The organism is Larkinella sp., assembly GCF_965227735.1.
Taxonomy (GTDB): domain Bacteria; phylum Bacteroidota; class Bacteroidia; order Cytophagales; family Spirosomataceae; genus Larkinella.
In genome coordinates, this window is sequence record NZ_OZ245776.1 from 3,912,672 (window position 1) to 4,028,014 (window position 115,343).

103 protein-coding genes and 1 pseudogene (2 of these 104 cut by a window edge) are annotated in these 115,343 nt (G+C 50.6%); 55 read left to right on the forward strand and 49 right to left on the reverse strand.

The annotated features are described in order from the left end of the window. Positions 1 to 723, forward strand: the 3' portion of a protein-coding gene (locus ACO064_RS15235) for an SDR family NAD(P)-dependent oxidoreductase (RefSeq protein ID WP_421828124.1). It extends 108 nt beyond the left edge of the window; only the last 723 of its 831 coding nucleotides appear in the window; the start codon falls outside the window, past its left edge; the stop codon is at positions 721 to 723. A gap of 135 nt (positions 724 to 858) precedes the next feature. Here ACO064_RS15235 and ACO064_RS15240 read toward each other — a convergent pair whose 3' ends face one another. After that, positions 859 to 3,135, reverse strand: a complete 2,277-nt coding sequence (locus ACO064_RS15240; RefSeq protein WP_421828125.1) for a TonB-dependent receptor — start codon at positions 3,133 to 3,135, stop codon at positions 859 to 861. A 444-nt stretch (positions 3,136 to 3,579) separates the two neighbouring features. Between ACO064_RS15240 and ACO064_RS15245 the strand changes: the two genes are divergently transcribed. The 3 genes from ACO064_RS15245 to ACO064_RS15255 all read left to right on the forward strand — a co-directional run bounded on the left by ACO064_RS15245 (position 3,580) and on the right by ACO064_RS15255 (position 6,746). Further along, complete coding sequence (locus tag ACO064_RS15245) at positions 3,580 to 4,092, forward strand: RNA polymerase sigma factor (protein ID WP_114407740.1); 513 nt, start codon at positions 3,580 to 3,582, stop codon at positions 4,090 to 4,092. A gap of 266 nt (positions 4,093 to 4,358) precedes the next feature. After that, positions 4,359 to 5,840 carry a phytoene desaturase family protein gene (locus ACO064_RS15250; protein ID WP_421828126.1) on the forward strand — a complete coding sequence of 494 codons (1,482 nt, stop codon included), beginning with the start codon at positions 4,359 to 4,361 and terminating at the stop codon, positions 5,838 to 5,840. Between the two features lie 69 nt (positions 5,841 to 5,909). After that, positions 5,910 to 6,746 carry a phytoene/squalene synthase family protein gene (locus ACO064_RS15255; RefSeq protein ID WP_421828127.1) on the forward strand — a complete coding sequence of 279 codons (837 nt, stop codon included), beginning with the start codon at positions 5,910 to 5,912 and terminating at the stop codon, positions 6,744 to 6,746. Between the two features lie 47 nt (positions 6,747 to 6,793). Here the strand turns inward: ACO064_RS15255 and ACO064_RS15260 are convergent, their stop codons facing one another. Further along, entirely contained in the window at positions 6,794 to 7,219 is a 426-nt protein-coding gene (locus ACO064_RS15260; protein ID WP_421828128.1) for a hypothetical protein, read from the reverse strand. Positions 7,220 to 7,585: 366 nt separating this feature from the next. Here ACO064_RS15260 and gatB point away from each other — a divergent pair, with 366 nt between their 5' ends. The 3 genes from gatB (at position 7,586) to proC (ending at position 11,152) form a co-directional block, all read left to right on the forward strand. After that, positions 7,586 to 9,085 (forward strand): Asp-tRNA(Asn)/Glu-tRNA(Gln) amidotransferase subunit GatB, encoded by a 1,500-nt coding sequence (gene gatB / locus ACO064_RS15265; RefSeq protein ID WP_421828129.1) that lies wholly within the window; start codon positions 7,586 to 7,588, stop codon positions 9,083 to 9,085. 12 nt (positions 9,086 to 9,097) lie between these two features. Beyond that, positions 9,098 to 10,246 carry a redoxin domain-containing protein gene (locus ACO064_RS15270; RefSeq protein WP_421828130.1) on the forward strand — a complete coding sequence of 383 codons (1,149 nt, stop codon included), beginning with the start codon at positions 9,098 to 9,100 and terminating at the stop codon, positions 10,244 to 10,246. 102 nt (positions 10,247 to 10,348) lie between these two features. Further along, positions 10,349 to 11,152, forward strand: a complete 804-nt coding sequence (gene proC, locus ACO064_RS15275; protein ID WP_421828131.1) for a pyrroline-5-carboxylate reductase — start codon at positions 10,349 to 10,351, stop codon at positions 11,150 to 11,152. 110 nt (positions 11,153 to 11,262) lie between these two features. Here the strand turns inward: proC and purB are convergent, their stop codons facing one another. After that, positions 11,263 to 12,603, reverse strand: coding sequence for an adenylosuccinate lyase (purB, locus tag ACO064_RS15280; protein ID WP_421828132.1), 1,341 nt, complete (start codon positions 12,601 to 12,603; stop codon positions 11,263 to 11,265). Between the two features lie 199 nt (positions 12,604 to 12,802). Here purB and ACO064_RS15285 point away from each other — a divergent pair, with 199 nt between their 5' ends. Further along, positions 12,803 to 13,528, forward strand: a complete 726-nt coding sequence (locus ACO064_RS15285) for an MIP/aquaporin family protein (protein ID WP_421828133.1) — start codon at positions 12,803 to 12,805, stop codon at positions 13,526 to 13,528. A gap of 408 nt (positions 13,529 to 13,936) precedes the next feature. Here the strand turns inward: ACO064_RS15285 and bioA are convergent, their stop codons facing one another. The 5 genes from bioA to ACO064_RS15310 all read right to left on the reverse strand — a co-directional run bounded on the left by bioA (position 13,937) and on the right by ACO064_RS15310 (position 19,651). Next, the gene (bioA, locus tag ACO064_RS15290; RefSeq protein ID WP_421831028.1) at positions 13,937 to 15,250 is read right to left on the reverse strand and encodes an adenosylmethionine--8-amino-7-oxononanoate transaminase; all 1,314 of its coding nucleotides are present in this window, start codon (positions 15,248 to 15,250) and stop codon (positions 13,937 to 13,939) included. Between the two features lie 49 nt (positions 15,251 to 15,299). Continuing rightward, positions 15,300 to 15,944 (reverse strand): dethiobiotin synthase, encoded by a 645-nt coding sequence (bioD, locus tag ACO064_RS15295; protein ID WP_421828134.1) that lies wholly within the window; start codon positions 15,942 to 15,944, stop codon positions 15,300 to 15,302. A 101-nt stretch (positions 15,945 to 16,045) separates the two neighbouring features. After that, entirely contained in the window at positions 16,046 to 17,182 is a 1,137-nt protein-coding gene (locus ACO064_RS15300) for an aminotransferase class I/II-fold pyridoxal phosphate-dependent enzyme (RefSeq protein WP_421828135.1), read from the reverse strand. Between the two features lie 243 nt (positions 17,183 to 17,425). Continuing rightward, positions 17,426 to 18,181 carry a glucosamine-6-phosphate deaminase gene (locus ACO064_RS15305; protein ID WP_421828136.1) on the reverse strand — a complete coding sequence of 252 codons (756 nt, stop codon included), beginning with the start codon at positions 18,179 to 18,181 and terminating at the stop codon, positions 17,426 to 17,428. 72 nt (positions 18,182 to 18,253) lie between these two features. Further along, positions 18,254 to 19,651 (reverse strand): Gfo/Idh/MocA family protein, encoded by a 1,398-nt coding sequence (locus ACO064_RS15310; protein ID WP_421828137.1) that lies wholly within the window; start codon positions 19,649 to 19,651, stop codon positions 18,254 to 18,256. A 109-nt stretch (positions 19,652 to 19,760) separates the two neighbouring features. Here ACO064_RS15310 and ACO064_RS15315 point away from each other — a divergent pair, with 109 nt between their 5' ends. Continuing rightward, complete coding sequence (locus tag ACO064_RS15315; RefSeq protein ID WP_421828139.1) at positions 19,761 to 20,774, forward strand: LacI family DNA-binding transcriptional regulator; 1,014 nt, start codon at positions 19,761 to 19,763, stop codon at positions 20,772 to 20,774. Between the two features lie 8 nt (positions 20,775 to 20,782). Here the strand turns inward: ACO064_RS15315 and ACO064_RS15320 are convergent, their stop codons facing one another. Both ACO064_RS15320 and murQ read right to left on the reverse strand, forming a co-directional pair. After that, positions 20,783 to 21,802, reverse strand: a complete 1,020-nt coding sequence (locus ACO064_RS15320; RefSeq protein ID WP_421828140.1) for a zinc-binding dehydrogenase — start codon at positions 21,800 to 21,802, stop codon at positions 20,783 to 20,785. After that, positions 21,799 to 22,599: an N-acetylmuramic acid 6-phosphate etherase gene (murQ, locus tag ACO064_RS15325; RefSeq protein ID WP_421828141.1), complete on the reverse strand. Its 801-nt coding sequence runs from the start codon at positions 22,597 to 22,599 to the stop codon at positions 21,799 to 21,801. Before murQ ends, ACO064_RS15320 begins: the two co-directional genes overlap by 4 nt. A 166-nt stretch (positions 22,600 to 22,765) precedes the next feature. Here murQ and ilvD point away from each other — a divergent pair, with 166 nt between their 5' ends. From ilvD to ACO064_RS15405, 16 genes are all read left to right on the forward strand, one after another. Beyond that, positions 22,766 to 24,472: a dihydroxy-acid dehydratase gene (ilvD, locus tag ACO064_RS15330; protein ID WP_421828142.1), complete on the forward strand. Its 1,707-nt coding sequence runs from the start codon at positions 22,766 to 22,768 to the stop codon at positions 24,470 to 24,472. A 59-nt stretch (positions 24,473 to 24,531) separates the two neighbouring features. Then, positions 24,532 to 26,292, forward strand: coding sequence for a biosynthetic-type acetolactate synthase large subunit (ilvB, locus tag ACO064_RS15335; protein ID WP_421828143.1), 1,761 nt, complete (start codon positions 24,532 to 24,534; stop codon positions 26,290 to 26,292). Positions 26,293 to 26,325: 33 nt separating this feature from the next. Further along, positions 26,326 to 26,859, forward strand: a complete 534-nt coding sequence (gene ilvN / locus ACO064_RS15340; RefSeq protein WP_114407724.1) for an acetolactate synthase small subunit — start codon at positions 26,326 to 26,328, stop codon at positions 26,857 to 26,859. Between the two features lie 35 nt (positions 26,860 to 26,894). Continuing rightward, positions 26,895 to 28,037: a hypothetical protein gene (locus ACO064_RS15345; RefSeq protein ID WP_421828144.1), complete on the forward strand. Its 1,143-nt coding sequence runs from the start codon at positions 26,895 to 26,897 to the stop codon at positions 28,035 to 28,037. 40 nt (positions 28,038 to 28,077) lie between these two features. Beyond that, on the forward strand, positions 28,078 to 29,121 hold the full coding sequence (gene ilvC / locus ACO064_RS15350; protein WP_138994824.1) for a ketol-acid reductoisomerase: 1,044 nt from the start codon (positions 28,078 to 28,080) through the stop codon (positions 29,119 to 29,121). 158 nt (positions 29,122 to 29,279) lie between these two features. After that, positions 29,280 to 30,548 carry a threonine ammonia-lyase IlvA gene (ilvA, locus tag ACO064_RS15355; protein ID WP_421828145.1) on the forward strand — a complete coding sequence of 423 codons (1,269 nt, stop codon included), beginning with the start codon at positions 29,280 to 29,282 and terminating at the stop codon, positions 30,546 to 30,548. A gap of 12 nt (positions 30,549 to 30,560) precedes the next feature. Next, the gene (locus ACO064_RS15360) at positions 30,561 to 30,878 is read left to right on the forward strand and encodes a nucleotidyltransferase family protein (RefSeq protein WP_421828146.1); all 318 of its coding nucleotides are present in this window, start codon (positions 30,561 to 30,563) and stop codon (positions 30,876 to 30,878) included. Next, complete coding sequence (locus tag ACO064_RS15365) at positions 30,859 to 31,209, forward strand: DUF86 domain-containing protein (RefSeq protein WP_421828147.1); 351 nt, start codon at positions 30,859 to 30,861, stop codon at positions 31,207 to 31,209. Before ACO064_RS15360 ends, ACO064_RS15365 begins: the two co-directional genes overlap by 20 nt. Continuing rightward, a complete protein-coding gene (gene leuC / locus ACO064_RS15370) occupies positions 31,206 to 32,609 on the forward strand; it encodes a 3-isopropylmalate dehydratase large subunit (protein WP_421828148.1) in 1,404 nt (467 codons plus the stop codon). The genes ACO064_RS15365 and leuC overlap by 4 nt, the downstream gene beginning before the upstream one ends. Before the next feature lie 21 nt (positions 32,610 to 32,630). Beyond that, positions 32,631 to 32,876 carry a DUF433 domain-containing protein gene (locus ACO064_RS15375; RefSeq protein WP_421828149.1) on the forward strand — a complete coding sequence of 82 codons (246 nt, stop codon included), beginning with the start codon at positions 32,631 to 32,633 and terminating at the stop codon, positions 32,874 to 32,876. Further along, complete coding sequence (locus ACO064_RS15380; protein WP_421828150.1) at positions 32,876 to 33,238, forward strand: DUF5615 family PIN-like protein; 363 nt, start codon at positions 32,876 to 32,878, stop codon at positions 33,236 to 33,238. The genes ACO064_RS15375 and ACO064_RS15380 overlap by 1 nt, the downstream gene beginning before the upstream one ends. Next, on the forward strand, positions 33,235 to 33,834 hold the full coding sequence (leuD, locus tag ACO064_RS15385; protein WP_421828151.1) for a 3-isopropylmalate dehydratase small subunit: 600 nt from the start codon (positions 33,235 to 33,237) through the stop codon (positions 33,832 to 33,834). Before ACO064_RS15380 ends, leuD begins: the two co-directional genes overlap by 4 nt. Before the next feature lie 116 nt (positions 33,835 to 33,950). Further along, entirely contained in the window at positions 33,951 to 35,021 is a 1,071-nt protein-coding gene (gene leuB / locus ACO064_RS15390; protein ID WP_421828152.1) for a 3-isopropylmalate dehydrogenase, read from the forward strand. A 40-nt stretch (positions 35,022 to 35,061) separates the two neighbouring features. Next, the gene (locus tag ACO064_RS15395; RefSeq protein ID WP_421828153.1) at positions 35,062 to 36,201 is read left to right on the forward strand and encodes a 2-isopropylmalate synthase; all 1,140 of its coding nucleotides are present in this window, start codon (positions 35,062 to 35,064) and stop codon (positions 36,199 to 36,201) included. Between the two features lie 194 nt (positions 36,202 to 36,395). Continuing rightward, the gene (gene prmA / locus ACO064_RS15400) at positions 36,396 to 37,253 is read left to right on the forward strand and encodes a 50S ribosomal protein L11 methyltransferase (RefSeq protein ID WP_421828154.1); all 858 of its coding nucleotides are present in this window, start codon (positions 36,396 to 36,398) and stop codon (positions 37,251 to 37,253) included. Between the two features lie 20 nt (positions 37,254 to 37,273). Continuing rightward, positions 37,274 to 42,070 (forward strand): hypothetical protein, encoded by a 4,797-nt coding sequence (locus ACO064_RS15405; protein ID WP_421828155.1) that lies wholly within the window; start codon positions 37,274 to 37,276, stop codon positions 42,068 to 42,070. Here ACO064_RS15405 and upp read toward each other — a convergent pair whose 3' ends face one another. After that, entirely contained in the window at positions 42,071 to 42,715 is a 645-nt protein-coding gene (gene upp, locus ACO064_RS15410; RefSeq protein WP_421828156.1) for a uracil phosphoribosyltransferase, read from the reverse strand. 130 nt (positions 42,716 to 42,845) lie between these two features. On the opposite strand from upp, the gene ACO064_RS15415 reads away from it, so the two are divergent. From ACO064_RS15415 to ACO064_RS15430, 4 genes are all read left to right on the forward strand, one after another. Continuing rightward, positions 42,846 to 44,639, forward strand: coding sequence for a hypothetical protein (locus tag ACO064_RS15415; RefSeq protein ID WP_421828157.1), 1,794 nt, complete (start codon positions 42,846 to 42,848; stop codon positions 44,637 to 44,639). A gap of 73 nt (positions 44,640 to 44,712) precedes the next feature. After that, positions 44,713 to 45,291 carry a D-sedoheptulose 7-phosphate isomerase gene (gene lpcA / locus ACO064_RS15420; protein ID WP_421828158.1) on the forward strand — a complete coding sequence of 193 codons (579 nt, stop codon included), beginning with the start codon at positions 44,713 to 44,715 and terminating at the stop codon, positions 45,289 to 45,291. A 72-nt stretch (positions 45,292 to 45,363) separates the two neighbouring features. Next, positions 45,364 to 48,012, forward strand: coding sequence for an AsmA-like C-terminal region-containing protein (locus tag ACO064_RS15425; protein WP_421828159.1), 2,649 nt, complete (start codon positions 45,364 to 45,366; stop codon positions 48,010 to 48,012). 47 nt (positions 48,013 to 48,059) lie between these two features. Further along, entirely contained in the window at positions 48,060 to 48,218 is a 159-nt protein-coding gene (locus ACO064_RS15430; protein WP_421828160.1) for a hypothetical protein, read from the forward strand. Between the two features lie 24 nt (positions 48,219 to 48,242). Here ACO064_RS15430 and ACO064_RS15435 read toward each other — a convergent pair whose 3' ends face one another. Beyond that, entirely contained in the window at positions 48,243 to 49,301 is a 1,059-nt protein-coding gene (locus ACO064_RS15435) for a class I SAM-dependent methyltransferase (RefSeq protein WP_421828161.1), read from the reverse strand. 108 nt (positions 49,302 to 49,409) lie between these two features. Between ACO064_RS15435 and ACO064_RS15440 the strand changes: the two genes are divergently transcribed. Together ACO064_RS15440 and ACO064_RS15445 are read left to right on the forward strand one after the other, a co-directional pair. Continuing rightward, positions 49,410 to 49,994 (forward strand): cupin domain-containing protein, encoded by a 585-nt coding sequence (locus ACO064_RS15440; protein WP_421828162.1) that lies wholly within the window; start codon positions 49,410 to 49,412, stop codon positions 49,992 to 49,994. Next, complete coding sequence (locus ACO064_RS15445; RefSeq protein WP_421828163.1) at positions 49,991 to 50,170, forward strand: hypothetical protein; 180 nt, start codon at positions 49,991 to 49,993, stop codon at positions 50,168 to 50,170. Before ACO064_RS15440 ends, ACO064_RS15445 begins: the two co-directional genes overlap by 4 nt. A 161-nt stretch (positions 50,171 to 50,331) precedes the next feature. Here the strand turns inward: ACO064_RS15445 and ACO064_RS15450 are convergent, their stop codons facing one another. The 24 genes and pseudogenes from ACO064_RS15450 to ACO064_RS15565 form a co-directional block, all read right to left on the reverse strand. After that, positions 50,332 to 51,153, reverse strand: a complete 822-nt coding sequence (locus tag ACO064_RS15450; RefSeq protein WP_421828164.1) for an alpha/beta fold hydrolase — start codon at positions 51,151 to 51,153, stop codon at positions 50,332 to 50,334. A 106-nt stretch (positions 51,154 to 51,259) separates the two neighbouring features. Next, positions 51,260 to 51,688 (reverse strand): PH domain-containing protein, encoded by a 429-nt coding sequence (locus ACO064_RS15455; protein ID WP_421828165.1) that lies wholly within the window; start codon positions 51,686 to 51,688, stop codon positions 51,260 to 51,262. Next, positions 51,685 to 52,044 carry a TfoX/Sxy family protein gene (locus ACO064_RS15460; RefSeq protein WP_421828166.1) on the reverse strand — a complete coding sequence of 120 codons (360 nt, stop codon included), beginning with the start codon at positions 52,042 to 52,044 and terminating at the stop codon, positions 51,685 to 51,687. The genes ACO064_RS15455 and ACO064_RS15460 overlap by 4 nt, the downstream gene beginning before the upstream one ends. A 61-nt stretch (positions 52,045 to 52,105) precedes the next feature. Continuing rightward, positions 52,106 to 52,906, reverse strand: coding sequence for a helix-turn-helix domain-containing protein (locus tag ACO064_RS15465; RefSeq protein WP_421828167.1), 801 nt, complete (start codon positions 52,904 to 52,906; stop codon positions 52,106 to 52,108). A gap of 18 nt (positions 52,907 to 52,924) precedes the next feature. Further along, positions 52,925 to 53,899, reverse strand: a complete 975-nt coding sequence (locus tag ACO064_RS15470) for an SDR family oxidoreductase (RefSeq protein WP_421828168.1) — start codon at positions 53,897 to 53,899, stop codon at positions 52,925 to 52,927. A gap of 161 nt (positions 53,900 to 54,060) precedes the next feature. Next, positions 54,061 to 54,813 carry an SDR family oxidoreductase gene (locus ACO064_RS15475; protein ID WP_421828169.1) on the reverse strand — a complete coding sequence of 251 codons (753 nt, stop codon included), beginning with the start codon at positions 54,811 to 54,813 and terminating at the stop codon, positions 54,061 to 54,063. A 72-nt stretch (positions 54,814 to 54,885) separates the two neighbouring features. Then, entirely contained in the window at positions 54,886 to 55,461 is a 576-nt protein-coding gene (locus ACO064_RS15480) for a Crp/Fnr family transcriptional regulator (protein WP_421828170.1), read from the reverse strand. A gap of 35 nt (positions 55,462 to 55,496) precedes the next feature. Continuing rightward, entirely contained in the window at positions 55,497 to 56,366 is an 870-nt protein-coding gene (locus ACO064_RS15485) for a hypothetical protein (RefSeq protein WP_421828171.1), read from the reverse strand. Between the two features lie 186 nt (positions 56,367 to 56,552). Next, positions 56,553 to 56,918: a DUF2200 domain-containing protein gene (locus ACO064_RS15490; RefSeq protein ID WP_421828172.1), complete on the reverse strand. Its 366-nt coding sequence runs from the start codon at positions 56,916 to 56,918 to the stop codon at positions 56,553 to 56,555. Between the two features lie 365 nt (positions 56,919 to 57,283). Further along, complete coding sequence (locus ACO064_RS15495) at positions 57,284 to 57,877, reverse strand: dihydrofolate reductase family protein (protein ID WP_421828173.1); 594 nt, start codon at positions 57,875 to 57,877, stop codon at positions 57,284 to 57,286. A 99-nt stretch (positions 57,878 to 57,976) separates the two neighbouring features. After that, entirely contained in the window at positions 57,977 to 58,477 is a 501-nt protein-coding gene (locus tag ACO064_RS15500; RefSeq protein WP_421828174.1) for an SRPBCC family protein, read from the reverse strand. Continuing rightward, on the reverse strand, positions 58,467 to 58,799 hold the full coding sequence (locus ACO064_RS15505) for an ArsR/SmtB family transcription factor (RefSeq protein ID WP_421828175.1): 333 nt from the start codon (positions 58,797 to 58,799) through the stop codon (positions 58,467 to 58,469). Before ACO064_RS15505 ends, ACO064_RS15500 begins: the two co-directional genes overlap by 11 nt. Positions 58,800 to 58,869: 70 nt before the next feature. Continuing rightward, positions 58,870 to 59,049, reverse strand: coding sequence for a hypothetical protein (locus ACO064_RS15510; RefSeq protein ID WP_421828176.1), 180 nt, complete (start codon positions 59,047 to 59,049; stop codon positions 58,870 to 58,872). 317 nt (positions 59,050 to 59,366) lie between these two features. Beyond that, positions 59,367 to 59,780 (reverse strand): putative toxin-antitoxin system toxin component, PIN family, encoded by a 414-nt coding sequence (locus tag ACO064_RS15515; RefSeq protein WP_421828177.1) that lies wholly within the window; start codon positions 59,778 to 59,780, stop codon positions 59,367 to 59,369. Further along, complete coding sequence (locus ACO064_RS15520) at positions 59,761 to 59,985, reverse strand: hypothetical protein (RefSeq protein ID WP_421828178.1); 225 nt, start codon at positions 59,983 to 59,985, stop codon at positions 59,761 to 59,763. The genes ACO064_RS15515 and ACO064_RS15520 overlap by 20 nt, the downstream gene beginning before the upstream one ends. Positions 59,986 to 60,117: 132 nt before the next feature. Continuing rightward, the gene (locus ACO064_RS15525) at positions 60,118 to 60,519 is read right to left on the reverse strand and encodes a DUF2809 domain-containing protein (RefSeq protein WP_421828179.1); all 402 of its coding nucleotides are present in this window, start codon (positions 60,517 to 60,519) and stop codon (positions 60,118 to 60,120) included. Between the two features lie 78 nt (positions 60,520 to 60,597). Next, positions 60,598 to 61,038, reverse strand: a complete 441-nt coding sequence (gene arr / locus ACO064_RS15530) for an NAD(+)--rifampin ADP-ribosyltransferase (protein WP_421828180.1) — start codon at positions 61,036 to 61,038, stop codon at positions 60,598 to 60,600. A gap of 543 nt (positions 61,039 to 61,581) precedes the next feature. Further along, on the reverse strand, positions 61,582 to 62,616 hold the full coding sequence (locus ACO064_RS15535; RefSeq protein WP_421828181.1) for a hypothetical protein: 1,035 nt from the start codon (positions 62,614 to 62,616) through the stop codon (positions 61,582 to 61,584). Between the two features lie 326 nt (positions 62,617 to 62,942). Then, the gene (locus ACO064_RS15540; protein WP_421828182.1) at positions 62,943 to 63,473 is read right to left on the reverse strand and encodes a hypothetical protein; all 531 of its coding nucleotides are present in this window, start codon (positions 63,471 to 63,473) and stop codon (positions 62,943 to 62,945) included. 183 nt (positions 63,474 to 63,656) lie between these two features. Beyond that, positions 63,657 to 64,466: a hypothetical protein gene (locus tag ACO064_RS15545; protein ID WP_421828183.1), complete on the reverse strand. Its 810-nt coding sequence runs from the start codon at positions 64,464 to 64,466 to the stop codon at positions 63,657 to 63,659. Between the two features lie 166 nt (positions 64,467 to 64,632). Then, a complete protein-coding gene (locus tag ACO064_RS15550) occupies positions 64,633 to 65,616 on the reverse strand; it encodes a hypothetical protein (RefSeq protein ID WP_421828184.1) in 984 nt (327 codons plus the stop codon). Between the two features lie 138 nt (positions 65,617 to 65,754). Then, positions 65,755 to 66,036 (reverse strand): tyrosine-type recombinase/integrase, encoded by a 282-nt coding sequence (locus tag ACO064_RS15555; protein ID WP_421831029.1) that lies wholly within the window; start codon positions 66,034 to 66,036, stop codon positions 65,755 to 65,757. Next, entirely contained in the window at positions 66,017 to 66,532 is a 516-nt protein-coding gene (locus tag ACO064_RS15560; RefSeq protein ID WP_421828185.1) for a tyrosine-type recombinase/integrase, read from the reverse strand. Before ACO064_RS15560 ends, ACO064_RS15555 begins: the two co-directional genes overlap by 20 nt. Next, positions 66,529 to 66,882 (reverse strand): annotated as a pseudogene (locus ACO064_RS15565) (single-stranded DNA-binding protein). The gene ACO064_RS15560 and the pseudogene ACO064_RS15565 overlap by 4 nt, the downstream one beginning before the upstream one ends. Before the next feature lie 178 nt (positions 66,883 to 67,060). Here ACO064_RS15565 and ACO064_RS15570 point away from each other — a divergent pair. From ACO064_RS15570 to ACO064_RS15580, 3 genes are all read left to right on the forward strand, one after another. Continuing rightward, positions 67,061 to 69,868 carry a TonB-dependent receptor domain-containing protein gene (locus ACO064_RS15570; RefSeq protein WP_421828186.1) on the forward strand — a complete coding sequence of 936 codons (2,808 nt, stop codon included), beginning with the start codon at positions 67,061 to 67,063 and terminating at the stop codon, positions 69,866 to 69,868. 40 nt (positions 69,869 to 69,908) lie between these two features. Then, positions 69,909 to 71,258, forward strand: a complete 1,350-nt coding sequence (locus ACO064_RS15575) for a T9SS C-terminal target domain-containing protein (protein ID WP_421828187.1) — start codon at positions 69,909 to 69,911, stop codon at positions 71,256 to 71,258. Positions 71,259 to 71,458: 200 nt separating this feature from the next. Beyond that, the gene (locus tag ACO064_RS15580) at positions 71,459 to 71,923 is read left to right on the forward strand and encodes an RrF2 family transcriptional regulator (RefSeq protein WP_421828188.1); all 465 of its coding nucleotides are present in this window, start codon (positions 71,459 to 71,461) and stop codon (positions 71,921 to 71,923) included. Positions 71,924 to 72,020: 97 nt separating this feature from the next. On the opposite strand, the gene ACO064_RS15585 is transcribed toward ACO064_RS15580, so the two are convergent. Beyond that, positions 72,021 to 73,496, reverse strand: coding sequence for a DUF4301 family protein (locus ACO064_RS15585; RefSeq protein WP_421828189.1), 1,476 nt, complete (start codon positions 73,494 to 73,496; stop codon positions 72,021 to 72,023). Positions 73,497 to 73,734: 238 nt separating this feature from the next. Between ACO064_RS15585 and ACO064_RS15590 the strand changes: the two genes are divergently transcribed. Continuing rightward, the gene (locus tag ACO064_RS15590) at positions 73,735 to 73,989 is read left to right on the forward strand and encodes a DUF2442 domain-containing protein (RefSeq protein WP_421828190.1); all 255 of its coding nucleotides are present in this window, start codon (positions 73,735 to 73,737) and stop codon (positions 73,987 to 73,989) included. Position 73,990: 1 nt separating this feature from the next. Here the strand turns inward: ACO064_RS15590 and ybeY are convergent, their stop codons facing one another. The 6 genes from ybeY to ACO064_RS15620 form a co-directional block, all read right to left on the reverse strand. Continuing rightward, entirely contained in the window at positions 73,991 to 74,410 is a 420-nt protein-coding gene (gene ybeY / locus ACO064_RS15595) for an rRNA maturation RNase YbeY (RefSeq protein ID WP_421828191.1), read from the reverse strand. Positions 74,411 to 74,435: 25 nt separating this feature from the next. After that, entirely contained in the window at positions 74,436 to 75,590 is a 1,155-nt protein-coding gene (locus ACO064_RS15600; RefSeq protein WP_421828192.1) for an acyltransferase family protein, read from the reverse strand. Positions 75,591 to 75,832: 242 nt separating this feature from the next. Beyond that, entirely contained in the window at positions 75,833 to 78,106 is a 2,274-nt protein-coding gene (locus tag ACO064_RS15605) for an ATP-dependent helicase (RefSeq protein ID WP_421828193.1), read from the reverse strand. Between the two features lie 116 nt (positions 78,107 to 78,222). Then, positions 78,223 to 78,855, reverse strand: coding sequence for a redoxin domain-containing protein (locus tag ACO064_RS15610; RefSeq protein WP_421828194.1), 633 nt, complete (start codon positions 78,853 to 78,855; stop codon positions 78,223 to 78,225). A gap of 345 nt (positions 78,856 to 79,200) precedes the next feature. Further along, complete coding sequence (locus tag ACO064_RS15615; RefSeq protein ID WP_421828195.1) at positions 79,201 to 80,481, reverse strand: MFS transporter; 1,281 nt, start codon at positions 80,479 to 80,481, stop codon at positions 79,201 to 79,203. Positions 80,482 to 80,592: 111 nt separating this feature from the next. Next, on the reverse strand, positions 80,593 to 81,822 hold the full coding sequence (locus ACO064_RS15620) for a peroxiredoxin family protein (RefSeq protein ID WP_421828196.1): 1,230 nt from the start codon (positions 81,820 to 81,822) through the stop codon (positions 80,593 to 80,595). Between the two features lie 200 nt (positions 81,823 to 82,022). On the opposite strand from ACO064_RS15620, the gene rsmH reads away from it, so the two are divergent. The 13 genes from rsmH (at position 82,023) to ACO064_RS15685 (ending at position 94,786) form a co-directional block, all read left to right on the forward strand. After that, positions 82,023 to 82,952, forward strand: a complete 930-nt coding sequence (rsmH, locus tag ACO064_RS15625) for a 16S rRNA (cytosine(1402)-N(4))-methyltransferase RsmH (protein ID WP_421828197.1) — start codon at positions 82,023 to 82,025, stop codon at positions 82,950 to 82,952. A gap of 111 nt (positions 82,953 to 83,063) precedes the next feature. Beyond that, positions 83,064 to 83,465 carry an FtsL-like putative cell division protein gene (locus ACO064_RS15630; protein ID WP_114407669.1) on the forward strand — a complete coding sequence of 134 codons (402 nt, stop codon included), beginning with the start codon at positions 83,064 to 83,066 and terminating at the stop codon, positions 83,463 to 83,465. After that, complete coding sequence (locus ACO064_RS15635; protein ID WP_421828198.1) at positions 83,462 to 85,642, forward strand: penicillin-binding protein; 2,181 nt, start codon at positions 83,462 to 83,464, stop codon at positions 85,640 to 85,642. The genes ACO064_RS15630 and ACO064_RS15635 overlap by 4 nt, the downstream gene beginning before the upstream one ends. A 31-nt stretch (positions 85,643 to 85,673) precedes the next feature. Then, a complete protein-coding gene (locus ACO064_RS15640; RefSeq protein WP_421828199.1) occupies positions 85,674 to 87,128 on the forward strand; it encodes a UDP-N-acetylmuramoyl-L-alanyl-D-glutamate--2,6-diaminopimelate ligase in 1,455 nt (484 codons plus the stop codon). Positions 87,129 to 87,268: 140 nt separating this feature from the next. Beyond that, entirely contained in the window at positions 87,269 to 88,486 is a 1,218-nt protein-coding gene (mraY, locus tag ACO064_RS15645) for a phospho-N-acetylmuramoyl-pentapeptide-transferase (protein WP_421828200.1), read from the forward strand. 45 nt (positions 88,487 to 88,531) lie between these two features. Then, positions 88,532 to 88,918, forward strand: a complete 387-nt coding sequence (locus tag ACO064_RS15650; RefSeq protein ID WP_421828201.1) for a hypothetical protein — start codon at positions 88,532 to 88,534, stop codon at positions 88,916 to 88,918. 210 nt (positions 88,919 to 89,128) lie between these two features. Further along, complete coding sequence (gene rplM, locus ACO064_RS15655) at positions 89,129 to 89,578, forward strand: 50S ribosomal protein L13 (protein WP_421828202.1); 450 nt, start codon at positions 89,129 to 89,131, stop codon at positions 89,576 to 89,578. Between the two features lie 86 nt (positions 89,579 to 89,664). Further along, positions 89,665 to 90,051 (forward strand): 30S ribosomal protein S9, encoded by a 387-nt coding sequence (gene rpsI, locus ACO064_RS15660; protein ID WP_114407663.1) that lies wholly within the window; start codon positions 89,665 to 89,667, stop codon positions 90,049 to 90,051. An 84-nt stretch (positions 90,052 to 90,135) separates the two neighbouring features. Next, a complete protein-coding gene (gene rpsB, locus ACO064_RS15665; RefSeq protein ID WP_421828203.1) occupies positions 90,136 to 90,978 on the forward strand; it encodes a 30S ribosomal protein S2 in 843 nt (280 codons plus the stop codon). Positions 90,979 to 91,145: 167 nt separating this feature from the next. After that, positions 91,146 to 91,979 (forward strand): translation elongation factor Ts, encoded by an 834-nt coding sequence (gene tsf / locus ACO064_RS15670; RefSeq protein ID WP_421828204.1) that lies wholly within the window; start codon positions 91,146 to 91,148, stop codon positions 91,977 to 91,979. Between the two features lie 201 nt (positions 91,980 to 92,180). Then, positions 92,181 to 92,792 (forward strand): RNA polymerase sigma factor, encoded by a 612-nt coding sequence (locus tag ACO064_RS15675; protein WP_421828205.1) that lies wholly within the window; start codon positions 92,181 to 92,183, stop codon positions 92,790 to 92,792. Between the two features lie 234 nt (positions 92,793 to 93,026). Continuing rightward, positions 93,027 to 93,854, forward strand: a complete 828-nt coding sequence (locus ACO064_RS15680; RefSeq protein ID WP_421828206.1) for a mechanosensitive ion channel family protein — start codon at positions 93,027 to 93,029, stop codon at positions 93,852 to 93,854. Positions 93,855 to 93,889: 35 nt separating this feature from the next. After that, positions 93,890 to 94,786 (forward strand): DUF3078 domain-containing protein, encoded by an 897-nt coding sequence (locus ACO064_RS15685; protein ID WP_421828207.1) that lies wholly within the window; start codon positions 93,890 to 93,892, stop codon positions 94,784 to 94,786. On the opposite strand, the gene ACO064_RS15690 is transcribed toward ACO064_RS15685, so the two are convergent. Together ACO064_RS15690 and ACO064_RS15695 are read right to left on the reverse strand one after the other, a co-directional pair. After that, complete coding sequence (locus tag ACO064_RS15690; RefSeq protein ID WP_421828208.1) at positions 94,783 to 96,645, reverse strand: histidine kinase dimerization/phosphoacceptor domain -containing protein; 1,863 nt, start codon at positions 96,643 to 96,645, stop codon at positions 94,783 to 94,785. The two genes, ACO064_RS15685 and ACO064_RS15690, sit on opposite strands and share 4 nt — an antisense overlap. A 39-nt stretch (positions 96,646 to 96,684) precedes the next feature. Further along, on the reverse strand, positions 96,685 to 97,467 hold the full coding sequence (locus tag ACO064_RS15695; protein ID WP_114407655.1) for a response regulator: 783 nt from the start codon (positions 97,465 to 97,467) through the stop codon (positions 96,685 to 96,687). 209 nt (positions 97,468 to 97,676) lie between these two features. Between ACO064_RS15695 and ACO064_RS15700 the strand changes: the two genes are divergently transcribed. After that, positions 97,677 to 98,054: a LytR/AlgR family response regulator transcription factor gene (locus ACO064_RS15700; RefSeq protein WP_421828209.1), complete on the forward strand. Its 378-nt coding sequence runs from the start codon at positions 97,677 to 97,679 to the stop codon at positions 98,052 to 98,054. Positions 98,055 to 98,141: 87 nt separating this feature from the next. Further along, positions 98,142 to 98,498, forward strand: a complete 357-nt coding sequence (locus ACO064_RS15705) for a LytTR family transcriptional regulator DNA-binding domain-containing protein (RefSeq protein ID WP_421828210.1) — start codon at positions 98,142 to 98,144, stop codon at positions 98,496 to 98,498. 79 nt (positions 98,499 to 98,577) lie between these two features. On the opposite strand, the gene ACO064_RS15710 is transcribed toward ACO064_RS15705, so the two are convergent. Continuing rightward, positions 98,578 to 99,516: a hypothetical protein gene (locus tag ACO064_RS15710; RefSeq protein ID WP_421828211.1), complete on the reverse strand. Its 939-nt coding sequence runs from the start codon at positions 99,514 to 99,516 to the stop codon at positions 98,578 to 98,580. Positions 99,517 to 99,799: 283 nt separating this feature from the next. Here ACO064_RS15710 and ACO064_RS15715 point away from each other — a divergent pair, with 283 nt between their 5' ends. Further along, positions 99,800 to 100,633: an Fpg/Nei family DNA glycosylase gene (locus tag ACO064_RS15715; protein ID WP_421828212.1), complete on the forward strand. Its 834-nt coding sequence runs from the start codon at positions 99,800 to 99,802 to the stop codon at positions 100,631 to 100,633. Between the two features lie 111 nt (positions 100,634 to 100,744). Then, the gene (locus ACO064_RS15720; RefSeq protein WP_421828213.1) at positions 100,745 to 101,935 is read left to right on the forward strand and encodes an acyltransferase family protein; all 1,191 of its coding nucleotides are present in this window, start codon (positions 100,745 to 100,747) and stop codon (positions 101,933 to 101,935) included. A gap of 79 nt (positions 101,936 to 102,014) precedes the next feature. On the opposite strand, the gene ACO064_RS15725 is transcribed toward ACO064_RS15720, so the two are convergent. From ACO064_RS15725 to ACO064_RS15735, 3 genes are read right to left on the reverse strand one after another with little or no spacing between them, the layout of a single operon-like run. Further along, the gene (locus ACO064_RS15725; protein ID WP_421828214.1) at positions 102,015 to 102,749 is read right to left on the reverse strand and encodes a DUF3823 domain-containing protein; all 735 of its coding nucleotides are present in this window, start codon (positions 102,747 to 102,749) and stop codon (positions 102,015 to 102,017) included. A gap of 12 nt (positions 102,750 to 102,761) precedes the next feature. Beyond that, positions 102,762 to 104,552 (reverse strand): RagB/SusD family nutrient uptake outer membrane protein, encoded by a 1,791-nt coding sequence (locus ACO064_RS15730; RefSeq protein WP_421828215.1) that lies wholly within the window; start codon positions 104,550 to 104,552, stop codon positions 102,762 to 102,764. A gap of 13 nt (positions 104,553 to 104,565) precedes the next feature. After that, entirely contained in the window at positions 104,566 to 107,841 is a 3,276-nt protein-coding gene (locus ACO064_RS15735) for a SusC/RagA family TonB-linked outer membrane protein (RefSeq protein ID WP_421828216.1), read from the reverse strand. A 246-nt stretch (positions 107,842 to 108,087) separates the two neighbouring features. Here ACO064_RS15735 and ACO064_RS15740 point away from each other — a divergent pair, with 246 nt between their 5' ends. The 3 genes from ACO064_RS15740 to ACO064_RS15750 form a co-directional block, all read left to right on the forward strand. Next, a complete protein-coding gene (locus ACO064_RS15740) occupies positions 108,088 to 110,745 on the forward strand; it encodes a galactose oxidase (RefSeq protein ID WP_421828217.1) in 2,658 nt (885 codons plus the stop codon). Between the two features lie 408 nt (positions 110,746 to 111,153). Continuing rightward, positions 111,154 to 113,628: a glycoside hydrolase family 95 protein gene (locus ACO064_RS15745; protein ID WP_421828218.1), complete on the forward strand. Its 2,475-nt coding sequence runs from the start codon at positions 111,154 to 111,156 to the stop codon at positions 113,626 to 113,628. Positions 113,629 to 113,655: 27 nt separating this feature from the next. After that, positions 113,656 to 115,343: the 5' portion of a DUF7133 domain-containing protein gene (locus ACO064_RS15750; RefSeq protein WP_421828219.1), read on the forward strand. Its footprint extends 553 nt past the window's final position; 1,688 of the gene's 2,241 nt are visible here — the first part of the coding sequence; its start codon is at positions 113,656 to 113,658; the stop codon falls past the right edge of the window.

A 115,343-nucleotide genomic window follows, 5' to 3' on the forward strand; every position in this document is an offset into this window, starting at 1 on the left:
GACAAATTGCCGGGCTTCTGGAAAAGAGGGATCAAACCGTACGAACTGCACTTCAATCCGGAACCGGCAGGCGACGATCTGGCTGATTTTCTGGAAGCCGATGTGCTGATTATCAACATTCCGCCCAAAGCCGGCAAACTGGGCGATGGATTTCATCCGCAACAGATCCAGGCGGTGGTCAGTGCTTTGCGTCAGTCGGGGACGAAAATACCGTATACGATCTATGTAAGTTCGACCTCCGTTTACCCGGATCTGAACCGTGAAGTGGTTGAGGACGATGTTGTAAGGTCCGATCAGGCCGCAGCTCCGGCTTTTGTCGAAGCCGAGCAGCTTATTCTGGAGTTGGAAAATGCGACGGTTTTGCGATTCGGCGGCTTGTTGGGCTATAACCGCATTCCGGGGCGGTATGTAGCCGGGAAAAAGAACCTGACAACAGGTTTGGTTCCCGTCAATTACATTCACCGTGACGATGGAATTGGTGTTATTCGCGCTTTGGTAACCAATCCGCAACCTGGTCAAACCTTCAGCGTCGTATCGCCCGAACACCCGACGCGCGAAGCGGTGTATCGGAAAAACTGCGACGATTTTGGCTACGAAACCCCGACCTTTGCGGAACCCGCGGAACCGGAACCGTTTAAAATCATCAGTTCGGAGAAGTTAGTAAAAACCATTGGATACACCTATGTGTACGAAAACCCATTGGCGTTTTATTACGCGCCCTAAAGGCATGAGACGTACGATTTGCGGCCCTAAATTCCCTAAAGGACGGTCGGTCGCTGCCGGACTTTTTGCATCTTGGTTAAGCTGGTCCAAGTCCCTTATTTTGTTTCAATCAATTAGGGGAACGGGGCAGAATCTCTAAAACTTCCATTTTAACCGCATTGACGCATTCCGGCCCGGATCGTCGGCGTAATACCGAAACCGGTTCAGGTAATCGCGGTACACGGTATTGAACAGATTCGTTACGGTGAAGCCTACATCAATCTGATGATGGGCAAACACCGGGAGCGCAAAACCGGCGGTCAGGTTCCAGAGTGAATAAGCGGGAGGAGGAGGCAGGAAATCGCTGTTTTCCGGAACGCGGTTTTGCCGCGCGACCCATAGATTTCCGACGCCCACAAAAACCTCCTGCAATTTGTTCCACTTGCCTACTTCGTAACGCAGACCGTTTTCCCAGCGGTTGGGCGGTGTCATTACAATCGGCTGATCGAGCACCAAATCCTGCACATACAGCAACGACAACTTGGAAGTTCCGCTCAGTTTAGGCAACAAAACCGCCTGAACACTGGCGTCCAGCCCGGCGTAAAGCGCGTCGGTTTGGGTGTATTTAAAGGATGGAAAAGCACCCCGGATGGTCAGAATCGGTTCGGGCTGCGGTTTCAGATAAATATAATTCCGGATGGTGTTGTAGAAAAAACCAATCTCGGCCTGTACTTTTTTGCCGGTGTATTCTGTGCTCAGATTCAGGTTGTAAGCCACCTCGGGCCGCAGCGAGCGGTCGCCCAGTTCATAAGCGGCTGCGCCGTGGTGGACCCCGTCGCTGAACAATTCGCTGACATTGGGCGAGCGCCAGGACGTTCCGGCGTTGAAACGGGTGGTCCACTGGTCGGACAGAGAATACGTCGCGCCCAGCGTTCCCGAAAAATTCTGAAATACAAATAGCGGTTTTTCCAGCACCTGTTTTTCGTACCGGAACACCTGCATGTGCCGGTAATCGTAACGCAGCCCGGCTTCGTATTCCCAGCGGTTGACTTTCAGTTTTTCGATCCAGAACAGCCCGGCGTTGTAAGTCCGGAAGTTCGGAATCAGGGGCCGTCCGTTCATGATGTTATACTGGTAAAAACCGCTGACGCCCAGGCTCCCCGTCAGTTTATTGGCAACGGGTTTGTGTTCAAAAACGAGATCGCCGGTGTAGGTGGTGAGCCGGAACCGAAGTTCGGGGCGGTTCAAAGCGGCCACGGAATCATTTCTGGGGCGGTGCAAATCATATTCCATCCGGTCGTCAAACTGCCGGGCCAGGGTCAGGCTCAGGTCACCGCTGGAAACCGGTTTCCAGGCGGTTCGCCATTTCAGTAAATCATGCGAAATCTGCTGATTTGGTCGGCGAATGGCGTAGCTGAAGCCGGATTTGATCAGCGGTTCGCCGTTTTCCAGAACCGTTTGCAAGTCGGTCAGGCTGCCGATGTGCGAACCGGAAAAGATACCCAGTTTGGTGGAAAACCGGCTGTAATACACCTCAGACCGAAACCGGGTGGACCGGTATCCCAGCGACGCGGAGAAGTTTTGCTCCGAAATGCCGGTATTATCCAGAAAGTAATTTGGCGTGCGAACATTACCACCCCGTTTCAACGTCCCCTGCACCCGCCAGCCGAAGCCTTTTCCAAAACCGCCTTCGGTTTGCAGCGATGCGACGCCTTGCCGCCCGTTGGTAAAGCCCACCAGATTCAGCTCGCCGTGAACCGTTTTAATAGTAGGTAAAGGGGCCGGTTCGACCAGAATGACGCCCCCGATGGCGTCGGAACCAAACCGTACACCCGCAGCGCCCTTGATCACGGTCAGGCGATTGGCTACAAACGGATCGATTTCCGGCGCGTGTTCCGACCCCCACTGCTGGCCCTCCTGCCGGATGCCGTTGTTGAGAATCAGAACGCGGTTGCTGTGCATGCCGTGGATAACGGGCTTGGTGATCGACGAACCGGTTTGGAGGGTGGTCACGCCCGTCATGGTACGGAGCGCATCGCCCAGCGACTGGCCACGGGTCTGGTAGAGGGCCTTGCCTTCCAGTTGCGAGATGGTCTGGCTGGTGAGGGCGTTGGCGCGTTGTGCGGTTACGTTGACATCCTGCAAATGAATATCGTCTTCCGTCAGCAGCACATTTTGCTCCGAGGTGTGGACCAGCACAACCGATTGGGTGACCTCCTGATAACCCAGAATGCGGCTGACCAGCGTGTAGGTTCCCTGACACAGCGGTTCGATCCGGTACTGACCGCTGGCATCGGTAACGGTTCCTTTCTGCAATTCTTTAATAAAAACAGCCGCACCCGGAATGGGCTGGCGGCTTTCGCGGTCGAGCACAACGCCTTTGATAAAACAATCGCAGGGGTCCTGTGCGAAAGTGGGGCGTAAAATGCACACCCACAGAAACGAAAGTATTATGCGAAAGTATCTATGCTGGTTTTGGTTCACTTTCAGGATGTTACAAATTCTTTCAAGTTGCAAAACTACAATTTTTGCAACTTCGTTGCAACATGCAGACTGGTTAATTCCACGGCCGTTAGTTCAAATGAAATGCTGAGAAAGTGGACAAAAACCTTGTTTGTAAGTTTTGTTTAACTATTTTTGGGAAAGATTAAACAAAGTGTGGTGCGCGATTCCACACACTGTGGTATTTTTTCCACAGTCTGTTCTTTGACATCGTTTGGCATGGTTACCCGGTTGCTCGTTTCAGTATATTTAAGTGTCTGTATTTAAGGTGGTTAAGTTGGTGGGTCGCTGGTCAATCAAAAAAAAGTAAGATTTGGTTACATTGTTGTCTACTGGATATACAGAAACGATTCAACAAAAAACGACTTATAGATCATGACAGCACTTGAATTTACCTACAACATCGGCAAAGTTTCAAAGTCGCTGAAGCCATTTGCTCTGCGTTTGACGAAGGATGTTGAAGATGCAAATGACTTATTGCAGGACACTCTATTGAAGGCTTTTACGAACCGCGATAAATATACGGATGGTACAAACCTGAAAGCGTGGTTGTATACCATCATGAAAAATACGTTCATCACCAACTACCAGAGAATGGTGCGGAAAAATACGTTCATCGACACGACGGACAATCTGCACTACATCAATTCGATGGAAAGTAGCACCGATAACACCGCGTATTCGTCTTTTGCACAGGACGACATCAACCGGGCCGTCAATGCACTGGATGATACTTACCGGACACCGTTTATGATGCATTTCCGGGGCTTTAAATACCACGAAATTGCCGCCCGTCTGGATATTCCCATCGGAACCGTTAAAAACCGCATCCACATCGCTCGTAAAGAGTTGAAAGATAAATTGAAAGTTTACGCGTATCAGGCGTGAGCTAGAGTAAAGAGGATAGACAAGAGAGTAAAGACTAGTGGAATTAAGTAAACAGAACAGGTCTTTACTCTCTTGTCTGTCTTCTAACATCTCAAAAGACATTTGATTGAGTAGTTTTTGGTTAAAAAAGAGGAAGGTTCCGAAAAGTTAGATGGTTTCCGTCTAACTTTTTTGGTTAGAGCGAAAGACGGATTTTTCAATCCGTCTTTTTTGCGTTTATTACCCCCATCGACCTTTAATGATGGGTTGGAGCTAAATTTTCACACATGTCAAAACGCGTCATTGTTATAGGGGCCGGTTTTGCCGGTTTGTCGGCAGCTACGAGTCTGGCCGATAAGGGGTTTGAAGTTACGATTCTGGAAAAAAACAGCCAGGCGGGTGGTCGCGCCCGGATGTTTGAGCAAGACGGTTTTGTGTTCGACATGGGGCCGAGTTGGTATTGGATGCCCGACGTGTTCGAAACGTATTTTGGGCATTTTGGTAAAAAACCGTCGGATTATTACAAGCTCGTGCGACTTGATCCGTCGTATACGGTCGTTTTTGGAGCCAATGATGCCGTCGATTTGCCCGCAGGTGTCGAAAATATTCAGGCGGTTTTTGAACAAATGGAACCGGGTGCGAGTCGTCGCTTGCTCGAATTTCTGGAGCAGGCGGCTTATAAGTATGATGTCGGGATCAATCAGTTTGTCTGGAAACCGAGCCGGCGGGTGTCGGAATTCATGAGCCTGAAGTTGTTGCAGGATGTGATGCGGCTGGATGTGTTTCAATCGTTTGCCAGCCACATCCGTAAATATTTCACGAATGAGCGGCTTTTGCAGTTGATGGAGTTTCCGATTTTGTTTCTGGGCGCAACACCAGCCAACACGCCCGCGATGTATAGCCTGATGAACTATGCCGAAATTTCGATGGGAACCTGGTATCCGATGGGCGGCATGCACGAGATCGTGAAGGCGATGGCGAAGCTGGCTGAGGAGAAAGGTGTGAAAATTTTATTGAACCATCCGGTCAAACAAATTAGCGTAACAAATGGTAGTGCCAACAAGGTTGAAACCTACCAGGGAACCTTCGAGGCCGATGTGGTGGTGGCTGGCGCTGATTATCAGCATGTCGACAGCAAGTTACTGACGCCTGAATATCGAAATTACGACGACCGGTATTGGAAAAGCCGGGTGATGGCCCCATCGTCATTGCTGTTTTACCTGGGTGTCGACCGGCGGGTGCCTCGTTTACAACATCACAACCTGTTTTTCGATGAAGATTTTGGGTTACATGCCCACGAAATTTACGAGAAACCGCAGTGGCCGACGAAACCGCTGTTTTACGTTTCGGCCCCGTCGAAAACCGACCCGGGTGTGGCACCGGCAGGCATGGAGAATCTGTTTATCCTGATTCCGGTGGCGCCGGATTTGAACGACCCCGAAGAAACGCGGGAATACTATTACAACCTGGTGATGGACCGGCTGGAAGCGTATGTGGGTGAAACGATTCGGGATCACGTCGTTTTTAAACGCAGTTACGCCCACAGCAATTTCATTGCCGACTACCATGCCTTCCGGGGCAATGCCTACGGACTGGCGAACACCCTGAGGCAGACGGCTATTTTGAAACCGGGATTGAAGAGCAAACGGGTTGACAACCTGTTTTACACGGGACAATTGACTGTTCCGGGGCCGGGCGTCCCGCCCTCGCTGATTTCCGGATTGGTGGTGGCGGATGAAGTCACCAAAGAATTCGGGCAACGAGCTTGACTAAAAAAATACGAACGACTAGCTGTTCCTGCGTCTGTTTGAAAAGGTACAGCCCACCAACGAACCCTTATGATTGAGTTATTCAACCGAACCGCGTTAGAGTGCAGCAAGCTGATCACCGAACATTACAGCACCTCATTTACGCTGGGAATTAAAACCCTGGACCGTAAATTCCATTTTCCGATTTATGCCGTTTACGGTTTTGTCCGGTATGCCGACGAAATTGTGGACACTTTTTACAACCACGACCAGAAATGCTTACTGGAAAAATTCAAGAAAGATACCTATGAAGCCATTGCCGACGGCATCAGCCTGAACCCGATTCTTCACTCGTTTCAGTGGGTTGTCAGGGAATACCGTATTGAACGGGAGCTGATCGATGCCTTTCTGAAAAGCATGGAAATGGATCTGTATGTTAACAAGTACACCGACAACAGCTATCAGGAATATATTTATGGCTCGGCCGAAGTGGTGGGGTTGATGTGTCTGCGGGTGTTCTGCGAAGGCGACCTGGCGATGTTCGACCGGCTGAAAGAACCGGCGCGCAAGCTGGGAGCGGCTTTTCAGAAAGTCAATTTCCTGCGCGATCTGAAAGACGATTACATCGACCGGGGGCGGGTCTATTTTCCGGGCGTCAATTTCAGCGAGTTTACGAAAGATGCCAAACGGCTCATCGAGAAAGACATTCAGCAGGATTTCGACGAGGCCTATGCCGGTATTCTGAACCTCCCGCGCGGAGCGCGAATGGGCGTTCATCTGGCGTATACCTACTACCAGACGCTGTTCAACAAAATCAAGCAAATTCCCGCTTCCCGGATTCAGGAGGAGCGCATTCGGGTGCCGGACATGAAGAAAATCGCGTTGCTGGCCCAGACCTACGTGCGGTTTCGGTGGAGCGGGCAGTGAAAATCGGCCCAATTGTCTTGCATTGAGCCGATTTTGCACCCCAGACGCTAGTTATTCCGGGCCAGAATTACCCGCTTCGATTTGGTTTTGATATCAAACAATTGCGTCACCCGTTTGCTGCCCGAACGCACTTCAAAGCCATACGTTCCATCCTGTAAGGTAGAAAGATCAAACGTCGTGATTTTCAGCGCGTGGTGAGTATACGTGTTGGCATATAAAATTTGCCGGTCGTTGCTGAGAATAAACACGCTGACAGCGTCGTGAAGAAGCTGGAACGGCTGGGTAACTTCAATCTGGAACTTCAGATTACTCACTTCCCGAAACGCCAACTGCAAGGCCGGATCTTCCTTCGCCGTCCGGGGCAGATTTTCCAGTGTTTGGGCCTGTGCCGAATTCAGGCAAAAACCGCCCGCCAGTGCCAGCATCAATAAGGCCTTTTTCAGATTCATGTGCTTGTAAATTTTCCTTTTCATGGTTGTATTATGTTTTGATAAATGGACAAAGTGCAAATCAATAATTGGCAAACTGCTTTTATGGCATTCATAATATTTCGATAATAAATTTATAACTTATTTGTATACAATACATTAGTGCCAAATAGGGATTGAAAAAGTTGTTTTTATAATGATCGTTTGTATCGGAATTGTTCAACAAAAAGCGGTTTTTTACAAGTAGTCCCCTGAATAGTGAAATGAGATTTAAACCGTATCTTTGCAGCGTAACGGGTTACGGAATTCGGTTTGCGGTTTATGGTGGCTGACGCACGATTCGGACGCGCCAGCCACCGTAAACCGTAAACTGTAAACTGAAAACCATAAATCTTACCACAACATAGCTTCATGGTTTCTGAAACGGCTGAAAAGACGGTATCCGCTGCGGTGCTGGCCAATTACGAGCTGGTGATTGGTCTGGAAGTTCACTGCCAGCTCCTGACGGCGACGAAAATCTTTGCCGCCGATTCCAATCAGTTTGGCAGCGACCCCAATACCAACATCAGCGTCATTACACTGGGGTATCCGGGCACCTTGCCCAAACTCAACCGCAAAGCCGTCGAACTGGCGGTTCGGATGGGATTGGCCTGTCAGTCGGCGATAACGTCCTACAATCTGTTTGCCCGGAAAAACTACTTCTATCCCGACCTGCCGAAAGGTTACCAGCTCTCGCAGGACAAAACCCCGATTTGCGTGGGGGGGGGCGTTCCGGTAAAATTCAAAGATACCGACGGTCAGCCGGTTGAAAAGACGGTTTTTCTGCATCACATTCATTTAGAAGAAGACGCCGGCAAGTCGATTCACGACGGCGACTGGCATACGGTTCTGGATTATAACCGCGCCGGAACGCCCCTGATTGAGATGGTGACCGACCCCGTGATTCGCAGTGCAGAAGAAGCGGCAGCCTACCTGACGGAAGTTCGGCGGCTGGTGCGGTATCTGGACATTTGCGACGGTAATATGGAAGAAGGCTCGCTGCGCTGCGACGTCAACGTTTCGGTGCGGCTGTGGGGTGAGGAGGATTTCGGCACGAAAGTCGAGATCAAAAACATGAACTCCATCCGCAACGTCCAGCGGGCCATCGAGTCCGAGTTCCGGCGGCAGGTGGAAACGATCGAAACCGGCGGCACCATCGTTCAGGAAACCCGCATGTTCGACGCCACGACCGGCCTGACCCACGGCATGCGGATGAAAGAAACCATGAACGATTACCGGTATTTTCCGGACCCGGATCTGAGTCCGGTGGTGGTGTCGGACGAATGGCTGGCCGAAATCCGCGCCAACATGCCTGCTTTGCCGAAAGAACGCCATGATAAATTGCTGAATCAGTACGGTTTGCCGGAATATGATGCCGCCCTGCTGGCCGACGTAAAAGAACTGGCGGATTATTTTGAAGCCGTGAGTCAGTTAACGACGAATTACAAGGCGGTTTCCAACTGGATTATGGGGCCGGTGAAAGCCCAGTTGTCCGAAAAATCGCTGCGGGATGGCCAGTTTCCGCTTTCGGCCGAAAAACTGGCGGAACTGATTACATTGGTTGATTCGGGGAAAGTCAGTTTCTCGACCGCCAGCCAGCGGATTTTCCCGGTGTTGATCGAGCACCCGGAGAAATCGCCGGAGCAGGTGGCGCAGGAGCAGAATTTGGTGCAAAACAGCAATACCGATACGTTGCAAGCGTTGGTAGATGAGGTACTGGCAGCCTGGCCCGATAAAGTAAAAGAATACAAAAAGGGTAAAAAAGGGTTGCTGGGCTTGTTTGTGGGTGAGGTGATGAAAAAGTCGAAAGGCAGCGCGGACCCCAAACTGACCAATGAGTTGCTTCAAAAATCGTTGTCTTCTCCGTTATAACGTACAGGTAAAATGAAAAAAAATCGGATCGGATTCGTCGTTTTAGTCGGTTTAGCCCTGCCACTGGCGGCTTTTGCCCAAACTGCCGGGAAAGAATTTACGGTAACGGGTACCGTTCAAAATGCCAAACCGGGCAGCAAAGCCTATTTGGAAACGAACGAAAAAGTATCGAAGCGGATTGACTCGACCCAGATCGACGCCAGCGGAGGCTTTTCGCTGAAAGGCAACGAGACAAACGGCGGAAGTTTTTACAAGCTGAACCTGGCTAACGAGCAATTCACGAGCTTGCTGGTGGAAGGAGGAGAAAACCTGACCGTGACGGCCGATCTGAAAAACAAAGACAAGCTTCTGGTAAAAGGCTCAGTTAACATGGATTTTTATCCCAAAATCGTGGCCATTGATGCCATGATGCTGAAAAAATCCAAAGAGTGGCAGAAGCAGGCGGCTGCGGCTGCCGAAAAAAATGACCTCAAAAAAGGCGAAGCGATTGATCGGGAAGTGATGGCGACCAACAAACAGGTCATCGACACCATCAAGGCGCTGATTCCGCAAATGGGAACGTCCAGTGTCGCCATGATTGCGCTCAAATACCTGGATCCGAAAGAGCATTTTCCCCTCTACGAAGCCCTGGCGGATCAGATGCAGAAAGCCAATCTGACCGGTAAGCAGGCCAAAGCCTTCATCAACTTCGTAACGATGGCCAAAAGCGAAATGGCCGCCCAGGCCACGCAGGTCGCCGTGGTAGAAGGAGCGATGGCACCGGACATCACCCTGGAAGACACCAAAGGTCAGGTGGTGAGCCTGTCCTCGTTGCGCGGGAAGTATGTGCTGATCGATTTCTGGGCGTCGTGGTGCGGTCCCTGTCGTCAGGAAAATCCGAACGTGGTTCGGATGTACAATAAATACAAGGAGAAAGGCTTCGAGATCTACAGCATCTCGCTGGATGACAATAAGAATGCCTGGCTGAAAGCCATCGAAGCCGATGGCATGGTCTGGACCAACGTGCTGGGCAAGAAAAATGGTAGTTCGGCAGTTGCTCAGCAGTATTCGGTTCAGGTCATTCCCACCACCTACCTGCTGGATAAAGAAGGAAAAATCATCGCCAAAAACCTGCGGGGCGAAGCACTGGTGCAAAAGCTGGGAAGTATTCTGGATAAATAACGGACGGTTTACGGTTTACAGTTTTCGGTGGCTGACGCACGCACAGGTAAGAATGCGTCAGCCACCGAAAACTGTAAACCGTAAACCGTAAACTCATTAATTATGAAGATTGCGATCGTCGGTTGCGGCAACATGGGCATGGCCTTTGCCAAGTCTTTTTTGCAGTATGATTTAGTAAAAAAAGAAGATTTACTGCTCGTCGAGAAAAGCGCAGAACGTTCCGAAGCCTTAAAAGCGGAGAAGGCCGGTGTGGTGGTCGATACCATCAGTTCGCGGGTTTCTGAGGTCGATCTGATTATTTTATCTGTCAAGCCCCAGGATTTTAACAGTTTGCAGGAAGCGCTCCGGGAGACCATCCGGCCGCAGCAAGTCGTGCTGTCGATTATGGCGGGCATTCCGATTGCAACCATTCAGGAAAAACTGAACCACCGGCTGGTGATCCGTGCCATGCCCAACACGCCCGCGATGCTGGGCATGGGCATTACCGGTTTTACGGCGGCCAAAGAAGTGGATCTGAGCAACCTGCGGAAAGTCGAGAACCTGATCAACGCCACGGGCCGATCCATTTTTCTGGAAGATGAAGCCTTACTCGACGCCGTTACAGCCCTCAGCGGCAGCGGCCCGGCATATTTTTACTACCTCGTAAAAGCCATGATTGAAGCCGGAAAACAAATGGGCTTCGACGATTCGGTGGCTTCGCTGCTGGTGAAACAAACCATGCTTGGCGCTTTTCATCTGATCAATACCGCCGATAAATCCCTGGACGAGTTGATCAAAGCCGTTGCCTCCAAAGGCGGCACGACGGAAGCAGCCCTGAAACGATTTGAAGAAGGCGGTTTGTCGGATACACTCATCGCGGGCATCAAAGCCGCCCAGTTCCGGGCCACGGAATTGAGCAAACCCTGACAGCGCCGGGCCGTCGATACGGCTGAAAGCCCTGTCAGCGGTTGAATAGGGCCAATCACAAACCGCTGACAGGGCTTTCAGCCGTATCGACGGCCCGGCGCTGTCAGGGTTTAAATCCCCGTATAACTATACGGCGTTATCGCCCGTAATTCCGTTTTTACGTTTTCTGCCACATTTAGTCCGTCGATAAACCGCGCGATGGTGTCCGCCGTGATTTTTTCATTGGTCCGGGTTAAATCCTTCAGGGCTTCATACGGTTTGGGATAGCCTTCGCGCCGGAGAATGGTTTGGATGCCTTCGGCCACTACGGCCCAGTTCTCTTCCAGATCGGCGTGGATGGCGGCTTCGTTCAATTGCAGTTTTCCCAGTCCTTTCAACAGCGATTTCAAGGCAATCAGCGAATGCGCGAACGGAACGCCGAGATTCCGCAAAACCGTCGAGTCGGTCAGGTCACGTTGCAGGCGTGAAATCGGCAGTTTGGCCGAGAGGTGTTCAAAAACCGCATTGGCAATTCCCAGATTTCCTTCCGAATTTTCAAAATCGATCGGATTAACTTTGTGCGGCATCGCCGACGAGCCCACTTCCCCCGCTTTGATCTGCTGCTTGAAGTAGTTCATCGAAATGTAGGCCCACATGTCGCGGTTCAGATCGATCAGAATCGTATTCAGCCGTTTGAAGGCGTCGAGCGTAGCCGCCAGCATGTCGTAATGCTCGATCTGGGTGGTGTGCTGACTGCGCTCCAGCCCCAGTTTTTCCACAAAATCATCACCAAACGACTTCCAGTCAATGGTCGGGTAGGCGACACAATGCGCATTGAAATTGCCGGTGGCTCCTCCAAATTTGGCCGATACCGGAATGGACGACAGCATGAAAAGCTGCTTTTCGATCCGCTCACAAAAAACCAGCAATTCCTTCCCCAGCCGGGTCGGCGAGGCTGGCTGACCGTGGGTGCGGGCCAGCATCGGAATGCTTTTCCATTTCTCCGCCAGTTCCTGCAACTTCATGAACACTTCCCGGTATTGCGGCTCAATTTCGGTTTCCAGCGCGTCACTCAGCAGGAGGGGCGTGGCGGTATTGTTGATGTCCTGCGACGTCAGGCCAAAGTGAATGAATTCCAGGTGGTCGGAGATATTCAGATCGGCGAGTTTTTCCTTGATGAAATACTCGACGGCTTTGACGTCGTGGTTGGTTTCGCGTTCAATTTCTTTCACCCGCAGCGCATCCGCTTCCGAAAAAGTCTCGTACAATGCCCGTAATGTTGGAAAAACCGCATGATCGACGTCCTTCAACTGGGGCAGCGGCAGTTCGCAGAGTTCGATAAAGTATTCGATCTCAATCCGAATGCGGTAACGAATGAGGCCCCATTCGGAAAAATACGGAGCCAGCGATTCAATTTGACGGCGGTAACGGCCATCGAGGGGGGATACTGCGGTAAGCGCGGAAAGTTGCATAGGTAAAAAAAGAAAACGCAAAGTTAACGGAAGCCCCCTCAGAAATATACAGTTACTGTATAATTACTTCATAAATTGAATAGTCAGTTAGTGCCTGTTTCAATACAAAATTCCTGTATATTGGCGGCTTTATGACAGAACAAATATTTTATTGACTTATAAGGTTTATCACCTTACTCCTAAACCCATCCTTTTTTGTATGCAGCTTTCTCCCTTCCTTGGTGAACTGGTTGGAACCATGATCTTAATTTTATTGGGCGACGGTGTGGTTGCCAACGTTGTCCTGAAGAAAACCAAGGGTGAATCCTCCGGCTGGATTGTCATCACCACCGGCTGGGCGTTTGCCGTCACGATGGGCGTGTTCGTTGCCAAGGCATTCGGCAGCATCGACGGGCACCTGAATCCGGCCGTTACCGTGGCTTTCGCCGTGGCCACCGGTGATTTCAGCAAGATGGCGACCTATATTCCGGCACAGCTCATCGGCGCATTTCTGGGTGCGGTGCTGGTTTGGCTTCAGTATTTACCCCACTGGGCGGCCACGCCCGATCCGGGGGCCAAGCTGGCGGTTTTTTCCACCGATCCGGCCATTCGGCATCCCCTGGGGAATGTCATCAGTGAAGCCCTCGGCACGCTGGCGCTCATCATCGGTATTGCCGGGATTTCCGCCAAAGCCCTCGGCACCATCGCCATCGGTTTAGGTCCGTATTTGGTGGGCGTACTGGTCTGGAGCATTGGCCTTTCGCTGGGCGGTACCACCGGCTACGCCATCAACCCCGCCCGTGACCTGGGACCCCGGATCGCGCACACCCTGTTGCCCATTCCAGGAAAAGGCTCGTCGGATTGGGGCTATGCCTGGGTGCCGATTGTGGGGCCGATTATCGGAGCTATTCTGGGTGGTTTGCTGATTCGGTGGTACGCGTTGTAAGCTGATCCCGACTTGAAAGCTAGCCTTCTGCCGGTATTTTTGTATCTACACGATGAATCATTCCCCCGGTATTTTTGGCGTTCTGTGGACATGGTTTCTACAAAATGAATCATCCCTCCGGGATTCTTGGCGTTCTGTGGACATGGTTTCTACAAAATGAATCATCCCTCCGGTATTTTTGGCGTTCTGTGGACATGGTTTCTACAAAATGAATCATCCCTCCGGGATTCTTGGCGTTCTGTGGACATGGTTTCTACAAAATGAATCATCCCTCCGGGATTTTTGGCGTTTTGTGGATGCGGTTTCTACAAAATGAATCATGATTCCGGGATTGTTTGATTTTCGTGTAGAACCCCGATTTGACCATCCTTCCCGTAGGGAAGGACCATTTTGTAGGAAACGTGTTCACTAATTGGGAGATGAGTCCCGTAGGGACGGTTCATTTTGGGTTATATACTGAAGCAGGTTATCAATGGCCGAATAAACCGCCGTCAACTCGTCATCGGTGATGCAATAGGGTGGCAGCATATACAGCACATTCCCCAGTGGCCGCATCAAAATGCCCTGTTTGAGCAGAAATTGATACGCAACGTCGCGGATGTTGCTGAAATACGAGCTGGTTTGCCCATCGGCATCCAGATCGAACGCCAAAATTGTTCCCCGCTGGCGGACGTTTTTGACGCCCTGTTTTTGGCCAAGTCGCTCCGCAAAAACCGCATGTCGCCTACTGATTCGCTGAATGGATGCCTGGGTTTCGTCCGAAAGCAGGAGATCAAGACTGGCGAGGGCCGCCGTGCAGGCCAGCGGATTGGCCGTAAAGGAGTGGCCGTGAAAAAGCGTTTTGTATTTATCTTCGGATTTGAAGGCGTCGTAAATTTCGTTCGTACAGGTCGTTACGCCCAGTGCCATCGTTCCGCCGGTCAGCCCCTTCGATAAACTCATGAGGTCGGGTTGGTGGCTGAGGTGATGCGAAGCAAATAATTTCCCCGTCCGGCCAAAACCGGTCATCACTTCATCGGCAATAATGAGCGCGCCGTGGCTGCGGGCCATTCCGATGAGTTGACTCAGAATTTCGGGTTGATACATCACCATACCACCCGCGCCCTGAATCAGCGGTTCAAAGATAAAAGCCGCCACATCGTCGCTCAACAACGCTTGCATTCGATCCAAAGCCGCCTGTTCCTGTCCCGGAAGGGGCGTCGGAATGTATTCAACATCAAATAAAAACGGAACGTAGGGAGCTGTGAAAGCACTTCGTCCGCTGACGGCCATCGCTCCGAACGTATCGCCGTGGTAGGCGTCCTCCAGCGCAATGACCTTTCGACGCGGTTTTCCGACGTTGTGCCAGTATTGAAACGCCATTTTGAGCGCCACTTCCACCGCCGTCGAGCCATTGTCAGAATAGAAAACTTTCTTTTGATGGTCCGGTAAAATGGGCAAGAGCCGCTCGGCCAGTTCAACGGCTGGTTGATGCGTAAAACCGGCAAAAATGACGTGTTCGAGGGTGTGAAGCTGGTTCGCTACTTTCTCCGCAATGTAGGGATGGCTGTGTCCGTGCGTGTTGACCCACCAGGACGAAACCGCATCGATGTACGTCGTTCCGTCTTCCGCAAACAACAGCGTGCCTTTGCCGCGAACAATCGGAATCGGCAGCGGAGCGGTTTGCATCTGCGTAAACGGATGCCAGATAACGGCTTGGTCGCGTTCGGCTAATTCCCCCAAATTCAAACCTGTCAGGTCTTCAAGACCAGACAGATTTATTTTATCTTCATCATAAACCGGCATCGTATTTTTCAAATAACGTTCTTATTTTATCCGCATTCCGACTGACAAACCCATTTGTAACTTCCGTTTCCCACTCAATCCGCCCAAAACTTGTCAAGCCCGTGTAGTTCAAAATAAAATCTTCGGATGCCGGGGTTTCGGGGCCGTTAAAAACGATGCCTAAAATGGGAATAGAGCGGTTTTGCAACGCTTCCACCGACAGGAGGGTGTGATTGATGCTGCCCAGATAATGTTTGGAAACCAGCAAGACCGGTAGATTCAATTGTTTCACCAGGTCGATCATCAAATCCTGGTCATTCAGCGGCACCATCAAACCGCCCGCCAGTTCAACCACCAAATGTTTGGAGGTCTGGGGTAGCTCAAAAGCTGCCAGCGAAATGTCAATTCCGTCGATAGCCGCTGCCGCGTGGGGCGACAACGGTTCCCGCAGCCGGTAGGTTTCCGGATGAAACTGGCTAAAAGGGTTCAAAATCAGCCGCCGGACGGTTTCGCGGTCCGAATCTTCCAGCGCGCCGGATTGTACCGGTTTCCAGTAATCAGCCTGCAGGGCTTCCACGACAATGGCCGATACCACGGTTTTGCCGATTTCAGTGCCAATACCGGCCACGATCAGTTTTAACGGGTTATGCATGTTACCAGGGTTTGGGATAGGAACACGGATTGAACGGATGAGACCGATGAAAAACGGATAAAAATCTGCGCCAATCAACCCTATCCGTTCAATCCGTGTTCCTATTCGCCACTATGTTTTAACGTCTGCACCAACGAATCGATTTCGGATTCCGAATTAAACGCATGGAGGCAAATCCGCAATCGTTCGCGCCCCGCCGGAACCGTCGGACTCACGATGGGCCGGACGTCGAAACCGGCTTGCTGGAGCTGTGCGGCCACTGCCCGGCACGCGTCATTGCCCGGCACGATCAAGCCTAAAATGGGACTTTCGGCCGAAGTCCACTCCGTGTGGGGCAGTCGTTCCTGAATTTGCTGCTGAAAATAGGTTCGCAAGACCTGCAAGCGGTCAATCAGCGGCTGGTTTTGCGGCAAAAACCGGTAAACGCTCTGAATCGCCAGCAAACTGTGCGGAGGCAACGCCGTCGAATACACAAACGAGCGGGCAAAATTAATCAGAAAATCGCGCAATGCCGCCGATCCGACCACGGCCGCTCCATGAACGCCCAGTGCTTTACCAAAAGTATGAATCCGGGCAAAGACCCGGTTTTGCAAACCCAGTGCCTGCACCAACCCTGTCCCGCTGACCCCAAAAACCCCCGTTGCGTGGGCTTCATCTACCATCAAAGCGGCTTCGTAGCGTTCGCACAAGCCAGCGATTTCAGCGAGAGGAGCCAGATCCCCGTCCATGGAGTATACGGATTCAATGGCCACGTAAACCGCGCCGGTGGCTCGTTTCAGGCGGTTTTCGAGATCTTCAAGGTCGTTATGACGAAATTTAAAGCGATTGGCAACACTCAGCCGGGCTCCGTCGATCATGCTGGCGTGAATTAGCTCATCGGTCAGCAGGGTGTCGCCCCGTTGGGGTAAGCAGGCCAGCAGACCAATGTTGGCGTCGTAACCGGAATTGAAAATCAGCGCGGCTTCGGCATCGTGAAAGGCGGCAATTTCGGTTTCCAACTCTTCGGCGAGGGCCGAGTTCCCGGCCAGTAAGCGCGAACCGGTGGCCCCGTTCAGCCAGGTCGGATGGCTCGCAACGGCCTGGGCAATGGTGTCTCGCAAGGCTACCGACCGCGCCAGTCCGAGGTAATCGTTGGAACAAAAATCAAGTAAGTTTTCGGGCTTTTTCAAATGCCGGAGCAGCCCGGCTTCCCGCCGTTTTTCCAGCAATTCCAGCACCGCAGTATTCGCTCTTATCACCTTATTCTCAGATTATTCACAAAGGTAATCAGGAAGCTGGTGATGAAAAACGATGTGGACAAATGGGATGAAATCAAGACTTATCCACACGGGAATGTGGATAAGTCGCTCTGTTTTAGCTTTTTTGTAGAAAAGGGGTCTTGCTTTGAGTACGACTGCCTGATTGTCAGAGACTTATGTTTGAGTATACAAATGGCGTTTTTTTCAAAAGAAGGTCTTGCAAAAATACGGTGTTCCGCTTATTTACGCTTCATTCTGACCGGTTTCCACCGCCAGCAAGTGGGCCGAAGATTCGTCCAGATAGAGCGAGCAAGCCGGGTGAGATCGCAGGATGCTGGCCGGAAAAAGCGGACTGATGGGCTGTTCCAGCGTGTCTTTGGTCGCCTGGGCTTTTCGTGCATCCGGAACCGAGCAGATGATATGCCGCGATTTCATGATTTGCCGAACCGACATGCTAATGGCCTGAGCAGGAACGTCTTCCAGTGCCGGAAACCAGCCTTCGTTGAACTGCTGACGTCGGCAGGCCGTGTCCAGATCAACGATCAGATACGGTTCTTCCGTCTCAAAATCGGCCGGGGGGTCGTTGAATGCCAGATGTCCGTTTTCGCCAATACCGACCAGGGCAACGTCGATGGGATGCAACCGGATCAAGTCTCCCAGATGCCGGATTTCTTCCTGAGGATCGATTTCGCCGTTGATCAGGTAACTGGCTTTCAAGGGCGAAACCTTGGCCAGAAACCGTTCCTGCAAGTATTTGCGAAAACTGGCCGGGTGGGAAATCGACAGACCGATGTATTCATCCAGGTGGAACATCACCACACAGCTCCAGTCAATGTCTTCCCGAATCAATTGGGCGAGCGTTGCAAACTGGCTGGTGCCGGTTCCCAGGATGATGTTCGCCTGTCCCCGGTCGGCAATGGCTTGTCGGATGATATCAGCGGTCTTTTTTCCCGCAAGGGTGCCAAGCTCTTCGCTGGTTTTTGAAATCTGAATGTTCATGAATATGATGGAATACGGTTTTTGGGGTCCGGTTTAAGAGAAATTGATTCAAATAGCGTAATCATTTGCGGTTTATAGCCCTTTGATGCCGGTGGTGCCGCCCGTGGTCAGGCTGATGTCGACCGGTTTATTGGTTTTCCAGGAACCACCGGTGAAATCCGGCACGTCGATGGAGTTGGATCGGTGGGCGACCGACCATTCGCTGAGTGGGCCAATGCTGCTCCAGAGCGCAGCATCGTAGACATCCTGATCGAGCGGCAAGCCGTTGCGCAGACAGTCGATGAGTCGCCAGTCCATCAGAAAATCCATGCCGCCGTGGCCACCGACCTGTTTGGCCAGTTCGCCCACACGTTTGACGATTTCCGGCTGGTATTTCTTTTCCAGTTCCTGATAGGCGGTTTCCGACAACCATTCGTGGCCTGTCGAAATCCGGCCCGGCAGCGGATACTTCTGGGCAGTGGCCTTCGTGCCGCTGACGAGGTGAAGCCGGGAATAGGGCCGGGGTGAACTGACGTCGTGCTGCAACATGATCGTCCGGCCTTTTTTGGTCCGAATGGTGGTCGTGTTCATATTCCCCCGAAAAGATTTGCCCTGAAATTGCTTGAAATCAGCATCCTGTGCCGCCAGTTCGCTGATCTTTTTGCTGATCATAAAATCCTGGCTGGACATTGCCACCAGATAATCCATCTGATCACCCCGGTTGATGTCGAGCACCTGCGCAATCGGGCCTAAACCGTGGGTCGGATACAGATTGCCGTTGCGCTGGTTTTCTTTCAGCCGCCAGAGGTCGTAACGTTTGCTTTTATCGAAGAACGAGTCGAAAATATCGTGAATATACGCACCTTCTGCGTGAACCAGTTCCCCGAAAAAACCCTGCCGCGCCATGTTCAGCGTCAGGAGTTCGAAGAAATCGTAGCAGCAGTTTTCCAGCATCATGCAGTGCCGTTTGGTGCGTTCAGATGTTTCCACCAGTTTCCAGCAATCGTCGACCGTCGTGGCAATGGGAATTTCACAGGCCACGTGTTTGCCCTGCTCCATGGCATACAACGCCATCGGCGTGTGCAGATTCCAGGGGGTACAGATGTAAATCAGGTCAATGTCTTTCCGGTCGCAAAGGGCTTTCCAACTATCCGCTTTCCCGCTGTAATAAGTGGGACGGTGGGCGGTTTTTTCCAGCGACTTCCGGGCCTGCTCGACGCGCTCCGGCCGAATGTCACACACCGCCTGAACCACTACATTGTCCAGGTGAACGATGCGCTGCAATGCCCCGGCGCCCCGGTTGCCAACTCCGATGTAACCGATCCGAACCGTATCGATTTTTGGGGCGCTGTAGCCACACATGTTAAAAGTCTGTTTGGGCGGGCGCGGTGCCTGAGAGACGGTCGGCAAACTGTAACTAAACGGGGCCGTGGTGAGTCCGGCACTGGCTAATCCGGTCAGTTTTAAAAAATCCCGGCGTTTCTTGTTCATGGGTATCAGGGTCTAGCGGAATCAGTCAGGAATCGAAGTAAGTAGAAATCGTTGGCTGAATCAATTAATTTGCCGGATAAAGTAGCGAGAACGTTACCGAAAACCACTGATGCGACGCCATTACATTACCATCAAGGACATTGCCCGGGAATTAGCCATTTCGGTATCGACGGTTTCGCGTGCTTTGCGGGATGCATACGATGTCAATCCGAAGACGCGGGAAAAGGTCCTGGCGAAGGCGATGGAACTGAATTATAAGCCCAACTTCAACGCGATTGGGCTGGTGCAAAGCCAGTCGCACCACATTGGCGTGTTGATGCCCGCCATCACCAATTATTATTTTTCGACGGTTTTTACCGGGATCGAACAGGTGGCCAACGCCAACGGCTACAACCTGATTGTGTTTATTACCAACGATTCGGCGGAACGCGAGCAGGCGATTGTGCAGGATCTTTCCCTGAGCAGTCTGGACGGTTTGCTGGTGTCGGTATCGTCTCAGGCCGATTCGTATGCGCATTTTGAAGAATTGATCCGAAACGGAATCCCGGTGGTGTTTTTTGACCGGGTTGCCGATGCGGTTTTGACTTCCAAAGTCATGCAGGACGATTACCACGGGGCCTACAACGCCACACAGCACCTGATCGATCAGGGCTATCGGCGGATTGCGCACCTTGCCGGCCCCGAGGGACTGACGTTTACCCAAAAACGCCGAAAAGGTTATGAAGATGCGCTGATCAACAACGGATTACCAATTCGGTCCGACTGGATTATTCACTCCGGTTTCTCGCAGGAATGCGGTTTTGAGGATGTAGCCCGGTTGTGGGAGTTGGCCGAAAAACCGGATGCCATGTTCGCCGTCAACGACCGAAAAGCAATTGGTGCCATGCTGGCGTTGAAAGAGCGCAACGTTCAGATTGGGAAAGCGGTGGGCGTTATCGGATTCACCAACGACCCCATGTCACAAATCATCTCGCCAACGCTGACGACTGTGGCCGAACCCGCTTTCGAGATCGGCAAACTCAGTTGTGAATTGCTACTGAGACACATGACCCGGAAGAATTTCGAAGCTCAGGATGTGATTTTACCGGCCCGGCTAATCGTCCGGGAATCGACCCGGCGCTAACGCTTTGCTCAGGAAACCTGCAAAACCAGCTTCCCGAATTGCTGGCCCGCTTCCATTTTCCGGAGCGCTTTTTCGGCGTCGGCCAGTAGAAACACCTCATCCAGTACGGGAACCAACTGATGGTCTTCCACAAACCGGATCATGTCGGCAAATTCGGCGTCGGTGCCCATGGTTGTACCGTAGATGTTCAGTTGTTTGAAGAAGACTTTGGAGGGGGCCACATCCGTGATATTGCCGGTCGTGCCGCCGTAAAACACAATCCGTCCGCCCGGCGCGGCCACATCCACCAGTTTGGCGAACCCCGGCCCGGCGGCACTGTCGATGATAACGTCGAAATAACCGCCTTTGCCGCCCCCGGTTTTGGCCATCAGCATTTTCGCCCAATCCGCATCGCGGTAGATTACTCCGCCGATGGCGCCCAAATCCAGCGCCCGTTGCAGCTTTTCTTCCGAACCGGACGTTACCCAGACTTCCGCACCAACGGCCACGGCGAATTGCAAAGCCGTCAGGGCGACTCCTCCGCCGATGCCGGTAATGAGAACCCGCTCCAGGTGACTGGGTTGCAGGGCAGCGCGGGTCATCAAAGCACGCCAGGCGGTCAGACCCGCCAGGGGGAGGGCGGCTGCCTGTTCGAAGGTGAGATGAGCCGGTTTTCGGTGCAGGGAGTGGGCTTTAATTTTCAGAAACTCGGCGTAAGTTCCGTTGTCGGGCATGCCCAGAATTTTGAAATCCGGGCCATAAAAATGAGGATTCGGTCCCCAGTTCAGGGCGGGATTGATGATGACCTCCTGCGATTGCCAGGCCGGATCGACACCCTCACCGGTTTCGATGACGATCCCGGCCCCGTCGGAACCCAGAATAACCGGCAATTGCATTTTGGGGTATAAACCGTGTTGAATAAACACATCCCGGTGATTGATGGCCGCAGCTTTGATCTGGACGATCACTTCACCCGGTCCGGCAACGGGCGTTTCAACGTCAACGTATTGCGCCGGTTCGTGAAGCGCAGTTTGAATGATGGCGTTCATAGAGATGAATTCAAGATCGCATTCCGAACACTGCCGTAGTTCGCCAGCAATTCCTCGGCGCGTTCCCGCGTCACGCCGGTTTCACTCATCACCATGTTGGCGGCCCGGATTTTCAGTTTGTGATTGGTCAGTTGCATGTCGACCATTTTATTGCCTTTTACCCGACCCAACTGAATCATCACCGAGGTCGAAATCATGTTGAGGACCAGCTTCTGTGCCGTTCCCGATTTCATGCGCGTGCTGCCCGTCACAAATTCCGGCCCAACCACCACTTCGACCGGGAATTCGGCGGCCTGGGCGACGGCTGATCCGGGATTACAAACGACGCAACCCGTCAGAATACCGGCTTCGCGGGCTTGCTGCAAACCGCCGATCACGTAAGGCGTCCGACCCGATGCGGCAATGCCGATGAGGGTGTCGAGCGAGTCGATGTGATAAGGTGCCAGATCTTTCCAGGCCTGTTCGGAATCATCCTCGGCGTTTTCGACGGCACTGCGAATGGCGCGGTCGCCACCGGCAATCAAACCGACGACCAGATCGGGCGAAACTCCGTAGGTGGGTGGGCACTCCGACGCATCGACAATACCCAGCCGACCGCTCGTTCCGGCACCAATATAGAACAACCGCCCGCCTTCTTTCATCCGTTTGACGATCTCCGTTACGAGGGCTTCAATTTGCGGAATGGCTTTTTCAACGGCCAAAGGAACGGTTTTGTCTTCCGCGTTGATGTTGGTCAGCAGTTCCTGCACGGACATTTGCTCCAGGTGATCGTAGTGGGATGCATTTTCGGTAATCATTGTATAGTTCTATTTTATGTCTATCAAAAGTACAATCAATTCTATAGTATCTACGCATAGTGAAAAAAAATGCTAAAAAATCCGTTAAAAAGTCTTGCGTATTTCATTTCAATTTTTTTCCTTTGAATCAAATTACGCTTTCAGCGAATTTTCGCTAATTGAAATTATGACTACGACAACCCCCGACAAAACCCAGTTGAACCGGTATAGTGCCACCCTGACGCAAGAAGTCAGTAACCCGGCTGCGCAGGCCATGCTTTACGGCATTGGTCTGACGGAAGATGACATGAAAAAACCCCAGATCGGCATTGCCAGTGCGGGTTACGACGGCAATCCGTGCAATATTCATTTGAACGGTCTGGCGGCTTATGTAAAAAAAGGCGTCAACGAAAGCGGTTTAGTCGGGTTGGTATTCAATACGATTGGTGTTTCAGATGGCATGACCAACGGCAACGATGGCATGTCTTATTCGTTGCCTTCCCGCGACCTGATCGCTGATTCAATTGAAACGGTGGTTCATGCGCAATGGTATGACGGCGTGATTGCCGTGGTGGGGTGCGACAAAAATATGCCCGGTGCGCTGATGGCCGTTGGTCGAATCAACCGCCCCGCCATTCTGGTCTACGGCGGGACAATCCGTTCGGGAAGTTACAAAGGCCAAAAGCTGGACATTGTGTCGGCTTTTGAAGCCTACGGAAAAAAAGTCGCCAACAACATCAGCGACGAAGATTATAAAGGCGTTATCCAGAATTCGATTCCCGGCGCGGGAGCCTGCGGGGGCATGTATACGGCCAACACGATGGCATCGTCGATGGAAGCCCTGGGTTTGAGTCTGCCCAACAGTTCATCCTATCCGGCCACGCACGAAGGCAAGCAGGAAGAATGCCGCCGACTCGGAGCGGCCATGATGAATCTGCTGGAAAAGAACATCACGCCCCGCGAAATCATGACCAAAAAGGCGTTTGAAAACGCGATGACGGTAGTGATGGCCCTCGGTGGTTCGACCAATGCGGTTTTGCATTATATCGCGATTGCCAAATCCGTCGGGGTTTCGCTGACGTTGAAAGATATTCAGGACATCAGTGACCGGACGCCGTATCTGGGCGACCTGAAACCGAGTGGTAAATACTACATGGAAGATGTGCTGGCGATTGGCGGGGTTCCGGCGGTGATGAAGTATCTGTATAACGCTGGGTTCCTCCACGGTGACTGCATGACGGTGACGGGAAAAACCATCGCCGAAAACCTGGTAGACGCCCCGGATCTGAACTTCGAGACCCAGCAAATTATTCGGCCGCTGTCGAATCCGATCAAGAAAACCGGCCACATCCAGATTCTGTACGGAAACCTGGCTACGCAGGGGGCCGTTGCCAAAATTACCGGCAAAGAAGGCGAACGGTTTGAAGGCATCGCCAAAGTGTGCGACCGGGAAGAGCAGTTGCTGGAGTTTATCCAGAAACGGGAAATTGAAGAAGGTCACGTGGTGGTCATTCGCTATGAAGGTCCGAAAGGTGGTCCCGGAATGCCCGAAATGTTGAAACCAACCTCGGCCATTATGGGGCTGGGCCTGGGCGATAAAGTGGCTTTGATTACCGACGGACGGTTTTCGGGCGGAACCCACGGTTTTGTGGTGGGCCACATCACGCCCGAAGCGCAGGATGGCGGCAACATTGCACTTGTTCACGATGGCGACAAAATCACGATCGACGCCGTCAATAATGTGATTCACATGCACGTTTCGGACGAAGAACTGGCCGAGCGTCGGGCCAACTGGACCGTTCCGCCGATGGAAGCAGCCGCTTCGCACGGCGTGCTGCGGAAATATGTCAAGTTGGTCAGTTCGGCGAGTGAAGGGTGTGTGACGGATGAATAACAACGAATAGAAATCAACAAATAGTCGTGCTAACCGACTGAATATAAACAGACAATACGATGAATACGACGGTCATTGAATTAACGGCAGAAAAACCGCAACCGGCTGTTCCGTCTGCTAAATTGCTAAAACCCCTGACGGGTGCCGAAGCACTCATGCAGGCGTTGGTGGAAGAGGGTGTGGAAACCATCTTTGGCTATCCCGGTGGGGCCATTATGCCGGTGTATGATGCGCTGTACGATTATCAGGACCGGTTGAACCATATTCTGGTGCGCCACGAACAGGGGGCCGCCCATGCCGCCGAAGGCTACGCCCGGGTGACGGGCCGGGCAGGCGTTTGTCTGGTAACCTCAGGACCGGGCGCGACGAATCTGGTAACCGGCATTGCCGATGCGCTGATCGATTCGACACCGATGGTTTGTCTGGTGGGTCAGGTGGCGATGAAACTGTTGGGAACCGACGCGTTTCAGGAAACCGATGTCATTGGCGTTACCATGCCGATTACGAAGTGGAATTACCAGATCACCAGCGCCGATGAGATTCCGGAGATTATTGCCAAAGCCTTTTACCTCGCGCAGTCGGGTCGTCCGGGTCCGGTGGTAATCGATATTACGAAGAATGCACAGGTGGAACTGATGACCAGGGCTTTTCACTACCAGAAGTGTGAGAAAGTGAGCAGCTACCGCCCACGGTTGATCCCGAAACAGGACCAGGTAGAAAAAGCCGCCGAACTGATCAATAAGGCCAAAAAACCGTATATGCTCGTTGGGCACGGGGTGCTGATTTCCAAAGCCGAGAAAGAATTGCTCGCTTTTGTTGAAAAAACCGGCATTCCGGTGGCTACCACCTTGCTGGGTCAGTCGGCACTTTCGGACGACCATCCTTTGTATACCGGCTGGCTGGGCATGCACGGTAACTACGGGTCCAACGTGATGACCAACCAGTGCGATCTGCTGATCGGCATCGGCATGCGGTTCGATGATCGCGTAACGGGCAACGCCGAACTGTTTGCCCGTCAGGCCAAAGTGGTTCATATTGAGATCGATCCGGCCGAAATCGACAAAGTGATCAAGGCCGATGCGCCGGTGATTGGCGATGTGAAGGAGGTGCTGAACCGCCTGATGCCGCTGGTGAACGAAAACGACCATACGGCCTGGCGCAATGAGTTTCGGAAGTATGACGACATTGAAGAAGAGAAGGTTACGCAGCCCGCACTGGCTCCGACGACCGAAAAAATAAAGATGGCGGAAGCCATTAACCTGCTTTCGAAAAAGACGAACGGCGAAGCTGTCATGGTGGCCGATGTGGGCCAGCACCAGATGATGACGTCGGCTTACTACGAATTCAAGAAACCGCACAGTCTGGTAACTTCCGGTGGTTTGGGAACGATGGGGTTTGCGCTTCCGGCGGCTTTTGGTGCTAAAGTGGGCGATCCGAGCCGCGAGGTCATTGCCATTATCGGCGACGGTTGTTTCCAGATGACGCTTCAGGAACTGGGTACGATTGCGCAGAATAAACTCCCGGTGAAAATTATCATCCTGAATAACAATTATTTAGGCATGGTTCGTCAGTGGCAGCAATTGTTTTTCGAACGCCGGTATTCCTTCGTGGAATTGCAAAATCCGGATTTCATCACGATTGCGAAAGGCTTCGGCATCGTGGGGCATACGTGTGCCAAACGGGAAGATCTGTCAGCATCGCTCGATACGCTGCTGGCCTCCGAAACCCCGTATTTGCTGGAAATCATTGTTGAACAGGAAGAAAACGTATTCCCGATGGTTCCCGCCGGGACGAGTGTTGCGGATATTCGGTTGGAATGAAGTATCGTTTGAGGTTTAAAGTTTAAACGAAATATGAATACATACACCATTTGCATATTCACCGAAAACACGATTGGTCTCCTCAACCGGATTACCATCATTTTTACCCGTCGGCGGATTAATATTGAAAGCCTGACGGTTTCAGAAACGGAACGGATGGGCGTTTCGCGTTTTACGATCGTTATCAAGCACGATTCGCGGGAAGCGGTTGAAAAATTAGTGCGCCAGATTCGGAAAATCATCGAAGTCATGGCGGTTTTCGGATACCTGAACGACGAAATCGTGTCGAACGAAATCGCTCTTTTCAAGATTGCCACGCCACTGGGGTCCAAACCGCTGGACATTGAATACATCAACAAGAATTTCAATGCCTGGGTGGTGTATTGGCAACTGGATTACGTCGTGATTGAGAAAACCGGGTCGGAAAAGCAGATTTTTGAATTTTTTAGTTACATCAAGCCCCACGGTATTCTGGAGTTCGTGCGGTCGGGCCGGGTGGCGGTTGGTAAAACCGAGAAGGGGCTGGTCGAGTATTTGCCTGAGTATGAGTGGGAATATTATTTGTAGAAATGCGATATTTGCGGCCGAATTAATGCACGTTCATGCAGCAGCAACCACCCTCTTTAGCGGCACCCATTGATCAGCTTGAGCAACGGCTTTCTGTTTTTTTTGACAACCGGTTTTGGAAACTACGACTGGTAAGCCTGGCTCTTTTGATTTCGATGGGTAGTCTGTTACTGCTGAACAGCATCTTTATCGACCGCGGGTTTCGGTATTTATACGAAGAAATACGGCGTCCGGGGCTGTTAGACGGATTTTTCTGGGACGACATCATCCGACAAAGCGGACATCTGTTCGAGCCCAATACGTATGAACCGGGAACACACGAAGCGAATCAGACCTTTCGGCTGACGATTCCGCTGCTGGTGCATTTTTTCCGGCTCGGTGTTGCCAAGCTGTATCTGTTGCAGGTTGTGCTGGGGTTGGTTTTTCTGTGGGCGGTAACCGGAATCGTTTATAAAATTTTACAGGATAAGGTCCTGACGTTTTATTTCCTGACGGGCTTTACGGCGATTTATGCCGGGATCGCGTTTTTTATCAATTACTTTGGCCACGGCGACGGGTATGTGTTCTGTTTCATGGTCCTGGCCGTGTATTTCCGGAATCCGCTGCTGGTTATTTTGTTCACGCAGCTAGCGTTCTGGTGCGACGAACGGGCGTTGATCAACTCGTCGTACATCGGGTTGTGGTATGCTTTGCCGGTATTGAAAACCGTGGTTCAAACCCGGAAGTTTGACATTCGGCAAATTCCGGCGCCACTGGTGGCGCTGGTGGTGAGTGTAGTCATTTACGGTAGTATTCGAAAATGGCTGGAACTGACCTACGGCATGAAAATCGGCCATGATGCGTCCTGGTCGGCCCGCACGCTGGCCTGGAGCATGAGTTACGTGGGCGATAAGATGGCGCGGGGTCTGGAAGGCATGTGGCTCATTTTGCTGGTGGCGTTCTGGGCGTTGGCCGTTCGGCGACAGTGGCTGGAACTGGTGTTGCTCGGAGGAGCCTGGCTGCTGACGATGGTCGTAGCGGTTTTGGTGGCCGACGGAACGCGGTCGCTGTCGTTTGGCTTCATGGCGTTCTTTTTCGCGCTGGCCATTCTGCACCGGTATTTGACAAGCAGTCAGTTGCGGGTGGTGTTGCTGAGCAGTGCCGTGATTTCGCTGATGTATTCAATTAGTTTTCCATAAAGCAGTAATCAATTTTAATTTAAAATAAACCAGTCAAGCAATGGCAAAAATTAACTTCGGCGGAGTTGAAGAAGAAGTCGTAACCCGCGAAGAATTTCCTCTTGAAAAAGCCAGAGAATTCCTCAAAGACGAAGTCATCGCCGTCATCGGTTACGGTGTTCAGGGTCCGGGTCAGTCGCTGAACATGCGCGACAATGGTTTCAATGTAATCGTTGGCCAACGGAAAGGTAAGACCTACGACAAAGCCGTTCGTGATGGCTGGGTGCCGGGCGAAACCTTGTTTGAAATCGAAGAAGCCCTCGAAAAAGGGACTATTATCTGCTTTTTGCTATCGGATGCCGCTCAGATCGAGCTTTGGCCGACTGTTAAAAAATACCTGACTGCCGGCAAAGCCCTGTATTTCTCGCACGGTTTCGGCGTCACTTACAAAGACCAGACCGGTATTGTTCCGCCCGATGATGTCGATGTATTCCTGGTGGCACCGAAAGGCTCCGGAACGTCGCTGCGCCGGATGTTCGTTGAAGGCAAAGGCTTGAACTCCAGCTTCGCCATTTACCAGGATGCCAGCGGCAAAGCCCGCCAACGGGCCATCGCGATGGGAATCGGCGTGGGTTCCGGGTATCTGTTCGAAACGAATTTCTATAAAGAAGTAACGTCTGACCTGACCGGCGAACGCGGGACACTGATGGGTGCCATTCAGGGGATTTTTGCCGCTCAGTACGACGTATTGCGCGCCAATGGTCACTCGCCTTCCGAAGCATTCAACGAAACGGTGGAAGAACTGACGCAGTCGCTGATGCCGCTCGTTGCCGAAAACGGCATGGACTGGATGTATGCCAACTGCTCGACCACGGCCCAACGCGGTGCGCTCGACTGGTGGAAACCGTTCCGGGATGCTACCAAGCCGGTTTTCGAACAACTGTACAATTCTGTGAAAGCCGGTGAGCAGGCGAACATCTCGATCACCCGCAACTCGCAGTCTGATTACCGCGAAAAACTGGAAGAAGAACTGAAAGAATTGCGCGAGTCGGAAATGTGGCGCGCTGGTACGGCCGTTCGCAGTCTGCGTCCGGAGAGAAACTAAATTTAAGGATTTTGGGGCCGGGCTGCTTTTTTGTGGTTGGCATGCAGGAGACGTATTCTCCCTTTGTGCGTACCTTTAATACCGGGTTTCAAACCGCAAAGGGGCGACCCGACCCAAACGCTTAAATTACCGGGAAACCGGTCTTAACTTATTGTAACGTGGTAGAAGCGGAGAAAACAATCACCTTTCCGGACGTAGACAACATCTATCTGGCTGCTGAGCGATTGCGGGGTGTCATCGCGCACACGCCTTTGCAGGAAAATCTGAATCTGTCTGATAAATACGGTGCCACCATTTTCCTGAAACGGGAAGATTTGCAGGTCGTACGGTCTTATAAGATTCGGGGAGCGTATAATAAAATGGCCAGCCTGCCCGCCGAATCGCTGGCAAAAGGCGTGGTTTGCGCCAGTGCCGGTAACCACGCGCAGGGGCTGGCGTATGCCTGTCGAAAGATGGCCGTCAAGGGGATTATTTTCATGCCCACCACCACGCCCAATCAGAAAGTAAAACAGGTCAAGCTGTTCGGAAAAGAGTTTGTGGAAGTGGTTTTGATTGGTGACACCTACGACGATGCCTACCATGCCGCGATGGAATACGTCGATACGCACGAGAGCATTTTCGTGCATCCATTCGACGATCTGCAGGTCATGGAAGGGCAGGGAACCGTTGGTCTGGAGATTTTCAAAGATTCCAATTTCAAAATCGACTACCTGCTGATGGCCATTGGCGGGGGCGGACTGGCGTCCGGCGTATCGACGGTTTTTCGACAATTGAGTCCGAGAACCAAACTGATTGGCGTCGAGCCGCTGGGGGCACCCTCCATGAAAGTATCGATTGACGCCGGGCATATCATCGCCCTGGACGAAATAGATAAATTTGTGGATGGAGCCGCCGTCAAACGTCCTGGCAACACGACTTTTGAAATATGCCGTCAAAACCTCGATCAGGTTATTCTGATACCGGAAGGCAAGGTTTGCACCACGATTTTGCAACTTTACAACGAAGATGCCATTGTGGCCGAACCCGCCGGTGCCTTGACGATTGCCGCGCTGGATTTTCTGAAAGATGAAATTAAGGGTAAAAACGTCGTTTGCCTGGTCAGTGGTGGTAATAATGACATTACGCGTACCGAAGAAATCAAGGAGCGGTCGTTGCTGTATGAAGGTCTGAAGCATTACTTCATCATCCGGTTTCCACAGCGGGCTGGTGCCATGCGCGAATTTTTGGATGGTGTTCTCGGCGCAACTGACGACATTACGCTTTTTGAATATTCCAAGAAAACCAATCGCGAGCGCGGTCCGGCTTTAGTCGGTATTGAGTTGAAAAACAAAGCAGATTTTGAACCCTTGCGAAAACGCATGCAGGATGCCAAAATCCAGTTTGAGTATTTGAACGACAAACCGGATTTGTTTGAGTTTTTGATTTGAAATCGATTCAAGATGAAAACTACCGTTCAGACGAAAGAGCAAGCGATCGAACGAATTGAGTCCCATCAATCGGCCCTGAAACAGTTTGGAGCCGCTCGGTTGGGCTTATTTGGATCATTTGTTCGTAACCAGCAGAAAGACGATAGTGATATCGATTTTGTTGTTGAGTTTCAGGAAGGTAAGAAAACGTTTCGAAACTTTATGAGACTGGCTGATTATCTGGAATTGTTACTAAATCGAAAAGTTGATTTACTGACTTGGGAAGGAATGGCCAATTTTGTCAGGAATGAAGTAGAAAAAGAGATCGAATATGTCCCGTTCAACGGTTGAATTTCTACGACATATTCAGCAGGAATTGACTTATATTCTGAATCGGTCTGAAAACCTGGTGTATGACGAATTTATTAGCAACGATGATTTGACCCGAGCTTTCGTCCGAAGTCTTGAAATTGTCGGAGAAGCCTGTAAGAATATTCCTGATGAAATACGGTATACATACCGTGAATTCGATTGGTCAGGTTTTGCTAAGCTGCGAGATCGACTTATACATCAATACTGGTGGATTGACTATGAAATTATCTGGGATGCTATCCAAAACGAAATTCCAGATAACAAAGCCTGGATAGATTTTATTATCGAGCAAGAAGAAAGTACCTTATGAATCAGCCCACAACACTGTTTGATAAAATCTGGGATGCCCACGTCGTCAAGGCGATGAACGACGGACCGGATGCGGTTTTTATCGATCGCCATTTTATTCACGAAGTCACCAGTCCGCAGGCTTTCGATGGGTTGCGGAAGCGCGGCATCGGGGTTTTCAACATTGCGCGGACGACGGCCACGGCAGACCACAATGTGCCGACGAAAGACCAGCATCTGCCCATCAAGGAAGCGCTTTCGCGCCATCAGGTAGAAACGTTGCGGAAAAATTGTGCCGATTTTGGCATAGAACTATACGATCTGGGGCATCCATACCAGGGCATCGTTCATATTATTGGTCCCGAATTGGGCTTGACCCTGCCGGGTATGACCATCGTCTGTGGCGACAGCCACACCAGCACGCACGGTGCGTTGGGCAATATCGCGTTCGGGATCGGAACCAGCGAGGTGGAGCAGGTTCTGGCCACGCAGTGCATTCTGCAGTACAAGCCGAAGCGGATGCGGATCAACATCAACGGACAATTGGGCAAAGGCGTAACGTCGAAAGACATCATTCTGTACGTCATCGCGCAAATTTCGGCCAGCGGTGCCACCGGTTATTTCGTTGAATACGCGGGCGATACGATTCGCGGGTTGTCGATGGAAGCCCGGATGACGATCTGTAACATGAGCATCGAAATGGGCGCGCGCGGTGGACTGATTGCCCCTGACGAAACGACGTTCGAATACATTCGCGGCCGGCGGTTTGCGCCCCAGGGCGAAGCCTTCGACCAGGCCGTTGAACTCTGGCGGGAGCTGAAAACCGACGAAGGTGCCGAGTTTGACGTTGAACTGAACTACAGAGCCGAGGATATCGGGCCAATGATTACCTACGGAACGAACCCCGGAATGGGTATTGCCGTGGACAGTCATGTTCCGAATCTGAGCGAAATACCACAAAGCGAGCTGGCATCCTATACGAAGTCACTGGCGTACATGGGCCTGGAACCGGGTATGGAATTGATTGGAAAACCAGTCGATTACGTCTTCATCGGTTCGTGTACCAACGCCCGGATCGAAGACCTGCGGACGGTGGCTGAATTCGTAAAAGGCAAGACCAAAGCCGAAGGTGTTGAAGTCTGGATTGTGCCGGGCTCCGTTCAGGTATCGAATCAGGCCAAAGCCGAAGGATTGGATCAGGTTTTTATCGACGCCGGTTTTGAACTGCGCGAACCGGGTTGTTCGGCCTGCCTGGGGATGAACGAGGACAAGGTTCCGGCGGGAAAATACTGCATTTCGACCTCCAATCGTAACTTTGAAGGTCGTCAGGGGCAAGGCGCACGGACGTTCCTCGCCAGCCCGATCATGGCGGCTGCCGCAGCCGTGACCGGAAAAGTGACGGATGTGAGAGAACTGGTGTAACACCATAGATTCGATAGAGCTATGCAGGACGAACAATTGTTGCAACGTATTGAGACAAACCCGGAGGTTCTGGTTGGAAAACCCGTCATTCGGGGGACACGGTTATCGGTCCAGTTTATTCTTAATTTGCTCGGACATGGTGAAAGCTTCGATTCGATTCTGCAGGAATATGATTACATCAACCGGGAGGATATTCAGGCCTGTTTATTATTCGCAAACCGGGTACTAGACGATAATATCTTTATGCCATTAGCAAAATCGGCTTAATGAAATTTATCGTCGACGAATGTACCGGGCCTCGTGTTGCCGAATGGTTAGTAAAAAAAGGGTTTGACGTTTTTTCTGTTTTTAACCAGGGCAGAGGCATGAAGGACGTACAAATTTTACAGAAAGCATTCGAAGAGGAGCGAATACTGATAACCAATGACCGGGATTTTGGTGAATTGATATTCAAAAATGGGCTACCGCATCAAGGCATACTATTTTTGAGATTGAGTAATGAAACATCGGGTAACAAGATAGAAGTGCTGTCACGACTATTTGAAGCGAATAGGGACGTGATAAATAATAAGAACTTTATTACAGTCACAGAGGAATCGATCAGAATCCGAATGATACGAAAGGAATGAGCAAAGAAACCATGCATAAACTCGTCTCAACGGCGGCTCCGCTGCCGATTGAGAACATCGATACGGATCAGATCATCCCGGCGCGGTTCCTGAAAGCCACCACGCGCGAAGGGTTCGGTGATAACCTGTTCCGCGACTGGCGGTATACGGCCGACAATACGCCCAAAGCCGATTTCGTGCTGAACAACCCAATCTACGCCGGCGCTAAAATCCTCGTTGCGGGCAAAAACTTCGGCATGGGTTCCAGCCGCGAGCACGCGGCCTGGGCGTTACACGATTACGGTTTTAAGGTGGTTATCTCCAGCTTTTTCGCCGATATTTTCAGAAATAATTCCCTGAATAATTTCGTGCTGCCCGCCCAGGTTTCGGACGAATTTCTGGCAGAAATCTTCAAAGCCGTCGATGCCGATTCGCAAACCCAGATTACCGTCGACCTGGTGAACCAGGAGATTGTGCTGGCAAACGGTTTGAAAGAATCATTTGCCATCAATGCCTATAAAAAACAGTGTTTGATGAACGGCTACGACGACATCGATTACCTGTTGAGTTTGAGTTCAGAAGTTAAAAAATTCGATCTAGCCCATGCGGCTATTTAATGAGTGAATGAGTGAATGAGTGAATGAGTGAATAGCTCCGCCAATACCTGCTTCTCGCGAAGCTATTTACTCATTCACTCAATCGCTCAATTGCTCATTCACTCATTGAAAGAGGAATGAAGAAACACATTGTAGTCATCGCCGGCGACGGCATTGGTCAGGAAGTAACTACCGTTGGAAAACAGGTTCTGGACCGGATTGCGGAGAAATTCGGCCACGAATTCACGTACGACGAAGCGCTGATTGGTCACGCGGCCATTGAAGCCACGGGCAATCCGCTTCCCGAAGAAACCATCACCAAGTCGAAGCAGTCGGACGCCATTCTGTTTGGTGCCGTCGGTCACCCGAAATACGACAATGATCCGTCGGCAAAAGTCCGTCCCGAACAGGGTTTGCTGGGCATCCGGAAAGCCCTCGGTTTGTATGCCAACCTGCGGCCCATCAAATTGTTCGACGAACTGCTGCAGGCATCGAGCATCAAACCGGAATTTCTGCAAGGTGCTGATATTCTGTTCTTTCGTGAGTTGACGGGCGATGTGTATTTTGGCGAAAAAGGACGGAAAGACGACGGTGACACCGCGTATGACCTGATGATTTACAGCCGTTACGAAGTGGAACGGATTGCCGTCAAGGCGTTTGATGCGGCCATGACCCGCCGGAAAAAGCTCTGCTCGGTTGATAAAGCCAACGTGCTGGAATCGTCGCGACTGTGGCGCGAAGTGGTACAGGAAGTGGCCAAACGGTATCCGGAAGTCGAAGTGGAACACCAGTTTATCGATGCCGCTGCCATGCTGCTCATCAAAGATCCACGCCGGTTTGACGTCGTGGTGACGGGCAACCTGTTCGGGGATATTCTGACCGACGAAGCCTCGCAGATTGCCGGTTCGATGGGGATGCTGGCGTCGGCGTCCATCGGCGACACGACCGGTTTATACGAACCGATTCACGGTTCGGCCCACGACATTACGGGCAAAGGCGTTGCCAATCCATTGGCGTCGGTGCTGTCGGCGGCCCTGATGCTGGAAATTTCGTTTGGTATGAAAGCCGAAGCCGAAGCCGTTGTCGATGCCGTCGATCAGGTATTGAAAGCCGGTTTCCGAACCCGCGACATTGCGGATTCCAACACGCCAGCCGACCTTATTCTAGGCACGGAAGCGATGGGAAAGCAACTACTTTCCAAACTTTGATTCAGCGAGAACACTCTATCCCAATTTACTCTTATTAACCATGAGCCAACGGATTTATATTTTCGACACCACCCTGCGCGACGGCGAGCAAGTGCCAGGTAGCCAATTATCTACCGAAGAAAAAATCGTGGTGGCGAAAGAACTGGAGCGTCTCGGCGTCGATATTATTGAAGCGGGATTCCCGGTTTCGAGCCCGGGCGATTTTCGGTCCATTGTTGAAATCTCGAAAGCAGTGACCGAACCGGTTATCTGCGCGCTTTCACGGGCTAAAAAAGAAGACATCGATGCGGCCGGTGAAGCGCTGAAATACGCCAAACGCAGACGGATTCACACCGGCATTGGTTCGTCAGACATTCACATTCGAAACAAATTCAACAGCACGCGCGATCAGATTGTGGAACAGGCCATTGCGGCTGTCAAACACGCCCGTACGTATGTGGAAGATGTGGAGTTCTACGCCGAGGATGCCGGTCGGGCCGACCTCGCGTTCCTGGCCCGACTCACCGAAGCGGTGATCAACGCCGGCGCAACGGTGGTAAACATCCCGGACACGACCGGTTACTGTTTGCCGGATGAGTACGGAAACAAGATCAAGTACATCTACGAACACGTTTCGAACGTTCATAAAGCCATTATTTCCATTCACTGCCATAACGACCTCGGTCTGGCCACAGCCAATACGCTGGCTGGTATTCAACAGGGCGCGCGGCAGGTGGAAGTGACCATCAACGGCATTGGCGAACGCGCCGGAAACACCTCGCTGGAGGAAGTCGTGATGGCGTTGCAGGTGCATAAAGAACTGGGTTTTGAGACCAATATCAACGCCAAGCGGTTGTTCCCGGTGAGTCAGTTGGTGTCAGAAATGATGAATATGCCGGTGCAGGCCAACAAAGCCATCGTGGGCCGCAATGCCTTCGCCCACTCATCAGGCATTCACCAGGACGGTTTTCTGAAACACTCCGAAAACTACGAAATCATGAATCCGCACGATGTCGGTGTTCCCGAATCGTCGATCGTGCTGACGGCCCGCAGTGGTCGACACGCCCTGAAACATCGCCTTGAACTGCTGGGTTTCCGGTATGACAAACCAACCCTGGACACCATCTACACGCGTTTCCTCGACATGGCCGATGTCCGCAAAGAGGTGAACGACAAGGATTTGATGGAGCTGGTGCGCTGATAATTCTCTGCTAACAGAAACCAAGGGACACCTGTCAGGTCTTCAAGACCTGACAGGTGTCCCTTGGTTTCTGTTAGCAGAGAATCTACTGGCTTAATTGATTCATAATAAATCAAACCTGCAAAGTCTTCAAGACCTTACAGCTTTTGCAAAGGACAGGCCGGAAGCTTGTCCTTTTTTATTTTCTTTACCGGATGAACTACACAGAACTACAACTGACGCTTTCTGCCGATTATACCGACATTTTCATGGCCGAACTGGGCGCATTAGGATTTGAATCCTTCGTGGAAACCGATGAAGGCCTGAATGCCTACATTTCCGAATCCGATTTTGATGAAACTGCGGTCCAGTCGGTTATCGATAAATACGCCAATCAAACCGCAATAGCCTATCAGATCAATTCGTTAGAAAAGAAGAACTGGAACGAAGAGTGGGAACGGAATTACCAGCCCATCGAGGTGCAGGATCGGATTCGCGTTCGGGCGTCGTTTCATGAACCCGATGCCGGTTTTCAGTACGACATTGTCATTAACCCGAAAATGTCGTTTGGAACCGGCCACCACGAGACGACGGCCATGATGCTCGAACACCAGTTGAGTGTCGATGCGGCCGGAAAAACCGTGTTGGACGTCGGTTCCGGCACCGGAATTCTGGCAATTTTGTCGGCTTTGCAGGGTGCCGAACGGGTCGTGGCCTTTGATATTGAAGAGTGGGCCATTGAAAACGCCCGCGAAAATGCCGAGCTGAACGGTTGTTCCCAAATCGACGTTTTTCAGGGCACGATTCATGACGTTAATCCGGCGGAACGGTTCGACATCGTGCTGGCCAACATCAACCGGAATGTGTTGTTGGAGGATATACCGGTTTACGTCCGGCTGATGAAACTGGAGAGTACGTTGCTGGTGAGCGGTTTTTACGAACAGGATGCGCTCGATATCGAGGAAAAGGGGTTGGCCGAAGGGTTGACGAAAATCGGGCAATTGTCCCAAAATAAGTGGGTTTCACTACGATTTATCAAAAGTACCCACGGACCGGCGGTCGATCCCGTTTAGGTTCCGGGTGCCGTACGGGAATGATGAGACAGGTATACAGCATTTTATCGATATTTCTCCTGCTGGCAACGGCGGCAACGGCGCAAACGTTTAAACTGTCGGACAACCCCGAGCAGTTTCTGACGGATTTACAGAAACTGATGAATGCGGGAGGAGCCTATTCCCAAAAGGCCGAAAAAAATCTCGAAACGCTATTCACCGAAAACCGGCTGTCGGCTCCGCAGAAAGAGCGCGTGATGGCGTTGAGCCGGAAAATGAACACCAAACGCTACCAGGCGGCCCAGCAGTTTGCGCCGTTTTACGAAGCGTTGTACCAACTCATCGTTACGCAGCAGGTGAGCCCGGCCGAAGTCGACAATTACCTGATGATTGCGGAAAAGTCGTTTGAAAAATACGACGCCAAGAGCTTGACGAAAGTGCTGGAAACCGTCCGGTTATTTGCCGAAAAGCGGTTTCTGTACACCAATAATTACAACAAACTTTACGCCAACGGCGGCACGTTTACCCTTCGTTTAGCCGATCCCAATGGCAGCACACCCACATCGGTCGCCGATACGATTGCGTCGGCCAAAAAGCCGCAACCCGCCAAACCGAACGATTCCGACGGCTGGGATTTGCCGCTCGATTCAACCGGAAAAGCAAGCCCGCTTCTGTCCTGGACCGAGAGAAAGCCGATTCCGGTGCTGAACGGGCCGGTGCTGGAAATCAAGGGTGCGGATTTGATCGTGACGACGGCAAACGACTCTGTCGCTTTGAAGAAAACCGATGGTGCCTTGTTGTTGAAAGACGGGATCTGGGTTGGCAAAGGTGGTGTGTTTTCGTGGGAGTCGGCGGGGCAGCCGGAGACGTTCGTAACGCTGGCAGATTACAGTTTCGTCGTTAGCAACCCCAAAATCACGGCGGATGACGTGACCCTGACCTACAAGCCCCTCGCCAAACCGATCAAAGGGACTTTTGAGTTTGACAGCAAAAAGCGGGTGGCCCGGCAGGCTCCGACCTATCCCCGGTTTATGTCGTGGTCGAATGATGTGGTCCTGAATAATCTGGGCAACGGCATTACGTATAAAGGCGGTATTGCGCTGGCCGGAACGAAGCTATACGGTTCGGCAGCCAATGGACAATCGTCGCTTCTGCAAGTGAGTTACAAAGGAAAACCGGCTTTCAAAGCCAGCAGCCGACGGTTTGAGTTTGCCGACTCGTTGATTTCAAGCCCACTGGTTTCGTTTACCGGCTACATCGACGCCGTCGATACGCTGTATCACCCCGGCGTCGCCTTCCGGTATGACCGCGAAACCGGGATTGCCCGCTTGAGTAAAGCCGAAAAATCGGGGTATTCCGACACCTATTTCAGCGATAGTTACCACAAATTCTACATCCAGCCCGAAATTGTTCGCTGGGATTTGCCGCGTCAAAAGGTTGATTTCTACCAACTTGGAGCCAAAAAAGAAGTGCCGGTGCGGTTTGAATCGTTCGATTTCTTCTACCCCGAGCGGTATGCCGGTATGTCGGCCGACTTCGGCTTTCATCCGCTCCAACTGGCGGCTAACTACGTGACAGTCAAGAAAACCCAGACGTTTTTTGCCGACGATCTGGCGACCTATTCCAAGATTAGCCCGCCGGTGATGCGCAACGTGCTGAACCGCATGGTGGCGCTGGGGTATATCGACATGGACCCCAAATCCGAAGAAATGCGCCTGAGCCGGAAGGGCGTTCTGTATGTTCTGGCGAATGCGCGCCGGAAGGATTACGACAATTTCCTGATTCGCTCGACTTACCCTTCTAACGACAGCACGACCAACGCCACGATCAATCTGAATGATAAGTTTTTGACAATCAGAGGGGTTGAGCGGTTTAGCATTAGCGATTCATTGAAAATTACTGCTGTTCCAACGGACAAAACGCTGCGGATTGGCAAAAACCGGGCATTCACCTTAACCGGGCAACTGAAATCCGGTAACATGCGGTATACAGGTAAGGAACTGGGCTTCAACTACGACCAGTTTTCGATGAATATGACCAAAATCGACTCGATTACCTTTACCCCACAAGGGAAGAATCAGGAGATTGGCGGTGACATTCAGTATGAAAAACCGGGTACGGTTTTCCTGGCCGACAAAGGCAATAAATCGGGGCGGCAGAAAGACAAAAAGACCACACAACGGCTGCTGATGCCGGAAGGGATGACGGTTTATTTTAACCAGCCGAACCGGGGAAATCTGATTTACAACAAAAATGTCTACTTCAAAGTCCCGGCAGTAGATAACGATAGCCTGGGCAAAGGCGACATCGCGTTCGACGGGACGTTCTTCTCCGATGGTATTTTCCCGCCCATCAAAACCACGCTGAAATCGATGCCCGACAATTCGCTGGGCTTCGAACACGCGGCTCCGGCCGCCGGTTATTCGCTTTACGGCGGAAAAGGGAACCTGAAGTTTACCGGTAAACTGGTGATGGACCGGAAGGGACTGCGGGCCGAAGGCGTTATTTCCCACTTGAACGCATCCTTACCAGCCAAAGATATTCTGATGACCCCGGATTCCGTTCTGGCGTCGGGCGAGTCGGGGCAGATCAAAGAAGGGCTGGTGGGAAAAGCCTATTTTCCGGCGGTTAACCTGAAAAACTACGTCATGAAGTGGTTTCCCAAAGCCGATAGTATGAAAATTTCCACCAAAGCCGACCATTTCAGCTTTTACAACGGCACGACGAATTTGCAGGGCGATTTGCTGGTTCGGTCGGCGGGTTTGTTTGGAAAAGGCACGGTAAAACGGGCGGATTCGGAAGCTCAGTCTGAAAACATCAAGTTTAATAAAGAAGGGTTTACGGCGGGCAATGCGCAATTCCGCGTCGTGGCCGATAAGCAGGGAACCGCGACGAAACCCATGCTGCTGGGCACGAAGGTCGATCTGGATTTCAATCAGGTGAAAGGCGTCGTGACCATCGCCACGAATAATGCGACGACCTCGTTCAGCGACACCCTGCTGTCGAGTCTGGAGTTCCCGAACGCGGCCTATAAAACGTCGATCAGCAAGGCGCAGTGGAACATCGCGGCCAAAACCATTACGATGAAAGCCGCCAAAACGTCTACGTTTACGGCCACCGCGGAAGAACAGGAAGGGCTGACATTCAATGCCACCTCGGCGGTGTATGATGTGGAAAAAGCGACGCTGAACATCAGCGGAGTGCCGTATGTGACGTCGGCCGATGCCCGGATTTACCCGGAAAAAGGCTTGATTACCATCAAACGGAACGGGGAGATGCTGCCACTCAAAAACGCCCGGCTGGAACTGGACACGACCAGCCTGTTCCACAAATTGAAAGGCGGTAACATTCAGGTGCAGTCGCGGACGCGGTTTTCCGGGGAGGCTGTTTACCAGTTTGCGGCCGCCAAAGGTGACACCGCTAACATCAAAATGGGGAGTTTTGAGCTGAAAGAAGCCGCTCCGGTGGCGTTGGCATCGAACACCCGAAGTGTCGGACGAAAAGGAAAAAATAGCAATGAACTGGCCAAGACGTATTATACCGTGGCCCGCGCCGACGTCGACGAACGGGACAACGTGACGCTGGCGCCCAAAGTAGCCTTCAAAGGCAGCATCACAATGATGGCACCCGAGCAGGATCTGAAACTGGAAGGGGCGATTAAAATTGCGCTGAAAAAGCGCGCCAATCTGGTTAGTGACTGGATTCCAATGAAGGAGAAAATTGGCGAAACCTTCAGCATCAAAGTCGATCAAGCACTCAAAAATGACGGCAATCAGCCACTGACCGCCGGTTTGCACTTTCGGGGTGGAGGCACCGCCGGGCTGTATCCGACGTTTTTGTCGATGAAAGAAAGCGATAAGGATGATGATTTGTACCGGGCAACCGGTGTCATGACGTATGACCAGAAAGACAAAGTTTTTCGGATTGTGAAGAAGGATGCCGCCGGGTTGGAAGATGTCGAAGGGGCGTTTACGTTCAACGATGCCACGGGTGTGATGAATTTTCAGGGGCCGGTCAACGTGATGAATACCGGCATGACGGGCTCAACACCAAACAACTTTGTTTTTGCCGCCGGAACGGGTCGGGCGCAGGTCGATAGTTCGACGTTGCGGCTGAATGCGCTGGTCGGCTTTGCGCTGCCGATTCCGCAGCCGGTGAATGCCGCCATTGCCGAAAAGATGGTGAAAGCCAATCTGGACGAAAAAAACGACGAACCTGCCGACGACGATCTCGACCGGTTAACCGCCAAACTGGCTGCCATCATCGGTCAGAAAGCGACGGATGTGTACCGTACCAAAGCCCAGAACCAGCACGTTTCCATTACGCAGGCGGCACCCAAATTTGTGGCTTCGCTCGTGCTTTCGAACGTTAATCTGCGCTGGTCCGACAAATACAATGCCCTCTACAGCACCGGGCCGATTGGGGTTTCCAATATCGATAACGTCGATATCAACGCGGAAATGGAGGGTTTTGTCGAAATCCGGAAGAGCGACGGGGGCGACGAAGCGACCATTTATCTGGAAGCCTCGCCGGATGTCTGGTACTACTGGGATTATAAATCGTCGGGGGGCGCAACAGCCCAACTGGCGTTGCTGACGTCGGACCAGGAACTGAACGATCGCATCATGGCGGGCGGCAAGGCGGGAAGCAAGGCCATTTCCATCATTGCTGCGGACGTGTTCGAGAAAACACAGTTTACGGACCGGTACATGGATCAGTACAAAACCAAAGAGAAGCCCAAGCCACAACCAAAAGCTGCGGCTGGCGCAAAAGAAGCGCCTAAAAAAGTGGTTGAAAAGAAAAAGGAAAAAGCTGACGAGAAAAAGGAAGGGTTCTGATCAGATTTTTTCGCCAAAAGCCAGATCGCCGGCGTCGCCCAAACCGGGAACGATGTAATAATGTTCATCCAGCTTTTCATCGATAGCCCCCAGCCAGAGGTGACACTGGGGCATTTTGTCCTGCACATAGCGGACGCCTTCGGGGCTGGCCAACACGGCGGCAATGTGCGTTTTGGCGGGCGTTCCAAACCGCAGCAGAGCGTGATACACCTTCTCCAGCGACCGGCCGGTTGCCAGCATCGGGTCCATCAGAATGACGGTTTTGCCGCTCAGATCGGGGCTCGAAATGTAATCCATTGCTACTTCAAAATCTTCACTCGTTGGCAGATAACCGCGATACGCACCAATGAAGGCGTTTTCGGCCCGGTCGAAATAATTCAAAAATCCCTGGTGGAACGGCAGGCTCGCCCGCAGAATGGTGGCCAGAACCGGCGGTTTTTTAATCAGTGGCGTAGACGACACGCCCAGTGGCGTTTGCACGTTCACAACCTGAAACAACATTGACTTGGATATTTCGTAGGCCATCAATTCGCCCAGCCGTTCCAGATTCCGCCGAAAACGCATCGGATCTTTCTGAATGGTTACATCGCGGAGTTCGGCAATAAATTGGTCGGCAAGAGAAGGATGATCGGCGAAAACAAACATAGGGGCTTTTTCAGTGTAATTTAAAGGGAATGTGTCGGATAATCCAAACCCTTTCCCTAATTTGTGCATTGAAATAAGAAGATGTTATTTAGGGTACACCGTCCACACGGTTGCCAGTGTGAAGCTTCCAATGAGGACTATTTTTACAATCGGGATAGCTTTTGTTTTACTGGCGTCGGGGTCGGCGCAAAGTCAAAGTCAAAAGATACCTTTAAACAGTGATTATTACCACCTGATCGACCGGCTTGAAATCAAACAGGGCCGGTGGACAAGCGGTTTTCATAGTTCCGTAAAACCGTATAGTCGCCAGGCGGTCGTTCAATTAACCGACAGTATTCTGGCCGATCCCTTTGTTCGGTTATCCCCGGTAGACCGTTCCACCGTCCGCTACCTGCGCGACGATAGCTGGGAATGGGTTCCCAAAGTTTATCCGGATTCTCTTCCTCTTCTGCAAGAACGAACCGCTGAATTACACGCAGGTCAGAAGCGGGCGGGCGACAGTAAACGCGCTCTTGGCGCATTTTACAGAAAAAAGAATGACCTCTACAGCTACGAAAACGAGGATTATGATATTCATGTCAGTCCGGTGGTCAATTTTAGCTACGGAGTCGAAAGCAATTCCGGAGCGGTGGGTTCGTCAGTTAATCCCTACGTCAATTCAAGAGGAGTTGAAATTCGCGGGAGCATTCGCAAACGCTTAAGTTTTTACACATTCCTGTCTGATAATCAAGTGCTGTTTCCCCGGTATATCTGGGAATATGGAAGTCAGTACACAACCAATTTCAATGAAGGCTTTGCCCCCAATGAAGGCTTTACCAAACTAATTGCGAACCGCCATGCGCCCTACGGCGGAGCGGATTTTTTGTCGGCCCGGGGATACATTACTTTCAATGCCTTAAAAATCATCAACATTCAGTTTGGCCACGACCGGAATATCTTTGGCAATGGGTATCGTTCCCTGTTTTTATCGGATAACAGCTCTCCATATCTTTTTCTCAAGATCAGCACCCGGTTTGGGCGGTTTCAATACACCAACCTGCTGACCGAGTTCCAGAACAGCCAGAAACCGGCCGGTGCGTATGAAGAACTGAATCCGCAAAAATACACGGCGATTCACCACCTGAGTGTCAACATTGGCGAGCATGTCAACATTGGCCTCTTTGAAGCAGAAGTGTTCAGCCGGAGCCAACTGGAATTGAATTATTTTAATCCCGTCATTTTCTACCGGTTCATCGAATCATATCGGGGCAGTGCCGACAATGCGCTGGTCGGTCTGGATTTCAAAGCCAATTTTGCCGGTCATTTTCTGGCTTACGGTCAGTTAATGTTAGATGAGTTTAAGATTAGCGAACTGCGGGCGAGAAATGGGTCGTGGGTCAATAAATTCGCGTTTCAAACGGGCCTGAAATACATCGACGCGTTCGAGGTTCCGAATCTCGATTTGCAGGCTGAAATGAATCTGGCGCGGCCTTATACCTATTCGCACCGTTCCGGCCAAACCAATTATGTCCATTATAATCAACCACTGGCGCATCCGCTCGGGGCCAATTTCATCGAAGGCCTGGCCATTGTGCGCTATCAGCCCCGCGACCGCTGGAATCTGACCGGGACGTTTGGTGTCATGAAATACGGGGCCGATCCGCCTAACTACAATTATGGCGGCAACCTGCTGAAACCGTATGAAAGCCGGGTGGAGTGGCCGGGCCAGGCCGTGGGATCGGGCCACCACATCGCGCAGGGGCGTAAAACCCTGGTTACCTACGCTGACGTACGGCTGTCGTTTATGTGGAAACACAACCTGTTTGTCGATTTCCAACAGCTCGTTCGCAAAAGCGACAGCCAGGCCGACCGGTTGAAGTACAACACGTCGTCGACCTCTCTGGCCCTGCGCTGGAATCTGCCCTACCGAACGCTGGTACTTTAAAACGAATTGGTTGGTACGGTTTCCAGTCGTTATTTTACCGGAAACTGTACCAACGGATTAACCCCTTTCGGGAATGCTTGACCAAATCATTCGCCAGGAACTGACCGAAGCCCGCTCGGTTCTCGATGCGTTTCTCAGCGACGCCAACCAGATTACGGCCATCGGACAAGCCGCCCAAGTGATGGCTGATGCCCTGCAAAACGGCCATAAAATTATTTCCTGCGGCAACGGCGGCTCCCACTGCGACGCCATGCACTTTGCCGAAGAACTGTCGGGCCGGTACCGCGACGAACGCCGGGCGCTGGCGGCTATCGCCATTTCCGACTCCAGCCACCTTACCTGTGTGGGCAATGACTATGGCTACGATTCGGTATTCTCGCGTTTTATCGAAGGGCTGGGCAACGAAGGCGACGTGTTGCTGGGCATTAGCACAAGCGGCAATTCGGCCAACATCATCCGGGCCGTAGAAGCTGCCCGGATGCGGGGTATGAAAGTAGTTTTGCTAACCGGCAAAGACGGGGGTAAACTGGCCGGAACCGCCGACGTTGAGATTTGCGTTCCCCACTTTGGCTATGCCGACCGCATCCAGGAGATTCACATCAAAGTCATTCATTTGTTCATTCTGCTCATCGAGAAGCGACTGATTGCCTAAGCCGGTCGCGGAAATTATTCAAACTTTTTCGGCTTTTGTTTGTCCTATACAAATAGAACACAAGCAATTAGCATGAAAAAAACCGGAATCATCCTTGCATCACTACTGGGCGTACTGCTCCTGGTCGCCTGGATTGTGCCGATGTTTTTTCGGGATAAAATCGTAACCCGTCTCCAGCAGGAACTGACCAATCGGGTGAATGCCCGGATCACGTTTCGGCCCGAAAAAGTGAGCCTGTCGCTGCTTCGCCACTTTCCCAATCTGACCTTGCAAACCGATTCACTCAGCATTGTCGGACGAACGCCGTTTGCGGGTGATACCTTGCTTAGCACCCGCGCCTTCGAAGTAAAAGTCAACCTGCTGAGTGTGCTTTCGGGCGATAAATTGAAACTGAACGGCGTGTATCTCGATCAGCCGCGCGTGCTGGTGAAAATTCTACGCGATGGCCGGGCCAACTACGACATCTACAAAGCCGCTGAAAGTGACGAACCGGAAAAGGCCGACACCAGCCAGACGGCTTTTACGCTCGACATCGACGAATGGGAAATAAAAGATGGTTTGATCCGGTATGACGACCGGAGTTTGCCGATGACGGTTCGGCTGGAAGCGGTCCGCCATACCGGCAGCGGCAGTTTGTCGGCGGAAGTGGCGGATTTGGTGCTGAAGACGAAAGCAGAACGCATCTCGCTCACCTACGACGGGATGGAATACCTGAGCGACAAAAAGCTGGATGCCGATATGAAACTGCGGGCCGATCTTGAAACATCCATCTACACCTTTGCCGACAACCGCATCCGCGTGAATGAGTTGCCGCTGGAACTCAACGGCTCGATTGCCACCGGCACATCGGCACCGGCGGATACGTCCATGCGGTTTGATTTGACGTATCGGTCGCCCGACAGTGATTTCAAAAATCTGCTGTCGCTGGTGCCCGGAATGTATTCCGAACAGTTTCAGGACATCGATGCCGACGGAACGGTGCGTTTCGACGGAACGGTGAAGGGTGTTTACAATGCGAAGCAAATTCCGGCGTTTCTGCTGAATCTGGTCGTCAACGACGGGCGGTTCAAATACCCGGATTTGGCGTCGGCAGTCGAACACATTGCTCTGGATCTGACCGTCAGCAATGCCACCGATCGCTTTGATAATACGGTAATTAATCTGAAAAAACTGGTTGCAGATCTGGGGCAGAACCCGATTCGCGGGCGGGTGCTGGTGCGGGGGCTCACCCGCTCCAGCGTTGATGCCGACCTGACCGCCAAACTGAATCTGGAGGAGTTGACGCAGTTGTTTCCGATTGACAGTATGACACTGCGGGGGCTGGCGGATCTGAACCTGAAAGCGAAAGGCATCTACGACAAAACCGCCAAACTCTTTCCGGTGGCCGATGGGCTAATCCGGTTGCAGAACGGGTCGGTGAAGTCGATGAAATTTCCGGAACCGGTGGAAGCGATCAATGTCCGGGCGAGCCTCACCAACCGGACGGGCAAACGGGCCGATACCCGCGTGGACATCGCCAATTTGCAACTGCAACTGGCTGGCGATCCTTTTCAGGCCAAAGGCTGGGTGCAGAATTTCGATGATTATACCTTCGATGTAATTGCCAAAGGCCGACTGAATTTGACGAATTTGACCCGCATTTTTCCAGTGGAAGGGACCCGGTTGGCCGGGCTGATCGACGCCAGCATGGAAGCCAAAGGCCGGCTTTCGGACGCCAAAGCCAAACGGTATGACCAGATTCCGACCAGCGGCACGATGGCGATTACAAACCTGACCTACCGGGGCGAAAGTCTGCCGCAGGGGCTGACCCTGAATTCTGCCCGGCTGACGCTGCTGCCCGGAAAGCTGAACGTCGACCAGGCGCAGGGTATGCTGGGAACCAGCACTTTCACGGCCGACGGTTTTTTGAGCAACTACATTCCGTTTCTGCTGGACGAGAACCAGCCGCTGGAAGGAACGCTCAACGTTCGGGCCAATCAGTTGAGTATCAACGAATGGATGAGTGACGATCTGCAGCCACAGGCAAAAACCGCCCAGCCGTCGGTGGTTGAAATTCCTGATAACATCCGATTTGTGGTCAATGCAACCATCGGTCAGGCGGTTTACGACAAAATGCCGTTGAACAACGTCAAAGGACAGCTTGAACTAGCCGACGGAACCCTGCGGATGAAGCAGGTGACGTTTAATTCGCTGGGCGGGCAGTTTGTTACCAATGGGAGCTACGACCCGAAGGATCTGGCAAAACCGCGGTTTGCCTTTGATGTCAACATTGCCAACGCCGACATTTCGCAGGCTCACCGGCATCTGACGCTCGCCAGAGTGGTTTTTCCGCTGGCGCAGTACATGATCGGGCGGTTTTCGAGCACCTTTGCGGTCGATGGGCGGCTGGAGCCGGATATGATGCCGGATTTGAACAGTTTGACGGGAAATGCGCTGGTGAAGATAGTGCAGGCGACGCTGAAAAATAACCCGATTATGGAGCGTCTTGTTGAAAAAACAAAACTGTCTGACCTCCGGAATGCGCAGTTCAAAGATCTGCTGATGAAAGTGGACGTCAAAAACGGGTTTGTAACCATCAAACCGTTCGATGTCAGGATCAAGGACAATATCGTGACGGTTTCGGGCTCCAATTCACTGGAAGGAGACCTGAAATACCTTCTGAAACTGGATGTGCCAACGGCAAAGCGGGTGTTCAGTTTGCCAAAGCGTTTTCGTCGCTGACGGGCCAGCCGCTCGAAAACGTCGATCGCGCCAAAATCGACTTCGCATTGAACGGGAGCTACAAAAAACCGCAACTTCAGTTTCTGGCGGGTCGGGCGGCCACTCAGGTGAAGGATGTCGTGGTGAAACAGGCCAAAGAAGACCTGAAAGAGCAGGGGTTGAAACTGCTGCAAAAGCTGGCGAAACCGCCGAGAGACTCGACGTAACGAGTGAATGATAAAAATCAATGGTTACCTTTTGGAGACGATCATCGCCCGGCCCGGAATCGAGAGGTAGGTGATGACTTTCGAGGGTTTCAGCCCGGCCTGTTTTTGCCAGTCCTGAATTTCCCGAACGGAGTAATTCCCGGCGGTGCTGGTCAGGCCGTAGAACAGATCCATGCTGTTGCCCACCAAATTAGTGCCAACGCCGGTCGAATTGCCGTCGTCCTCGGGGCGGATAAATTCATTGACAATGTAAACGCCCCCCGGTTTCAGGGATTTGGCCACTTTCCGGGCCACTTCGCGGTTTTGCTCCTCCGAAAAATGATGCGCCAGACTGGACATCAGCACGATGTCGTATTGCGCTTCCCCAAATTCATCCGTCAGCGCGTTGCCTGCCTGGTGCCGAACGCGGTCGCCCATGCCCAGGCGCGCCAGCAGCGGAGCCGCCTGCTCGATGGCCGGTGGCAGATCCAGAATAACCGCCTGCAGATTCGGTAGTTTTCGGCAGAGAGCCACCGAATGCTGGCCGTGTGAGCCGCCAATGTCGAGCATGCGTGTGGCATTTTTGGGCACCGGGGCTTTCCGGCCAAACTCCCTGGCTTCGGTGCCGGTGGCCGCCAGCATGGCCTGCTGGTAATACGCCCATTGCTCGGTGGTCAGGTGGTCATGATACTGAATGCCTCTGCCGGTTTTCAGGTAATCCCCCAACTGGTCCAGCCACGGCCAGACGACCCGGTTGTTGAACAGCATCATGCCAAAAACCGACTCCTGCTGTTCCTTCAGCAACCAGCGACGGCTGATGCGGGTTAACGTATACCGGTTATCGCGTTGTTTGAAATAGCCCAAAACCAGCAGCAAGCCCATCAATTCGCGCAACGCTTTCGGATTCAACTGACACTCGGCGGCAATTTCATCCACTGTCTGTTTGCCGTTGTGAACCGCTTCGAAAACGCCTTTGTCGGCGGCTTCGAGGACCGCCTTGCCCACAATCGGGAAAATCTGGGCGTGCAAAAGCGGTAGCGGTACCAGATTGATTTTGAGGGCAATCCATTCGAGGAGGTTTTCGGGTGTAACGGTAAGTCGCATGTGGATTAGAACGGTTTTTCTTATTATATTTTCGACGTATATTCGTTCTTAGTTAAAACCGGATTTAACCGGTAGAAAGCTGAAATCGTCAGGATTTATTTTCACGGCATGAGTAAGGTACAGGAATTTATTAACTCGGGAATACTGGAAGAATATTGTCGTGGCCTTCTTCTGCCCGGAGAAATTCAGGAAGTAGAGCGAATGGCCGGCCTGTATCCTGCTGTTCAACAGGCCATTGATCGCATCACCCGGACGTTAACGCAACCGGAGGCACCGAATGAACGATTAAAAAACCGCATTCTGAATACACTAAATGAACTCGGCGAGCCTCCGGTTTTCGATTTGGGCAATCTACCAATCATCAACGCCTATTCCGACGCTGAGCAGTGGCAGCGAACGGTGGCGTCGATTCAGCCCACCCGCGAATTTCGGAACCTGTATGTTCACCCGCTACGGTCCGGCAATGGGATCGAGCAGTTTATTCTGTGGGTAAAAGAAGAAGTGAAGCCCGAAGACCACCACGACGAACGCGAGAGTTTTCTGATTCTGGAAGGGGAGTGTGAATGCCAGATCGGGACTGAAAAAATCCGGCTTTCGGCGGGGGATTATGTCGATATTCCGCTGGATACCGAACACACGGTTCGGGTGTTGTCACCCGAACCGGTGAAGGCAATTATTCAGCGGGTGAAGTGAGCGGGTTATCTGAGCGCTTTCACCGTCACACTTTTCAATCCATTCGTCACCCGCAGCAGCAACAGACCCGGCGGTTGATGCTGAACTACAAACGTCTGGCTTTCCACGGTCTGGGCGAAGTCAATCTGTCGGGTCGACAGCGTCCGGCCCTGATTACTTTTACTTGGGAAAAATAGGTGAGGGCAGCTTGCACCTGATCCCGAACGCCTTCGCTAAAATACTGGGTCTCGGCGGGGTTTTACGTATGAAATTTTTAGCACCTACAAAACAAAACCCGGATACTGAACTTAGGTTGGGTTTTAAAAGTGGCCGGTGAAAACACCGGCCACGAAAAGGACTAGGATTGGATGAACGCTAACAGGTCAGCATTGATGGTGGCGGCTTCAGTCGTCGGCATGCCGTGCGGAAAACCGGGGTAGGAGATCAGCTTTCCGTTCTTTAAAAGCTTCACCGCCTTCACGGCGGTCAGATGAAAGGGAACGATCTGGTCATCTTCACCATGTAGAACCAGGACCGGTACATCGACACTTTTAAGGTCTTCGGTGAAGTCGGTTTCGGAGAAAACGTTAACGCAATCGTAATGCGCTTTGATGGCGCCCATCATGCCCTGCCGCCACCAGTTATCCCGAATTCCCTGCGAAACCTTGGCCCCTTCCCGGTTGAAGCCGTAAAAAGGCATCGTAAAATCCTGAAAGTATTGAGGACGGCGGGTCGCGGTTCCTTCCCGGATTTCGTCGAACACCGACATCGGGATCCCGTCTGGATTCGATTCGGTTTGTACCATGAGGGGCGTAACGGCACTGATCAAAACCGCTTTCGCGACCCGGCCCTGGCCGTGTTTGGCCACATACCGAATCACTTCACCGCCACCGGTGGAGTGTCCAATGTGGATCGCATCTTTTAAATCCAGAAACGCGGCCAGTTCGGCCACATCGGCAGCGTAGGTATCCATGTCATGCCCGATGTCGGTTTGTGACGACCGGCCGTGTCCCCGGCGGTCGTGCGCAATCACGCGAAAGCCCTGGTTCAGGAAAAACATCATTTGGGCATCCCAGTCATCGCCCGACAATGGCCAGCCGTGGTGGAATACGAGCGGTTGACCGGTTCCCCAGTCTTTGTAATAGATTTCGGTTCCGTCTTTTACGGTGATCTTTCCCATTGTTTTACGTTTTGGTTGGTTATTGATAAGGTTTCGGAAAAATACGTCTTTTGACAATATGGGTGTAAAAGCAATCCTTTCTCACCACCATTGATGATGGGCTTTTCTAATCACCTTGTTGATTACGGTATTTTACCTCGATAGCCGGATTCAGTTCGAGCAGGTCATTTACAAAACCCTGTTTGTCTTTTGGTGACAAAAGTACGCCGTCGTACCGGTTGTATACAATTTCGAGCCGGTCTAACGAGAGGGCCGGTGAACTCAATGGATTCCGGGTTTCCCGGATCTGGCGGATAGCCCCGACGTCAATTGTGGACTGGTATAAAAAACCGGCTGTTACCTCCAGCTTCCCGTTCCGAATCGTGTAACGGGTGTTTAGAAACAGATAAACGATGAACGCAACCACGGCCAGTAGAATGAAAACTCCCGGCCAGATCCGGTTTAGGATCATCAGGATACTAATCGAGCCAAGAACTAACCCCAGCGGAATGGCCAGCTCAAGCCCTATTTTGGATGAATAGGTTTTTGTCATCATGTCGCTTTGCTCTTTTTAGCCAGTGGGTTAAACGCCAGACAAAGCTCAAGCCAGCGTTCCAACTCCTTCGGGCTTTTGAATCCGTTTTCGGTTACATACACATAGCCCTTCATGGTTTTTCCCGAAAAGTCCATCGGAATACAGTCGTTTTCTTCGAGGACGGTTTCAGAGGCTTCCAGGCCCACCCGGCAAAGCAGCAGGTCTTCGTCCCGTTTCTTATCGAAATGCGTAGCGCAGAACAGCTTGTCGTCCACCAGAAAGCACAAGCCGCTGAACATTTTCTTTTCGGTAAAATCGACCCCTTTGTCCACTAACATTCGGCGGATTCGGTAGGCGGTTTCTTCAGTATAGGGCATGATCGGATTGGTTTCATTACCGGTTCAGGCGTCCACTTTGCCGTTATGTTAGATCGCGTCGTTAGCCTTTGGGGTGGTTATCAACTACTTCTGTTGGTGTTTTGCCAAACTGCTTCTTGAAGGCAAACGAAAAATGCGACAGATCCTCAAAGCCTACTTCCAGATACACCTGGGCGGGTTTGAGGTGCTGGTTCGCCAGTTGAAAATGAGCTTCATCCAGCCGTTTCTTTTTGAGCCAGGTGTAGGGCGTTGTCCCGAATTGTTTCTGAAAATCCCGTTTGAATGACGACAAGCTTCGTCCCGTAAGATACGCAAAACGTTCGAGACTGATGTTAAAGCGAAAATTTCGGTTCATGAATTCTTTCAGATTTATCTTTTCGGGAACGCTGAAATTAAAGAAAACGCCGGTCAACTGCGGATTGGCTTTCAACAAAATCAGCAGCAATTCTTCCCTTTTTAAATCGGCGAAGGTTTCGTCAATCTGTAAATCGCCGGTGTAATAGGGTTCCAGAGAATGGACAAAACTCTGTATGAATTTAGTCGCTTCGATCCCTAAAAACGAGTCGTCGTTGGCAAAAACCGGCACATCGACCGGGTGGCGTTCCTGGAATCTTCTCAAAAATGGTTCGTCCAGCGTAATGATAATTTTCTCAAACCGATCGTTTTCCTTGTATTTCGTATACCGCACCAAATGATTTTTCCGGGCGATTACGACATCGCCCGGATTCATCGTATACGTGTTTCGCCCGTCAAACGCCTTCATCGACCCCTTCAATAAATACAGAAAAAAATGGTCTGATATGAATTGCTCCGGGGAAATTTCAGGCCCTAAGTGGCAGGATTGGATGTTGTGAACTTTCAAGTTTAGTGTCTTTAGACGTCAATCTAAAAATAAATTTCTTTGCAAGCTATCGGCACTGGCCAGCAAGGCCGCTTCTTTGCTGCGGGGCTGCCAGCCCAACACGGTTTTGGCTTTCCGGTTCGTCATGTCAATGTAAAATTCCGGGGCCGTCGGCTGCATCCCGGCAATGTGTTTCGCTAATTCGGGCCGTTCTTTTTTAAACAGTTCGGCGACATCATGAAAGCTCATCACGCCATCCGATGCCGCAATAAACCGTTGGCCGCCAGCCTCCGGATGCGTCATGGCCGTGAGATGGATCGAGGCCACATCCCGGACATCGACAACGCCCATGGTAAAATCCGGACTTTCCCGGACCACGCCATTCAGGATTCCGGAAACCGCCATATCCAGCGACGCCGAGGTGATTCCGCCCAGAACCGGCCCAAAAATTCCCACCGGATTGATGACCGTCAGTTCCAGATTCCCGCCTTCGGCTGCGATATACGCCCAGGCGGCTTTTTCGGCCACGGTTTTCGACTTGATGTACGGCGGAATCGGGGCCGTGGCGTCCGTCCAGTCGTCTTCGGTAAAAAGATGATCTTTGCGACTGCGGCTGTAGCCGATGGCCGCGAATGAAGAGGTTAGCACAACCCGTTTGACACCGGCTTTCTGAGCGGCTTTCAGCACCCGCAAAGCACCATCCCGCGCCGGAATGATTAGTTCGTTTTCATCCTTTGGGTCCTGGGCCGGAAACGGCGACGCGACGTGCAACACATACTCCACACCCGCAACGGCTTCCTCCCAACCGGTGTCGCTGGTCAGATCGGCCTCAAAAAACGCCAATCGGGTAAAATCGTCAATTCCGGCTTCGCTCAAGGCGTTGATGATGCTGTCTTTTTTCGACAGGGAGCGAAGCGTGGTATTTACGTGGTATCCTTTTTGTAAAAGTTGAAGAATGGTGTGGATTCCCACAAATCCGGTGCCGCCGGTTACCAATACAGTTTGGTTTTTCATTTTGGTTGGTCGTTAATGAACAGCACAAAATTCCGGATTTGAGCGATCGGCAACTTTGCTGTAACGTCCAATTTTGGTTTGTTGTGAAGATCACTTCGGGCAACAAAAAAGGATTGCCTTGTCGTGGCAATCCTTTTTTGTTGCAGGTATGCAACTACGGTTTAGCGCTGGTTTTCCGCTTTCGAAATCCATTCCTCGTAGTGGGTACTTCCCACATACCCGGCGGCATCGGGCACCAGCGTCGTGGCCGTAATGGCGGCCCCTGAATAAACCGCTTTGGCATCGGTTACCACTTCCTGCGGATTGTCGATGCTCGCAAAATAGCGCCGGATCCAGGCATCCATCTCAAACCGCTCGGGTCCGGCAATGTCTACGATGCGATTGGTTGGCGTTCCGGTGGCGGTTTTGGCCAGAAAAGAGGCCACGTCGGCACTGGCGATGGGCTGCACAAGCCCCCGGGGCAACACGATTTTCCCGTCGGCCGCACTCATGTGGGCAACGCCTGCCGCAAATTCGAAAAACTGGGTCGCCCGTACAATCGAGAACGGAATGCCGGATGCTTTGACCAGGTCTTCCTGCACCTGCTTGGCGCGGAAATAACCGCTTTCCTGAAGTTTGTGGGTTCCGACCACCGAGAGGATAACATGGTGTTGAACACCCGCTTTTTTTTCGGCCGCCAGCAAATTCTCCGTAGAGGTTTTAAAGAAGGCCATCACGTCCTCCGTGGCGAAGGAGGGCGAGTTGGAAACGTCGATCACCACCGTGGCGTTTTGGAGGGCTTCTGCCAAACCGGTTTTGGTGATCGTGTTGACGCCGGTATTGGGCGATGCGGCCAGAACGTCGTACTGGTCCTGTAATGTATGGGTTAACTGGCTGCCGATGAGGCCGGTACCGCCGATAATAACTAGTTTCATCTTGCTTCGTTTTTAACGGATTAACTGTGACGCAAAGGTGAAAACCGTATGGTTTAAAAATTTTAAACCAGTTTAAGAAATGCTTTTCCGGCGAATTTCGCTCAGGTACTCGGGCGTAAAACACAGGTAGGAAGCCAGCAGGTATTGCGGAATGCGTTGCAGAAACTCGGGATGTTTTTTGCAGAAATGATGGTATAACTCTTCCCGCGAAAAGCCATACATAAACTTAATCCGCATTTGAGCGGCTGCATACGCTTTTTGATAGACGCACCGAAAGTATTTTTCCATCACCGGATGTTGCGCCAGCAGTTTTTCCCGGGCATCCCGATGCAGGGCGAGCACGTCCGTAGGTTCAACGGCCTGAATGGTAGACTCGGTGATCGATTGGCTTTCGTAGGCAAAATGGTCGGTTATCCACCAGTTTTCGATGGCCAGTTCCGTGGTTTGTTCCACGCCTTTTTCATTGACATAAAACTTCCGCAGGATTCCCCGTTCGACAAAATAAAGCCATTGGCAGACCTGTCCTGTCGTGAGCAGGTTTTCTTTTTTGCCCACCGTTCTGGTCTGAAAATACGAAAGAATCTGAACCGCTTCGTCATCTGTAGCGGCTGTGAATTTATGCAGATGGGCTTTGAAGCGTTCGGGCATGGATCGATGGTTCGCAGCGGTTGTTGATGCCTGTTTTACTTGTAGTTTTTTACATCAAAATCGATGTAAAGGAGATCTTCCTTCATTCTATCGCCTTGCTTCTCCTGTCTGGAAAAGTAGAGCCTCTTTTCTTTCGTATGCACAAATGGGCAAAACTCAGCGAGGCTGGAATTGATGGGTGATCCCAGATTTTTCGGGGTGGTCCATTTGCCTTTTTTCTGAAAAGAGATGTATAAATCGACATCGCCGAAACCGGCCGGATCGGACGAAAAATAGAGCAGGTAATCTTCGTCGGGAGAAATAAAGGGGTTTGATTCCCGCTCCGTCGTATTGATGGGTAAACCCAGGTTTCGGGGAGTTTGATAGTTGCCATTTTTAAATTCGGAAACATACAGATCGGACTTGCCTTTGCCATCTTCATTTTCCTTCATAAAATAGATGTTGCCGTTCCGGGCCATCGAAGCATAGGATTCGGAGCTTTCGGTATTGATGACAGAACCCAGATGGTACGGTTTGCTCCATTGATTGTTCGCCAGCGTAACCGCCCAGATGTCAAAATCTTTCCGGTCGGCACTTCTCCCCGTGGACCTGTTGGATTGAAATAATACCGTTTTTCCGTCGGGACTAAACAGGGGGTCGATGTCTTTCCATTCGCCGGTTGGGGACGAAAAAGACGCCACAACCGGCGTCGACCAGGTGCCGTTGTTTTTCCTCGACTCCATTATTTTTAATGTGTCTCTCTTCCCATTTGAGCGCACCCAAAGCGCAATTTTAGAATCAGGCGAAATGGTTAGCCCAAAAACGCCACCGTTGGATATCAGCGAGGGTTCAAATAGTTGGGGTGCTACTTGTGCTTCACACAGCATGGTGATGCCCAATAATGCGGCTGCAAATAAGTATTTCATGTGGATTGACTTGTTGATTATGTACCCTAACCGCGCCCCCTGCGGTTTGAATCGCAGCGATCTAATCGAAATCGAATAACGCCGGTCTATAAACGTTACTTGTGTTGCAGGTAAAGTTTAAATCGTCATGGGGCAACTTTCCGCCGTGCCAACCAGCACCGCTTGCCCAATCATTCGCCGTTTGTTTTAAACAACCCGCAAAATCTTCTCCATTTTCCGGCCTTTCGCCAATTCATCCACCAGCTTGTCTAAATACCGAACCTGCTGCGTTAACGGATTCTCGATTTCTTCCACCCGATAGCCACAGATTGCCCCCGTAATGCGTTCAGCAGCGGGGTTTAGCGTAGCCTTTTGAAAGAAGGCTTCAAACGTCACCTTTTCTGCGATGAGTTCTTGCTGCCTTTTTTCGTCGAATCCTGTTAACCAGGTGATTACCTGATGCAATTCGTCTTTCGTTCGGCCTTTCTTCTCCACTTTGGTAACATAGTGCGGATAAACCGAAGCGAAAGTCAGCTTTGCGATCCGCTCATCGTGTTCGGGTGTTGCTTTCATATTTTCTATTTTAACGCAAACTATGCGATTATTCCCTTGCCTAACAGTTGTTTACGTGCCGCTAGGGTCAATAATCTCACAATTTGCGTTATTTTAACTCAAACTGTGAGATTACTGACCCCGGAGGGGTCCAATGTTACTAGCAAATGCGTATTCCGAGCACTCCCGGCGTGCCGGAGGTACGCGATATAGGCTTGGTTGCGTACCTCCGGCACGCCAAAAACTCTTAAAATACCGGTTTGCTATTAACATTACGTGCCGCTGGCACGTAAACAACTGTTAGACGAGGGCATCACCTCAAAGTTGGCGTTTATTTTACTATAAATTTAGTTAACTGAGATAGGCTGTTCGGTATTTTTTCGATCTTAAGCTCCAACAGCACCGGTTTTGACTGCTCCCGCCCGCTTATAATAGGCAATAAGTACGCCACTTGGGGTAACCACACTCTCCGTCAAGGCAAAGGCTACCGGGATCGAGCCATTGTCAAACAATTTTTTTCCTTCACCGAGCGTCAGGGGGTAAATTTTGAGCCGGAGTTCGTCCACTAAATCGTGCTGTAGTAACAACTGAATAAGCTTACTGCTGCCCCAAACCTGAAGGTCAGCGCCATCGGACTGTTTGAGCTTTTCGATAGCGGCCAGACTGTTGAGAAATACCGAATTTTTCCAATCGGAGCTGGTTAGGGTGGTGGACAGGACATATTTGGTGCCGTCATTGATCCCCGGCCATACATTCGCGTGCTTTGGCCAGTATTCTTCCCAAATCTCAAAGGTTTTGCGGCCCAGCAGATAGTCGGTCGGTTGCATATCTTTTTGCACGACCTTACCACTCACTTCGTCACCATACGGCGCCACCCAACCGCCATAGACGAAACCGTCTGCCGTATCTTCCTCAGGTCCACCGGGTGCCTGCATGACGCCATCCAGGGTAATCATGGACAAAACAATTATTTTTCGCATCGGGCTGGTTTAGTATGATACAAATCTCGCCAAAATACAGAATATCATGGCAGTATGAATACGACAACGGCGTTTTTACCGATGAATTGCAAGCGAAAATCATTTTTGCGATAAAGTTGCCAGTACGGTTTCCAGGTTGTTCAGAGTCATGCTGAATCCTTCTTTGAAGCCCATTTCAATCATTCTCTCCATGCGTTCGAGGGATTCATTGTAAATGGTAATACTGACTTTTGTCGCTCCGTTTTGTTCGCTGAAAGTTAAATCCCAGTCCGAACCCGGCAATTCGGGGTTTTCATCCGGGTCGGCAAAGGCGTTGAGCAGTTTGAAATTGGTTTTTGGACTGATGGACGTGTATTTCTGAATGGCCCAACGCTCTTGTCCTTCCGGGCTTACCATCGCATAAAACCGTCGCCCGCCCACTTCAAAATTCATGACCTTGGTTTTGGATGTCCAGGGTTTAGGGGCCCACCATTGGTCCAGAATTTCCGGTTTGGTGTACGCATCCCACACCAGTGAAAGGTCGGCTGCAAATTCCCGGCTTATAAACACCGTTTTTGCGGCTTTGTCAACGGTAAAATCAACTGGCAATTCATTTTTCATTTTGCTGTTTTTTAAGGGTGGCTAATACGTCGTCTAATTGGTTAAATCGATCTGCCCATAGTTGACGGAATGGCTCGAGCCAGGTGTCGATTTCTTTCATTTTGCCGATTTCAAGCTGGTAGTAAATTTCCCGGCCCGAAAGCTCCGGTTTTACCAGTTCGCATTCGGTCAATATTTTCAGATGCTTTGATACCGCCTGTCGGCTGGTGTGAAAATGCTCGGCCAGTGCGTTCGGGGTCATTGCCTGCAGGGCAATAAGCACAAGAATGGCCCGCCGTGTCGGGTCGGCAATCGCCTGAAAAATGTCTCGTCTTGTTTCCATCGTAATCCATCTGCTACCATGTGGTTGCAAATATACGTGCAATGATCTGGTTGCGCAACTTTTTTCAAACTCAAAATTTGGGAATGTTGGAAGTCGTAGCGTGTGGCTTGTCTTTTGAACTAGAATCGGTTTCGGTTACTCCGCTGCGATTCCACCGCCGGGCGGTTTTTGTCTTTTCAAGATAGACAACAAAAAGAACGCCGAGGGTATACGCCAGTAAATCAATCCATTCGAAGGCGGTGCCAATCACGATTCTGGCCAGTTTATACTGTTGAAATATTGCAGCACTTCAACAGTTAGGACTTTCGCTTTTGCCCCTAAATCCCCTAAAGGGGACTATGCGCATCCGGATTAACCCGCGTCCAAGTCCCCTTTAGGGGATTTAGGGGCAAAAAGCAAGTGTATCAGAATTATCAGACGTAAGTCCTAACAGTATAGGAAAATACTAAAACAAAGAGGGGCGTGGACAAAACCGGAAAATTCAGAAAGGAGCGTAGAAAACAATGCTTGAACTTGACGGATTTCTCATCGGGCAAAACTAAAGGATAACTACCCGGTTTAACATAATTACTTACCGGATAAATACGTTGCGATCGTCACGATAGTGGTATTTTCAAACTGTTGAAGGTCAAGCAAATCCTTATCGCCGGTGATTAAATGAGTAGCCTTCGCGTCCGTAGCTAAGGCTAACAGAAAATTGTCCTTAGGGTCGCGACAAATAGTTATCTCGCTGGTGACGGTTACAAATTCTGCTCGTAAACTGATTTGTTCTACTAAAGCTTGCAGGTCCGCGAGGGAAAAATACCGTTTGAACTTTGGTCGCCTTGCTACTTCGATGAATTCGTCCAGAAGTTCCTGGCTGAAAAGCAAGGTAAGTGTCTGGTCAGCAAACACCTTGTCCAGTTTAGTGAAGTTTTTGGTCAGCAAAAAGCTAATCCAAAGGTTCGTATCGATGATAACTCTATGCTTTCTTTTTGGCATAGCGCTTGGACCTTACCAATTCAACTTCTTTGGTGATGTCTTCCAAAGACGGCGGATTATCAGCAGCTTTTGCCCGTAGACGATTGACGACTTTCATAAAACCGTCTTCTGTCGTTTGCCGGATCGCAATCAAGTTCAGGTCCGCAAGGTCTTGCAGAAGCTTGGTCGCTTTGGGGTTCAGAATGTCAATCTGATAGGTTGTCATAGTTCAAATATAATAATTTCTGGCCGGATTGGGTTGTCGTTGCGCTTTACTTCTTCTCCTCGGTCGGTCAGGACACCGGCCAGAAATTGGATTTTAGAACGTGGCCCGTGAAAAACCACATCCGGAAGCAACTTAGGATAGTTGACTTCCGCCATGATTCCACCGCCGGGCGGTTTTTGTCTTTTCAAGGTATACAATGAAAAGAACGCCCAGCGTATACGCCAGTAAATCAATCCATTCAAACGAGGTGCCAATGACGATTCTGGCCAGTTTATACTTTTGAAGCCCCAGCCGTTCAACCAGGTTAAAGTATTGCAGGACTTCAAGGGTATAGGAAAACAACAGAACAAAGAGGGCCGTTGGTAAAACCGCTATGTTCAGGAAGGCACGAAGAAAACAGTAGATCAAAATAACGACGACAAAATCCCCAACGTACGGTCGAATGATTTCATCATGGAGAAACAGGGCAATCAGGACTTCGATGATGAAGAGGAGTACGGCGATGATAAAGTAGTGTGGTCGGAATGTCAGCAAGGGGTTTATGGGTTGGCCGCTATGTTTTGAGAGTTGGTGGTTTTTATTTGGGCGGTTTCGAGCGTATTCAGCAACGGTTTAGTCATTTAATGAATTAATTCCTTGTTCTTTAAGTTTTTCAAGGTGGTCTTTCATTGTCTTAACCTGTTCGCTTGGGTGTCCTTGCCAAACTGTCACTTCTCCAACAATTTTAAACGGTTGAGTTGAACGATAGGATTGGGTCGGATTGCCCGGAAATTTTTTGTCGGTCAAATCTGGATCGTCTTCTATTTTGCCTGTTGGCTCTACCAAATAAATTCTTTCTCGTCCGTCACCAAATGCAAGTTCTGCTCCCCAAATTGCAGCGTCCAACGTTGCGCTTAAGAATATGTATTTTGCATTTTTTTGTTGTCCGTAGTTTGAATTGTAACCAACTTCTATGAGGTCGTTAATATTCAGGTCTGCCTTAGTTCCGTGAAAATAAGTTTGTGCGAACGGTGTCGCACCTTGTCTAATCGATTTGTTTTCGTCCTGCTCCATTGTAAAAGTCTATTGTAAGTGTTAATTTGTTTGTTCAGTAGTCGTCCTGCAATGCCGGCTAACGTTTAGGGCTTGCTGCCTGAAGCTGATTTTATATTTTAGGCCATTGCGAAGACGGGCCGGAGGCCCTTTGGATAGCAGTCACTCGCGGCACGCGAGCGACAACGGAGAAGACTTCAATAATGAAGAGAGGTAAGGCGATGGTGAAGTAGTAAGGTCGGAATGTTAGCAACGTGTTCAGAATGGTTTAAGGTTTGGCCTATTTCTCCTGAGATGGTTTTCTCATCGGCTAAAAGTTTGGTTCTGGAATGTGGCCGGTGTCTTCACCGGCCAAGGTGAAGGATTGAGAAAATGCAGAAGTTCCCCAAGTCAAAATGACAATGATAAATGTAATTGTTATAAATTTCATGTTAAGGTTTTAAATTTTACAATTGCCACCAACGTTTTGGCGCTTGGCGAAGGTGGCGATTTTTACCACAAATGTGTCTGCGGAGCACTGAACCGCCACTTTTGCCAAACCGCTGTTATGCCTTCGTTGTTTTTTCACAGTGTCTTTAATATATATTCTGCTTTGTCTTTCAAGTACGGTACTTCTACTTTATAATATCTGTCGTAGTCGGGATACAACACTATGAGAAACATTTTAGAAACAGTTAAACCATAGTTTTTTTCAAGAATGTATTTGTATAAACTTTGTTGAAGGCAATATCTATTGTAGCTCGTGTCGTGTATTGTTGAAAGTTGACCAATTCCCACGTTACCCCAAGTGTCTGTTACAATTGGATTACCGCTGAACACGTCTATTATTTTTTTACTTCTTTTCCAATCATACAATTCATAACCTGCTCCATTTTTGGTAATCAAATCTATTGTTCCCGCTATATGATGTTCTTCATCAAATACTCGCCATTCTGTTCTGTGCGGATTTAAGTTTGGGTGGTCATTACAAAATTGTTCAAACAAATGAAATTCTGGAGTGTTCACATATTTTTGTCCAAGATAAAATCTTTCGATTTGTTGGTGTAAATGTGTCCCTTGATTAGCAGCTTCTTTTCCTCTCGAATTCCATATTTCAACAATTTCCTCAACAGGCAATCCAAATAAAGGATTGCTTGCACTCAAATTACTGGCTTTGCCATAACTGTCAAATTCAGGAAAGAATTTTGCAATTATTGTGCTTGCTGATGGGGCAGGTGTATTGTCAATTGTGTAAATATGAGGTTCGGGATAGAATTTGATTCTGCTGTCTCTCGAATGTGCATTTTCACGATTAAACGCAATAGATTGCTTGTTGTCAACTTCTCCAATTAAAGTTGGCTTAACCAATTTTTCCTCTTTCAGTTCTTGCTCGTCAAAATCTCTTTCGATAGTTTCGGTTTGTTCTTCAATGGATTGGAATGTATGATTTAGATATTGTTCTCTATACTTTGCTTTTTCCCACTTTTGTGCTTGTACTATGTCCCAAAGTCTTTCAACCCGCAATGCTGATTGATTTATTAATTGGTTAGGAATGTCATAATTTGGAATAGCTGACTTTATCGCTTCTGCGATAAATTTTAAACAGTCGTATTCTTGCAAATGAACTTGATACTCTGAAAACCGAATGACTATCCAACCTCTGTCTACAAAATAGATGTCTCGATTAACATCTTCACCTTTGCAATGTGTCGGCTGTCGGGTAATTCCTGCGTATGGTTCGTCTATTTCAATGTCTATTCTAAGGTTTGAATTTGATTTATCAATTATTGCAATGTCTGGCTCAAAAGGGCGTATTTCTTTACCTGTATTTAGTCTTACATTTCCTAAAACAACAAAGTCCTTTCCAAAGTATCGTTCAATTGAATTTTGAAAATATTCTTCTTTAAACCCTCTACGTTTTGTATTTCCTAATCTATAGCTTCTAACTACTGTGCCTTTTTTAGGAAACCGAAAAACTGGATATGATTTGTCGTAGGAACTTTTGTGATGTCATAATTAACAAAGTCAATTTCGTTTTTTGATTTTGTTGTTTCAACTTTGGCTTTAGGAAATAGTTCTTCGGATTTTGCTTTAGCTTTTGGTTTAACTTCAACTGTCTCAACTTTTGGAATTACTTTTTCTTGTTTGGTTTCGGTTGGTTTTGCGTATATTGGTTTTGGCTCATTTACTTCCAAATTGACTTTAACAGAAGTGTCTGTATAAACTTTAGTTTGAGGTGTTTCAAGTTTTGAATTTTCTTTCTTTCTGTCAAGTTTTGGTTTATTGATTTCTTTCTCTGCAACAACTGTCGATGTTATTCTTTGACTTCCTATATATTCAATTTTCGCTTTTCGTCTGTTCTTTGAAAGTCTCCAAATAACGTAAAAGATTAAGGATGTCACCACAAAAATAGCTGTCCAAAATCTCAAAGGATGAATCGTCTTGAATTCAATTATAAGTCGGTATATTTCTTCCATTATATTGTTTGTTTACGGTGTCGCCCTACAATGAGGCATAACGGGTTCGGGCTTTGCGTCCGGGCGGGTTTCGGAGCACAAAACTGTCAACTTGCACTACACTTGATACGAAGCACAAAGCTCCAAATTTGCACGTCACCCCGCCTGACGCAAAACCCGTGTTATAGAGCGTTTTTCTTTCTGTCATTGTTCTAGTTTCTGTGGTAGCCAATAATTTATGTCCTTGTGTCCTTTTGGAACAATTAGTCCAATGTTTGCCTTGCCACTTTTTATTTTTTTGATTACAGGATGTTCAGGATTATTTCTTTCTCTTGTTTGTCCACCGTAAAAATAGCCATAGTCGTTTTCGTCAACTGCGTTAAATCTTTTTGTAAACGTGTCAATGGTCGAGGCTGACTTTTCAGATGTAAACATTCCGAAATGAATTTCTGTACTCCATAAAACACCAAAACCTTTTACTGACTTGTCAAAAATTGCTCTTACGTTACTGTCGCACCTTTGTATCCAATACGCCCAATTAATTACTTCAATTCCTGTTTCATCTTCGACAATTTTCTTTTTCCTAAATGGGTCGTCTTTGGGCATACCCCAACGTGAAGGTGCAAAATGTGAAGGTCCATCAAACTCAATAAATACAGGTGGTTTGTCTTTAAGTGTTAACTTTAAGTCCATTGAAAAACGTTTGACTTTTAACTGTCTTTCGATATGTATATCAGGGAGTGTTCGTCTGATAATTGCAATTAAGAGAAGTTCGTCAAGGCTTGATTTTTCTACGGGAATTGCATTTGGAATTTTACTTTCATACCATAGTTTTTGAATTTGTCTTTCGTCAGCAACTTCATTACCATCTATGAGTTTAAAATTTGCAATTACTAAGTCATCGTCATTAACCTGAAGTATTTCTTTAATGTCTGACTTTGTCAAATATGAACCAACACATTTATCACTGTCGTTAAGGTCAAAAACTCCTACTGGTCGTCCTAATATTGCCATTTTCTGTGTCGTCTTTTAAAAAGCCCTATAACGTTTTCGGGCTTTGCGTTCGGGCGGGTTTCGGAGCACAAATTTTCAATTTATTACTAAAGTTCATTAGAAGCACAAAACTCCAAGTTTGCACGTCAGCCCGCCTGACGCAAAACCCGTGTTACAAGCTGCGCTTTTACGTCTGATTATTTTCATTTCGTCTTGCAAGTAAATTTGGAATTACCAAGCTTAATATAGTTCCGAATATAGCTATTAGAACTCCTAACATCCAAGCATTTTGAACTTCCATTTCTTTTTGCAAGGCGTCAAGTTTTGATTGTGTCAACTCTTTGGCAAAATCATCTGTTTTTTTAAGCACTTCAATTTCTTGACGGATTTGCAAAAGTGATAAAGCTTTTTCTGGATTATCTGAAATGCCTACTTCGATGGTCTTAACTCTTTTTTCAAGTTGAGCTACATTTGTGTTAAAATAGATTGTGTCAGTTTTATTCTTAGTCTTTTCGATTGCAATCACTTTTTTTTCGAGTAAGCCTATTTTTTGAACTAGTTTTTGGTGTTTAGCTTCCAAACTGTCACAACAAATTACTGGTTGGTTTGATGGATTGTCGAACCCTTTTTGCTGAAAGAAAATTGCAACTAATGAAGCTGAAACGCCAAGTATTAAGCTTAGTAAAGTAAAATATGCACTTTGTCTTGACCTTGTTTTTTTATCTTCAAGTTCCTTAATTTTCTTTTGTAGTAGTTCTCTTTGTTTAAGTTTTTCTTCGGCAATTCTTTTGGCTGAAAGTGTTTCAAAATTCGGGAAGTCCTCTTTTGAGATTGGTTGAAAGGAGTTATCTTTTGTAAGTTCAAAGATTTGAAAGTCCTCGTTTTCTATGGGAACAACTAGGTAAGCTGGAATATTTTTAGTCCCTAAATAACCAAAAATCTTATAGAACTGTCCGACTGTGATTTCTTCAACTCGTCTGTCAAAACGGTTTTTAAATTCAATCAGTCCTATATACTCTTTATTAATAGTATCAAGAATAATTAGGTCTGGACGGAACATTGTCCTTTCGCTTTCCGACCGGATTGCGAATTGAGACAGTAAATTGTCCCTTGTGTAACCACGTTCAAGAAGAAATTTGATAAATATATTTTCAAGTTCTCTTTCTAACATAGTGTCGTCCTTTTAGGGTTGCTTGTAACTCCTAAATATGCGAAAGTTTTGTCGTAGCTTATGTATTTATTTGTATTTTTATCGAAATATATGGTATTTTAAGTGTTTTATTTTAGCATACTTGGTCATATCATCAGCCTAATCATCCAGCTTCAGTTGATCGAACGGGCTTCGGATCGTTTCAAGAGTACGGTTACTGACATGTGTATAGCGGAGTGTAGTTTTTAGGTCGTTATGACCCAGCAACTCCTGTATAAGCTTGATGTCGGTACCGTTTTCGTGTAAGTGTGTTGCGTAGCTGTGTCTTAAGCTGTGAAATGTTACTGCTTGTTTGATTTTTGCCGCTTCTTTTGCTCTGTGAAAAACCTGTTGTAAACTCCTTGTACTGTAAGGGCAGCCCTCATACCATACGTTCCGAATGGATGTCTCTTATACGGAGGTTGACCACTTCACTAACTCTAAGACCTGCCGAATAGGCTAAAAATAGCATTGTTTTATGTTTCAGATTTTCTAACTGGGCAAACAGTTTTTCAATCTGAGTGATTGCCAACACATTAGGCAAAATTATTCTTTTCTTTGGGCGGGGTATTTCAAAAAAAACTCGTTCCCGGCCCAATACTTGCTCGTAGTAAAACTTGACGGCATTCATTCGGCTGTGTATTGTGTTTTCTGAAAGCTTAAGCGTATTGATACAATACAGAAAGTAGCTCCTGAGTCGATTGGCGCCCAGTAAATCAACGGAGTGGCTTTTCAGTATATAAAGTAGTTGTGCAAACTCATTTCGGTAGGTTTTGAATGTGCTTTCACTGTATGCTTTGAGCTGTAGTGTCTCGATTAATTTTTGTAAAGCAGGTTGATTTACTGGATCTATCTGTGCCAGAAGATCCTTCCGCGTCCCTGTAAGATTTGAATTCATACATCTGTATTATTTCCGGTTTTTTTATCGAGCATAATAAGTTGATCGGCTACAATTTCGGTCACATACCGGACTTTTCCTTCTTTATCCTCAAACTGCCGATTTTTTAATTTCCCTTCAATGTAAATCAGGCTATCCTTATGCAAATATTTATTTGCCAGATCGGCTAAACTACGCCACAGCACAATAGTGTGTCAAATGGTATCGGTATGGGGTTGTCCATTGCGATCTGTAAATAGTTCGGTTGTTGCCAGCGATAGCTTTGCTACGCTGATGCCGCCCTCGAGCTGCCGAAATTCAGGCGTATTCCCAAGGTTGCCTATGAGTGTAACTTTGTTTAAACCACGCATCTAGTAAGAATTGAACAGAGGGAGCCATTACCATAGTTGTAAATACAAATACAATAAAATTTGGGACAAAAAGCAAAACCTCCCCCCCGCCAAAATCACAACCCTCCCATAACCTTCCCGTAACATTGGGGTAATATAGCCACCCTACCTTTGGGTCGTCAAAAAACGACACCAAACTATGAAATTTCTTCTAACCGGAATCTGTTTACTTTTCCTCCAGTTCAGCGTCCTTGCCCAGAGCGGCTCCCTCAAAGGGACGATTAAAGACGCCAAAAACAACGAAGCCATCATCGGCGCCACCATTCAACTCGTCGGGGCCAACCCCGTCATCGGCTCGGTCACCGACGTTGAAGGGAACTTCGAAATCAACAAAGTGCCCGCGGGCGTTCACCAACTGCAAATTAGCTACGTTTCCTACGCCACCAAAATCATCGACAACGTGCGGGTGGAGGCCGGAAAAACCACACTGATCAATTCCGCCCTGGCCGAAGACAACAAAACCCTCGCGGAAGTCATCGTAAAAGGCCAGCGCGGCACCAACACAGAGGTCGCCGTCATCACCGAAATCAAGCAGATCGAGCAGGTGGCAGTCGGAATTTCGGCGCAGCAGATCTCCCGCAGCCAGGACCGCGATGCGTCGCAGGTCATCCGCCGGGTGCCGGGCGTTTCCATTCAGGACGACCGCTTTATCATCGTTCGCGGGCTGAACGAACGCTACAACACCGTCATGCTGAACGACGTCATCACACCGTCTACGGAGGTGGATATCAAGGCGTTCTCGTTCGATCTCATTCCGAGTTCGGCCATCGACCGGATGCTGATCTTCAAATCGGGAGCCGCCGAACTGCCGGGCGATTTCGGGGGCGGGATCATCAAAATCTACACCAAAACCATCCCGGACGCCAACAGTTTCTACGCCGGTATTTCAACTTCCTACCGGGGCAACACAACTTTCCAGAATCACAGCTCCTACCAGGGTGGCAAAACCGACTTCCTCGGTTTCGACGACGGCACGCGCCGGTTGCCGTCCAATTTCCCGTCGCAACGCCGGATCAATGCTTTCGGCGCGTCGTCGGAGCCGGTCATCAACAAGTTTAAGTCGCTCTCGCCGTATTTTGCGCTGAACAACAAAATGGTTTCGCCGGATTTGCGGGCGCAACTGGGCTTTAGCCGCCGGTTTTACCTGGGCAGCAAGGAACTGACCACATTTACCAACCTCAATTATACCAACACGCACACGTTTGCCAACGTTGAGCAATACCGGTATTTTTCGGCCGACCCAACCACCGGAAAAAGCGACATTCAATACGCTTACAACGACCAGTTGCTGACCGAAAACACCCGCCTGGGTGTGTTGTCCAACTGGGCGCTGATTCTGAATCCGCGGACGAAAATCGAATTCCGGAACCTGTTCAACCAGTTGGGAACCAAAGAAACAACGCTGCGCGGTGGGTATAATGACAATAACCTGGAGCTGAACAACTATGCGTTCCGCTACGAACAGAAAAGCATTTACACCGGCCAGTTGAATGGCACGCACGAACTGAACGGCCAGAGCCGGTTGCGCTGGACGGGCGGTTTTGGCTATACAAACCGCCAGGAGCCCGATTACCGCCGGTTTACGTCGAGCCGTCCGCAGGGCAGCAGCGAACCGTTTCGCATCGACGTTCCGCAGCAACCCAGCCCGACATTCCAGAATGCCGCCCGGTTTTATTCGAACCTGACGGAATACGTCACCACGGGCCGCGTCGATTACGAATACAAAAAGGCCGCCCCCGCCGATACGGACGACAAACAGGTGCTGAAACTGCGCGCCGGGGTCTACAGCGAATACAAAGACCGGGTGTTCAAGGCGCGGTATTTCGGGATCGTCAACCCGAACAACGTGAGTGCCGAGGTGCTGTCACAGTCGCCGTCGCAGTTCTTCCAGGCGTCCAATCTGTCGGCCAGAGGGTTATATTACAACGAAGGCACGAACACGCAGGATCATTACGACGCCCAGAACCTGATGATGTCGGGCTATGTGGGAGCCTACCTTCCGCTGTCGGCCCGGTTTAACGCCACGCTCGGTTTCCGGGGCGAATACAACCGCCAGCAATTGCAAAGCGTCGTAAACGGCGTGCAGCCGATCCGGGTCGACAACCCGATTTTCAGCCCGCTGCCATCGGTCAATGCGTCGTATAACCTGTCGGACAAGTCGTTGTTCCGGGTGGCGTATAGCATGTCCGTCAACCGGCCGGAGTTCCGCGAGCTGGCGCAGTTTGCCTATTATGACTTTAACTACGACGTGTCGCGCGTTGGGAATCCGAACCTGAAAATTGCCAAAATTCACAACGCCGACGTTCGCTACGAGTTTTATCCGGGCGAGGGCGAGCTGATTTCGGTCGCCGGTTTCTACAAATACTTCATCAACCCTATCGAAGCCAAAATCAACTATTCGGGCAGCGGGGTTTCCTACACCGTCGATAACGCCAACAACGCCTACAGCATGGGCGTCGAACTCGAAGCGCGGAAATCGCTGCGGGGCGTGAGCGGTTCCGGTTTGCTGGACAACATGACGGTTTTGCTGAATGCGGCTTTGATCAAAAGTTCGGTCATCAACTCCTTTGTCGGTCAGGAAAACAACCGGTCGTTGCAGGGGCAGTCGCCGTATCTGGTCAATGCCGGGGTGTATTACACCGATCCGAAGCAGGGCTGGCAGGTCAATGTGCTCTACAACGTGATTGGCCGCCGGATTTTTGCGGTGGGCGACCGGTCGGTGCAGCCGACGATTTACGAAATGCCGCGTAACGTGATCGATTTGACGGTCACCAAAAAAGTGGGCGACCATCTTGAAATCCGGGCCGGTATTCAGGATCTGCTCAACCAGCCGTTCCGCCTGATTCAGGATTCCAACCTGGACAAGAAAATTACGGACAGCGATGATGTGTACCAGCGTTTCAAACGCGGCTCGTACTCGACGGTGGGGATAACCTATAAGTTTTAAGTCAATAACCAATCAATATACACAACCAATTTAAACTCGTATGAAAAAGTTAACAACCTGGATGCTGGCACTGCTGGTAAGCGTGGTTACGCTGGGCACGATGGTTTCCTGTAGCAAAGATGACGAAGACGATGATCTCGGTACGGTTCCGACACCGGGTACATTGACCGAGGTGAGCGGAAATATTACGGCCAATACGACCTGGTCGGCCAAAAACCAGTATCTGTTGAAAAGTTTTGTTTATGTGCAGCCGGGGGTTACGCTGACGATTGAACCGGGTACGGTGATCAAAGGCGATCAGCCATCGAGAGGAACGCTGTTTATTCTGCCGGGTGCTAAAATCATAGCCGACGGAACCAAGGCGTTGCCAATCGTTTTCACATCCAATCAGGCCATCGGTTCGCGCCGGGCGGGCGACTGGGGTGGCGTCGTCATCATGGGGAAAGCCCCTGCCAACAAGAAGGATTTCAAAATTGAAGGCGAAGAAGTTTCAATCGTGCCGGGTGGTACGACGGGCGATGCTGCCGACAATTCCGGGATTCTGCGGTATGTCCGCATCGAGTTTGGTGGCATTGCGTTCCAGACTGACAAAGAAATCAACGGATTGACGCTGGCCGGTGTGGGCAGCGGCACGGTGATCGATTACGTACAGGTTTCCTACAGTGGTGACGACGCCATCGAATGGTTTGGCGGAACCGTCAATGCGAAACACCTGGTGGCTTACCGGACTTTGGACGATGACTTTGATACCGATTATGGCTACAGTGGCATCGTTCAGTACGGTTTGATCCTGCGCGATCCGGCCGTTGCCGATCAGTGTACGTGTTCGGACTCCAACGGTTTTGAGTCGGACAACGACGGAACCGGTTCGGCCGATCTGCCGCAGACGACAGCAAAATTTGGTAACATCAGCGTTTTCATGGGTACGGGTACAGTGAACAGCAAATTCCGCTCGGCTTTCCGGATTCGCCGGAATTCAGCCATCAGCATCTACAACTCGACGGTGGTGGGTGCGTTCCCGAAAGGCGGTCTGGAGCTGGAATCGGATGCCTCACAGAACAACTTCAAAACCGGCAAAAGCGATTACCGTGGTCTGGCTATCGTCAACAGCAAAGCGGTAGTTTCCGGTGATACGGTTATGCTGAAAGCCGCCGATCGTAAAAATATGCTGGGTGCGAAAGAAGCCGATCTGAAATTGCCCGCCAACTTCAACGTGCTGACCGGAAAACCGGGTATTCTGCTGCAAACCGGGTCGCCTTTGCTGACGGGCGGTGCCACGTTGCCAACCGGTCTGGAAGCCACGACCTACATTGGTGCTTTTGGAACGACGGACTGGACCGAAACCTGGACCAACTTCGATCCGCAGAATACGGATTATACCTTGAAGTAACTCTCTCAATTCTTTATATTTGGTGTCGCACGAAAAGGCCGGGGCTTTGCTCCGGCTTTTTTCTTATTTTTACCACCTCCTGCGGAATGAGTTTTCACTATCAAATCTATTGAGGAACTTGTCTATAGACTAATAAGTTAATATCTTGTCTGGTAGTGAGCTAAAACCGACACCTGAAACCGTTTCATACCTGTAACGCAATGATTTCAAAGAAAGCCAAGTATGCCATCAAGGCCCTGAAAGTACTTACCGAAGAATTTGGCAAGGGGCCGATCCTGATTTCGTATATTTCGGCGAAAGAAAATATTCCTAAGAAATTTCTGGAAGCGATTTTACTTGAGTTGCGGAACCACGGTATTTTGCAAAGTCAGAAAGGCAAAGGGGGCGGTTATTTGCTGCGCGTCGATCCCGAACGGGTCAATCTGGCTCAGGTTCTGCGCGTTATCGACGGCCCCATTGCGCCAACGCCCTGCGTTTCCCTCAATTTTTACGTCCGCTGCGACGATTGCAACGACGAAGTGACCTGTGCCATTCGCCCGATTATGGAGCGCGTCCGGGACGCGAACCTGGCGGTCTACGAACAAACCACCCTGTCGGCCTTTGCCCGCCGGGAAGCCGAACACCAGGAAGTGGTGGTGAATCTGGTCGATACGGAAAATAAATAGGTTACGGTTTAAGCCCCTAAATCCCCTGAAGGGGACTTTACGCATCTGGATATTACGGTGTCCAAGTCCCCTTCAGGGGATTTAGGGGCAAGTTTCATTAAGCCGGCTGATGCTCCTTCCGCAGCAGATCATTGACGGTTTTCACTGGATTGAACGTGATCAGCGGCACTTCCACAAAAACCGTATTCCAGTCGGCCATCGCGCCATTCCACAATCCCGGCAATTCCTGCGCTTTCAGTTCCTTGCCATCTTTCGATTTCACGGTATTGAAACCCGTTTGCGGATCGCGGTAAGCGGGCAGGTTGTACTTGTCTCCATCCCGGTTTTTCAGCGCACACACCAGATCGACCGGATTGAAGTGCGTCGCCTGATCGAAAATCTGCTTCTGCCCGGCATTGGTGAGGTCAATCTGCGCCGATTCCACGATTTGCAGCGAAACCGAACCGTCGGCGTTTTTCGCCCAGAACGGTCCTCCGCCGGGTTCGCCCACGTTCTGCACCATGCCACAGGCCCGCAGTGGCCGGTCGAGTTTTTTCCGGAAATACTCCACTTTCTCGTCCTGCAACCAGGTGTCGAAACCGTCGGGTGGGAGAATGCAGAGCGTCGTCCGCAGAAATTCATCGAGTTCGGCCAGGTAGCCTTCGCTGATCATATCGTCGCCGAGGATTTCCTGAAACCGGAAAATCTGCTGCTGAATGTCGAGCAGAATGGCACCCAATACTTTTTTGTAGGTGATGGTCGGCTCTTTCAAAGCATCCGGCACCACGTTGTCGATGTTTTTGATAAACACCACGTCGGCATCGATGTCGTTCAGGTTTTCGATCAGCGCGCCGTGGCCCGCCGGGCGGAACAGCAGCGAACCGTCGGCGTTGCGGAACGGCGTGTTGTCGGGGTTGACCGAGATGGTATCCGTCGATTTTTTCTGTTCCGAAAACGTAATTTCAAACGTAACGCCCAGTTTGGCTTCATACTCCGGCTGCACGCGTTCGATCAGGTCTTCAAACCGGCTGCGGTGTTCGGGCGAAACCGTGAAGTGAATCCGGACACGGCCATTCGAATTGGCGTAGGCCGCCCCTTCGATCAGGTGCTCTTCGACGGGCGTGCGCGGCCCTTCGGGATACCGGTGAAACAGCAGCAGCCCTTTGGGTAAACTGCCGTAATCCAGTCCCTCTTCGGTGAGCAAAGCCGACAGAACGTGGTGATTAGGCTCGCCCGAAACGCCTTTCAAGGCGTCGTAAAAGGCAAAATCGGACAGACGGGCGAAGAATTCCTCTACCGATTTATCGGTTTTGCCTTCCAGCCCGGCAAACAGCGACTTGAACATCCGCGTGGCTGCTCCCGATGCCGGCACAAATTTCAGCAGCGACAGTGCCGGGGCTTTCTGGTCGAAGCCCGCCACGATGCCGGGCAGTGCCTGCTCATCGACGCGGATCAGACCATCGCCCACCGTGGCCGCTTTGATGACGGGCAGATACGGGAAGTTATCGACGAAATGCTGGATCTGTTCTTCAACCTGCTCGAGCGTAGCGCCCTGCGCCAGAATCTGATGCTGATCTACTTCAGTGAATTGCATAGAATAATTCGGTATAGAGATGCGGTTGTTGTACGAATGGCAAATACGGGAATTTGTGGGTTTCAATCAAGGCGTAAAAAAGTAAAAGATCAGACGGTTTGCAAATGGGTTGATGCGTTACTATTCACCGGATTAATCCAGGCCTGGGCTATTTTGCATGAAGAGGAACTATTGGCTAATTTTGAGAACCTGCGGTCCAATCCGGCTACATGGCAGAAAATAAAACCGCTCGATTGATATGTTACATTACATAACGAATATAGTCAGCATAGCGGATGACTACACCGTTGTCTGCCGTTTCAATAGCGGAGAAAACCGTCAGATTGCGCTAAAACCATTGCTGGAACAGTTGGATAAAACACCTGAGATTCAACAGCTCTGGAATACGAGCTACTTCCAGAAAGTTTCGCTGGACAGCTATGGAACGTTGACCTGGGATAACGGAGCTGATTTCTGTCCTGATGTTCTTTATAACCATTCTGTACCGGTTTAATTTAGATTCCCCAACTCGCCAGACTCTCTTCTTCTTTCTCCCGCATTCGTTTCCCTTCCTCGTCGGTTTTGTCACCGTAGCCGCAGAGGTGCAGCAAACCGTGCGCCAGCACCCGCCGAAGTTCCTGTTCCTCCGGAATCGTCAGTTGCCGGGCGTTGTCGCGGACGCGGTCGATGCTGACGAAAATGTCACCTTCCAGCCGGTTTTCTTCTTCTGAATTGTCAAAGGTGATGATGTCGGTGTAGTAATCGTGCTCCAGATACTCGCGGTTCACCTGGAGCAGATACTCGTCGGAGCAAAAAATGTAATTCAACTCACCAACGCTGAACCCTTCTTTCAACGCCAGCTTGGTGAGCCACTGCCGGGTCGGTATTTTCCGGGAAAGCGTAAAGGGAATGTCTTCCGTAAAGAATCGAATCATACCGCAAAGATAGCCAGTCGCGGGTCTATATTTTGACGAAAATTTTATGTCGGTAGAGAATGTACAGGAACGTCCAGACCAGTGCGAGCGCACCCAGCGCGTTCAGCGATTCGTGAAACGGTTCGGGCGTATGCCGGTAAAACCCTTCAAATAAGAGTTTAGAGGTGTGGTTAAAATCTATAAACCGGTATGCCAGGTAAACGACCAGCGAATTCATCCCAATCACCTTGAAGAAAAAGGACCATTTCCGGAAGCCCAGCACGTCGATAATGCCGTAGAAAAGTGCCAGAAACAGCGCGCCCATCCCGGCCGTAACCAGAATAAAAGAGCTGGTCCACAAGTGCTTGTTGATCGGGAAATGAATGCCCCAGAGCAGACCGGCTCCGATGGTGTACAGGCCGGGCGCCACGAGGTAGGTCAGTTTCGTCCGGTCGGATCGATCCGATTGCAGCCACTCCCCGGCTACGGTTCCCAATACCGCCAGACAAAGTGCCGGGAACTGTGTCAGCAGGGCCAGTTCGTCGTAGGTTTTCTGGAGTAACCGACCCGGCATAAACGTCCGGTCGAACCAGCCGACCAGATTGCCCTCAAACGAAAGATCCCCACTGCCGAAGCCGGGAACCGGGATCAAAAACAAGGCGGCATAGTAAGCCAGCAGAATACCGGCCACGGCATAGAGCCGTTGTTTCCAGGAAAAGTTCAGGAACAAAACCGTGGCAACCAGCGTGGCCAGACCAATGCGGCCCAAAACCGTCCCGTACCGGATGTGCGCCGGATCGAAAATATCCAGCGGAATGTTTTTGTCGAGAATACCCAGCAGGTAAAGAATGACGAACCGGCGAAACGCCTTTCGGTATAAAACGGGCTTTTCGATGCCTTTGGCTACGGCCGTTTGCAAAGAAAAAGAAAGCGAAACCCCGGAGAGAAACAGGAACAGCGGGAAGATAAAGTCGTAAAACGTAAACCCGTTCCAGGCTGGATGCGTCAGTTGGTCGCCCATCCAGTCGACCCAGCCTAAGCCGGTTTTTCCATTGAGCCGTTCGATGAACGCGCCCCCACCCGCAATCAGCAGCATATCGAACCCGCGGAGGGCATCGATGGAGAGCAATCGTTTGGCTTTAACAGCCACCACTTCCTGGGTCTGCAGGGGCACAGAACCGGCATTGACATCGGAGACCATACGGGTAGGGAATCGTTTGATTCAAAAGGAGATAAGGGGGCTGGTATACTGATTGGAAGGAGAGAATCAGAAGCTATTTCGCCTATTCGATCAAACAAGCCACAAAGAAACCCAGTCTTTCAAATTGAGCATAAACCTGCAAGGTCTCAAAGACCTTACAGGTTTTCAATCCCATTTTAGCAAAAGTCTTTCAAATTGAACACAAACCTGCAAGGTCTTTAAGACCTTACAGGTTTTCAGTCTCACACAATCTTCAATTTAGCAAAACTCAGCAGCAACGTCTTTTCGCCGGCGGTTTCAAATTTGATGATCGCTTTCCGGTCGTTGCCGTTCTGATCGATTTTCTGAACCAGCCCGAAGCCGAATTTGAGGTGTTCGACGCGCATGCCTTCCGCCAGTTTCGACGTATCGCTGGGCGTGAAATCGGTGGATGGAACGTGGGCTACCGCCGGTTGCGGAGCTTGTTGCTTAGCGGTTTTCTGGGCCAGGCTCCGCACAAAACTCATCGAACCGCCAGCCGGTGTTTCCCGTTTGGATTCCTGGCTTTCTTCGCGTTCCGCTTTGCGGGTTTTGGCCACTTTCAGGAAGGCAGGGTCGATTTCCATCAAAAACCGGCTGGGTTCGCAGACTTTCAGCCGCCCATAATGATACCGGGATTCGGCGTAGGAAACCGTCAGTTTTTTCTCGGCGCGTGTGATGGCCACGTAAAACAGCCGTCGTTCTTCTTCCAGATCCGCCCGGCTTTCGAGCATCATCTGCGAGGGAAACAGGTCTTCCTCCAATCCCACGATATACACATTCCGAAACTCCAGTCCTTTGGCACCGTGGATGGTCATCAGGGTCACCTTGTCGTTGTCGCCGTCGTCGTCTTTTTCGTCGGCGCTGGTCAGCAACGAAACCACCTGCAAAAAGGCGCTCAGGCTCTTGTCGTCGTTGTCCGGATTGTCGACAAATTCCTTGATCGAGTTCAACAACGCCTGTACGTTTTCGTAGCGCGACAACCCTTCGACGGTTTTGTCGTCGTATAACTCTTTCAGAATCCCGGACGTTTTGGCCACGTGCGCGGCCACATCATACGCATCCTTCTTGTCGAGCAGCAATTGGTAGCTCTTGATCAGATCGGCGAAGGCTTCGATCGCAATCCCGGCCCGTCCGGCAACGTATTTGTTGACATTGCTCACCACTTCCCAGATCGGCACCTGGTTTTCCGAAGCAACCACCGCAATTTTTGCTACGGTGGTGTCGCCAATCCCGCGTTTGGGCAGGTTGATGATCCGCTTAAACGCTTCTTCGTCGCTCTGGTTGACCGTAAAACGCAGGTATGCCAGCAAGTCCTTGATTTCTTTCCGCTGGTAGAACGACAGGCCGCCGATGATCCGGTATTTGATGTTCAGGCGACGGAGAGCTTCTTCAAACGCCCGCGACTGTGCGTTGGTGCGGTAGAGAATGGCAAAATCCGTGTTGTGCAGGCCGTCCTGCATCTTGGCTTCGAAGAGCGACGTAGCAATCAGGCGGCCTTCCTCGTTGTCGGAAGCGGCTTTGATGACGTCGATCAGCGTGCCGTCTTCGTTGTCGGTAAAAACGCTTTTGCGCAACTGCGCCCGGTTTCGGGCGATGATCGAATTGGCCGCGTTGACGATGGTTTTGGTCGAGCGGTAATTCTGCTCCAGCTTGATCGTGCGAACGTCGGGGAAATCTTTCTCAAAATTCAGAATATTCTCAATGTTGGCACCCCGGAACGCGTAAATGCTCTGCGCATCGTCGCCAACGACGCAGATATTCTGGTTAACCGCCGATAATTTCCGGGTGATGAGGTACTGCGACACGTTCGTATCCTGAAACTCATCGACCAGAACGTGTTTGAATTTATGCTGGTATTTGTTCAGAATGTCGAGGTGATCGCGGAACAGCACGTTCGTGTTGAACAGCAGATCGTCGAAATCCATGGCGTTGGCCTGAAAACAACGCATGGTGTAGGCTTTGTAGATCCGGCCGATTTCGGGCATCCGGGCGGCTGCATCGTCCGTCTGAATCAGCGGATTGGCCAGGTAATCCGCCGGACCGACGAGCCGGTTTTTGGCCCCCGAAATCCGCGAAAAGACGACATTGGCGCGATAAATTTTATCGTCCAGCCCAAATTCCTTGATGATGCTTCGCAGCAACGATTTAGAATCGTCGGTATCGTAAATGGAAAAGTTGCTGGTAAAACCCAGAGCCTTCGCTTCGATCCGCAGAATTTTGGCAAAAACGGAGTGAAAAGTCCCCATCCAGATGTTGCGGGCTTCCGTACCGACCACACTCTCGATCCGGTGACGCATTTCACCGGCGGCTTTGTTGGTAAAGGTCAGCGACAAAATCCGGAACGGATCGACGCCTTTTTCAATCAGATGCGAAATCCGGTAGGTCAGCACGCGGGTTTTCCCCGATCCCGCACCAGCTATAATAATCAGCGGGCCATCGCCATGCAGCACGGCCTGCCGCTGAGGTTCATTTAAGGTTGAAATATAATCCGTCATCAACTGCGCTCCGCTTCAGGTTTAATCGTCTTGAAATAACAATCAAAACTACTAAAAAAGTTGCGGATGACCGGATGTACGCCCGGACTAAAGTCCGGAGGTACGTCCGTGGTACGTTAAGCGGCCAGACTCAACAACGCCGTTTGCTGCCCGTTGATGTGATGCAGCAATTCACCGGCGGGGAAGGTTTCCGTAAAATTCCGGTCGGCATAGCTGAATTGAATCTGCCGGTTGGGTGCCACCACAAACAAGGCCGGGTAGGGGACGTCTTCGGTAATTCCGGCAATCAGGTTCCAGACCTGATCTTCGGTTGAATAAACGCCGAATTTGGCAGCAATCTGATTATCAACATCCTGCGCAATCGTGAACGGCAGATCGTGTTGCTCGACCAGCGTTTGCAGGGATTCGAGAGAATCCGGCGACAGCACCAGCAACGTACCGCCGTTCTCCTGAATATGGGCGTAAAGTCGGGTTAGTTTTTGCAGATACCGGTTGCCGTAGCCATTCCATCCGGCACTGTAAAAAGCAATGACCAGCGGGCCGGTTTGCAGCCAGTCGTGTAAATGAACGGTTTTGGAATAGTCCGTTTGCCAGGTGATGTATTGCCCAATGGCCTGCTGGCGATGAACGCCAAACAGCGGGGCTTTTTCACCCGTTTTCAAGGGAGAAATGGGCGTTAATTTCCGAAATACTTGTGGAATGGAATACAAGTCAGAGTCTTCGAGGATAGAATCAAAAAAAGCTACCATTTTGTTAGTAAGTTTATAGACTATCTAGATTTTTGGATCGACTAAAAAATCGACGTGGCAAGTTGGTTGAACCGATGGGTGACCGGTTGTCAAGTTGACTGCTTTGTCGGGTAAGAATTGAATACGGGGGAGGGAGATGAGTGCTAGGTGCTAGCAGCACATTCGGAATCGCTGACAACAACAACACACCCTGACTTTTTGCAGTGGGAGAACCCGTTCAAACGGGCGGGTGGCGGTTTTTTGTGCAGAAGCAGACATTAGTATACTTTGTCAATAGATTATATGCAAATGTAAGCAACAGAATTCATTCCCTCCAAATTTTCCGGTTAAATTTTTAGGAAACGGTTACAGAACTTCAACGGGCCGGTTCATATCCGGGCGGTTAGGCGAAGGTTGTTCAGGTTCAACAGGATGCAGATTCGGGGGTGCCGGTTTTTCGTCGACCGGCCGAAGCTTGCGGGCGATAAACACACTCGCGAAAATAGCCGCCATTGCCAGATAGCCGACCCACGAATAGTGAATCAACTGACCGCCCGCTGTTTTGGTAACGATCAACCCGGCCCCGTAGGTGGCCAGCGCCTGCGCCAGCAGTTGCACTGACGAGTTCATGCTCATGAAACCGCCCCGTTGCTGCGGCAACACGACCGACGAAACCATCGCCTGAGTCGGGATAAACCGGCCATTGGAAAAAATGAAAAACAGCGCGTTGACGGACAGAATATAAGTCAGACTGGACGGCTGCATGGACGTCAGCAGAAACATCGGGATCATCGACAACAGCGCAAACGTGACGAAAACCGGGTATTTACCGCGTCGGTCGGCCAGACGCCCGACGATGGGAGCTGTAAAAATGGTGACCAGACCGCCCACGAAATAGATCAGGTATAAATGGTCTTCGCCCAACCCGACGTTGGCGACCAGAAACGGCGACAGCAGCGGAATGATGCTGAAGTGTCCCAGCATGATGGTGGTTGTTAGCCACAACGCCCGCATCTGGTTCGGATTGCGCACAATGGTAGTGATCACCTCCAGCGGATTAAACCGGTTGCCATTCCGTTGTAAATGCCCATCGAGACGGGGAATGAACTTGATAATCAGGCCGATCACGATGACGCCCAAACCGCCAATGGCCAGAAACGGTGCGTGCCAGCTAATTTTCGTTGCCAGATACAACCCGATTGGAACCCCCGCGACAGAGGCCACCGAAAACGCCGTCATGATGACGGACATTGCCTGCGCCCGTCGCTCGTAGGGAACCACATCGGCCACAATCGAAAACACCTGTGCGCCCAGCACGCCCCCGAATAAACCGGCGGTTGTGCGGGCTACAATCAATAAACCGAATGTTGGGGCGAGTCCGCAGGCGATGGTGCCGATTACAAAGCCGATGTAGGCCGTTAACACCACTTTTTTCCGATCGAAACGATCGACGAAAAACGCGGCCAGAAAACCGGAAATACCGGCACTAAGGCTATAAGCGGAGACGATGAAGCTGAACTCCTGCGGATTCAGGCCGAAATGCCGCATCAAATGCGGGCCCATCGGCATCATGATGATGAAGTCGACAATGTGCGTGAAGTTGATGCACGCAAGAACAAAAAGCAGTAATTTTTCCTGACGGGACATGTGTGTTCAAGATGTGAGAAGATAGACAAGAGATAAAAGAACAAAAAACCGTATGGTCTCTTGTCTTTGCTCTCATTTCTCTACTCTATGATGTGGATTTGTTGTTTACTTTTACTCAGTTACTAACTTGTCAATCAATCGGTTAAAGTCTTCGACGAACTCGTCATAGTATTTGCCGGTTCCCGGTCCGGTAAAACCGGTGTGGATCTGGCGGACGGTTCCTTTTTTATCAATGACAATCATGGTCGGGAAACCCACCACCTGATTCAGCATCGGCAGGGTTTTCGACGCTTCGGCTTTGACGCTTGTTCCGGCCAAAACCACCGGATAATCAATCTTGAAGCGGGCAATCATGCGTTTCAGCATCGGTGCCGATTCCGTCAGATCCGCCGATTTTTCGTAGGCCAGCCCCACAATCTCGACGCCCCGGTTTTTGTTCTTTTTGTACCACGGACTCAGAAAATTGGTTTCGTCCATGCAGTTCGGACACCAGGAACCCAGAATCTGAACCACTACAACTTTGTTTTTAAACCGGGCGTCCGTCAGCGAAACCGGCTTGCCATTCACATCCGGAAACGTGAAGGCAATGGTTTTATAGCCCGGTTTCAGATACGTCAGCGTGGTGGCATCCGGCAGTTTGGCTTTCGGATCGAATCGCGCCGTCCAGCTTTCATACCCGCTTTCGCCCGACCAGAAACCGCCTTCCAGCGTATTATCGGGCTTGCGCCGGGCCTTGAACAGGTACAAATGCGTTCCGTCGAAGGTAGAAAGCAGCAGGCTGTCGCCCACCACATTGCCTTCCAGGAAGCGGTAATCGCCCGTCGTCGTCAAAAAAGTACCCGTCAGCTTGCTGCCTTTCTGGTCGAAAATACCAACCGAAACCGTCGAATCCGTCCCGGACCGGAAGGTTGTTGCCCAGGTGCCGGTTACGTTAATTTTGGGCGTCTGCGTACCCGGGGTAAACCGGTAGGTCAAACCGTGCCGGGCGCTAAACGGCAGCGAGGTGTAATTTTGCCCCGTCCGTCGGCGACGCCAGAGACCACGCAAGGTATTGCCGTCCACTTTCGCCCGGATTTCGGCTTCAAAAATAGCAAGGGTCAACCGTACCGAATCGCCTTTGACCGTCACGTTATCGAAGGCAAGACGTTCCGCTCCATTGCGGACAAAAGCCGTATAGGTTGCTCCGGTTTGATTGACTTCCAGCCCGAACGGGAGTTCACCACCCTTGCTCTGTAAAACCGCCCGCCAGATACCGGTTTTTAGTTTTGAATCCGATTGAGATACGCCGGAGAAAGGAATCCAGAAGAGAGTTGCCAGCAGCAACGCAACGTTTTTTTTCATAGAATAAAAAATAGCAGATCCAGTTCTCTTCGGGGTAGAAATAGGGGCGGTTTTGTTAAGTTTGTAACGGATGAAGATTTTGTTTTAGTTCCGAAAAGGTTTTTTGAAACGACCGGTAAGTCGGAATTCCTACAAAATGGACCAGAAATCTTCTGCGGATTGCACGTTCATGCTGGTTTATAGGAAGTTTTACAAGGACAATGACAGCGACTAATTACCACGAACCGGTATTGCTTCAGGCTTGCGTAGAAGGGTTAAATCTGAAACCCGGCGGCACGTACGTCGACGTGACGTTTGGGGGCGGAGGCCATTCCCGCGAAATTTTACGACAATTACCGTCCGGGCCGGATTCGCCGGGCCGCCTGATCGTTTTTGATCAGGACCCCGATGCGCGCGCCAATGCGGACGCCATCGACGACCCGCGGCTGACCTTTGTGGCGGCCAATTTTCGGCATTTGAAGCGGTATTTACGACTTTATAAAATCGATCAGGTCGACGGTATTCTGGCGGATTTAGGCATTTCGTCGCACCAGATCGACACGCCCGAACGCGGTTTTTCTACCCGTTTCGATGCGGATCTGGACATGCGGATGAGCCAGTCGGGCGAGCTGACGGCCCGTAAAGTGATCAATGAGTATCCGGAGGACCAGTTGCATAAAATTTTCGGCATGTATGGCGAAGTGACCAACGCCAAAACCCTGGCCGGCGTTATTGCCGCCAACCGGGTGAACCGGCCGCTGGAAACGATCAACGACCTGAAAACCGTCTTGCAGCGGTATGCGCCACGGGGGCGGGAGTACAAGTATTTCGCTCAGGCTTTTCAGGCGCTGCGCATTGAAGTGAATCAGGAACTGGTGACGCTGGAAGAGTTTCTGATGCAGGTGCCGGAGGTACTGGCACCGGGCGGACGGCTGGTGGTGATGGCATATCATTCGCTGGAAGACCGGCTGGTGAAAAACTTCATTAAGTCGGGCAATTTCCGGGGTGATATTGAGAAGGATTTATACGGCAACGAGATCAAACCGCTCCAGTCCGTCACGCGCAAACCGATTGAAGCGTCGGCGGAGGAAGTGGCCCGGAATCCGCGGGCGAGGAGTGCGAAGTTGCGGATTGCGGAGAAACGCCCCTAAATCCCCTAAAGGGGAATTTTTGCATCTAGATTAATCTGCGTCCAAGTCCCCTTTAGGGGATTTAGGGGCGATAAACGAGAAACCGGTACGATAACAAGTTGCTCAACGATAATGGCACAGAATACCTACAAACATCCGCCAAAAGCACCGATCGTGAAGAAAAAACGAGAAAACCGGCTTTTAAACTACCTGAACAATACCATCGGTTTTGAGCGGCTTTTCGGAGAAGATAATGCCTGGCCGATCAAGCATTTCGACCGCATCATGTGGATTTCGTTCCTGCTGATTCTGTACATCGGCTTCAACCACAACGCCGAGCGGCTGGTGCGGAATATTCAGCGGGTGAAAGCCGTGGTCGATGAGAAACGGGCGAAATACATGACCCTGCAAGCCGACTTCAAGAAAAGCAGCAAGCAATCCGAAATCAGCAAACAGGTGATTGCTACCGGACTGACGGAACCCGTCACCCCGCCATTAAAAATCGTTGTTAAACCGGAAGAGCCGCAGCCATGAACGTTAAAAAAGCCATTCTCCGCCGGGCTACCCTGGCCTCTGTGGCCATTTGTCTGTTTGCCCTGGCGATCATCGGGCAACTGATTTATGTTCAGTTTTTCCAGAAACTGGACGGGCGAATGTGGAAAGATCGCATTACGCAATTCCACATCAAAAAAGACACCCTGCGGGCCACGCGGGGCAATATTTATTCGCGCAACGAAGACCCGCTGGCGATCTCACTGCCCTATTATTACGTCGGGATCGACCCCCGCGTTGCCAAAGCCGACTCGTTTGACAAGAAAGTCGACTCGCTCGCCATGCTGTTGTCGCAGAAATTCGGGGAGCGTTCGCGGAATGAATACGCCTACATGATCCGGAAAGCCCGGGAAAATGAACGGCAATACCTGTTGCTCAGTCGAAAAAAAATCACTTACCAGGAGCGGCTGGCCATGCAGAAATGGCCCTTTTTCCGTCGTGATCGCTCGAAAAGTGGTTTGGGTGGCGGCAAATTTGACCCGGTTTACCAGCGATATCACCCCTATGGGCGAATGGCCCTGCGGACGGTTGGTTACCTGAATCCGGAAACCGCCAAAGGATTGGTTGGGCTGGAAACCAGTTTTCAGAAAGAGCTGGCGGGGAAAGACGGCGTTGGCCTGGTCGAATCTCTGTCGGGTGGGGTGCGCATGCCGATTGAAGACGGGTCGGACATCAAGCCGGAACCGGGTATGGACGTGTATACGACCTTGGATGTCAATTTTCAGGACATGGCCGAAACCGCATTGCTGCACGGACTGGAAAAATACGAGGCCGAACGGGGCTGTTTGATTGTGATGGAAGTGGAAACCGGCGAAATCCGGGCGATGGCGAACCTGACGCTGAAAGATGGTAAGTATGTCGAAAACTTTAATCATGCGCTGGCGGGTGGGGGTGATCCCGGTTCTACCTTCAAACTTCCAACCTTCGTGGCACTGCTGGAAGAAAAACTGATCCGGCCCGAACAGATGGTCCACACGGGCGGTGGCGTCATCACCTACCGGGGTCGTCGGATTTCGGATGCCAAACGGAGCGGCCACGGGAGCATTACGGCTGCTCAGGTTTTCGAAAAGTCGTCGAACGTCGGCGTCCACCTGCTGATGAGCAGCAGCAACATGTATAATCATCCGGACACGTATTGCCGCTACATGCGCCGTTTCAAACTGGACAAACCCAGTGGACTTCGGCTGATTGGCGAAACCATGCCGGTGATTCCCAATCCGCAGTCGCCGGGCTGGAGCAAACTGTCGCTGAACTCGATGGCGATTGGCTATGAACTGAAACTGACGCCCTTGCAAATGCTGACGTTTTACAACGCCATTGCCAACGACGGCAAGTGGGTACAGCCGATGCTGGTCAAGCAGGTTCGCCGGGCCAATGAAGTGGTGAAAGATTATGAACCGTATGTGGCTCAGGAACCGATTTGCTCTCAAACGACCATCCGGCAGGTGAAAAAGATGCTCGAAGGCGTTGTGGAACGCGGGACGGCCAAGAAGAGCCAGAGTCCGTATTACCGCTTTGCGGGCAAAACCGGTACGGCCCAGAAGCTCATCAACGGACGGTATCAGGTGGGGAAATACCTGACCTCATTCATCGGGTATTTCCCGGCCGAAAAACCGAAATACAGCATTGCTGTCATCATCGATACGCCCCACGGTGCCAACATCGACCTGCTATATGGGGGTAGTGTGTCAGCACCAGTTTTTCGCGAAATTGCTGACCGGATTTATGCGTACGATGTCCAGATGCACCGACCTGTCGCCATTGCTTCCAAAACTATTCGTCAGTCCGGAAAAGGCATTAAGGCCGGTTTTGCCGACGATATTCGGACCATCAGTACGGAATTGAATATGGATGCCAAACCCGACGCTGACGGTTGGGTGACCACCGAAACACAGGGTTCAAGAACACAGTGGGTGAGCCAGACTACTCAAAATAAGGTTCCTGATTTGCGTGGCATGACGCTGCGGGATGCCTTACATTTGCTCGAAAACCGGGGCTTTCGGGTGCGTTTTGAAGGCTACGGCAAAGTGATCGACCAATCGGTGCCACCGGGCGATCCGCTGCCGAATCCGCGAAAAATCTCGCTGACCCTGCGGCAGAGTGCGCGACCGGATACGCTGGTGGTGGCCGTTAACAAAAAAAATCAATCCGGAAGATAACCGCCCGGCGAACTGTCTTCGCCACGTTCTTATGCAGTTAACCACCCTATTATATAAAGTACCTTTGCAATCGACGTCCGGGAATATGAACGTCGAGGTCAGTAAATTGACGATGGATTCGCGGCAGGCAGCTCCCGGCGGTTTATTTGCCGCCATTCGCGGGACGCAGACCGACGGCCACCGGTTTATCGAAAATGCCGCGGAACAGGGCGTTTCGGTCATCCTTTGCGAAGAGATGCCCGAAAACCGGTCCGAGCAGGTAGCCTACGTCCAGGTTCAGGATAGTAATTATGCATTGGGGCTGATTGCGGCTAATTTCTACGATCATCCGTCTAAAAAGATGAAACTCGTTGGGGTGACAGGGACCAACGGCAAAACCTCGACGGCGACGCTGTTGTTCCGGCTTTTCCAGCGACGCGGCTACCGGTCGGGCCTGCTCTCGACGGTTCAAAATCAGATCGACGAGACGGTTATTCCGGCAACGCACACCACGCCCGATACCATTGCTTTAAACGAACTGCTGGTGCAAATGACCCAGCGCGGTTGTACGCACTGTTTCATGGAAGTGAGTTCGCACGCGATGGTACAGCAGCGGGTGGCGGGTTTGCATTTTGCCGGGGGTATTTTTACGAACATTACCCACGATCACCTCGATTTTCACGAGACGTTCGATAATTATATCAAGGCCAAAAAAAGCTTCTTCGACCAATTGCCCGCGTCGGCTTTTGCACTCACCAATCTGGACGACAAACGGGGGCTGGTGATGCTTCAGAATACCCGCGCCCGGAAGGAAAGCTATTCACTGCAAACGCTGGGGTCGTTCAAAGGCCGGATTCTGTCGGAAGGTTTGTTCGGGATGCAAATGGAGGTCGATGGCCGGGAGGTATGGTTTAAACTGACGGGGCGTTTCAATGCCTATAACCTGCTGGCGGTGTATGGAGCGGCTGTTTTGCTGGGCGAAGACCCTGAGGAATCGCTAACGCAGCTTTCAGATCTGCCCAGCCCGCCGGGCCGGTTTGAGATGGTGATTTCCAATGCAAAAATCGTCGGTATTGTCGATTACGCCCACACGCCGGATGCGCTGCAAAATGTGCTGGAAACCATTGCGGGCTTGCGGCAGGGCAACGAACAGGTGATTACTGTGGTAGGCTGTGGTGGAAACCGCGATGCCGCCAAGCGTCCGATTATGGCCGAAATTGCCTGTAAATTCAGTGATCGGGTCATTCTGACGTCCGACAATCCACGCAACGAAGACCCGATGGCCATTCTGGAACAGATGCAGGCTGGCGTGCCACCGCTTCATTTCAAGAAAACCCAAACCATTGTGGATCGTCGCGAAGCCATTTACCGGGCGGTTGAACTGGCGCAGCCCAACGATGTGATTTTAATTGCCGGAAAAGGCCATGAAACGTACCAGGAAATAAAGGGCGTTAAATACGATTTCGACGACCGCAAGATTTTGCGTGAAGCGTTTCAACAATCATGATTGAATGGGTTACATGGTTTTGATGGCTGAGTGGCTTTAATGGTTAGATGGTTATTACTCGCGCGAAACCATCCAACCATTAATAACCATCTAACCATCTGACCATCAATTCCATTCCGCTATTCAACCATTCAGACTGTATGCTTTATTACCTTTTCACGTACCTCGATCAGCAATTCAATTTCCCCGGTGCCGGAGTTTTTCAATACCTATCGTTTCGGGCGGGGGCTGCCATTACGCTGTCGCTGATGATTGCCGCCGTGTATGGGCGGCAGATTATCGATCGGCTCCGGAAACTGCAAATTGGCGAAGAAATCCGGGATTTGGGGCTGGAGGGGCAAATGCAGAAACGCGGGACGCCAACGATGGGCGGTTTTATCATTTTGGCATCGCTGGTTTTTCCAACCCTGCTGTTTGCCAAACTGACGAATGTCTACATCGTTTTGCTGCTGGTTTCCACCGTCTGGACCGGTCTGATCGGGTTTATTGACGATTACATCAAAGTATTCAAAAAAAATAAAGAAGGTTTACAGGGGAAGTTCAAGGTCGTCGGGCAGGTTGGGCTGGGGCTAATCGTTGGGCTAACGCTCTATTTTAACGAGCATGTGAAAATCCGGGTCTACAAACCAGGTCTGATCAGCACGTCGATTGGTCAGGTGGAATACGGAGCCTATCAGGACATCAAATCCATGTCGACAACGGTTCCGTTTTTGAAGAATAACGACTTCAATTACACGTCTTTACTGCCCGATTTCATTCCGGACGAATACACCTGGATTCTGTATGTCGCCATCGTGATCTTTATTGTCACGGCGGTTTCCAACGGGGCCAACATTACCGACGGCATCGATGGTCTGGCGGCTGGCACCTCGGTGATCATCGGCCTGACGCTGGGTGTCTTTGCGTATCTGTCGAACAACAAACCGTTTTCGCAATACCTGAGCATTATGTACATCCCGAATTCGGGGGAGATGGTTATTTTCTGCGCGGCTTTTGTGGGGGCCTGCATCGGTTTTTTGTGGTACAATTCCTACCCGGCCCAGGTGTTCATGGGCGACACGGGGAGTTTGATGCTGGGCAGTATCATCGCCGTGCTGGCACTGGCGACCCGGAAAGAACTGCTGATTCCGATTGTTTGCGGCATTTTTCTGGTTGAACTCGTGTCGGTGATCATGCAGGTCAGTTATTTCCGGTACACCAAGCGGAGGTATGGCGAGGGGCGCCGGATCTTCCTGATGTCGCCGTTGCACCACCATTTTCAGAAAAAAGGCTATCACGAAGCCAAAATTGTGACCCGGTTCTGGATCGTTGCCATCATTTTAGCGGTTATCAGTTTGGTGACTTTGAAGCTCCGTTAACGTCAGAGTAGTTGTAAATCTTCCACCATCTGACGAAATTGAACCATGACCGAGAAAGAACGCCTTGATCAACTGGAACCTTTGGTAGCCGAAATCGCCCTCAAGCAGGACCGCATGCTGGGGCAGATCGGTATGATCGTAGACCAGGTTTCCCTGCATACCGTGCGGCTGGACGATCTGACCCGACGGGTCACCAGTACCGAAAAGAAAATTGACACATTGGCCAGCGGGCTGGCCAATGTGACTATTGACCTTAATGAAACGCGGCAGGAAATACGAAACCGTCTCGACCAGGTTGACCAGCGATTTGATAAGATTGACCAGCGGTTTGATAAGATTGATCAGCGGTTTGATAAACTAGAAACCCAGATGGAGAAAATGGATCAAACGCAGGGTTTGATTTTAATGCTGCTGAAAGAGCACCTGAAGTAAGCAGAAAAACGTAAGAGCGGAAGGAACGAGCGTCGAATGGGTAGGGTAGTATAGATGTCTTCCCTCCCGACGCTCGTTCCTTCTGCTTTTTCTTAATATTCTGTTGTAATTCAGAAATATAGACTCTATATTTGCACTCCCGTTTTTGGACGGGGCTTTTCATGTATAGCGCAAGTATTTGTCTATCAATATATAATCTCCCATAAACAAGTGGATACGTTAAGCTACAAGACCATTTCGGCCAACAAAGCGACGGCGCAGAAAGACTGGGTGGTCATTGACGCGGAAAACCAGGTGTTAGGTCGGCTGGCTAGCCAGGCGGCAAAAATCATCCGTGGCAAGAACAAGGCCAATTTTACGCCCAACGTTGATTGCGGTGACAATGTCATCATCATCAATGCCGAAAAAATCAAACTTACCGGTAAGAAAATGACCGATAAGGTATACGTTCGTCACACGGGCTATCCCGGTGGTCAGCGTTTCCGGACACCCCGCGAAATGATGTCGAAAAATCCGGCTTTCATTCTGGAGCACGCCATCAAAGGGATGTTGCCAAAAAACCGCCTGGGCAGCCGGTTGTTCACCAACCTGTATGTCTATGCCGGTGAAAAACACCCCCACGCGTCGCAGCAACCGAAAGAAGTTAAACTGGAATATTAATAACTAGAGAATAGACAGTAGACAAGAGATAAAAGAATACAAGCGTTAATCTCTTCTCTCTCGTCTTCCGTCTCACATCTTAAACAATGGAACGAATCAACGCATTAGGTCGCCGGAAAACAGCCGTGTCGCGCGTATACCTGTCGATAGGTACGGGCAGCATCGTTATCAACGGCAGAGATTACAAAAACTATTTCCCTACGGAAGTTCTGCAAATCGTTCTGAAGCAGCCGCTGGCAACCATCAATGCTCCGGAAGGCTACGACGTGAAAGTAAACGTTCGCGGTGGTGGTATTTCCGGTCAGGCAGAAGCAACCCGGATGGGGATTGCCCGTGCGTTGTGTGAGATCAACCCCGAGTTTCGGCCGGCTCTGAAAAAAGAAGGCTTCCTGACTCGTGACTCGCGCATGGTAGAACGGAAAAAATACGGTCGCGCCAAGGCTCGTCGGCGGTTCCAGTTCTCGAAACGTTAATAGTTTTCGTCCAGACCACACTTGCCTGATGCCGATGTGTGGTGCTGCGTAATCACAATTTTTATTATTCATTCTTATTTTAAAATGGCACAAGTAGAGTACAAAGATCTTCTGGATGCAGGTGTGCATTTTGGCCACCTTACCCGGAAATGGGACCCCCGTATGGCACCGTATATCTTCATGGAGAAAAACGGTATCCATATTATTGACCTGAACAAGACGCTGGCGTCGATCGACGAAGCCGCGGCTGCGATGAAAGGCATCGTTCGTTCTGGTCGCAAGGTAATGTTTGTTGCCACCAAGAAACAAGCGCAGGAAATTGTCACGGAAGAGGCTCGTCGGTTGAAAATGCCGTACGTAACCGACCGTTGGCTGGGTGGTATGCTGACCAACTTTGCCACGATCCGCAAGTCATTGAAGAAGATGCAGGGCATCGAAAAAATGATGAAGGACGAGGCAACATACAAAAGTCTCGCGAAACGCGAACGGTTGACAGTATACCGTGAGAAAGAGAAACTGGAGCGTGTGTTGGGCGGTATTGCCGACCTGACGCGTTTGCCGGCAGCTTTGTTTATTGTGGATGTAAAGCGCGAGCATATTGCCGTTGCTGAAGCAAAACGCCTGGGTATCCCGGTTTTCGCCATGTGCGATACCAACTCAAACCCGAGCGATGTTGATTATCCAATCCCGGCAAACGACGATGCGTACAAGTCGATCCGTTTGATTACCCTGGCGATTGGAAAAGCCATCGAAGAGGGCCTTCTGGAGCGTAAACAGGATAAAGACGATCAGCGTTTGCAGGAAGAAGAAGAAGCAAAACGGGCTGAAGACGTAAAAGCAGCGAAGGCCGAAGGCGAAACAACTGTTGATGCGGAAGAAGAAATCAGCCCGGTTGTCGCTGAAGAAGCAGAAGAGCAGGAGGATTAAGACTATCTGGGAGCAACCATGTTGCCATGCTAATATATTCGGATAGCCCGTAGCCTCGCTATGGGCTATTCCGTTTCAGGTGATTGGGCGCAGGGAGCCGCAGCCTGAGACAAGTACCTTCCAAGTAACAGTAACGAACTCGATAACAGACAATTAATAAAAAAACAATGGCTATTACCGCACAAGACGTTAACAGACTCCGGCAGGAAACTGGCGCCGGTATGATGGACTGTAAAAAAGCGCTTACCGAAGCCGATGGCGACTTTGAAAAAGCAAAAGACATTCTGCGCAAACAGGGTCAGAAAATTGCCAACAAGCGGGCCGACAATACTACTTCCGAAGGAATCGTTCTGACGCACGTGAGCCCGGATGGCACAACCGGTCGTGTCGTTGGCTTTGCCTGCGAAACCGAACCCGTCTCGAAAGTGGCTGACTTCCAGAACCTGGCGATGGCCCTGATGGATAACGCCGTGGCTGCTAAACCGGCAACCAAGGAAGAACTGCTGGCGTTGCCCCAGGGCGACGGGCGTTCGTTGCAGGAGCATATTACCGATCTGATCGGTAAACTCGGCGAAAAATTGGACGTGACGGCCTATGAAGTTGTAACGGCCGAGCAGGTGGTCGCTTACAACCACTCCAACGGTAAATTGGGCGTGCTGGTGGGTCTGAATAACGCCGGTACGACGGATGTATCGGAAGTTGGAAAAGACATCGCCATGCAGATCGCGGCTATGAAACCCGTTGCCATCGACAAAGACGGTGTTGACTCGAGCATCGTTGAACGCGAAATCGAAATCGGTAAGGATCAGGCACGGGCGGAAGGCAAACCGGAAGCTATGCTGGAAAAAATTGCCATGGGTAAACTGCAGAAATTCTACAAGGATAACACGCTGCTGAACCAGGAATTTGTCAAAGATTCATCCGTGACGATTGCTCAGTTGCTTGAAAAGACCAGCAAAGGGTTAGCCATTGCGGCTTTCAAGCGTATCGCAATCGGCTAAGATTGGGGTGTCGTATCAAATTTTTTTTAGTACAGAAAGTCCGGTCTATTCGATCGGACTTTTTTTTTATGATATATACTGTTTTTTGATTTTATTTGTACATTCAAGTCATTTATAGGCTGATTCAGTAACAAATAGGGTGCCTTTTGCCACAGAGATAACCGGGAAGCATTACTTTATCACTTTTAAGCGTCTTACAGAATGATTGCGTCGTTGGAAGTAAAGCGGATGACAGACGAAGAACTGGTTCGTCTGTATGTTGATAATCAAAGTAACCGCTACTTTGAACACCTCTACAGTCGGTACAGTGACAAGGTCTACCGAAAGTGTCTGATGTTTACGAAAGATCCCGTAAAGGCGGAAGATTTCACGCATGATATTTTCCTGCGGTTGATCATGCGGCTGAGCAGTTTCAAGGAACAGTCCCGCTTCTCAACCTGGTTGTTTTCGATCACCTACAATTATTGCACCGACCAGATGCGCAACAATCGGAAAAAAGCCGAGGTGCCGGTGGATGACGACATGGATTGGCTGGACGACGATGCCGATGAAGATTTGATAGAAATGGAAGCGGGCCGACTGAAGTCGGCGCTGGCCTATCTGACAATGGAAGAGCAAAGCCTGTTGTTAATGAAATACCAGGATGAGGTGAGCATCAAAGAGATTGCCGACATTCACAACCTGAGCGAGAGTGCCGTAAAAATGCGGCTGAAACGGGCGAAGGAAAAACTGAAAAAACGGTATCTGGAAACATTGATCTTCCTGACGCTGTTGGTTGCCAAATTCGTGGCGTGGGCGAAGTTCGATAAATAGGACGATAAAGGAACCCGATGGAATCGATTTACAATGTTTTCAAAGAAATAGAACTCCCGGATACCTGTCCGCCTAATGTAAAAGAAGAACTGATTTCGGAGATTGATCTGATTCGTAATTCACTCTCCATTGTGGAAGTTTACGTCGATGATTTATTTAACGTAGCATCAGCCCTCGTATCCGTCATTAAGCTTCCCAGCAGAACTTCACAACCGTAACAAAGCAGACTGTGCCATGGATCGGATTCCCGCTTTCATTGATATATTAATCAATACCTTTACCACCCTCATTACCCAGTTTATCGATTTTGTTCCCCGCATCATCGGCGCGGCTTTTATCATTGCGGTAGGATTTGGGGTAGCAAAAGCACTGTCAATCCTGGTGTCGAAACTCCTGGCGCGCGTGGGCTTCAACCGCATTGGGGACCGGCTCACGGAAATCGATTTCATCAAACGGCTTAAAACGGAAATCAAGCTGAGCGAAATCGTTGCCAAAATTCTGTATTATTTCGTCTTGCTGATCTTCCTGATGGCTGCCACCGAAACGCTCGGGGTTTCGGCCATTACGGAGATGGTCAAATCGCTGGTCGACTTCATTCCCCGCCTGATTGCCGCAGCCATCATGTTGCAGGTGGGTGTGCTGGTGGCGGATGCACTGAAAGGGGCCGTCGTCACGCTTTGTCAGTCGTTTAGCATTGCGTCGGGAAAGCTGCTGGGCATGATCGTGTTCTTTTTCTTCCTCATCATTACGCTCATCAGTGCTTTGGGGCAGGCCGGCATCAACACCGAACTGCTGGAATCGAGCTTCAATCTGCTCATTGGGGGCGTTATTTTTGCTTTCGCTATTGGCTACGGCATGGCCTCGCGCGACGTCATGGCCAACATCCTGTCGTCTTTCTACAGTAAAAACCGCTTCTACGAAGGGCAAATTATCCGGGTTGGTGATACGAAAGGGCAAATTATCCGCATGGATAATACGTCATTGACGCTCCAAACCGGCGACACCGTTACGGTTATTCCCCTGCAAAGCCTTCAATCACAAAACGTTGAGGTATTTGATTAATTTAGTCGCTTGTTATCCACCAACTTGTTTGCGTAATGAAAACCTCGTTTTTTCTCCTCTTTTTACTGGGCTGGAGTGCCGAAGCTATGGCCCAAAAACCGACCCGGCTGGACTCCATCAAGGTCGTTCCGATCGATACGGTATACTGGAAACGATCGGCGCAGGCCGGGATCAATTTGAACCAGGGATCGTTTAGCAGCAACTGGAAGGGGGGGGGCGTCAATTCGATCGCATTGGGAGCCTTTTTCAATGCCAAATCCGACTACATGCAGCGACGCTTCAACTGGACGAGCGAAGTGCAGTTGCAGTATGGTATCGTCAAAAACCAGAACCAGGATTCCCGCAAAAATGTCGACCGTATTTTTCTGGATACCAAAGTGGGTCATCGCTTAAGCCCGGTTTGGCTGGCATTCGGTAACCTCAACTTCCTGTCGCAGTTTGCCACGGGATACCGCTATGAGCAACTGCCCGGTGGTGGTGAGCGGAATGTGCTGATCTCCAATTTTTTTGCTCCGGCTTATCTGACCGAATCTGTGGGGCTGGAATATAAACCCACAACCTATTTCAATCTGCAATTCGGGTTGGGAACCATCCGGCAAACCTTCGTAACCGATGATGCCATTACGATTGGCGAACCATCGCGCTACGGTGTTGCTCCCGGCAAAAATGTTCGAAATGAATTTGCCTTCCAGCTCATTGCCAATTTTGACCGCAATCTGATGGAAAATCTGAACCTGAAAGCCCGGTATCAGCTTTTTGCCAATTATGCAACCCTGAACGCCATCGATCACCGGCTGGACCTCTCCCTGACCGCCAAAGTCAACAAGTACGTTAATGTGAACCTGACCGGCATTGTCCTGTATGACAAAGATCAGGACAATGCCATTCAGTATAGCCAGGGGCTGGCCATCGGTTTTTTGTACTCGTTTTAGGCAGCCTCCGATCCGGTTCGGTACAAAGGCGGAATCACCAACCGGTAATACGTCCCATTCCGGTTGCTGACTTCCAGTTGGCCACCGGCTTGTTCGCTCAGCGACGTAATCAACCGTTTGCCGAACGAACTGTTGGGGCGCTCCCACCGCCGGAGGTCCAGACCCCGGCCATTGTCCTGCACTTCCAGGGTGAGCCGGGGGCGCACCACGTTCGGTTCGTTGGAATAGTCGGCGGCCAGCCGGATGCGGAGAAAGGGCCTGGAAACGTGTTCGTAGGCATATTTGAAGGCGTTGGTTAGGATTTCATTCAGAATGAGGCCGAGCAAAACCGACAGGTCGACATCCAGTTCTTCCTGCTCAATGATCAGTTCCCGGTCGAAATTCGCTTTATCGAAACCATAGGCCAGCAGCAAGCCATCGAAGAGGTCGGTAATGTATTCTTTGATGTTGATGGCCGATACATTGTCGGTCATGTAGAGCCGTTGGTGAATCAGCGCCATGGCTTCCACCCGCTGTTGTCCGGCCCGAACCGCCTGAACCGCCCCCTCGTCTTCCAGTCGTTTCGATTGCAGCCGGAGCAGGCTGGAAACAATGGCCAAATTATTCTTAACCCGGTGGTTCAATTCCCGCAACAACGTTTTCAACTGCTTCGACTGTTCCGAAATTTTCTGGTGGCTTTCCGAAATCACCCGGTTACTCTCCGTGAGTCGGGCGTTGGTGCGCCGAATGGTGCGGTATTGCCAAAACAAGAGCCCCGTTAACCCTACCAGAACCACCAAACCGGCACTTAGCCAGCCCAATTGTTGGGCTTTCTGGGTATTTTCCTCATCGAGTTTTTGGATTTGGCTTTCTTTTTCCCGGGCCTGGTAGCGGCTTTCGGCCATGATCAGTTGACGTGCTTTGTCGGCATTCAGAACGCTGTCGCGGTACATGGTTTTTTGGCGGTAATAGGCTAGTGCCTGCCGGTCCTGCCCCCGTTTTTCGTAGATGCGGGTGAGAATGTCGAAAATCTCCTCCCGCAATTTCAGCCGTTCCGGGCCGTTCTCGCTCCATTTTAGAGCCAACTGAGCGTATTTTTCGGCCTCGTCCGGCCGGTTGAGCAGCAAAAGGGTGTTGGGAAGGTTGACGTACACATACCCTTTCAGGTATTCGTCTTTCTGTTCTTCGGCGTGTTTCAGGCATTGCCGGTAAATGCGCTCCGATTCGGCATAGAGTCCGGCGTTCTTGTATTCGATGGCGCGGTTAAAGAGAGCCGCCGTGTGATCTTCGCCATTGGCGCGGTAGATGGCAATGGCTTTGGCATTATAGGCGAGGGCTTGCCGGGAATTTTTCCGGGTATCTTCCAGGTTGGCCAGTTCAGAATAGGCATCTGCCATCAAAACCGCCCGATTGTTTTGTCGGGCTAACTGCCAAGCCTGGCGGTAATAGTTTTCGGCCTGTTTCAGGTCGTTAGCCAAAAAATAGGTCTGCCCGATGCGCAGCAAGATCAAAATTCGCTGGTTGAGCGCCGGAGAGTCTTTGAGATAATCGAGTGCCTTCTGAAAATGATTCAGGGCCTGAGCAAAGTTTCCCTGGTCAATTTCCAGACGGCCGAATGATTCATACACCTTGCTGATCTGGCGTTCATCCTGTCGTTTTTCGGCGATGGACAGGGCTTCTGTCAGCGCGGTTTGGGAGTCGCCCACCCGGCCTTTCCGGAGCATCTCTTCGGCAAAATTCTGGTAGTTGGCAATCTGAACCGTGTCGGGTTTAGACGCTAGTTTGGCTTTCAGGCTGTCGTAAGCGGTGGGTAAAGTGGGCTGAGCGTAAATCTGTTGTAGAAAAAGGAAAACCGCACAGAGAAATAAAAACCCTTTCATGGATACAGGAAATAACATCAAGCAACAAACTCAACTTCTTTACCAAATCTGGAATTGCTGGATAAACGCCTGTTTATATTGTCGGCCCAGCGGGATAATGTGTTTTCCAATCGTTATTTCGCGATCCGAAAATCCTTCAACTTTTTTGATATGAACTGCAAAAGACCGGTGAACGCGAGCCAATTGCATTTCGCTTAGCCGTTCCAGCAGGGTGGTAAGCGTCAATCGGATGGCATATTTCCGGTCGTTGGTAACAATGGTAGTGTAGGGGCCGTCGGCTTCCAGAATCAAAATATCTTCCAGCAGGATTTTAACAAACTGGTAGTTGTGTTTGATAAAGATCAGGTTGTCGATGCGGAGAATGGTTTCCCGGGAGGGCGAATCTTTTTCCAGAATACCGTTTAGCTCAACGGCTTCATCCGGAACCGCCAGTTCCTGTTTATGGCTAAAATTATGAAGGGCTAACTCCATCGCAATGCGAAGGCTGCTAATGATAACGGGCTTCGTCAAGTAGGCGGCCGGGAGGGTTTGTTTAGCCCGTTCCAGGGTGCTTTTATCAGACAATGCCGTTGTGTAGATCACCGGTACCGGTCGCACGGTCTGGATTTGACCGATGGTTTCGATGCCGTCCCAGTCACCTTTCAGTTGAATGTCGCACACCACGAGGTCGACCCGCTGCGTTTTAAACAATTCCAGTGCTTTCCGGCCATTGTTGGCAATACCAACTACATAATAGCCTTCTTCTTCCAGTGTATCGGATAAATCCATGGCCAGAACGGCCTCGTCTTCAATTACTAATATGTGGATCTGCTCCTTCTCCATGCCTCAACCGGGTAAAGGGGTAAATTACTGATTATTACTGATAGTATAAGGGAAACGGATTCTTTTTATTCCCTTACCAAAATCGACCGTTCAGGTACCAATAACAGTCGTTAGTAACCATTTGCCTACATCTTATTCTTGAGAAAGTATATTTGCACAATTATTCAATAACTTCCTGTATTTGCACCCTTTACCCAGAAATTTAAAGTATGTTAATTCCCGCTTCTACTTCTTCAGCGTCAGTTGCTTCTGATTCTGTTTTACAATTGTATTTTCGGGGTTCCCGGCAACATGTTTTTCAGGCATCCGATTTGGTTTGTTTGCAGGGAGACGGTAATTATACCTGGTTGCATTGGAGAAATCGCCCGTCCATCATTATGCCCAAGACCCTAAAGCAACTGGCGGGAATGTTGCCGGCCGATGGTTTTGTTCGGGTACATCGCAATAGCATTGTCAATTGTGAGTATATTGAAAGGATAGAGCGTTTGAAAACCGGTCTAGGCGCGATTCATTTGCTCAATGGAACCGTGGTGCCGGTGTCACGGCGTCGGTGGGAAGTCATTTCTGAATTGTTATGCAACGCATGAAGCGTCCATAAATGCGTATTTGATCCTGAAAAGGTCAAAGATTAGAAGTAAAATCTATTTCTCTGTCAGAATCGTAAATAGAGCACTATGCTGTCAATCAATGACCCCAACTTTAAGCACCAGATCGACTTGTTAAACATTTTTTACCTTCACAGCGAAGGACAACAGACCTGGATTATCTATTTTGACAATGCCGTTCAGCAGTGTGTGTCTATTGCCGATTCGCTTAATGAATGGGAAAAGCAATTGCCCGATTTCTGGCGGATCAATGAAAGCTATCTGATCAATCCCGGCATTATATACCGGTTTTACCCGGCCGAGATGCCCCACTTTCCGCTGCCCCTGGTCGAGCTTATTTCCGGCCGCGTACTGGCGGTGAGCCGCCAGAAAACCAAGACGATTTTGCAAAAATGGAACCGGGTTCAGCAATCGCTAATTTCCTGATTAAAGTTGTAAACTATAGAGCATAAAAAAGGCGCGATACCGTTGGGTACCGCGCCTTTTTTATGGTGTGTCGAATCGTTTACTTGATGGCAAAAGAACCTTCGCCAATCCGGAAACCTTCCGAGTAAAACTCAATCGTGTATTTGCCCGCTTTATAAGGCACCGTACCCCGATTATAAGTAAGCTCTACGTTCTGGTTGTTGTTGGTAAACGGAACGGTTTGCTTCACTGTATAAATCTGCTCCTGTCCATTAACCTGAAAAGTGCCTGAACCATTCGCCATGTCGGAAACAACGGCACCCGTCGGATCCAGTACCCGGACAAATACCTCTTTCTCCTCCTGCTTGGTGAGCGGGTTCTCAGGCAGCATATAGACTACTTTGAGCTTGTCAACACGCTTTGATTTTACCTGATCTTCCGTCGCGTCGCGTTGTTTGCCGCGCGAATTCAGCGCAAATACCCGAACATTCTGGGCTTTCAGTGCGGATGCGCGGGTTACTTTCTCCGCCAGATCCTTGTTGACTGTCGAAATGTTGGTCACAGAATCCTGCAGGGACTGCTTCTCTGTTTGCAGCGTCGTATTGGCATCAGCCAACGTTTGGTTATTGGTAACCAAGACCTGGTTTTCGGTTTTCAGTTGAGCAATCAGCGTATCTTTTTCTACCAGATAGGCTTCATATTGCTTGATTTTAGCTTCATACTTGGCGATCGAAATACGTTGGCCTTTCCGAAGACTCGCTTTGTCACGTTCCAGATCCGCTTTTACACGCTCCAGGTCCGTAATATCACCACCCAGTTTTTTTACTTCAGCAATTTTAGCGTCCAGAGCCGTTGAGATGGAGTCCAGTCTCGTTCGGGTGGTTGCTAATTCCTCTACGCGGGTGGCAATCGTTGCTTCCTGATTTTTACCCACTTCTTTCTGTTCATACAACAGATAACTGGACACACCGGCCAGAATGGTCATAATAACTAAGGCTGCTACGAGCGCTCCGTTTGCTTTTGGCTTATTGTTTTCCATAACTACTTTGTGCGGTTTGATTTGAATTAGACAGAATTAAACAAAAAAACTTGAGTAAATTATTGTCATTCAATCATGTTAGGGTTAAAAAGACGATTACATTGTAACCATAACGGGAGCCTCTGTAAAGTTAGTGTATTACGGAATTAAATTTTAGTAAAACACTATCTCCTGACTCAGAGCACATTCGTTACCAACCGGACTGTTAGATATAACACTGTCAAAGTGGAAAATGTTATAGGAGTCAGTAAAACATTGCTAAAATGTCAATTAGTTCCCGACTATGCCTGAGTTACCCGAAGTCGAGATTTACCGGCGTTATCTCGAAGCGTCGTCCCTCAACCAACCCATCGAAGCCATTGAGGTTGAAGATCCCAAACTGCTGACGACCGATTTTGCCACCCTGCACGAAGCACTGGTGGGGCGTTGGTTCTCCGGCACCCATCGGGTGGGTAAAAATCTTTTCGTGACAACCGACGGCCCCGGCGAAATCAGCGAACCGGTGATCGTTCACTTTCATTTTGGCATGACGGGCGATCTGGCGTATTACCACTCCTCACTGGATCGGCCGAAGTATGCCCGGATTGTATTTCACTTCCGGAACGGCTTCAATTTAGGCTTTATTTGTCCGCGAAAATTTGAACGGATTGGTCTAATCAGCGACATAGATAAATATTTAAAACGGAAAAAGATTGGTAAAGACGGGTTAGAAATCTCTTTTTCTGAGCTAACGGGACAGGTTCGGCGTAAAAAAGCCCTGATTAAACCGCTGTTGATGGATCAAAATACCGTGGCTGGATTGGGGAACTGGATCGTGGATGAAGTGCTTTTTCAGGCGAAAATCCATCCCGAAAAACGAACCGAAAACCTGACCGACGACGAAATCCAGCAACTTTATGACGCCATTCGGCTGGTGCTGACCACCGCCATTCGCCACGAAGCCCAATACCGGGATTTTCCGGTCGGTTTTCTAATTCACGTCCGGGAATGGGACAAATCACCTTACGACGACGTAGAAGCTCACAAATTCTGCCCCCGGTGCGGCACCAGGATCGAGAAAATCGAGGTCGGCGGGCGAACGACGTATTTCTGCCCGAACGATCAGCTTGTTTCCTGAAAATCGGTCTTTCTGGGTAATAGGGAAGTGTTAAACCGAAAAAACAAAGACTGGAGTCGGTGGAGGCATCAAAAAAATCCCGTTCTTGCGATTTCCTAATCCTGAACCACCTTGGCTACTGTACTTCCTGAATTTCGTGCCGGTCGACTGATGTCGATGGACGCTTACCGCGGCTTTGTGATGTTTTTGATGGCCGCCGAAATCCTCCACTACGGCCGCATCTCGGAAGCCCTGCCCGACAGTTCGTTCTGGCGTTTCATGGATCATCACCAAAGCCACGTCGAATGGTTTGGCTGTACGCTGCACGATTTAATCCAACCCTCGTTTTCGTTTCTGGTGGGTGTGGCCCTGCCGTATTCCATCGCCAGCCGGGCGGCCAAAAACGAATCTTTTGGGGTGATGTTTGTCCAAACGCTGCGACGCTCGCTGATCCTGATTCTGCTCGGTATTTTGCTGCGATCGGTTGGTCGGGAACAGACTAATTTTACGTTTGAAGACACCCTGACGCAAATTGGACTGGGCTATCCGTTTCTGTTTTTGTTGGGTTTTCGGCCCACGCGCACGGTTTGGATTGCCTTGGCCGCCATTCTGGTTGGGTATTGGCTGGCGTTTGTGCTGTATCCGCTGCCCGGCCCCGGGTTTTCGTACGAAGCCGTGGGTGTTCCCGCCGACTGGCCCCATCATAAAACCGGTATAGCCGATCACTTCAATAAAAACAGCAACCTGGCCTGGGCTTTCGATACCTGGTTCCTAAACCTGTTTCCCCGCGCCAAAACTTTTCTGTTCAATGGGGGAGGCTACGCAACGCTGAGCTTTATTCCGACCCTGGAAACGATGGTGTTGGGCTTGCAGGCCGGGCGATGGCTACGCGCCGGTTTGCCGCATGGCGAAATTCTGAAGCGGTTTTTGATTGCCGGAGCCGTTGGTCTGGCAACGGGCTGGCTGTTGACCGTCACGGGCATCAGTCCGTCCATCAAACGCATCTGGACACCGGGCTGGGTATTGTTCAGCGGTGGCTGGTGTTTTTTGCTCCTTTCTGCTTTCTACTATATAATAGATGTGCGGCAATGGCGCGGCTGGGCGTTCCCGCTGGTCGTGATCGGCATGAATTCCATCGCCATTTACTGCCTGGTTCACCTCATCGACCATTTTATCATTGACACCTTCAAAACGCATCTGGGCCAAACCGTGTTCGAGCAGTTCGGCGCGTATGAACCGCTGGCCAGTGGTGGAGCGGCCCTGTTGGTTTTCTGGCTGATTCTGTACTGGATGTACAAGAAGAAGCTGTTTATCCGGGTGTAGAGATAATGAAAGTACCAACAAAAAAAACACCCCTGACCCGAAAGATCAGGGGTGAAAAGTGAAGGGAAGGAATAGAATCTTAACGAACCGTGGCTTTCACCACTGGGCTGTAATTGTATTTGGCGACAGCGGTAGTCCGCACACCGACCCGGAAATAGTACTCGCCTTTGGGTAAATGCGTATCGGCCCATTTGAATGTAAACGTCCGGGGTGTGCCCAGAAGGCTGGCGTCCGTTACATTCCCGGCAATGTCCTGTCTCCAGAGATTGATAAAATAGCCCGAGGTATTGGAACTGATGCTTTCATCGACCTTTGCATAATCGTTGATCATGAAAATGATTTGCGAAATTTTCGTCGTCGTGTTGGCCGCCGGTTTCGTAATCGTATACGTAAACGTGCTGTCGGTTACACTCGCCGTCAGCCGGTAGAAGGGCGTGACCTTAAAATTGACTTCCTTCCGGTCGCCGTTGCCAAGATCCACCGTTGCCGAATCACCGGGTTGATACAGGAAAGCACCGTCGCGCGGCAGGGCTTTGTAGGTACCCGCAAAAAACTGCGTAGCAGAAAATTCGCCGTTGGCTTTTAGCTCAATATCGGTTGTGCCGGGGTTGGGGTATTTCATTTTATCCCACTGAATAAACCGTACAGTCCCACCGCCGGGCTGCCTGATTTCCAGCGGCTGACCATTTTCGGCGTCCGTCACTTTGCCGTAAATGCCCGCATCCGGGGCCACAAAATTATCCCAGTTCTTGCAGCCACTGATTACTGCTACGAGCAAAACGGGTAGTAAAAAGATTAGTTTGATCGATTTCATAGGGTACGGTTTTTAATAGCCGGGGTTTCCATTGCCTAATAATGAGCCAGCCTTGCTGCGTTCCGACGCTGGAATCTGGAAGTAATAGTCTTTGACCTGATACGTTTTTCCACCGCCATTGGGCGTTTTTTCGAAGACATAATCCTTCGAATTGACATCATAATAGATATACAGTCCGTTGGGAATCCAGCCGCTGAATTCGGTCGTCAGGGTCCGCCATCTCCTCAAATCCCAGAAGGTCCGGTTTTCAAAAGCCAGCTCCACATTCCGTTCATTCCGGATTTTAGCCCGATCGATGATTGTCAGTTTGGCGATACCCGCCCGGGTGCGGAGTTGATTCACGGCGTCCAGGGCTTCAGCAGCCGGTTTTCCCAGTTCAAAAGCTGCTTCCGCATAATTCAGCAGCACTTCGCCCAGCCGCATATCGAGCCAGTCCGTTTCGGAGGTCCAGTCCACGCACAAATTGGCGGGCCGAACCGGATCAAGCCATTTTTTTAGCCAGAACACACTGGCACCGTTGTTGGAATTGCCGGTGGCCCGCACTGAATTGGCCGTCGGGTTGGCCACAATCTGTTTTTTATCGATGTCAAAATACTGGTTGAGCGCCGTTCCGTTGTATCGTATCCCGTTGAAAATGACCCCGCGCTGACCGGTAATTTCGACGCCCTTGAACGAGCTGCCGGTTGAAATGACGGAGCCGAAAAAGCGCGGATCTTTGTTTTTGAAAACGTCCTGCGGGTTTTTGTAGTGGACATACGCGCCGGGCGTTCCGATGTTCAGCGTTCCTTCCGAACCGTCTACGTATTCAAACCGCTCGATCATGTCCAGGGGCGGGGTCAGGCGGTTGGCATACCCGATTGGCGAACGAATGGCTTCCGGCAACGCCATCAGATCCTGCGAGTGCGTCCGTCGCGTCGATTCATAATCCCAGCCTTTGCAGAAAATAGCTTCCGGATTGCCTTGCAGTTCATAAAAAAGCATCTGGAAATTCTGCGCTTTGTCGGTCGGATACTTGTTGAACAGGCTGTATTTCCCACCATCGATAATGGCTTTGGACGCATCGTAAGCGGCTTGCAGATAAGGCGTTGCCTTGGCCGGGTCAACGCCCACCAGACCTTCCAACTCAACGGTTCCAAATTTGGCGATCGAACCCGCGTGCAGCATCGACCGCGAAAGCAGCGCCAGGGCCACAAATTTGTTGGCCCGTCCATACACACTGGTGATCGGTAAGTTAGTAGCCGCAAAATCCAGATCCGATTTAATCAGATCCCAGACGTCGGCTTCCTTGCTGCGCGGCAGGTTCAGTTCCTGCGTATTGCCATCGACGGCGGTTTGTGGTTCCAGTAAAATCGGCACACCACCCCAGTATTTAACCAGTTCCTGGTAATAATAGGCCCGGACAAATTTAGCTTCGGCGACGTACGCATTTTTGGTCGCTTCCGGAATCGAAACCGTCGCAATTTCCTTGATAAACGTGTTTACGTTCCGAATTGCCCGGTATAATTTTCCCCAGTTTTCGTCATTGTTGGAGGCATTGTTCGAGTTGGTCGCTTCCCAGGTCCAGTTGGCCGTATATCCGTCACCATTTCCCGGAAACTCACCAAACCGACCGTTGCAATAGCTGAAATCCTCGACGGGTAAATCCTTGTACAGCGTGGCAAAATAGGCTTCCACAGCCTCTGGACTGCTGAAGACCTGTTCGGCCGACAGCAGATCGACCGGTTTTTTATCCAGAAAACTATCGCTGCAGGCCGACAAGCCAAACAGGCCTAGCAGGGCAATGTATTTTTTAAGGTTTTTCATGGGTGTTGGGTGATCAAAAAGAAAGTTGGAGGCCCAGGTTCACGTTCATCGTCAGCGGATAATTGTAGCTGTAAAGCCGGTCGTCGGTGTATTCCGGGTCAACAAAGTCAAGCCCTTTCGAGAACGTGAACAGATTATAGCCGTTGCCAAAGACACGCAATCCCTTGATGTGGGCTTTGCTCAACAGCGTTTTCGGAAGGCTGTAGCCGATTTCCAGGCTTTTCACGCGCAGATACGTCGCGTCGAACCGCCAGAATTCGTTGCTTCGGTAGTTCTGCCGCTGGCCAGTCGACGGGTATTTTCCCGGAATCCATTCGCTGGCGGCATCCACGACGTCCGAACGATGCCAGCGGTCGTTAAACGCACTGATCGGGTTGGCGGTGGCAAAATAAAACGGTCTGGATAGCTGATCCTGGTAGGCCACCTGATACATGGTTGCGCCCTGCAACAGCATCGAAACGTCGAATCCTTTCCACGAAACCGTAATGTTGGTACCGAAATAGATCGCCGGTTTGCTCTGGCCGCGTCCAATCACGGTTTCGTCAAGATTGGAAATAATGCCGTCGCCGTTCAAATCCACGTATTTGATGTCACCGGGCAGAACCGTTCGGTTGCCCGCGCCGTCCATGATCGGTGCATTTCGGATTTCCTCCAGCGTTTGGAACTGTCCGTCGGTTTTGTAGCCCCAGACAATGTCGTTGAACCGACCGGCATTCCGGTTTCGCCAGTAATCATAATCGCTGTTGGCGGGCGTTTCTTCGCGATACCGGTATTGTGTCCGGGCGTAACTCATGTTGGCCGAAATCGAGTAATTCACATCCCGAATTTTGTTGCGATGGCCCAGAACGATTTCGAATCCCTGCGTACGATCCTGATTCAGATTGACTTGTGGAAGATTGACACCGTAGGTGGCCGGAATGGTCGAAATCCGGTTGCCCAGCAAACCGTCGCGATCCCGGCGAAACACGTCGGCTTCAAACGTGAGCAGGCTGTTCCAGAAGGCACCTTCCAGACCAAAATTGGTGGTTGTCGAGGTATACCACGTAATGTTGGGATTGGCCGAATTTTTGAAACCAAGACCGCCCACGAAGTTGGTCCCGAACTGATACCCGCTGCTCGGATACGTATAACCGGTCAGAAACTGGAACGAAGCGCCCGAAATGCCGTCATCACCCAGAACACCGTATGAACCGCGTAGTTTCAGGTTGGAAATGAAAGGGAGATTGTTTCGAATAAAGGCTTCTTCTGAAAGCCGCCAGCCCGCCGAGACATACGGAAAGAAGCCCCAGCGGCTGTTTTTTGGGAAACTGGACGAACCGTCGTAGCGAAAACCGGCCTCAACCAGATACTTCCCGGCGTAATCATAATTGACCCGACCCACATAACTCATGTTGGCGCTCGAACTGTAGCCGGAACCGATGGCGTCGGTTTTCCGGCTTCCGGCCGCCAATTGGTCAACCGCATCGATGATAAACTGGGTGGACGCGTTGTTGCTGTTGTTCACCCGGTCGATCTGTTCATACAGACCCAGCGCGCCGACGTTGTGTTTTCCAAAGCTGTTCTGGTAGTTGAACGACAACTGCACATCGTTCCGTTTTCCCTGACCAAAGCTTTCATTGATGCGGGAAGGGGCAAGGTGCAAATACGGTTTCTGGTAATACGTCTGCGTGGCTGCGTCGAACAGATACTCGTACTGGTTGTATTTTTTGGTAAACTGCTTGCGGAAACTGTAATTATTGTCGTAGGCATATTGCGCCTTGAGACTCAGTCCTTTCACGAACGGAACCACATACGACAACTGAAATGTAGAGGTCAGGAATTTTTCATCATTCCGGTTATATCCGCTGTAGGCTTCGGAGAAATCGGCAATCGGATGGCTCAACGCGCTCAGGGGCTGACGCAGATAAGCCGGGTCGTTGTTCGAATAAAGCGGTTCGGTCGGGTCCCATTGCCAGGTGTTTTTCAGCAATGCCCAAATCCCCTGGCTCGGTTCGTTGCTGATCGAGTTGATCAACGCAATGTTGGCGCCCATCGTCAATCCTTTGGTCAGTTCAGCGTCGATGTTGAGCCGCAGGTTGTATTTTTTCCCAGTCAGAATGTCCGATTTGAACAACCCGCCTTCGCCAAAAAAACCGGCAGACGCAAAATACCGGAGTTTTTCCGTTCCGCCGTTAATAGTCAGATTGTGTTGCTGTTGCGAAGCGCGGTCGCGTAAAACCGCCTTTAAGAAATCGGTGCTGGTGGCCTTTCCGCTTTGAAAATCGGCGAGTTGTGCCGCCGAATACTTGGGGGGTGTAAATTCAGCCCGGTTACTGATGTTGTTGTTGACGTGTTGCTCATTGAAGAGGGTTGCATACTGAAAGGCATTGGATAGTTGGGGGTATTTGGTGATGATCTGCTGCCCGACGTGCGTCGTGTAGTTCACCTGCACCTTGCCCTGGCTTCCTTTTTTGGTCGTAACCAGCACCACACCGTTGGCCGCTTTCACGCCATAAATAGCCGCCGTGGCATCTTTCAGAATCGAGACACTCTCAATTTCGTTGGGATCGAGCCGGTCAAAACCGGATTTGTCGCGCTGAACGCCGTCCACAATGATCAGCGGTCCTCCGGTTTGATTGCCGTTGATGTCATTGGGGTCCGTATAACTGAACCCCCGAATGTCGATCTGGGAATCGTATTTGCCGGGTTGACTCGACAACTGCACCACCCGAACGCCGGGAGCGCGCCCGGTCAGTGTGTTGGTGACGTCGTTGTTTGAATTGATCACCAGCTCTTTACTGGCAACCGTTGCGATTGCCCCCGTCACATTTACCTTCCGCTGCGTACCATAACCGACCACCACCACCTCGCCCAGCGCCTGCGCATCTTCTTTCAGCGTAACATCCAGCGAACTCCGGTTGTCGACAGCCGCTTCGTAGGAAAGATAACCGACAAACGAAAAAACCAGCGTCGTGGCCTCATTCGGAATGCTCAGGGTATAAACGCCTTTTTCGTTGGTGGTCGTGCCGCGGGATGTCCCCTTGATCACGATGTTGACACCCGGTAATGCGCCCCCTTTTTCATCGGAAACTTTCCCCGTAATGGTCCGGTCCGGTAGGGTCTGGCGGGTGGTTGCGGGTTGTAACCGCAGAGGCCGGGCCAGTGAAGCCGAGGGTGGATTGGATCGGTGCGCCAGCAATTCCTGGGCTTCTGCGGGCAGCATGCCGACCAGTCCGATGATCAGAAATGCCCGGATGAGGTGCCCATAGGACACGCGCATCATTTTTAAGACAAATAAAAATTTTTGCATAAACCCTGATTTTATTGGATTAGATTTTGGGCGAAGTACATCGGCAGGGCTTAAAAAAATCTTAATAAATGCTTAATTAGCAGGGCTTCACTCTGTGTTTTATCATTATTAATATGGTTTTTTTATAATTTAATGCCTTCTGCCCGGACTGCGGTGAGACCCTTCAGGGGTTTTGACAGGAGGTGAATATTGGATAACTTAGGGGCATTGGCGGCAGCAGTCGTCTCGAATAGAATAAGCCGCAGCATGAAAGGCGACGCTCAAAGAGCCCAACAATACCGACTGGCAGGCTGGATAACCAGCATGATGGAAGGCTTTCCGGAAACGCTGTCCAGTCTGTTGCTGCGTTTATCTTTTTACACCGTCGCCCTGCTGCTGGTGGCCACTACTTCCGCAACGGCTCAATCCTACGGGTTGCGCTTCGCAGGTCACGAAGAAATTCAGGACAACCGGACTTCGCTGGATTTGACGCCCGAAAAACCGCTGTGTATCAACGGCAACGTCGAACTGTCGTTCGATGTGTCACTGGCGGCCAGCTATAAAACGTATTTTGGCTACATTTTCAGGATTATTCAGGACGATAAGCAAAACCTGGATTTGCTGTACGATCAGAAGTCGCTCAACTTCAAAATGATCATTGGCGAACGGTTTTCCCCATCCGTTATCAAGCTCGATTCGGCGCATGTGTTCAACCACTGGAATCATTTTAAACTCCAGCTGGATCTGAAAAACCGCACCATGAGCGTTTACGTAAATGACAAAAGGGTCATTACCGATCAGATCGCATTCAAGGAATCCGGATGTTTCAGGATCTTTTTTGGCGGCAACGAATTCCGGGAGTTCAAATCGAAAGATTTGCCGCCGATGGATATCAAAGACATCAGCTTGTCTGAAAATGGCCAACGGATTCATTACTGGCCATTGAATGAAGTCAAAGGAACAACGGCAAAAGATGAGCTTTCCGGGCAACCGGCCGTCATTAAAAATCCCGTCTGGATTAAAGCACTGCACAATGAATGGAACGTGGCGGATCAGTTTACGCTGAAAGGCCGAGCCACCGTAGCGTTTGATCCGGCGTCTGAAACCGTATGCGTTACGGGGTCGGATGCGCTTTATCAGTATTCGGTTCGAAACCGGCAGGGTATTCTCCAGGGGCAAAAAACTCCTCCCAAAAGCTTTTTCCTGGGTAGTCAGGCGGTTTTTAATCCCTTTACCGCCCGGTTTTATGACTATTACGTTGATCAGAAAGCCGTGTCGGTGTATGACCCCGTTTCACGTAGCTGGGCTACCGAAACCATGACGCCCAGTCCGGTGAAAGTGACCGAATACTGGCACGCAAACCAATTCGTTTCCGGGCTTGATTCTTCCCTCTATATTCTGGGCGGTTATGGCCAGTTAACGTATAAAAACAGCATTTTTCGCTATCACTTTGCTTCCGGAAAATGGGAAACGCTGCCCACCCGGGGCGATGTTTTCACCCCCCGATATTTGGCAGCTTTGGGCACAACCGCCCGTGCCGACACCGCCTATTTAATCGGTGGGTACGGAAGCCTGACGGGTGAACAAATGGTTAATCCGAAAAGCAATTATGACATGTTACAGTATGTGGTAAAAGACAATGCGTTCCGGAAACTGTATGAATTGAAGGTTCCGAAAACGGATTTTGCGTTTGCTAATTCTCTGGTGATCGATTCCAAATCGAAGACTTTTTACGGCCTCATTTTTCCGAATCAACAGTTTAAGTCACAGCTTCAACTGATTAGGGGCTCGCTGTCGGAACCGACGTATGAACGGGTCGGTCACTCAATCCCGTACCCCTTCCACGACATTCACTCGTATTCGGATCTCTATTATTGCCCGATTAGCCAGAAACTGATCGCGGTTACGCTATATCGAAATGAGCCGAACAACACCACGGATGTGAAGCTCTATACGATTTCGTTTCCGCCCAACCAATTGGAAGTGCAAACGGCTTCGGTAAAACCGTCGTCGGGCTCCGTTTGGCCGTGGCTGCTGGCCGGATTCGCCGTCGGTGCGGGCGCTCTGGGTTTGCTGTATGTCCGCACCAAACGTCGTTCCGCATCGAAAACGGAAACCGTACCGGTTTTCGAAAAACACCCGGTCATCATGCCAGCGGCTGCCCCGGAAAGTAGCCCTCGGGCTTTGGCGGTTAATCCGGTGCCGACTGCAAGCGTCTTCTTTTTCGGTAATTTTCAGGTGCTGGATCACGCTGGAAACGACATTACCAAAGCGTTCACGCCCCTGCTGAAAGAGCTTTTTCTGCTGCTGGCCCTCAATAGCATCGACAAACAGCGTGGGCTTCCGTCCGAAAAACTCAACGAAATTCTCTGGCCCGACAAGTCGGGTCGGGACGCGAGTAATAACCGCTCCGTCAACATCGCCAAACTAAGGAGTATTCTGGATAAAGTCGGTTTTTGCTCGCTCTCCAAAGAGTCCGGCTACTGGAAAGTGGAGTTCGATTTTACCCAACTCTATGTCGATTATGAACGCTACGTGGTCCTTATCAACAACAAAGCCGCGCTGACCAAACAGACGATTTTTGAATTGGGTGAAATCACCAAACGCGGTTCATTTTTGCTGAATACCGAATATTACTGGCTGGACGATTTCAAAGCCGATATTTCCAACAAAATCATCAATACCTTTCTGCAATACGCGGATAAATTAAACATCAGCGAAGATCCCGAGTTTCTGATCCAGATTACGAACTTCATTTTCGACTATGATCCCGTCAACGAAGACGCCATTATCCTGAAGTGCAAAGCCTTGTCATTGATGGGAAAACACACCCTGGCAAAGAACACCTTCGAGAAATTTGTCCGGGATTATAAAGCCATTTACGGCGAAGAATACGAGCAATCGTTCTCGGCCATAATCGATTAGTCTGAGCTGGCCGGAAACGGTTTATCCGATTTTTTGGGTTGTTCCTTCCCGGTTTTTTACCCAGTTAAGCATTTATTAAGATTTTTTTAAGCTCCGCAGCCGTACTTCACACCGGGTTTAGTCCTATAGGCCATATATAACTACGTTCGAGTAGGGATAGGATTTACGCTTTTACCCCTAAATCCCCTAAAGGGGACTTCAAATCCGGATATTCTGTGTCCAAGTCCCCTTTAGGGGATTTAGGGGTAAAAGCGAATGTCCTGAGGGGAACAGGGCTGAAAATACGTCGAATTGGCGTTTGTCAACTTTGTCCGGAAGGAACCGGTATGAAATTCACCGGTAAGTCTTTGACCTGTAACGACTCGCCTTCTATTTCTTCCTCATCCTTTACGATTGTAGCTTTACTCAATGAAAAAAATACGACTACTCGGTCTTGTGTTGTTCAGCCAAATCGCGGCACTGGCGCAGCAACCGAACGCTTTAAAACTTTGGTACGACAAACCTGCCGGCAAAACCTGGACGGATGCGCTGCCTGTTGGCAACGGACGACTGGGCGCGATGGTCTACGGCAATCCGCAGCAGGAAATCATCAAACTGAACGAGTCTTCCGTCTGGTCGGGCGGTCCCAACCGCAACGATAATCCCAATGCGCTGGCGGCTTTGCCCACCATCCGAAAGCTGATTTTTGAAGGCAAACACGCCGAAGCACAGAAACTGGCAGCCGAGAAAGTCGAGTCCAAAAAGGCACAAGGCATGATGTTCCAGCCCGTCGGAAACCTGAATCTGGCGTTTGTTGGTCATGATTCGTTTACCGATTATTACCGGGAACTGGATCTGGAACGCGCCGTCTCGACCACCAGGTATACCGTCGAGGGTGTGCGCTACACCCGGCAGGTGATCGCTTCGGTTCCCGATCAGGTGATTGCCATTCGACTGACGGCCAGCCAGCCGGGCAAGCTGACTTTCACGGCTTTTCTGAACAGTCCTCAAAAAACGGAACGCAAAACCGGGGGCAAAGACAAGCTGGTGTTGACCGGCATCACCAGCGACCACGAAGGCGTCAAAGGGCAGGTGCGATTCAATGCGCACGTCAAAGTGCTGCCGGAAGGCGGACAATTGAGTCCGACGGATACATCGGTTGTCGTAACCGGCGCGAATGCGGTTACCCTGTATGTGTCGATTGGGACGAATTTTGTGGATTATAAAACGCTGACCGCCAATCCACAAGCCCAAGCTGATCAGCCCCTGAACCGCGTCATCACGCGGCCTTTCGATGCGGTTTTGAAAGATCACGTGGCAGCTTATCAAACGTATTTTAACCGGGTCAAGCTGGATCTGGGCACGACCGACGCGGCAAAGTTGCCAACTGATGAACGCATCCGGCAGTTTGCGTCGGGCAACGATCCGCAACTTGTTTCGCTGTATTTTCAGTTTGGACGGTATTTGCTGATTTCCTGCTCGCAACCGGGCCGCAACGGTGTGCCGGGTCAACCCGCTAACCTGCAAGGCATCTGGAACCAGCAAATGAGCCCGCCCTGGGACAGTAAATACACGATCAACATCAACACCGAAATGAATTACTGGCCCGCCGAGGTCGCCAACCTGACCGAACTGCACGAGCCGCTCATTCAAATGGTGAAAGACCTTTCGCAAACCGGTCAGCAAACCGCCAAAGAAATGTATGGCGCGGGTGGCTGGGTGGCCCACCACAACACCGATTTGTGGCGTATTACCGGACCAGTCGATCCGATTTTCTACGCCATGTGGCCAATGAGCGGTGCCTGGCTCAGTCAGCATGCCTGGGAAAAATACCGCTATTCGGGCGACAAAACGTACCTGAAAACGGTCTATCCGGCGATTAAGGGAGCAGCTCAATTTTTCGTCGATTTTCTGATCGAAGAACCCACGCACCACTGGCTGGTGGTTAGCCCGAGCATGTCGCCCGAAAACGCGCCGACGAGCCGCCAGAATGTGACGATTGGCGCGGGTCATACAATGGATAATCAACTGGTTTTCGATATTCTGACGGCGGCCATGCGGTCGGCGGAAGCCTTGAATACCGATGCGGAATTTGTCAAAATTTTGAAAGAAAAACGCGCGCGTCTGGCACCCATGCAGGTCGGTCAGCACGGACAGTTGCAGGAATGGCTGGAAGATCTGGACAATCCGAAAGACAACCACCGGCACATTTCGCACTTGTATGGACTGTATCCGTCGGCTCAATTATCAGCCTATCGCACGCCCGAGTTGTTCAGCGCGGCCCGGACGTCGCTCGAACACCGGGGTGATGTTTCGACGGGCTGGTCGATGGGCTGGAAGGTGAACTGGTGGGCGCGGTTGCTGGACGGAAACCGCGCCTATAAACTCATCACCGATCAGCTTTCGCCGGTCAATGCGCCCGGCAAAAAAGGTGGTGGCGGCACGTATACCAACCTTTTCGACGCACATCCGCCGTTCCAGATCGATGGCAACTTTGGCTGTACGGCGGGTGTGGCCGAAATGCTGTTGCAAAGTCACGACGGCACCATTCACCTGCTTCCCGCTTTGCCGGATGTCTGGAAATCGGGAAAAATCAGCGGTTTACGGGCGCGGGGCGGTTTTGAATTGGTGACAGTGGAATGGAAAGAGGGTAAAGTAGCGAAGGTAACGATCAGGTCGAATCTGGGCGGAAACTGCCGGATTCGCGTACCGAACGCCTTGAAATCAAGCGGATTAGTGTTGAAAACCGCCCAGGGCGTAAATCCCAATTCTTTTTACCAACCGGAAGAAACGGCCAAAGCGTTTATTTCAAGCCAGGCCACGCAGAATCCGTTGCCGCTGAAGGAAACACTCGTTTACGATTTACCGACGCAAAAGGGAAAAACCTACACCCTAACGTTATAGCAATTTCGAAATTCGCAGTCTAAACCCATGAAAAAACCAATCTGGATCAGCGGTATGCTGGCCGCTTCCATGCTGGCCGTAACGTGTCAGGTGTCCCGGCAAAATTCCCAGGGCACGACGCAAACCCCGGCGAGTCAAACCGTTGAAACGGTTCCGGCATTTACGGCCAATCCGTCACCGGCTCATTTAACGCCCGAGCAAAGTCTGAAATCATTCCGGCTGCCCAAAGGCTATCACCTCGAACTGGTCGCCAGTGAGCCGATGATTCACGAGCCGGTGGCCGTGGCCTGGGATGGGAACGCCAGAATGTACGTCGTGGAGATGAATACCTACATGCAGGATGTGGACGGTTCGCACGAGCACGATCCGGTCAGCCGGGTGATGCTGCTGGAAGACACCGACAACGACGGAAAGATGGACAAAAGCTCCGTTTTTATCGACAAACTGGTGTTGCCCCGCATGTTGCTGTGCGTCGGTCATGAACTGCTGGTCAACGAAACCGACACCTACGACATTTACAGTTACAAGGACACCAACGGCGATGGCGTGGCCGATCAGAAAAAACCGGTTTTTAATCCGGGGAAAAAAGCACCCGGCAACCTGGAACACCAGCGCAGCGGTTTGGACTGGAATCTGGACAACTGGATTTACGTCACCGTTGATCCGGTGCGGTTTCGCTATACCAACGGGATGTTGAAAGCAGACTCGATTCCCAGCGGTTCCGGTGGTCAGTGGGGGTTGACACACGACAATTACGGGCGGCTGTATTTCTCGTCGGCGGGTGGCGAGGTTCCGGCTCTGGGTTTTCAGATCAATCCGATGTACGGGCGGCTGGAATTCAGGGATCAATATAGTGAGGAATTCAACGCCGTCTGGCCGATCATCAAAACACCGGATGTCCAGGGCGGGGTGCAGCGCATCCGGACAACGGATACGACGCTGAACCATTTTACGGCCAGTTGCGGGCAGGTAATTTTCCGGGGAGATCGGTTGCCGTTGGATTTGTCGGGCGATTTGTTGATCAGCGAACCGGTCGGGCGGCTGATTCGCCGGGCGAAAGTGAGCAACAAAGCGGGCAAAACGATGCTGGAAAATGCCTACCAGAAAGAAGAATTCATTGCGTCGACGGATATGAATTTCCGGGCGGTCAACATGTATACCGGGCCGGATGGTTGTCTGTATATCGTCGATATGAACCGGGGCATCATTCAGGAAGGTAACTGGACGCGGGAAGATAGTTACCTGCGGCCCCAGATCACGCGGTTGGGGCTGGATAAAAACATTCAGCACGGCCGGATTTACCGGTTGGTACACGATGGACTTAAACCCGGACCAAAGCCACAGATGTTGGACGAATCCAGCAATAAACTAGTCACCTATCTTGAACACGCCAATGGCTGGTGGCGCGATAATGCCCAGAAAGAACTGATTGTGCGGAATGATCAATCCGTAGTTCCGGCCTTGAATGCGATGGCTACCGGACAAAAACCGGTTTCTGCTTTGGGTCGGCTTCATGCTTTGTGGACGCTGGAAGGATTAAACGCCATTGACAAAACCGTCATTCTGAAAGCATTGACGGATGAGGATGCGCAGGTGAGAAGAGCGGGAATTCTGCTGGGTGAACCGTATTTGAAACAGAATGACGAGTCGCTGCTGGCGCGATTGGGAGATTTGAAAACCGATCCGAGTTTTGATGTTCGCACGCAACTGGTGCT

What these genes read in the sequence shown, in the direction of transcription:
- ACO064_RS15585 (WP_421828189.1), bottom strand. Translation starts at nt 73,496, where the DNA reads ATGCAATTCACTGAAGTAGATCAGCATCAGATTCTGGCGCAGGGCGCT.
- ACO064_RS15270 (WP_421828130.1), top strand. Translation starts at nt 9,098, where the DNA reads ATGAAAAAAAATCGGATCGGATTCGTCGTTTTAGTCGGTTTAGCCCTG.
- rsmH (WP_421828197.1), top strand. Translation starts at nt 82,023, where the DNA reads ATGACAGCGACTAATTACCACGAACCGGTATTGCTTCAGGCTTGCGTA.
- lpcA (WP_421828158.1), top strand. Translation starts at nt 44,713, where the DNA reads ATGCTTGACCAAATCATTCGCCAGGAACTGACCGAAGCCCGCTCGGTT.
- ACO064_RS15495 (WP_421828173.1), bottom strand. Translation starts at nt 57,877, where the DNA reads ATGCGAAAAATAATTGTTTTGTCCATGATTACCCTGGATGGCGTCATG.
- ACO064_RS15365 (WP_421828147.1), top strand. Translation starts at nt 30,859, where the DNA reads ATGTCCCGTTCAACGGTTGAATTTCTACGACATATTCAGCAGGAATTG.
- ACO064_RS15375 (WP_421828149.1), top strand. Translation starts at nt 32,631, where the DNA reads ATGCAGGACGAACAATTGTTGCAACGTATTGAGACAAACCCGGAGGTT.
- ACO064_RS15475 (WP_421828169.1), bottom strand. Translation starts at nt 54,813, where the DNA reads ATGAAACTAGTTATTATCGGCGGTACCGGCCTCATCGGCAGCCAGTTA.
- ACO064_RS15635 (WP_421828198.1), top strand. Translation starts at nt 83,462, where the DNA reads ATGAACGTTAAAAAAGCCATTCTCCGCCGGGCTACCCTGGCCTCTGTG.
- ACO064_RS15640 (WP_421828199.1), top strand. Translation starts at nt 85,674, where the DNA reads ATGCAGTTAACCACCCTATTATATAAAGTACCTTTGCAATCGACGTCC.
- ACO064_RS15260 (WP_421828128.1), bottom strand. Translation starts at nt 7,219, where the DNA reads ATGAAAAGGAAAATTTACAAGCACATGAATCTGAAAAAGGCCTTATTG.
- ACO064_RS15345 (WP_421828144.1), top strand. Translation starts at nt 26,895, where the DNA reads ATGCAGCAGCAACCACCCTCTTTAGCGGCACCCATTGATCAGCTTGAG.
- ACO064_RS15735 (WP_421828216.1), bottom strand. Translation starts at nt 107,841, where the DNA reads ATGCAAAAATTTTTATTTGTCTTAAAAATGATGCGCGTGTCCTATGGG.
- ACO064_RS15285 (WP_421828133.1), top strand. Translation starts at nt 12,803, where the DNA reads ATGCAGCTTTCTCCCTTCCTTGGTGAACTGGTTGGAACCATGATCTTA.
- proC (WP_421828131.1), top strand. Translation starts at nt 10,349, where the DNA reads ATGAAGATTGCGATCGTCGGTTGCGGCAACATGGGCATGGCCTTTGCC.
- ACO064_RS15700 (WP_421828209.1), top strand. Translation starts at nt 97,677, where the DNA reads ATGTTAATTCCCGCTTCTACTTCTTCAGCGTCAGTTGCTTCTGATTCT.
- ACO064_RS15310 (WP_421828137.1), bottom strand. Translation starts at nt 19,651, where the DNA reads ATGAACAAGAAACGCCGGGATTTTTTAAAACTGACCGGATTAGCCAGT.
- ACO064_RS15315 (WP_421828139.1), top strand. Translation starts at nt 19,761, where the DNA reads ATGCGACGCCATTACATTACCATCAAGGACATTGCCCGGGAATTAGCC.
- ACO064_RS15480 (WP_421828170.1), bottom strand. Translation starts at nt 55,461, where the DNA reads ATGCCCGAACGCTTCAAAGCCCATCTGCATAAATTCACAGCCGCTACA.
- ACO064_RS15590 (WP_421828190.1), top strand. Translation starts at nt 73,735, where the DNA reads ATGTTACATTACATAACGAATATAGTCAGCATAGCGGATGACTACACC.
- ACO064_RS15745 (WP_421828218.1), top strand. Translation starts at nt 111,154, where the DNA reads ATGAAAAAAATACGACTACTCGGTCTTGTGTTGTTCAGCCAAATCGCG.
- ACO064_RS15650 (WP_421828201.1), top strand. Translation starts at nt 88,532, where the DNA reads ATGACCGAGAAAGAACGCCTTGATCAACTGGAACCTTTGGTAGCCGAA.
- ilvB (WP_421828143.1), top strand. Translation starts at nt 24,532, where the DNA reads ATGAATACGACGGTCATTGAATTAACGGCAGAAAAACCGCAACCGGCT.
- arr (WP_421828180.1), bottom strand. Translation starts at nt 61,038, where the DNA reads ATGGAGCAGGACGAAAACAAATCGATTAGACAAGGTGCGACACCGTTC.
- leuB (WP_421828152.1), top strand. Translation starts at nt 33,951, where the DNA reads ATGAAGAAACACATTGTAGTCATCGCCGGCGACGGCATTGGTCAGGAA.
- leuC (WP_421828148.1), top strand. Translation starts at nt 31,206, where the DNA reads ATGAATCAGCCCACAACACTGTTTGATAAAATCTGGGATGCCCACGTC.
- ACO064_RS15435 (WP_421828161.1), bottom strand. Translation starts at nt 49,301, where the DNA reads ATGCGACTTACCGTTACACCCGAAAACCTCCTCGAATGGATTGCCCTC.
- ACO064_RS15545 (WP_421828183.1), bottom strand. Translation starts at nt 64,466, where the DNA reads ATGGCAATATTAGGACGACCAGTAGGAGTTTTTGACCTTAACGACAGT.
- ACO064_RS15550 (WP_421828184.1), bottom strand. Translation starts at nt 65,616, where the DNA reads ATGTTAGAAAGAGAACTTGAAAATATATTTATCAAATTTCTTCTTGAA.
- ACO064_RS15505 (WP_421828175.1), bottom strand. Translation starts at nt 58,799, where the DNA reads ATGGAAACAAGACGAGACATTTTTCAGGCGATTGCCGACCCGACACGG.
- tsf (WP_421828204.1), top strand. Translation starts at nt 91,146, where the DNA reads ATGGCTATTACCGCACAAGACGTTAACAGACTCCGGCAGGAAACTGGC.
- ACO064_RS15245 (WP_114407740.1), top strand. Translation starts at nt 3,580, where the DNA reads ATGACAGCACTTGAATTTACCTACAACATCGGCAAAGTTTCAAAGTCG.
- ACO064_RS15715 (WP_421828212.1), top strand. Translation starts at nt 99,800, where the DNA reads ATGCCTGAGTTACCCGAAGTCGAGATTTACCGGCGTTATCTCGAAGCG.
- ACO064_RS15610 (WP_421828194.1), bottom strand. Translation starts at nt 78,855, where the DNA reads ATGGTAGCTTTTTTTGATTCTATCCTCGAAGACTCTGACTTGTATTCC.
- ACO064_RS15705 (WP_421828210.1), top strand. Translation starts at nt 98,142, where the DNA reads ATGCTGTCAATCAATGACCCCAACTTTAAGCACCAGATCGACTTGTTA.
- ilvC (WP_138994824.1), top strand. Translation starts at nt 28,078, where the DNA reads ATGGCAAAAATTAACTTCGGCGGAGTTGAAGAAGAAGTCGTAACCCGC.
- ilvN (WP_114407724.1), top strand. Translation starts at nt 26,326, where the DNA reads ATGAATACATACACCATTTGCATATTCACCGAAAACACGATTGGTCTC.
- ACO064_RS15440 (WP_421828162.1), top strand. Translation starts at nt 49,410, where the DNA reads ATGAGTAAGGTACAGGAATTTATTAACTCGGGAATACTGGAAGAATAT.
- murQ (WP_421828141.1), bottom strand. Translation starts at nt 22,599, where the DNA reads ATGATTACCGAAAATGCATCCCACTACGATCACCTGGAGCAAATGTCC.
- ACO064_RS15455 (WP_421828165.1), bottom strand. Translation starts at nt 51,688, where the DNA reads ATGATGACAAAAACCTATTCATCCAAAATAGGGCTTGAGCTGGCCATT.
- ACO064_RS15730 (WP_421828215.1), bottom strand. Translation starts at nt 104,552, where the DNA reads ATGAAAAACCTTAAAAAATACATTGCCCTGCTAGGCCTGTTTGGCTTG.
- ACO064_RS15690 (WP_421828208.1), bottom strand. Translation starts at nt 96,645, where the DNA reads ATGAAAGGGTTTTTATTTCTCTGTGCGGTTTTCCTTTTTCTACAACAG.
- ACO064_RS15320 (WP_421828140.1), bottom strand. Translation starts at nt 21,802, where the DNA reads ATGAACGCCATCATTCAAACTGCGCTTCACGAACCGGCGCAATACGTT.
- ACO064_RS15515 (WP_421828177.1), bottom strand. Translation starts at nt 59,780, where the DNA reads ATGCCAAAAAGAAAGCATAGAGTTATCATCGATACGAACCTTTGGATT.
- ACO064_RS15380 (WP_421828150.1), top strand. Translation starts at nt 32,876, where the DNA reads ATGAAATTTATCGTCGACGAATGTACCGGGCCTCGTGTTGCCGAATGG.
- ACO064_RS15685 (WP_421828207.1), top strand. Translation starts at nt 93,890, where the DNA reads ATGAAAACCTCGTTTTTTCTCCTCTTTTTACTGGGCTGGAGTGCCGAA.
- rpsI (WP_114407663.1), top strand. Translation starts at nt 89,665, where the DNA reads ATGGAACGAATCAACGCATTAGGTCGCCGGAAAACAGCCGTGTCGCGC.
- leuD (WP_421828151.1), top strand. Translation starts at nt 33,235, where the DNA reads ATGAGCAAAGAAACCATGCATAAACTCGTCTCAACGGCGGCTCCGCTG.
- ACO064_RS15470 (WP_421828168.1), bottom strand. Translation starts at nt 53,899, where the DNA reads ATGAAAAACCAAACTGTATTGGTAACCGGCGGCACCGGATTTGTGGGA.
- ACO064_RS15630 (WP_114407669.1), top strand. Translation starts at nt 83,064, where the DNA reads ATGGCACAGAATACCTACAAACATCCGCCAAAAGCACCGATCGTGAAG.
- ybeY (WP_421828191.1), bottom strand. Translation starts at nt 74,410, where the DNA reads ATGATTCGATTCTTTACGGAAGACATTCCCTTTACGCTTTCCCGGAAA.
- ACO064_RS15500 (WP_421828174.1), bottom strand. Translation starts at nt 58,477, where the DNA reads ATGAAAAATGAATTGCCAGTTGATTTTACCGTTGACAAAGCCGCAAAA.
- ACO064_RS15575 (WP_421828187.1), top strand. Translation starts at nt 69,909, where the DNA reads ATGAAAAAGTTAACAACCTGGATGCTGGCACTGCTGGTAAGCGTGGTT.
- mraY (WP_421828200.1), top strand. Translation starts at nt 87,269, where the DNA reads ATGCTTTATTACCTTTTCACGTACCTCGATCAGCAATTCAATTTCCCC.
- ACO064_RS15460 (WP_421828166.1), bottom strand. Translation starts at nt 52,044, where the DNA reads ATGCCCTATACTGAAGAAACCGCCTACCGAATCCGCCGAATGTTAGTG.
- ACO064_RS15680 (WP_421828206.1), top strand. Translation starts at nt 93,027, where the DNA reads ATGGATCGGATTCCCGCTTTCATTGATATATTAATCAATACCTTTACC.
- ACO064_RS15405 (WP_421828155.1), top strand. Translation starts at nt 37,274, where the DNA reads ATGATGAGACAGGTATACAGCATTTTATCGATATTTCTCCTGCTGGCA.
- rpsB (WP_421828203.1), top strand. Translation starts at nt 90,136, where the DNA reads ATGGCACAAGTAGAGTACAAAGATCTTCTGGATGCAGGTGTGCATTTT.
- ACO064_RS15425 (WP_421828159.1), top strand. Translation starts at nt 45,364, where the DNA reads ATGAAAAAAACCGGAATCATCCTTGCATCACTACTGGGCGTACTGCTC.
- ACO064_RS15580 (WP_421828188.1), top strand. Translation starts at nt 71,459, where the DNA reads ATGATTTCAAAGAAAGCCAAGTATGCCATCAAGGCCCTGAAAGTACTT.
- ACO064_RS15485 (WP_421828171.1), bottom strand. Translation starts at nt 56,366, where the DNA reads ATGAAATACTTATTTGCAGCCGCATTATTGGGCATCACCATGCTGTGT.
- ACO064_RS15540 (WP_421828182.1), bottom strand. Translation starts at nt 63,473, where the DNA reads ATGGAAGAAATATACCGACTTATAATTGAATTCAAGACGATTCATCCT.
- ACO064_RS15250 (WP_421828126.1), top strand. Translation starts at nt 4,359, where the DNA reads ATGTCAAAACGCGTCATTGTTATAGGGGCCGGTTTTGCCGGTTTGTCG.
- ACO064_RS15520 (WP_421828178.1), bottom strand. Translation starts at nt 59,985, where the DNA reads ATGACAACCTATCAGATTGACATTCTGAACCCCAAAGCGACCAAGCTT.
- prmA (WP_421828154.1), top strand. Translation starts at nt 36,396, where the DNA reads ATGAACTACACAGAACTACAACTGACGCTTTCTGCCGATTATACCGAC.
- ACO064_RS15710 (WP_421828211.1), bottom strand. Translation starts at nt 99,516, where the DNA reads ATGGAAAACAATAAGCCAAAAGCAAACGGAGCGCTCGTAGCAGCCTTA.
- ACO064_RS15615 (WP_421828195.1), bottom strand. Translation starts at nt 80,481, where the DNA reads ATGTCCCGTCAGGAAAAATTACTGCTTTTTGTTCTTGCGTGCATCAAC.
- ACO064_RS15675 (WP_421828205.1), top strand. Translation starts at nt 92,181, where the DNA reads ATGATTGCGTCGTTGGAAGTAAAGCGGATGACAGACGAAGAACTGGTT.
- ACO064_RS15255 (WP_421828127.1), top strand. Translation starts at nt 5,910, where the DNA reads ATGATTGAGTTATTCAACCGAACCGCGTTAGAGTGCAGCAAGCTGATC.
- purB (WP_421828132.1), bottom strand. Translation starts at nt 12,603, where the DNA reads ATGCAACTTTCCGCGCTTACCGCAGTATCCCCCCTCGATGGCCGTTAC.
- bioD (WP_421828134.1), bottom strand. Translation starts at nt 15,944, where the DNA reads ATGCATAACCCGTTAAAACTGATCGTGGCCGGTATTGGCACTGAAATC.
- ACO064_RS15725 (WP_421828214.1), bottom strand. Translation starts at nt 102,749, where the DNA reads ATGAAATCGATCAAACTAATCTTTTTACTACCCGTTTTGCTCGTAGCA.
- ACO064_RS15450 (WP_421828164.1), bottom strand. Translation starts at nt 51,153, where the DNA reads ATGGGAAAGATCACCGTAAAAGACGGAACCGAAATCTATTACAAAGAC.
- ACO064_RS15415 (WP_421828157.1), top strand. Translation starts at nt 42,846, where the DNA reads ATGAGGACTATTTTTACAATCGGGATAGCTTTTGTTTTACTGGCGTCG.
- ACO064_RS15560 (WP_421828185.1), bottom strand. Translation starts at nt 66,532, where the DNA reads ATGAATTCAAATCTTACAGGGACGCGGAAGGATCTTCTGGCACAGATA.
- ACO064_RS15605 (WP_421828193.1), bottom strand. Translation starts at nt 78,106, where the DNA reads ATGACGGATTATATTTCAACCTTAAATGAACCTCAGCGGCAGGCCGTG.
- ilvD (WP_421828142.1), top strand. Translation starts at nt 22,766, where the DNA reads ATGACTACGACAACCCCCGACAAAACCCAGTTGAACCGGTATAGTGCC.
- ACO064_RS15490 (WP_421828172.1), bottom strand. Translation starts at nt 56,918, where the DNA reads ATGAAAGCAACACCCGAACACGATGAGCGGATCGCAAAGCTGACTTTC.
- ACO064_RS15395 (WP_421828153.1), top strand. Translation starts at nt 35,062, where the DNA reads ATGAGCCAACGGATTTATATTTTCGACACCACCCTGCGCGACGGCGAG.
- ACO064_RS15695 (WP_114407655.1), bottom strand. Translation starts at nt 97,467, where the DNA reads ATGGAGAAGGAGCAGATCCACATATTAGTAATTGAAGACGAGGCCGTT.
- ACO064_RS15600 (WP_421828192.1), bottom strand. Translation starts at nt 75,590, where the DNA reads ATGGTCTCCGATGTCAATGCCGGTTCTGTGCCCCTGCAGACCCAGGAA.
- ACO064_RS15570 (WP_421828186.1), top strand. Translation starts at nt 67,061, where the DNA reads ATGAAATTTCTTCTAACCGGAATCTGTTTACTTTTCCTCCAGTTCAGC.
- ACO064_RS15360 (WP_421828146.1), top strand. Translation starts at nt 30,561, where the DNA reads ATGAAAACTACCGTTCAGACGAAAGAGCAAGCGATCGAACGAATTGAG.
- ACO064_RS15740 (WP_421828217.1), top strand. Translation starts at nt 108,088, where the DNA reads ATGAAAGGCGACGCTCAAAGAGCCCAACAATACCGACTGGCAGGCTGG.
- upp (WP_421828156.1), bottom strand. Translation starts at nt 42,715, where the DNA reads ATGTTTGTTTTCGCCGATCATCCTTCTCTTGCCGACCAATTTATTGCC.
- ACO064_RS15305 (WP_421828136.1), bottom strand. Translation starts at nt 18,181, where the DNA reads ATGAACATTCAGATTTCAAAAACCAGCGAAGAGCTTGGCACCCTTGCG.
- gatB (WP_421828129.1), top strand. Translation starts at nt 7,586, where the DNA reads ATGGTTTCTGAAACGGCTGAAAAGACGGTATCCGCTGCGGTGCTGGCC.
- ACO064_RS15620 (WP_421828196.1), bottom strand. Translation starts at nt 81,822, where the DNA reads ATGAAAAAAAACGTTGCGTTGCTGCTGGCAACTCTCTTCTGGATTCCT.